This is a genomic window from Bradyrhizobium sp. USDA 336 (assembly GCF_044908355.1).
GTDB classification, from domain to species: domain Bacteria; phylum Pseudomonadota; class Alphaproteobacteria; order Rhizobiales; family Xanthobacteraceae; genus Bradyrhizobium; species Bradyrhizobium yuanmingense.
Genome location: NZ_JBIYDC010000002.1, coordinates 5355839 through 5470160, shown reverse-complemented (window position 1 = coordinate 5470160; position 114322 = coordinate 5355839). Strand labels below are relative to the sequence as shown.

101 protein-coding genes, 1 tRNA gene and 6 pseudogenes (2 of these 108 cut by a window edge) are annotated in these 114322 nt (G+C 62.5%); 54 read left to right on the top strand and 54 right to left on the bottom strand.

Annotated elements, in window-relative coordinates; all coding sequences use genetic code 11:
- Positions 1-155, bottom strand: partial view of a hypothetical protein gene (locus ABIA45_RS26655; protein ID WP_404654383.1) — the 5' end (the start) only. It extends 1576 nt beyond the left edge of the window; the window shows 155 of its 1731 coding nt (coding positions 1-155); the start codon lies at positions 153-155; the stop codon falls past the left edge of the window.
- A 522-nt stretch (positions 156-677) separates the two neighbouring features.
- Here ABIA45_RS26655 and ABIA45_RS26650 point away from each other — a divergent pair.
- Positions 678-1425, top strand: a pseudogene (locus ABIA45_RS26650) (caspase domain-containing protein).
- Between the two features lie 284 nt (positions 1426-1709).
- Here ABIA45_RS26650 and ABIA45_RS26645 read toward each other — a convergent pair.
- The 4 genes from ABIA45_RS26645 to ABIA45_RS26630 all read right to left on the bottom strand — a co-directional run bounded on the left by ABIA45_RS26645 (position 1710) and on the right by ABIA45_RS26630 (position 4458).
- Positions 1710-2603 (bottom strand): efflux RND transporter periplasmic adaptor subunit, encoded by an 894-nt coding sequence (locus tag ABIA45_RS26645; protein WP_271539801.1) that lies wholly within the window; start codon positions 2601-2603, stop codon positions 1710-1712.
- Positions 2604-2803: 200 nt separating this feature from the next.
- Positions 2804-2974 carry a hypothetical protein gene (locus tag ABIA45_RS26640; protein ID WP_404544666.1) on the bottom strand — a complete coding sequence of 57 codons (171 nt, stop codon included), beginning with the start codon at positions 2972-2974 and terminating at the stop codon, positions 2804-2806.
- A gap of 68 nt (positions 2975-3042) precedes the next feature.
- Complete coding sequence (locus ABIA45_RS26635) at positions 3043-4185, bottom strand: lactonase family protein (RefSeq protein WP_404655756.1); 1143 nt, start codon at positions 4183-4185, stop codon at positions 3043-3045.
- A 141-nt stretch (positions 4186-4326) separates the two neighbouring features.
- Positions 4327-4458 (bottom strand): hypothetical protein, encoded by a 132-nt coding sequence (locus ABIA45_RS26630; RefSeq protein ID WP_260345447.1) that lies wholly within the window; start codon positions 4456-4458, stop codon positions 4327-4329.
- Between the two features lie 148 nt (positions 4459-4606).
- Between ABIA45_RS26630 and ABIA45_RS26625 the strand changes: the two genes are divergently transcribed.
- Positions 4607-4783: a hypothetical protein gene (locus tag ABIA45_RS26625; RefSeq protein WP_404654380.1), complete on the top strand. Its 177-nt coding sequence runs from the start codon at positions 4607-4609 to the stop codon at positions 4781-4783.
- Between the two features lie 97 nt (positions 4784-4880).
- Entirely contained in the window at positions 4881-5003 is a 123-nt protein-coding gene (locus ABIA45_RS26620; RefSeq protein ID WP_256375387.1) for a hypothetical protein, read from the top strand.
- A gap of 30 nt (positions 5004-5033) precedes the next feature.
- Here ABIA45_RS26620 and ABIA45_RS26615 read toward each other — a convergent pair whose 3' ends face one another.
- Positions 5034-5177: a hypothetical protein gene (locus tag ABIA45_RS26615; RefSeq protein ID WP_157287223.1), complete on the bottom strand. Its 144-nt coding sequence runs from the start codon at positions 5175-5177 to the stop codon at positions 5034-5036.
- A 110-nt stretch (positions 5178-5287) separates the two neighbouring features.
- Here ABIA45_RS26615 and ABIA45_RS26610 point away from each other — a divergent pair, with 110 nt between their 5' ends.
- A complete protein-coding gene (locus tag ABIA45_RS26610) occupies positions 5288-7468 on the top strand; it encodes a PAS domain S-box protein (RefSeq protein ID WP_404654377.1) in 2181 nt (726 codons plus the stop codon).
- On the opposite strand, the gene ABIA45_RS26605 is transcribed toward ABIA45_RS26610, so the two are convergent.
- Together ABIA45_RS26605 and ABIA45_RS26600 are read right to left on the bottom strand one after the other, a co-directional pair.
- The gene (locus ABIA45_RS26605) at positions 7443-10907 is read right to left on the bottom strand and encodes an ATP-binding protein (RefSeq protein WP_404654375.1); all 3465 of its coding nucleotides are present in this window, start codon (positions 10905-10907) and stop codon (positions 7443-7445) included. The two genes, ABIA45_RS26610 and ABIA45_RS26605, sit on opposite strands and share 26 nt — an antisense overlap.
- A gap of 313 nt (positions 10908-11220) precedes the next feature.
- Positions 11221-13884 carry an EAL domain-containing protein gene (locus ABIA45_RS26600; RefSeq protein WP_271539795.1) on the bottom strand — a complete coding sequence of 888 codons (2664 nt, stop codon included), beginning with the start codon at positions 13882-13884 and terminating at the stop codon, positions 11221-11223.
- A gap of 606 nt (positions 13885-14490) precedes the next feature.
- Between ABIA45_RS26600 and ABIA45_RS26595 the strand changes: the two genes are divergently transcribed.
- Together ABIA45_RS26595 and ABIA45_RS26590 are read left to right on the top strand one after the other, a co-directional pair.
- Positions 14491-15555, top strand: a complete 1065-nt coding sequence (locus tag ABIA45_RS26595) for a LysM peptidoglycan-binding domain-containing protein (protein ID WP_404654372.1) — start codon at positions 14491-14493, stop codon at positions 15553-15555.
- Between the two features lie 194 nt (positions 15556-15749).
- Complete coding sequence (locus tag ABIA45_RS26590) at positions 15750-17078, top strand: Spy/CpxP family protein refolding chaperone (RefSeq protein WP_404654370.1); 1329 nt, start codon at positions 15750-15752, stop codon at positions 17076-17078.
- Here ABIA45_RS26590 and ABIA45_RS26585 read toward each other — a convergent pair whose 3' ends face one another.
- The 3 genes from ABIA45_RS26585 to ABIA45_RS26575 all read right to left on the bottom strand — a co-directional run bounded on the left by ABIA45_RS26585 (position 17079) and on the right by ABIA45_RS26575 (position 22876).
- On the bottom strand, positions 17079-17945 hold the full coding sequence (locus ABIA45_RS26585) for a hypothetical protein (RefSeq protein ID WP_404654368.1): 867 nt from the start codon (positions 17943-17945) through the stop codon (positions 17079-17081).
- A gap of 216 nt (positions 17946-18161) precedes the next feature.
- A complete protein-coding gene (locus ABIA45_RS26580; protein WP_404654367.1) occupies positions 18162-20609 on the bottom strand; it encodes an adenylate/guanylate cyclase domain-containing protein in 2448 nt (815 codons plus the stop codon).
- 191 nt (positions 20610-20800) lie between these two features.
- Positions 20801-22876, bottom strand: coding sequence for an AsmA family protein (locus ABIA45_RS26575; RefSeq protein WP_404654366.1), 2076 nt, complete (start codon positions 22874-22876; stop codon positions 20801-20803).
- 250 nt (positions 22877-23126) lie between these two features.
- Here ABIA45_RS26575 and ABIA45_RS26570 point away from each other — a divergent pair, with 250 nt between their 5' ends.
- Positions 23127-23801 (top strand): Crp/Fnr family transcriptional regulator, encoded by a 675-nt coding sequence (locus ABIA45_RS26570; RefSeq protein WP_036044931.1) that lies wholly within the window; start codon positions 23127-23129, stop codon positions 23799-23801.
- Between the two features lie 71 nt (positions 23802-23872).
- Here ABIA45_RS26570 and ABIA45_RS26565 read toward each other — a convergent pair whose 3' ends face one another.
- The 4 genes from ABIA45_RS26565 to ABIA45_RS26550 form a co-directional block, all read right to left on the bottom strand.
- Positions 23873-27016, bottom strand: a complete 3144-nt coding sequence (locus ABIA45_RS26565; RefSeq protein ID WP_404654364.1) for an efflux RND transporter permease subunit — start codon at positions 27014-27016, stop codon at positions 23873-23875.
- Complete coding sequence (locus ABIA45_RS26560) at positions 27016-27945, bottom strand: efflux RND transporter periplasmic adaptor subunit (RefSeq protein ID WP_157287231.1); 930 nt, start codon at positions 27943-27945, stop codon at positions 27016-27018. Before ABIA45_RS26560 ends, ABIA45_RS26565 begins: the two co-directional genes overlap by 1 nt.
- A 158-nt stretch (positions 27946-28103) precedes the next feature.
- On the bottom strand, positions 28104-28775 hold the full coding sequence (locus tag ABIA45_RS26555; RefSeq protein WP_157287232.1) for an OmpA family protein: 672 nt from the start codon (positions 28773-28775) through the stop codon (positions 28104-28106).
- Positions 28776-28922: 147 nt separating this feature from the next.
- On the bottom strand, positions 28923-30485 hold the full coding sequence (locus tag ABIA45_RS26550; protein WP_271539789.1) for a caspase family protein: 1563 nt from the start codon (positions 30483-30485) through the stop codon (positions 28923-28925).
- 346 nt (positions 30486-30831) lie between these two features.
- On the opposite strand from ABIA45_RS26550, the gene ABIA45_RS26545 reads away from it, so the two are divergent.
- The 4 genes from ABIA45_RS26545 to ABIA45_RS26530 all read left to right on the top strand — a co-directional run bounded on the left by ABIA45_RS26545 (position 30832) and on the right by ABIA45_RS26530 (position 34229).
- Complete coding sequence (locus ABIA45_RS26545; RefSeq protein ID WP_271539788.1) at positions 30832-31638, top strand: N-acyl homoserine lactonase family protein; 807 nt, start codon at positions 30832-30834, stop codon at positions 31636-31638.
- Between the two features lie 180 nt (positions 31639-31818).
- The gene (locus ABIA45_RS26540) at positions 31819-32655 is read left to right on the top strand and encodes a hypothetical protein (RefSeq protein WP_271539787.1); all 837 of its coding nucleotides are present in this window, start codon (positions 31819-31821) and stop codon (positions 32653-32655) included.
- A 107-nt stretch (positions 32656-32762) separates the two neighbouring features.
- On the top strand, positions 32763-32942 hold the full coding sequence (locus tag ABIA45_RS26535) for a hypothetical protein (RefSeq protein WP_271539786.1): 180 nt from the start codon (positions 32763-32765) through the stop codon (positions 32940-32942).
- Positions 32943-33212: 270 nt separating this feature from the next.
- Complete coding sequence (locus tag ABIA45_RS26530) at positions 33213-34229, top strand: adenylate/guanylate cyclase domain-containing protein (protein ID WP_404654361.1); 1017 nt, start codon at positions 33213-33215, stop codon at positions 34227-34229.
- Between the two features lie 41 nt (positions 34230-34270).
- Here the strand turns inward: ABIA45_RS26530 and ABIA45_RS26525 are convergent, their stop codons facing one another.
- Positions 34271-34546 carry a hypothetical protein gene (locus ABIA45_RS26525; protein ID WP_404654359.1) on the bottom strand — a complete coding sequence of 92 codons (276 nt, stop codon included), beginning with the start codon at positions 34544-34546 and terminating at the stop codon, positions 34271-34273.
- A 215-nt stretch (positions 34547-34761) separates the two neighbouring features.
- On the opposite strand from ABIA45_RS26525, the gene ABIA45_RS26520 reads away from it, so the two are divergent.
- A complete protein-coding gene (locus ABIA45_RS26520) occupies positions 34762-35166 on the top strand; it encodes a VOC family protein (RefSeq protein ID WP_157287005.1) in 405 nt (134 codons plus the stop codon).
- A gap of 174 nt (positions 35167-35340) precedes the next feature.
- On the opposite strand, the gene ABIA45_RS26515 is transcribed toward ABIA45_RS26520, so the two are convergent.
- From ABIA45_RS26515 to ABIA45_RS26500, 4 genes and pseudogenes are all read right to left on the bottom strand, one after another.
- Positions 35341-35697, bottom strand: coding sequence for a hypothetical protein (locus ABIA45_RS26515; protein ID WP_244941474.1), 357 nt, complete (start codon positions 35695-35697; stop codon positions 35341-35343).
- A gap of 81 nt (positions 35698-35778) precedes the next feature.
- Positions 35779-35862, bottom strand: a pseudogene (locus ABIA45_RS26510) (MarR family transcriptional regulator); the annotation flags it as partial.
- A gap of 107 nt (positions 35863-35969) precedes the next feature.
- On the bottom strand, positions 35970-36689 hold the full coding sequence (locus tag ABIA45_RS26505) for a class I SAM-dependent methyltransferase (RefSeq protein ID WP_404655754.1): 720 nt from the start codon (positions 36687-36689) through the stop codon (positions 35970-35972).
- 90 nt (positions 36690-36779) lie between these two features.
- Positions 36780-37322, bottom strand: coding sequence for a MarR family winged helix-turn-helix transcriptional regulator (locus tag ABIA45_RS26500; protein ID WP_271539781.1), 543 nt, complete (start codon positions 37320-37322; stop codon positions 36780-36782).
- Between the two features lie 111 nt (positions 37323-37433).
- Between ABIA45_RS26500 and ABIA45_RS26495 the strand changes: the two genes are divergently transcribed.
- From ABIA45_RS26495 to fahA, 5 genes are all read left to right on the top strand, one after another.
- The gene (locus tag ABIA45_RS26495) at positions 37434-39092 is read left to right on the top strand and encodes an FAD-dependent oxidoreductase (protein WP_404654356.1); all 1659 of its coding nucleotides are present in this window, start codon (positions 37434-37436) and stop codon (positions 39090-39092) included.
- A 7-nt stretch (positions 39093-39099) separates the two neighbouring features.
- On the top strand, positions 39100-39324 hold the full coding sequence (locus ABIA45_RS26490) for a DUF2783 domain-containing protein (RefSeq protein WP_025032749.1): 225 nt from the start codon (positions 39100-39102) through the stop codon (positions 39322-39324).
- A gap of 18 nt (positions 39325-39342) precedes the next feature.
- Entirely contained in the window at positions 39343-40299 is a 957-nt protein-coding gene (locus ABIA45_RS26485) for an MBL fold metallo-hydrolase (RefSeq protein ID WP_404654354.1), read from the top strand.
- A gap of 2 nt (positions 40300-40301) precedes the next feature.
- Complete coding sequence (gene hmgA / locus ABIA45_RS26480; RefSeq protein WP_404654352.1) at positions 40302-41648, top strand: homogentisate 1,2-dioxygenase; 1347 nt, start codon at positions 40302-40304, stop codon at positions 41646-41648.
- Between the two features lie 212 nt (positions 41649-41860).
- Positions 41861-43132, top strand: a complete 1272-nt coding sequence (gene fahA, locus ABIA45_RS26475; RefSeq protein ID WP_404654350.1) for a fumarylacetoacetase — start codon at positions 41861-41863, stop codon at positions 43130-43132.
- 116 nt (positions 43133-43248) lie between these two features.
- Here the strand turns inward: fahA and ABIA45_RS26470 are convergent, their stop codons facing one another.
- The gene (locus tag ABIA45_RS26470; RefSeq protein WP_404654349.1) at positions 43249-43560 is read right to left on the bottom strand and encodes a DUF1272 domain-containing protein; all 312 of its coding nucleotides are present in this window, start codon (positions 43558-43560) and stop codon (positions 43249-43251) included.
- A 74-nt stretch (positions 43561-43634) separates the two neighbouring features.
- A complete protein-coding gene (locus tag ABIA45_RS26465; protein WP_036016121.1) occupies positions 43635-44114 on the bottom strand; it encodes an Lrp/AsnC family transcriptional regulator in 480 nt (159 codons plus the stop codon).
- A gap of 121 nt (positions 44115-44235) precedes the next feature.
- On the opposite strand from ABIA45_RS26465, the gene hppD reads away from it, so the two are divergent.
- On the top strand, positions 44236-45354 hold the full coding sequence (gene hppD / locus ABIA45_RS26460) for a 4-hydroxyphenylpyruvate dioxygenase (protein WP_404654348.1): 1119 nt from the start codon (positions 44236-44238) through the stop codon (positions 45352-45354).
- Positions 45355-45525: 171 nt separating this feature from the next.
- Here the strand turns inward: hppD and ABIA45_RS26455 are convergent, their stop codons facing one another.
- The 4 genes from ABIA45_RS26455 to ABIA45_RS26440 form a co-directional block, all read right to left on the bottom strand.
- Complete coding sequence (locus ABIA45_RS26455; protein WP_404654346.1) at positions 45526-46650, bottom strand: CaiB/BaiF CoA transferase family protein; 1125 nt, start codon at positions 46648-46650, stop codon at positions 45526-45528.
- A gap of 307 nt (positions 46651-46957) precedes the next feature.
- A complete protein-coding gene (locus ABIA45_RS26450) occupies positions 46958-47758 on the bottom strand; it encodes an FAD binding domain-containing protein (protein ID WP_404654344.1) in 801 nt (266 codons plus the stop codon).
- A gap of 13 nt (positions 47759-47771) precedes the next feature.
- Positions 47772-50114: a xanthine dehydrogenase family protein molybdopterin-binding subunit gene (locus tag ABIA45_RS26445; protein WP_157287013.1), complete on the bottom strand. Its 2343-nt coding sequence runs from the start codon at positions 50112-50114 to the stop codon at positions 47772-47774.
- Between the two features lie 84 nt (positions 50115-50198).
- Positions 50199-50684, bottom strand: a complete 486-nt coding sequence (locus tag ABIA45_RS26440; protein WP_225143293.1) for a (2Fe-2S)-binding protein — start codon at positions 50682-50684, stop codon at positions 50199-50201.
- 697 nt (positions 50685-51381) lie between these two features.
- Between ABIA45_RS26440 and ABIA45_RS26435 the strand changes: the two genes are divergently transcribed.
- From ABIA45_RS26435 to ABIA45_RS26415, 5 genes and pseudogenes are all read left to right on the top strand, one after another.
- Positions 51382-51825 (top strand): carbon monoxide dehydrogenase subunit G, encoded by a 444-nt coding sequence (locus tag ABIA45_RS26435; protein WP_404654341.1) that lies wholly within the window; start codon positions 51382-51384, stop codon positions 51823-51825.
- Positions 51826-52238: 413 nt separating this feature from the next.
- Positions 52239-53954 (top strand): PQQ-dependent methanol/ethanol family dehydrogenase, encoded by a 1716-nt coding sequence (locus ABIA45_RS26430; RefSeq protein ID WP_063822491.1) that lies wholly within the window; start codon positions 52239-52241, stop codon positions 53952-53954.
- Positions 53955-54121: 167 nt separating this feature from the next.
- Complete coding sequence (locus ABIA45_RS26425) at positions 54122-55309, top strand: c-type cytochrome (RefSeq protein ID WP_271539770.1); 1188 nt, start codon at positions 54122-54124, stop codon at positions 55307-55309.
- A gap of 153 nt (positions 55310-55462) precedes the next feature.
- The gene (locus tag ABIA45_RS26420) at positions 55463-56155 is read left to right on the top strand and encodes a response regulator transcription factor (protein WP_271539832.1); all 693 of its coding nucleotides are present in this window, start codon (positions 55463-55465) and stop codon (positions 56153-56155) included.
- A gap of 115 nt (positions 56156-56270) precedes the next feature.
- Positions 56271-56965: pseudogene (locus tag ABIA45_RS26415) on the top strand (response regulator).
- 142 nt (positions 56966-57107) lie between these two features.
- Here the strand turns inward: ABIA45_RS26415 and ABIA45_RS26410 are convergent.
- Both ABIA45_RS26410 and ABIA45_RS26405 read right to left on the bottom strand, forming a co-directional pair.
- On the bottom strand, positions 57108-58457 hold the full coding sequence (locus ABIA45_RS26410; RefSeq protein ID WP_404655752.1) for an ATP-binding protein: 1350 nt from the start codon (positions 58455-58457) through the stop codon (positions 57108-57110).
- A 5-nt stretch (positions 58458-58462) separates the two neighbouring features.
- Positions 58463-59629 (bottom strand): FIST N-terminal domain-containing protein, encoded by a 1167-nt coding sequence (locus ABIA45_RS26405; protein WP_057030254.1) that lies wholly within the window; start codon positions 59627-59629, stop codon positions 58463-58465.
- Positions 59630-59834: 205 nt separating this feature from the next.
- Between ABIA45_RS26405 and ABIA45_RS26400 the strand changes: the two genes are divergently transcribed.
- Positions 59835-61874: a methyl-accepting chemotaxis protein gene (locus ABIA45_RS26400; RefSeq protein ID WP_404654338.1), complete on the top strand. Its 2040-nt coding sequence runs from the start codon at positions 59835-59837 to the stop codon at positions 61872-61874.
- A gap of 159 nt (positions 61875-62033) precedes the next feature.
- Positions 62034-64082 carry a methyl-accepting chemotaxis protein gene (locus tag ABIA45_RS26395; protein WP_404654336.1) on the top strand — a complete coding sequence of 683 codons (2049 nt, stop codon included), beginning with the start codon at positions 62034-62036 and terminating at the stop codon, positions 64080-64082.
- An 83-nt stretch (positions 64083-64165) separates the two neighbouring features.
- Here the strand turns inward: ABIA45_RS26395 and ABIA45_RS26390 are convergent, their stop codons facing one another.
- Positions 64166-64546, bottom strand: a complete 381-nt coding sequence (locus ABIA45_RS26390; RefSeq protein WP_128265462.1) for a DUF3175 domain-containing protein — start codon at positions 64544-64546, stop codon at positions 64166-64168.
- A gap of 182 nt (positions 64547-64728) precedes the next feature.
- Here ABIA45_RS26390 and ABIA45_RS26385 point away from each other — a divergent pair, with 182 nt between their 5' ends.
- The 3 genes from ABIA45_RS26385 to ABIA45_RS26375 all read left to right on the top strand — a co-directional run bounded on the left by ABIA45_RS26385 (position 64729) and on the right by ABIA45_RS26375 (position 68739).
- Positions 64729-66216, top strand: coding sequence for an MFS transporter (locus ABIA45_RS26385; RefSeq protein ID WP_404544611.1), 1488 nt, complete (start codon positions 64729-64731; stop codon positions 66214-66216).
- A 4-nt stretch (positions 66217-66220) separates the two neighbouring features.
- Positions 66221-67042: a trehalose-phosphatase gene (gene otsB, locus ABIA45_RS26380; protein WP_036016048.1), complete on the top strand. Its 822-nt coding sequence runs from the start codon at positions 66221-66223 to the stop codon at positions 67040-67042.
- Between the two features lie 233 nt (positions 67043-67275).
- Positions 67276-68739, top strand: coding sequence for a trehalose-6-phosphate synthase (locus ABIA45_RS26375; protein WP_271539765.1), 1464 nt, complete (start codon positions 67276-67278; stop codon positions 68737-68739).
- Between the two features lie 156 nt (positions 68740-68895).
- On the opposite strand, the gene ABIA45_RS26370 is transcribed toward ABIA45_RS26375, so the two are convergent.
- Positions 68896-69237 carry a hypothetical protein gene (locus ABIA45_RS26370; RefSeq protein ID WP_275507717.1) on the bottom strand — a complete coding sequence of 114 codons (342 nt, stop codon included), beginning with the start codon at positions 69235-69237 and terminating at the stop codon, positions 68896-68898.
- Positions 69238-69431: 194 nt separating this feature from the next.
- On the opposite strand from ABIA45_RS26370, the gene ABIA45_RS26365 reads away from it, so the two are divergent.
- Both ABIA45_RS26365 and ABIA45_RS26360 read left to right on the top strand, forming a co-directional pair.
- A tRNA-Ser gene (locus ABIA45_RS26365) sits at positions 69432-69521 on the top strand.
- Positions 69522-69841: 320 nt separating this feature from the next.
- Positions 69842-71028, top strand: a protein-coding gene (locus ABIA45_RS26360; protein WP_404654332.1) for an IS3 family transposase whose coding sequence is annotated in 2 segments (ribosomal slippage) — positions 69842-70094 and positions 70094-71028 — 1188 coding nt in all. Because the reading frame shifts where the segments join, the coding sequence is not laid out codon by codon here.
- Between the two features lie 4 nt (positions 71029-71032).
- Here the strand turns inward: ABIA45_RS26360 and ABIA45_RS26355 are convergent.
- The 3 genes and pseudogenes from ABIA45_RS26355 to ABIA45_RS26345 form a co-directional block, all read right to left on the bottom strand.
- On the bottom strand, positions 71033-71359 hold the full coding sequence (locus ABIA45_RS26355) for a hypothetical protein (RefSeq protein ID WP_404654330.1): 327 nt from the start codon (positions 71357-71359) through the stop codon (positions 71033-71035).
- A gap of 65 nt (positions 71360-71424) precedes the next feature.
- Positions 71425-72665: pseudogene (locus ABIA45_RS26350) on the bottom strand (recombinase family protein).
- A 134-nt stretch (positions 72666-72799) separates the two neighbouring features.
- Positions 72800-73243, bottom strand: coding sequence for a DUF2924 domain-containing protein (locus ABIA45_RS26345; protein ID WP_404654328.1), 444 nt, complete (start codon positions 73241-73243; stop codon positions 72800-72802).
- Between the two features lie 359 nt (positions 73244-73602).
- Here ABIA45_RS26345 and ABIA45_RS26340 point away from each other — a divergent pair, with 359 nt between their 5' ends.
- From ABIA45_RS26340 to ABIA45_RS26320, 5 genes are all read left to right on the top strand, one after another.
- A complete protein-coding gene (locus tag ABIA45_RS26340; RefSeq protein ID WP_404654326.1) occupies positions 73603-74679 on the top strand; it encodes a hypothetical protein in 1077 nt (358 codons plus the stop codon).
- 80 nt (positions 74680-74759) lie between these two features.
- Entirely contained in the window at positions 74760-74978 is a 219-nt protein-coding gene (locus ABIA45_RS26335) for a helix-turn-helix domain-containing protein (protein WP_346770951.1), read from the top strand.
- 167 nt (positions 74979-75145) lie between these two features.
- Positions 75146-75943, top strand: a complete 798-nt coding sequence (locus tag ABIA45_RS26330) for a helix-turn-helix domain-containing protein (protein WP_404654325.1) — start codon at positions 75146-75148, stop codon at positions 75941-75943.
- Positions 75944-76372: 429 nt separating this feature from the next.
- Positions 76373-77656, top strand: coding sequence for a site-specific DNA-methyltransferase (locus ABIA45_RS26325; RefSeq protein ID WP_404654323.1), 1284 nt, complete (start codon positions 76373-76375; stop codon positions 77654-77656).
- 12 nt (positions 77657-77668) lie between these two features.
- Positions 77669-78148 (top strand): phage terminase small subunit P27 family, encoded by a 480-nt coding sequence (locus tag ABIA45_RS26320; RefSeq protein WP_404654321.1) that lies wholly within the window; start codon positions 77669-77671, stop codon positions 78146-78148.
- Between the two features lie 363 nt (positions 78149-78511).
- Here the strand turns inward: ABIA45_RS26320 and opgC (ABIA45_RS26315) are convergent, their stop codons facing one another.
- Together opgC (ABIA45_RS26315) and opgC (ABIA45_RS26310) are read right to left on the bottom strand one after the other, a co-directional pair.
- Positions 78512-79165, bottom strand: coding sequence for an OpgC domain-containing protein (opgC, locus tag ABIA45_RS26315; protein ID WP_404655750.1), 654 nt, complete (start codon positions 79163-79165; stop codon positions 78512-78514).
- Positions 79166-79196: 31 nt separating this feature from the next.
- Positions 79197-79670 (bottom strand): annotated as a pseudogene (opgC, locus tag ABIA45_RS26310) (OpgC domain-containing protein); the annotation flags it as partial.
- A gap of 1247 nt (positions 79671-80917) precedes the next feature.
- Between opgC (ABIA45_RS26310) and ABIA45_RS26305 the strand changes: the two are divergent.
- From ABIA45_RS26305 to ABIA45_RS26285, 5 genes are all read left to right on the top strand, one after another.
- Positions 80918-81484, top strand: coding sequence for a hypothetical protein (locus ABIA45_RS26305; protein WP_404654319.1), 567 nt, complete (start codon positions 80918-80920; stop codon positions 81482-81484).
- 670 nt (positions 81485-82154) lie between these two features.
- Positions 82155-82475 (top strand): hypothetical protein, encoded by a 321-nt coding sequence (locus ABIA45_RS26300; RefSeq protein WP_157785244.1) that lies wholly within the window; start codon positions 82155-82157, stop codon positions 82473-82475.
- 1535 nt (positions 82476-84010) lie between these two features.
- Positions 84011-84157 (top strand): hypothetical protein, encoded by a 147-nt coding sequence (locus ABIA45_RS26295; RefSeq protein ID WP_370129126.1) that lies wholly within the window; start codon positions 84011-84013, stop codon positions 84155-84157.
- Positions 84158-85117: 960 nt separating this feature from the next.
- The gene (locus tag ABIA45_RS26290) at positions 85118-85297 is read left to right on the top strand and encodes a hypothetical protein (RefSeq protein WP_166812838.1); all 180 of its coding nucleotides are present in this window, start codon (positions 85118-85120) and stop codon (positions 85295-85297) included.
- A 208-nt stretch (positions 85298-85505) separates the two neighbouring features.
- The gene (locus ABIA45_RS26285) at positions 85506-85685 is read left to right on the top strand and encodes a hypothetical protein (protein WP_370129130.1); all 180 of its coding nucleotides are present in this window, start codon (positions 85506-85508) and stop codon (positions 85683-85685) included.
- A gap of 242 nt (positions 85686-85927) precedes the next feature.
- Here ABIA45_RS26285 and ABIA45_RS26280 read toward each other — a convergent pair whose 3' ends face one another.
- The 4 genes from ABIA45_RS26280 to ABIA45_RS26265 form a co-directional block, all read right to left on the bottom strand.
- The gene (locus ABIA45_RS26280) at positions 85928-86191 is read right to left on the bottom strand and encodes a Spy/CpxP family protein refolding chaperone (RefSeq protein WP_404654316.1); all 264 of its coding nucleotides are present in this window, start codon (positions 86189-86191) and stop codon (positions 85928-85930) included.
- Positions 86192-86753: 562 nt separating this feature from the next.
- On the bottom strand, positions 86754-87059 hold the full coding sequence (locus ABIA45_RS26275) for a hypothetical protein (protein ID WP_370129134.1): 306 nt from the start codon (positions 87057-87059) through the stop codon (positions 86754-86756).
- Between the two features lie 56 nt (positions 87060-87115).
- Positions 87116-87385, bottom strand: coding sequence for a DUF1488 family protein (locus ABIA45_RS26270; RefSeq protein ID WP_404654315.1), 270 nt, complete (start codon positions 87383-87385; stop codon positions 87116-87118).
- Positions 87386-87794: 409 nt separating this feature from the next.
- Positions 87795-87962 (bottom strand): hypothetical protein, encoded by a 168-nt coding sequence (locus ABIA45_RS26265; protein ID WP_246741222.1) that lies wholly within the window; start codon positions 87960-87962, stop codon positions 87795-87797.
- A gap of 606 nt (positions 87963-88568) precedes the next feature.
- On the opposite strand from ABIA45_RS26265, the gene ABIA45_RS26260 reads away from it, so the two are divergent.
- The 3 genes from ABIA45_RS26260 (at position 88569) to ABIA45_RS26250 (ending at position 90860) form a co-directional block, all read left to right on the top strand.
- Complete coding sequence (locus tag ABIA45_RS26260) at positions 88569-88916, top strand: hypothetical protein (RefSeq protein ID WP_404654314.1); 348 nt, start codon at positions 88569-88571, stop codon at positions 88914-88916.
- A 1149-nt stretch (positions 88917-90065) separates the two neighbouring features.
- Positions 90066-90437, top strand: coding sequence for a signal transduction histidine kinase (locus tag ABIA45_RS26255; protein WP_404654313.1), 372 nt, complete (start codon positions 90066-90068; stop codon positions 90435-90437).
- A 150-nt stretch (positions 90438-90587) separates the two neighbouring features.
- Positions 90588-90860, top strand: a complete 273-nt coding sequence (locus tag ABIA45_RS26250; protein ID WP_404655749.1) for a DUF2061 domain-containing protein — start codon at positions 90588-90590, stop codon at positions 90858-90860.
- 76 nt (positions 90861-90936) lie between these two features.
- On the opposite strand, the gene ABIA45_RS26245 is transcribed toward ABIA45_RS26250, so the two are convergent.
- The 5 genes from ABIA45_RS26245 to ABIA45_RS26225 all read right to left on the bottom strand — a co-directional run bounded on the left by ABIA45_RS26245 (position 90937) and on the right by ABIA45_RS26225 (position 95268).
- Positions 90937-91614 (bottom strand): Crp/Fnr family transcriptional regulator, encoded by a 678-nt coding sequence (locus tag ABIA45_RS26245; RefSeq protein ID WP_404654312.1) that lies wholly within the window; start codon positions 91612-91614, stop codon positions 90937-90939.
- Positions 91615-91911: 297 nt separating this feature from the next.
- Positions 91912-92295 carry a hypothetical protein gene (locus ABIA45_RS26240; RefSeq protein ID WP_404654310.1) on the bottom strand — a complete coding sequence of 128 codons (384 nt, stop codon included), beginning with the start codon at positions 92293-92295 and terminating at the stop codon, positions 91912-91914.
- Between the two features lie 501 nt (positions 92296-92796).
- The gene (gene groL / locus ABIA45_RS26235) at positions 92797-94446 is read right to left on the bottom strand and encodes a chaperonin GroEL (RefSeq protein ID WP_404654309.1); all 1650 of its coding nucleotides are present in this window, start codon (positions 94444-94446) and stop codon (positions 92797-92799) included.
- A 140-nt stretch (positions 94447-94586) separates the two neighbouring features.
- Entirely contained in the window at positions 94587-94904 is a 318-nt protein-coding gene (gene groES / locus ABIA45_RS26230) for a co-chaperone GroES (RefSeq protein ID WP_404654308.1), read from the bottom strand.
- 103 nt (positions 94905-95007) lie between these two features.
- On the bottom strand, positions 95008-95268 hold the full coding sequence (locus ABIA45_RS26225) for a DUF1488 domain-containing protein (RefSeq protein ID WP_404654306.1): 261 nt from the start codon (positions 95266-95268) through the stop codon (positions 95008-95010).
- A gap of 908 nt (positions 95269-96176) precedes the next feature.
- Here ABIA45_RS26225 and ABIA45_RS26220 point away from each other — a divergent pair.
- The 3 genes from ABIA45_RS26220 (at position 96177) to ABIA45_RS26210 (ending at position 97982) form a co-directional block, all read left to right on the top strand.
- Positions 96177-96386, top strand: a complete 210-nt coding sequence (locus ABIA45_RS26220) for a hypothetical protein (protein WP_404654305.1) — start codon at positions 96177-96179, stop codon at positions 96384-96386.
- Between the two features lie 924 nt (positions 96387-97310).
- Entirely contained in the window at positions 97311-97457 is a 147-nt protein-coding gene (locus tag ABIA45_RS26215) for a hypothetical protein (RefSeq protein WP_404654304.1), read from the top strand.
- Between the two features lie 324 nt (positions 97458-97781).
- Positions 97782-97982, top strand: coding sequence for a hypothetical protein (locus ABIA45_RS26210; RefSeq protein WP_370129160.1), 201 nt, complete (start codon positions 97782-97784; stop codon positions 97980-97982).
- A 586-nt stretch (positions 97983-98568) separates the two neighbouring features.
- Here the strand turns inward: ABIA45_RS26210 and ABIA45_RS26205 are convergent.
- The gene (locus tag ABIA45_RS26205; protein WP_080584243.1) at positions 98569-98796 is read right to left on the bottom strand and encodes a hypothetical protein; all 228 of its coding nucleotides are present in this window, start codon (positions 98794-98796) and stop codon (positions 98569-98571) included.
- 416 nt (positions 98797-99212) lie between these two features.
- On the opposite strand from ABIA45_RS26205, the gene ABIA45_RS26200 reads away from it, so the two are divergent.
- From ABIA45_RS26200 to ABIA45_RS26190, 3 genes and pseudogenes are all read left to right on the top strand, one after another.
- A complete protein-coding gene (locus ABIA45_RS26200) occupies positions 99213-100073 on the top strand; it encodes a transglutaminase N-terminal domain-containing protein (RefSeq protein WP_404654303.1) in 861 nt (286 codons plus the stop codon).
- 201 nt (positions 100074-100274) lie between these two features.
- On the top strand, positions 100275-100511 hold the full coding sequence (locus ABIA45_RS26195; protein ID WP_404654302.1) for a DUF6894 family protein: 237 nt from the start codon (positions 100275-100277) through the stop codon (positions 100509-100511).
- Between the two features lie 241 nt (positions 100512-100752).
- Positions 100753-101938 (top strand): annotated as a pseudogene (locus tag ABIA45_RS26190) (IS3 family transposase).
- A gap of 179 nt (positions 101939-102117) precedes the next feature.
- On the opposite strand, the gene ABIA45_RS26185 reads toward ABIA45_RS26190, so the two are convergent.
- Together ABIA45_RS26185 and ABIA45_RS26180 are read right to left on the bottom strand one after the other, a co-directional pair.
- On the bottom strand, positions 102118-102462 hold the full coding sequence (locus ABIA45_RS26185; protein ID WP_404654301.1) for a hypothetical protein: 345 nt from the start codon (positions 102460-102462) through the stop codon (positions 102118-102120).
- Positions 102463-102627: 165 nt separating this feature from the next.
- Positions 102628-102759: a hypothetical protein gene (locus tag ABIA45_RS26180; protein WP_404654299.1), complete on the bottom strand. Its 132-nt coding sequence runs from the start codon at positions 102757-102759 to the stop codon at positions 102628-102630.
- Between the two features lie 493 nt (positions 102760-103252).
- Here ABIA45_RS26180 and ABIA45_RS26175 point away from each other — a divergent pair, with 493 nt between their 5' ends.
- Entirely contained in the window at positions 103253-103672 is a 420-nt protein-coding gene (locus ABIA45_RS26175; protein WP_404654298.1) for a CopG family transcriptional regulator, read from the top strand.
- Positions 103673-103675: 3 nt separating this feature from the next.
- A complete protein-coding gene (locus ABIA45_RS26170) occupies positions 103676-104863 on the top strand; it encodes an alpha/beta hydrolase family esterase (RefSeq protein WP_404654296.1) in 1188 nt (395 codons plus the stop codon).
- Positions 104864-105314: 451 nt separating this feature from the next.
- Here the strand turns inward: ABIA45_RS26170 and ABIA45_RS26165 are convergent, their stop codons facing one another.
- Complete coding sequence (locus tag ABIA45_RS26165; protein WP_404654295.1) at positions 105315-106361, bottom strand: SMI1/KNR4 family protein; 1047 nt, start codon at positions 106359-106361, stop codon at positions 105315-105317.
- 197 nt (positions 106362-106558) lie between these two features.
- Here ABIA45_RS26165 and atzF point away from each other — a divergent pair, with 197 nt between their 5' ends.
- On the top strand, positions 106559-107941 hold the full coding sequence (atzF, locus tag ABIA45_RS26160; RefSeq protein ID WP_404654293.1) for an allophanate hydrolase: 1383 nt from the start codon (positions 106559-106561) through the stop codon (positions 107939-107941).
- On the opposite strand, the gene ABIA45_RS26155 is transcribed toward atzF, so the two are convergent.
- The 5 genes from ABIA45_RS26155 to ABIA45_RS26135 form a co-directional block, all read right to left on the bottom strand.
- Positions 107938-108663: a Crp/Fnr family transcriptional regulator gene (locus tag ABIA45_RS26155; RefSeq protein WP_109141765.1), complete on the bottom strand. Its 726-nt coding sequence runs from the start codon at positions 108661-108663 to the stop codon at positions 107938-107940. The two genes, atzF and ABIA45_RS26155, sit on opposite strands and share 4 nt — an antisense overlap.
- A gap of 67 nt (positions 108664-108730) precedes the next feature.
- Entirely contained in the window at positions 108731-109606 is an 876-nt protein-coding gene (locus tag ABIA45_RS26150) for an ABC transporter ATP-binding protein (protein ID WP_404654292.1), read from the bottom strand.
- Complete coding sequence (locus tag ABIA45_RS26145) at positions 109594-110112, bottom strand: ABC transporter permease (RefSeq protein ID WP_404654290.1); 519 nt, start codon at positions 110110-110112, stop codon at positions 109594-109596. The genes ABIA45_RS26150 and ABIA45_RS26145 overlap by 13 nt, the downstream gene beginning before the upstream one ends.
- A 252-nt stretch (positions 110113-110364) precedes the next feature.
- The gene (locus ABIA45_RS26140; protein ID WP_404654288.1) at positions 110365-111363 is read right to left on the bottom strand and encodes an ABC transporter substrate-binding protein; all 999 of its coding nucleotides are present in this window, start codon (positions 111361-111363) and stop codon (positions 110365-110367) included.
- A gap of 236 nt (positions 111364-111599) precedes the next feature.
- The gene (locus tag ABIA45_RS26135; RefSeq protein WP_404654286.1) at positions 111600-112559 is read right to left on the bottom strand and encodes a fatty acid desaturase; all 960 of its coding nucleotides are present in this window, start codon (positions 112557-112559) and stop codon (positions 111600-111602) included.
- Here ABIA45_RS26135 and ABIA45_RS26130 point away from each other — a divergent pair.
- Positions 112558-112707, top strand: a complete 150-nt coding sequence (locus tag ABIA45_RS26130; RefSeq protein WP_404654284.1) for a hypothetical protein — start codon at positions 112558-112560, stop codon at positions 112705-112707. The genes ABIA45_RS26135 and ABIA45_RS26130 overlap by 2 nt on opposite strands.
- Positions 112708-112851: 144 nt before the next feature.
- Here the strand turns inward: ABIA45_RS26130 and ABIA45_RS26125 are convergent, their stop codons facing one another.
- Complete coding sequence (locus ABIA45_RS26125) at positions 112852-113805, bottom strand: LysR family transcriptional regulator (RefSeq protein ID WP_404544592.1); 954 nt, start codon at positions 113803-113805, stop codon at positions 112852-112854.
- A 98-nt stretch (positions 113806-113903) separates the two neighbouring features.
- Here ABIA45_RS26125 and ABIA45_RS26120 point away from each other — a divergent pair, with 98 nt between their 5' ends.
- Positions 113904-114322 carry the 5' end (the start) of an MFS transporter gene (locus tag ABIA45_RS26120; RefSeq protein ID WP_404654282.1) on the top strand. The gene runs 763 nt beyond the window's last position, so the window shows 419 of its 1182 coding nt (coding positions 1-419); it begins with the start codon at positions 113904-113906; its stop codon lies beyond the right edge, outside the window.

Below are 114322 nucleotides of genomic sequence, written 5' to 3'. Positions count from 1 at the left end.
GGATTGCCGAGGGCGGTCCTGTAGAACTTGGCCAGATGCGGATCACCGCTGGCCGCATCGGACAATACGGGATCGCAGACGTCGTAAAGCGAGGGGCCGTCCTTCCGCGCCGTCAGCGCCCGGCAGGCGGCGCCGGCAAAATAATGAAAGCTCATGAAATACCTGGTCGCGGGGGCCTTGGTCGGGGACATCAGGCACGCTGGCATCTGCGCGCCACCCCCTGCAAGTCGTTGAAAAGGCTACTCGGATTCGCAGGAAATACAAATGTGACGAACGTCACGGAAAAGCCGGCGCGAGGGCTGCATGGTCGATCCCCGGAATGCTACCGGGAAGCCATCAAAGCAGGACTTGAGCTAGGAGAATTAGCTAACACATTCAGCTACTTAGTTCAAATTTTGGGCAATCTATTGCCCCAGGGCCTATATCCGGTTAAGGGTTTGTTTGGTGCGGCGCCGCAAATTGCGCGCAATTCGGGGGCACTTCCCCGGCCAATCCCTCAAACCTAAAGACGCTATCGCGCTACTCAAACAGTGTGCGCGCGCTTGGATGGTCTTTGGCACAGGAAACGAAGCGAGATGAATGTAAAGCAGCTCGACCTTTCCAGACGTACGATCGCCCTCGCCGCGGCCCTCATCGGCACGGTGTCGCTGGTGATCGGCGCCCATGCTGCTCTCAACATGCGTGCGATCGATGCCGCCAAGGCGGTCTCGACCGACCAGATCACCGGTTCGATCGGCCAGACCTCGCGCCTCGCGCTCGTCATCGGCAATGGACATTATCCCGACGCCAGCGCGCCGCTGGCGCAGTCGATCAACGACGCCCGTGCGTTGTCCTCGTCGCTGCGCAAGAACGGCTTCGACGTCGACATGGTGGAAGATGCGACCCGCGACGACATGGTCCGGGCCGTCAACCGCCTGAAGTCCCGGATCACCCGCGACAGCGTCGTCATGCTGTTCTTCGGCGGCTACGGCGTGCAGGCCGGCCGCGAGAGCTACATGCTGCCGGTCGATGCCGTGATCTGGAAGGAAAACGACGTCCGCCGCCATGGCGTCTCCATCGACGGCGTGCTCGACATGATGAAGGAGCAGGGTGCCAAGGCCAAGCTGGTCGTGGTCGATGCCTCCCGCCCGCAATCCTTACGAGCGCCGCTTCCGCTCCTACAGCCACGGTCTCGCGCCGATCAGCGCGTCCGACAATGCGCTCATCCTCACCTCCGCCTCGCCCGGCAAGGTCGTCGACGACGGCAAGGGCGAGCACAGCGTGCTGGTCAGCGAGTTCCTCAACAACCTCAGCAAGCCCGGCAGCGCCGAGAGCGTCTTCAACAAGACCCGTCTCGCCATCTCCCGCGCCAGCGAAGGCGACCAGGTCCCGACCGTATCGTCGTCGCTGCTCGAAGACGTCCGTTTCGGCGAAGCCGGCGGTTAGTTCTTCTTACCCTCCGCGCGTAAGCGCGAGCGGGGTGGGGTGATCTCTCAACACGAACAGCAATTGTAGGGTGGGCAAAGGCGCAACACGCCGTGCCCACCATCTCTCCATGATTTCGTAGAAGACGTGGGCACGCTTCGCTTTGCCCACCTACGGCATGCGTGCCCGGGGCACCGCTGCCTCTCCATCGTCATTGCGAGGAGCGAAGCGACGAAGCAATCCAGAATCTTTCCGCGGAGAGATTCTGGATTGCTTCGCTTCGCTCGCAATGACGGTCGTGGCCGCTACTTCGCCGCTTCCGCGCTCGCCATCACGGGACGCACCGGATCGCCTTCGCGCAGCAATGCGCCGGCGCGGGCGACGACGACATCGCCCTCGTTGAGGCCGTCGCGGACCTCGATGTTGCCGCCGGACATCAAGCCGACCTCGACACGCTTGGTCTCGACCCGGTTGCGGCGGATCACCTGCACCACGGTGCCGGCGGACGAATATTGCACGGCGGTCAGCGGCACCGCCACGTTGCAGCTCTGCCCGGTCTTGATCAGCGCGCGCCCGCTCCCATTCAACAGCAGCCGCTTCTGCGAGGAGATGCCGATATAGACCATGCCCTGCTGGATGTTCGGCTCGACGGTCGGGCCGATGCGACGTACCTTGCCGCTGATGTCGCCGCCACCTGGGATCCGCACGGTGGCCTGCTGATTGACCGCGAGCTTGCGCACATCGGTGGTGGCGACGAGGCCGACGAGGTCGTACTCGCTGCGCGCCACGATCGTGAACAGCGCCTCGCCCTTGGCCGAGGCGAAGTTGCCGATCTGCGCGGTCGAGGTCGCGATCACCCCCGCCACGGGCGCGGTGACCTGAAGCGTGCCGCCTTCGGGCAGCGCCAGCCGGGCCAGCACCTGGCCCGCGGTGGTGGTGTCGCCGGCTTCCGCCAGCACGTCCGTGACCTTCAGGCCGGGCCGCTCGGGCCGCACCGACGTTTCCTCGCGCGCGATGATCGTGCCGGTGGCTTCGACGACGTCGGAGAAGCAGGATTTCGCGACCTTGAGCACCGTGACCGCCGGCCCCTTCGGCGCGTCGTCATCGGCGGCGCCGGCCGGATGGGGGCTGAGGACGAGCAGGCCGGCGACGGCTGCGGGGCACAGGTTTCGAACGACGGCGCGGGGCAAATGACGCATCGGAAATTCCAATTGGGTAAATTCCACTTGGGCTACGCCTCCAATCGATAGCAGATGGCCGCCGCCTGCACTACGGCCGCGTCGTCCCGAAACAGGACGCTGCGCCGCCGCAGGCATCGCGGCAAGTCCTTGATGACAAGTCTTTGATGAGTCGCGGGATTGGAGAACAGGTTCGCTCCGAAGAGCTCGCGCGGGGGCCGTCAGCGGCGCCGCTCACCCAGCAGCTTGCCGCTGGTCCGCTCGATCAGATGTAACCGCGTGCAGGCCGGACACGACACCGACACGTGCGTGCGGTCGCTCGGCTCGTCGGTAAGCCGATGCTGCACGTTCAGGCCCGTCTGAGGGCATTTGAAGACAATCTGCCGGTCCATGACCGAGATATGACGCCAAGCTGGCGCCTCGCAAATTACGGATGATTACGTAGGTCGGCGACGGCCCCTCACGGCAGGTTCAGGAACTCGACCCAGTTCGGCCTCTTGCCGGTGGGGTAGGATTTCAGCTTGGCCAGCGCACCGCTGCCCTGGTCGATGGCATAGACCGTCATGCTATCGGAGAGCTCGCCGACCGCGGCGAGATAGCGGCCGGTGGGATCAACCTGAAAGCCGCGTGGTTGCTTCTCGGTCGGCACGCTGCCGATTTTGGTCAGCTTGCCGCTCGGGCCATCGACCCTGTAGGCGGTGAGCGTGCTGGTGGTGCGCTCGGAAGCGTAGAGGAAGCGGCCGTCCGGCGTGATGTGGATGTCGGCCGCCCAAGGCTTCTTATTAGGCTCTTTTCCCGAAAACCCTTCCGGCAGCGCGGTGGTGCGCTGGATCTCGTCCCACGCGCCGCTCCTGGCTTCATAAGTGAAGGCCGCGACATCGCCGTTCAGCTCATGGAGGAGATAGACGAACTTGCCGCCGGGATGAAACACGAAGTGCCGCGGCCCCGATTTTTCCGGCACCTTGTACGCCGGCGGATCGTTCGGCGTCAGCGTGCCGGCCGTGGCATCGAATGCGAAGGCCAACACCTGATCGGAGCCGAGATTGGTCGCGAATGCGAAGCGGTTGTCGGGCGATGGCAGGAAGGCGTGGGCGTTCAGCCCGGTCGGGATCACCTGCTTGGGCTCGCCTGCGACGCCGTTGCCAAGCAGCGGATTCAGCGCGACCTTGTTGCCGCCATAGGAGGCGCTGAACAGGAACTTGCCGCTGCGGTCGATGGCGATATGCGCCATGCTGTCCGCGAGCGGTCCGTTGCCGAGATGGCTGAGCTCGCCCGTCTTGGGATCGATCGCAAAGCTCACCGCGAGAGTGGGCTGCGATCGGATTCCGGCAATCAGCGTGCGGTGATCGGGCGTGATCGCGAGCGGTGTCGAGGAGCCCGGCTTTTCGACGCCCTTGAAGGCGGCCGTCTGCACGAGCGTCATCTCGCCGCTCTCGCTCATCTTGAACACGCTGATGTCGTTGCTGTCGGCGTTGCCGACATAGGCGAAGGTTTCGGCCATACCGGCACGGACTCCAGAAATGAGGGTAAGCGAAGCGAGCAGGGCGGCGGCGATCGCAGCGCGTGGCGCGCGCGATGCGATGCGTCGGATCGGTCTCGACATCGGTCTCGACATGGGCTCCTCCTGAAGGCCGGCTCACGGCATTGTCGTTTTGGCCGCGAGCATAGCGGGCGGAGCGCCGCCGCACCAAAATCCAATGGGGATCGATCGATGCCGAAATCGTATCGGTCGCGGGATGCCGGGTCAGCGCGCCGCTGCGGTTCGGGAGGGCAGACGCAACCCGGACGGCTGGTCCGGCGGCCCGAGCATGGTCCACACGGTGATCGCGACCAGGGCGGAGGTCATGAGGGTCCAGAGGATGAGTCGTTTTCGCATCAGGCCAATCCATCGGTGCAAGCCGCGAGGCCAAGGGCCGCGTCAGCGATCCTGCACCGCAAAGAGCGGCGGTTCTATGAGGCCGTTCACAGGGCGAAAACGGCCGATGCTGTCGCGAACCAATGCGCTGCGAACGCATTGAACCGACATGTCCCGCGCAAACGATCTCGAAGGCAAGCCCGACATGGGCGGCAAGCATGGCGGTCAAGCCGGCCAGCCCGAGCTTCCGCCGCGCCCGCACGAGGGCGAGCGCGATGCGGACGTCGTGGCAAAGCGCCACACCGGCCAAACCGATCGGGCGGCGCCGCCGACCAAACCAAAATAGTACCTTGCGCCCCCCTCGCGGCAGGCCCCGCGCCGGGAACGGCGGCATCGTTCTGCCGTTAGCTCGGGGCGTGAGAGAGGGAAAGGGAGGCTGGCTCGTGTTTTGGATCTGTTGGAACACCGCCTGGTCGCTGATCATCAGCGGCATCTGGGTCGCCACGATCGTCAGCCACCCCGATTCCGAATTCGTCGAAGTGCAGGCCGCCAGACGGCAGATGTGAGCGTGCCGCCCTTTCCAGGCGCGTCCCGGTTCACGTCATGCTGCCGGGCATGAAGCAGCGGATCATGGGACGGCCGTTGACGTAATAAGGCCAGACCATGGTGCGCCCGGCGCGGTTGGGCTCGGTGATGACGGTGTCGTCGGGCACCTCGACCCGATTGCCGAGGAGCCGCACTCGGCGCCGCCAGGTCTCAACCAGCAGTTGGCAGGCCTTGGAACGCTCCGGGCTTCCATGCGTTCAAGCTCATTGCGTAGGCGCCCGCCTGCGGCACGTCGGGGCTAAGTATGTCGAATGTCGAAGAATTTCCGCTTTCTGCCCGCAAGCTGACTGAATTCGAGGCCCTCGTGACCGCGGCTCCTGCAGCGCTCGAGGCCATCCCCGGCGCCGTCTATGTCTGCGATAGCGAAGGCTGGATCGTGACCTATAATGGCGCAGCCGCGGAATTGTGGGGAAGGACTCCCGAGCTTGGCTCGGTCGAGAAGTTCTGCGGGTCGCACCGTCTCTACAAGATGGACGGTACCCTGCTTCCCCATTCCGAGTGCCCGATGGCCACGGCGATCCGGCTCGGGCTCCCTACACGCAACACGGAGGTCACGGTCGAACGACCTGACGGCTCGCAGATCACCGCGCTCGTGAACATCCGTCCCCTGCGCGATCATGCCGGCCGCATCCAGGGCGCAATCAACTGCTTTCAGGATGTTTCAGATCGCAAGAAGATCGAACAAGAGGTCCGCGCGAAGACCAAGGATCTCGAGGACTTCTTCGAGAACAGTGCGGTTGGGCTCCACATCGTGGGTGGCGATGGCATCATTCGCCGGGCCAATCAGGCCGAGCTCGATCTGCTGGGCTACAGCGCCGAAGAATATATCGGTCACCACGTGGCCGAATTTCACGCGGACGCCCCCATCATCGGCGACATTCTTCACCGGCTGTCCTGTGGCGAAAGGCTCGACCGCTATCCCGCCCGCCTGCGCGCGAAGGATGGCTCGATCAAGCACGTACTGATCACCTCGAACAGTCGTGTCGAGGACGGCAAGTTCGTCAGCACGCGCTGCTTCACGACTGACGTCACCGAGCTGCACGTGGCCGAGCTGGCGCGCGAGGCGAGCGAGACTCGCCTCGCTGCAACCTACCAGGCCGCCAGCGTCGGCATCGCCGAGGCGGATGAACATGGGCGGCTGCTCCGGGTCAACGATTACCTGAGCGAGATCACCGGGCGATCCCGTGAAGATCTGCTGGCGATGAGCTTTTCCGATTACACCCATCCCGACGATTGCGCCGCGGACCTTGCGCTCTACGAGCAACAGGTGCGTGGCGAGATTCCCAGCTATACCTATCGCAAGCGCGCCCTGCGCCCCGACGGCAGCGTGCGTTATCTTGAGATTTTCAGCTCTTCAGTCAGGGACAGCGCGGGCCGCTTCCGTTACGGCGTTCGCGTCAGTCACGACGTCACCGAAGCCAAGCGTTTACAGGATCGGATCCGCGAGAGCGAGCAGCATATGCGCGATCTGCTCGAGGCGCTGCCCGCCGCGCTCTACACAACCGACGCAAAAGGTCGCATCACTTTCTACAACAAGACCGCCGTCGAGATGGCCGGGCGCACGCCGCTGCCCGGCGACGAATGGTGCGTGACCTGGAAGCTCTATTGGCCGGACGGCACGCCCCTGCCGCACGACCAATGTCCGATGGCGATCGCGCTCCGGGAAGGACGGCCCGTGCGCGGCGTGGAAGCTGTCGCGGAGCGACCGGACGGCACGCGCGTACCGTTCATTCCCTATCCGACGCCGCTCTACGATTCCGACGGCAGGATGATCGGTGCGGTCAACATGCTGGTCGACATCACCGAACGCAAGCGCGCGGAAGTGGCGCAAGCGCTTCTGATCGACGAGCTCAATCATCGCGTCAAGAATACCCTGGCCACGGTGCAATCGCTTGCCAGCCAGACCGCGCGCCATACCAGCAGCCTGGACGACTTCAAGCGAACCTTCGAGGGACGGTTGCTGGCGCTCTCTCGTGCGCATGATCTCTTGACCGAGCGCAAGTGGCAGGACGCGCCGCTCCAGCGGCTCGTCGAGGACATCACGGCGGCTGTTGCGGAGGATGGCCGGATCAGGATGGAAGGTCCCCCCGTCGCGCTCAATGCGCGCTCGGCACTCAGCTTTACGATGGTTCTCAACGAGCTCCTGACCAATGCGACAAAGTACGGTGCCTTGTCAGCACCGGATGGGACGCTCGTGATGCGATGGAGCCTGCGGAATGCCGGTCACGGCACCATTCTCGAATATGAATGGGTGGAATCCGGCGGGCCGAAAGTCACGCCGCCCATGCGCCGCGGCTTCGGCACGCGGCTGATGGAGCGTTGTGTCGAGGCGGACCTCGGCGGCGAATTCGATCTCGCCTTCGAACCGGGCGGCGTGCGCTGTCGCATGTCGATGCCGGTCACGGGCACTGTCGGATCGAATTGATTCGCGCGATCCATGGCTGATCTCTGGATGACAGCATATCGAGCTCGTTTGCGAGCGCGATGGCTTCTTTCACGTCCGGCGTGACGAGCCCTTCACGGAGCCTGCCGACAACAGGCACAAGCAGGTCCACCGCCTGCTCAAGCTTGTCGGAATCTCGCCAGAGGCGGGCCAGGCTGACGGCTGTCCGCAGCTCCCACGAGCGGGCATTCTGTCCGCGCGCGACTTCCAGCGACTGCACGAACAATTCCTCGGAGTCGGCCGCTGGTCCGGCATGGGCCCGGATGAACTCCCCTTGCAGGCGGTAGATCTCCGCCAGATAGAAGTGATCGCCCGTCCTCTTGGCGACCGTCAAGGCACCATCGAGCGCGCGCAAGGCCGCTTCCGACAGACCGGCCCTCGCATAGCCTTGCGCGAGGAGGCATCTGAACCAGCAACTGGCGAGCCAAGAATTCTGCGCCTCATAACCCTCGACGCCCGCGCGCATTTCGCTCAGACCTGCATCCATGTCCCCGAGCTCGGCCAGCGCCCATCCATGCAGGATGGTGGCCTGTTGCTTCCAATGCAGAAAGCCGTGTTGCGATGAAATGGTCATCGCGCGGCTGGCATAATCTCTGGTGCCCGAGACGTCGCGCAGATGCTGACAAAGGTATGCGCCAAACACTTGCGCGAATGCCAGCGTAAAAGGATGGCGCATTTGCTCGGCATCGAAAATCGCCTGCTCGCTGTGCTGCCGCGCGGTGTCGGGCTGCCCCAGGAACCATAGCAGGTATCCGAGGTACGACATCGACATGACGCCTGGATTGAGGAGCCTTTCCGCCGAACCGCGATGCAGAGCCGGATCATCGAGTTGGATGGAGCGACGAAGATGATGTTGCGCCGCCAGAAACCGCCCGCGGTAAAGCATGGTCGCCGCGATCGACCTGTGGGCCTCCACGAGGTACAGGGTCTGCTTCGACAGCAACTCGCTCGGACGTTCCCGTTTGGCGAATTTCAGGAGTGCGGCACTCAGACCGTGCGCCTTGGTCAGGTCAGCCCGAATGAAGTGGTGCATCCAAAGCCCTCTTATCGCCGCTAGCACCTTGTCTTCATCATCGAGCTGCCGTCCGAGCTCGAGGCCTCGGGCAAAATTGTCTTCCACCTCCTGTGTGCCGTAACCTTTGGCAGCGATCAGCGCGTTACCCAGCGCAATGCGAAGCTCCAGCTCCATTTCATCGCGGTCGGGCATCTCGGGACTGCCGAGGACGACCGCTAGGCCACGGCGCAGATGGCCGATCGCTTCCAAATAGGCTCCCAACCTTGCGGCGTGCCTGCCGGCCTTGATCCAGGAAGCTGCCGCCGGCTGGCTTTGATCGGATTCGGTCAGATGATAGGCGAGAAGCTCCGGCTCGCGCTCGGTCTTTTCCGGATAGTTCTGAGTCAGCACCGACGCGATCCGCGCGTGGAGCCGTCTCCTCTCGCTGCGCAACAGGCTCGCATGCGCTGCATCCTGGATCATCACGTGCTTGAACGAGTAGAGTGCATCCGGCGGATGGCCCAGCCGGACGATGAGCCCTGCCTCCTCCAGGCGATCGAGCGCCGCCTCGATCTGGTCGGCTGGTACGGAGGCGACAGCGTTCAGCATCTCGTAGGAGAACTGCCGGCCGATGGTGGCTCCGATCTGTGCAACCCGCTTGAACGGGCCCAGCCGATCCAGACGCGCCATCAGCGAATCCATCAGCGTCGCCGGGATTGCCAGCGGTCGCCACGAACCGGAGAGCACATAGTTTCCCCGTTCCTCGGTCAGAAGGTCGCTTTCGAGAACGGCTTTGGTCAGCTCCTCGACGAACAGCGGCACGCCATCGGTCTTGACGATGATGTCCTCGACGACTTCCTTCGGCATTTTGCGGCTGCCGGCAACCCGCTCGACCAAGGTCGTTCGCTGCTGCCGGCTCAGCCTGTTCAGCACCAGCGTCGTGATGTGAGAGTGAGCGCTCCAGCTCGGCTTGAATTCGGAACGGCAGGTGATGACGACGAGAATGGGCGTGTACTGGACCCGCTCCACCAGCAGATCGATGACCTCCCGGGATGTCGGATCGATCCAATGGGCGTCCTCGAAGGCGATCACCAGCGGCTGATCGTGCGCGAGGCCCAGGAGATGATTGATGAGGGCGGAGACGATGGCGTCCTTTTGCTGCTGCGGCGACAGATCGAGCGGAGGATAGCGACCTCCGGTCGGGATCGACAGCAGCGCCGCAAAGAGCGACGTCATCTGCTCGATGTCGCCATGCGCGGCCGCAACGGTCCGCTCGAGACTCGACAGAGATGAGGCCGAAGCATCGTCGCGGTCGAGGCCCAAGGCAAATTTGAGCTGCTCGATGAAGGGATGGAACGCCGTCGAGCTATAGTAGGGCGAACACTGGAACGAGACATGCCCGTGCCGATCCCCCGCGATCCGCACGAAGATTTCCTGGACGATGCGCGACTTGCCAATGCCCGGCTCCCCGAACAGCACCACGACCTGGCCGTCGCCCGCCTTGGTCTGCTCCCAGCGGCCGAGCAGAACCGTGATCTCGTCGTCGCGATTGACGAGTGGCGTCAGCCGGGAGCCGATGGCTGCGGCAAAGCGGGTCTCCACGCGCGACGGCCGAACCACATGCCACGCCTGTGTTCTTCCGGATATGCCCTTGAGTGCATGGACCCCGAGATTGCGATAGTCGAACTTTCCTTTCAACAGCGACTGCGTCGACGACGAGATGACCACCCCGTTCGGCGGCGCCAGGCCCTGCAATCGCGCCGCCAGATTGACGGTCTCGCCGACCGCGGAATCGCGCTCCTCGGTCCCCTGGCCGACCAAGTCGCCCACGACCACCAGTCCCGTCGCGATGCCGATCCGGACGGCGGGCGCATGGCTGAGCGCACCCAGCGGCTCGATCGCAGGCGCGGTCGACAATGTCCGCACGATCTCGAGACCAGCCCGCACCGCTCGCTCGGCATCGTCCTCATGCGCTTTCGGGTAGCCGAAATAGACCAGGATGCCGTCGCCGACGAAGCGGGCGGCAAATCCTTCATAGTGTTTGACCACACCGACGCAGGTTTCGCGAAAGCTCGCGATCATGTCACGCACGTCCTCGGGATCGAACTGTGCGGAGAGCGCGGTGGAATCGACCATGTCGCAGAACATCGTGGTGAGCTGGCGACGTTCCGCAACGATTGCAGTAGCGGGCAATGTGTGGCCCGCGGCTGGCGCGGCCATTCCGGAAAGGGACGCCGTTGCACGCTGAAGCCGCTTGCGGTCTCCGAGCGGCAGTCCAATCTGTGCCAGATCCGACTCGGTCAGGTGGGGCAGGATGTCGAGACCGATGCGATGGCGGACGAAGAGGTCCGTGTATTGGCTGAGCCCAACGCTTTCAAGCCAGTGTCTCAGACGCTCCGTCCCCGTCCTCGACTCATCATTCGGCATGCAGAAATCCCTGGTTCAAATTGCGCTGAACGGCTCCAAAATGCCTGTGGTTTGCGCTTGGATTGGGACTCGATGCGACTCTTCGTTGCGGCGGCCAATGAAGGCAAACCATCGGTATTTGAGCGTTTCTCGCCCGCCCTCTCGAAAATAAGGCGGATCGGCGGCTCACCACTTCGACGAGCCAGGTGCGCAGAATTCAATGAATTGATAGCTGTCGGTCGCTGATTGTCAAATCGCCGCACGACGTCGAACCAAACACTCAGCGGCGCCGCTCTCCTCGCAGCGGACATCCGGGCAGACGTGGCGTCGCCGGCTAGGCCGCGACCGCCTGCGCCGCCAGCAGCTGCTTCAGCTTCGCCGCCGGTACCGCCGGGCTGAACAGCCAGCCCTGCATCTGGCTGCAGCCGAGCTGGCGCAGCACCTCGGCTTGCGCTTCGGTCTCGACACCTTCGGCGGTGGTCGCCATATGGCGCGCGGCGGCCATGTGCACCACGGCCTGCACGATTGGCGAGGAGTCCTCGGACTGACCGATGTCGCTGATGAAGCTGCGGTCGATCTTGATCTTGTCGAACGGGAAGCGGTGCAGATAGCTGAGCGAGGAATAGCCGGTGCCGAAATCGTCGAGCGCGATGCGCACGCCGAGCTCGCGCAGCTGCTGCAGGATCGCCAGCGCCTCCTCGTCGTCGCGGATCAGCACCGTCTCGGTGATCTCCAGCTCGAGCCGTCCCGGCGCGAGCCCGGACTCTGCGAGGGCGGCGGCGACCTTGAGCGCCAGCGTGCGCGAGCGGAACTGGACCGGCGACACGTTGACCGCGATGTGAATCCGTCCCGGCCACGAGGCTGCCTCAACGCAGGCCTGCTTCAGCACCCATTCTCCGATCTCGCCGATCAGGCCGGTGTCTTCGGCGACCGGGATGAACTCCGCCGGCGAAACCATGCCGCGCTCGGGATGGCGCCAGCGCAGCAACGCCTCGCAGCCGGTGACGACATTGGCGGTGAGGTCGACAAGCGGCTGGTAGTGCACCTCGAACTCGCCGCGTGCGAGCGCCTGGCGCAGATCGAGCTCGAGCTGGCGGCGCTGCCGCACCTTGGCGTCGTATTCGGGCACGAACAGGCGGAAGGTGCGGCGTCCCTGCGACTTCGCCGCATACATCGCCAGATCGGCGCGCTTGAGCAGATCGTCGAGATTGTCGCCGTGGTCGGGCGCGATGGCGATGCCGATGCTGGCATCGGTCGGAATCTCCTGTCCCCTGCAATCCACCGGCGCGCGCAATGCCTTGAGGATGGTTTCCGCCAGTGCCGTCAGCTCGGCCGGATCGGAGGTGCCGGCCTTGACGATGGCGAATTCGTCGCCGCCCAGCCGCGCGACCATGTCGTTGCCGCTGACGCAGGCGCGCAGGCGGTTCGCCACCTGGCGCAGCAACTCGTCGCCGACCTCGTGTCCGAGCGAGTCGTTGACGCCCTTGAACTCGTCGACGTCGATATAGAGGATCGCGAACGGCTTGCCCTGAGCGAGCTCGGCGACGCGGCGTTCCAAATGCCCGCGCAGCAGCACGCGGTTGGGCAGATCGGTGAGCGCGTCATAATGCGCCAGATGGGCGATGCGCTCGTCGGCGCGGATGCGCTCGGTGACGTCCTCATGGGTGGCGAGCCAGCCGCCGGCAGCGGCCGGCTGGTTCTTGATCTCGATCAGGCGGCCGTCGGCGGTTTCGACGATCGCGCTCTTGGTGCGGCCGCTATTGCTCAGGATGTCGTCGCAATAGGCCTCGACGTCGCCCTCGAACGAGCCGGTGTCCCGGCGGTGCCGGATCACGTCGCGGAAGTGGACGCCGGGCTTCACCACAGCGGCCGAGAGCCCGTACATCTCGACGTAGCGGCGATTGCAGACGATCAGCCGCTCGTCCTGATCGAACATCAAAAGGCCCTGCGTCATCGTGTTCATCGCGGTGTCGAGCCGCTGCTTCTCGAGCGACAGGCGATGCGTCACCTGGCGGAAGATCAGAAAGAGCGTGAGCACCAACAGGCCAATCGACAGCGCGGCAATGGTGACGAAGAATTTCGTCTGCGTTCGCCAGGTCGCCAGCGTCGCATCAAGCGACTTGGTCGCGACCACGACCAGCGGCTCGCCGGTGAGCAGGCGCGAGGCTACGATGCGGTCCTTGCCGTCGATAGGGCTTGCGAGCTGGGTGGTGACGAAAGTGCGCTCGAACACCGCCATTTGCTCCGGCGTGCCGGTGCGGAAGTTCTGCCCGATCATCGCCTCGACGTGGGGAATGCGGGCGAGCAGCTGGCCGTTCTGGTGGTGCATCGCGATCGAGGAATCCTCGCCGAGCCCGGTCGAGGCGAAGAAGGATTCGAGCTGCTCGGGCGCGATCGCGCGCGACACCAGCCCGAGGAATTCGCCGTGCGGGCCGGAGATGCGCCGCGCGAACACGATCGCCGGTCCGTTGCCGAGCCGGCCGGGCACGACCTCCACTTCCTCTTGCGCAGCCGGATCGTCCTTGAGACGGTTGAAATAGCCGCGATCGGCGATCGAGACATCGGCGACCGGCCATTGCCGCGACGAGTTGATCAGCACGCCCCTGGCATCGAACACATTGGCGCCGGCGATGTCGGACCAGCCGCTGGCTTTCGCGCGCAGCACCTCGTGCACGGCGAGCGTGCCCATCTCGCTGCGGAAGATTTCGGCGGAGGCGATGCCGTGGCTCTCGAGCTCCGCGATGATGCTCTTCTGCAGCACCGCAAAGTCCTCGAACTGGCGGTCGAAATGCCGGGCGAGCATGCGGACGGCGTTTTCCAGGCTGTCGCGGCCGCTCTCGATAGCATTCTGCCGGAAGCGGTCGACGGTGAGCGCGGTGCCGATGGCGGTCGCGAGCATCAGCACGAAGCCGCCGGCGATCAGCCACGTCAGCGGCGCCCCGCGCCAACGGCGGAACAACGCACGCGTTCGTGCGGTCCATCGGATCGATGCGCCCATCCAGCCCTCCCGTGGGATGCAAGATGCAGCAAACCCGACAAGACCCGGTTACCATTGACGGTTAGGAAAATATGAATCGGAATGGAATCAGAGAGTTGGTTCCATCGCACAGGCGATCGCGGCAATACCGCAGCATGTCAGCGCTCGATTGCCCACTTCAAGGCTTCCGCGTTGGTCTTGGCGAACATCTCCGGCCCATCGAACTTGCCGGTCTCTAGGTCAGCGGCATTTCCAATGCGCCGGCCCCTTCGCCGCGACGCTCTTCATGTACTGCTCGAGCTTGGTGGCGCCGTCGGCGAGGTGAAGGCGAGATCGGCATCGTCGCAGAGCGTGAAGCCGGACGGCGGGCAGGAGGCAGCTCAAGCGAGTGAACGGGCAGCGTCACCACCAACGCGAGTGATCGCGCGGCACGGGAGAATACGGTCACGGGAGGAATTCCCTTGAAGAAGGCCGCGAACCGGCCTTGATGCTTGGACACCCGCATGGTTGCGCCGGTTGATCCGATGCGCCGGACGGGGGTCTAATCCGATCGACAGTCTTGCTGCGGCAGCCAAATCGGCGCACCTTGCCGGCCTCGGCTGATTTGCCACCTAAGGTCCTTTTCAGATGATCACCGCCTCCAAGGCCTTCATTGCCTTCTGTTTGCTCGCGCTGGTCGGCACCGCGCTGGTGATCGGGCCGACCGAGCTGCGCCGCCTGCTGCCTGATGGACCGAAGGTCACCGTCGCCGCCAAGCCGGAGGCCAAGGTCGAACCCCAAGCCGGAGCCAAGGTCGAGCCCAAGTTTGAAGCCAAGGTCGAGCCCAAGGTCGAGTTCAAGCCTGAGTCCAAGCCAGAGCTGAAGCCGGAACAGCCGAAGCTCGCCGACAGCGCGCCGCCTGCACCCGAGCCGAAGGCGGGCGCGCTGGCCGAGACCCAGAAGCAGGTGGCCGCGCTCGGTGACCTCGTGCTGGTCAAGCCGCCGGCGCCGGCTGCAGATGCCGGCCCCCGTTTCGACGTCGCCCGCATCGACGATCACGGCGAGGCGGCGGTGATTGCCGGCCGCGCCACGCCGGGCGCGCGGGTCGAGCTGATGCGCGACGGCAAGCCGCTCGACAGCGTAGTCGCCGACGCCTCGGGCCAATTCGTGATGACCCCGCCGCAGCTGCCGGCCGGCTCGTATGACCTGACGCTCCGCGCCAGGGCGCCGGACGGCACGGTCACCGAATCCGGCCGGACCATGCCGGTCACCATCGCCGCGGCGGCGGCGCCGCCGCCCGTGCGCACGCCGCCGGTTGCGAAGCAGGAGGCCAAGCCGGCCGAGAAGCCCGACGACAAATCGGATGTCGTCGCCGCGCTGCCGTCGGCCTCGCCGCGGCTGGCGTCGGTGCCTGAGAAGCAAGCGGCCCGGCCAAAACTGATCGGAGCACCGAAACCAAGGACTCTCGCGCATGCGCCGGCGGCCACCGCGGTCGCATCGGCCTCGCCGGCGGAGGTGCTCACCGCCGCACCGGCCGAGGCCGTCGGCAGCCGGATCATCGCCCGCGGCGACAGCCTGTGGGCGCTCAGCCGGCTCGCTTACGGCGACGGTTCCCGCTACGCCGTGATCTTCAACGCCAACCGCGACAAGATCCAAAACCCTAATCTGATCTATCCCGGCCAGACCTTCGTGATGCCGCAAAAGGCCGAGTGACACGGCACGGCCGGCGCGTTGCGACGCATTGTCCTGTGTCTCTCTGGAACATTCGGTTCCCTCGCGCGTCTTCGTGATGCGACGCATTGCGCACTTGGCGCGGGTGGGAGGGCCAAGACGTGGCCGAACAAGTCGTGGCCAAACAAGACCTGGCCAAACAAGACCTGGCCAAATTGGTCGTCAGGTCAACGATCATGCCGGGACGCATGGGATTGGCGCTGGCTGGCGCGATCCTGGTGGTTGCAGCAGTGCTGCTGCCTGACAGAGCCGAGGCGCAGTTCGGCTTGCGCGGCGGTCCGGTCGGGGTTGCGCGCTTCGCCGTCGGCCACGTGATCGGCCTGTCGCGCCTGCGCCATTCCCGCATGGCGGTGCGCGGCGGCCGCTACCGCTCCGCTGCGCTAAGGTCGCAGGACCCGCGCGGGGCCGACCGCAGCCAGCAGTCGAACCCTTACGTGATGCGTGCGGCCCTCACGGCGCAGGCTGCGCTGGCGGGCTGGCAAGGCGGCCGCCGCCCGCAAGGCTGGTGGCGTCATCCCGATGGCAGCTACGGCTGGGTCGGCCCGGTGTTTTGGCCGTTCGCGCATGACGATCTCACCAATGCGATCATCTTCGGCGACACCACCAGCCTCTCGCTCTACGGCTACGGCGATATCTATGCCGCGCTGTTCACGCCCTATGCCGCCACCGAGCTCGCCGCCTACACCGTGCCGCAAGGCCGTCGCGCGCGAAAGGTCCCGACCGCGGAGACGCTGTGCGAGGCCAGCGACACCGGCGGCCTGCCGGTCGAGCGCATCGCGAGCGCCGTTGCACCGAACGAAGCTCAGCGCACCGCACTCGACGAGCTCTCATCCGCCTGGCTTGCCGCGCGCGACACCATCCGCACCGCCTGCCCGGCGCAAACCCCTGCGAATGCGGCGGAGCGCCTCGGCCTGATGCGCGAGCGTGTCGAGGCCATGATCAAGGCCATCGACACCATGGAAGCGCCGTTGTCGAAATTCGTCGGCCTGCTCAATGACGACCAGAAAGCCCGACTCAACGCCCTCGCCAGCGAGCGTCGCGCCGTGCTGGCGTCCTATCAGTCCAAAAACGCTGACAAGAACGATATCAAGAACGCGAGCAAGAACGCTGACAAGAACGCTTCCAAGGACGCGCAGGCGGCCAAGGCATGCCAGGCGGACTACGATCCTCTTTCCGACGAGAACGCCCAGCGCCAATACGAGCAGCTGATCCAGCAGCAATGGCCCGCCGCCGACATCGCCACCACGCTCCATCTCGATGAGGTCGCCCGCGCCCGCTTCGAGGTGCTGCAGGACACCACGCTCCGCACCATGCAGACGCTCAGCGCCTGTCCGACCGAGCCCGCCGCAACCCCGCAGGCCCGCCTCGTCGCCGTGAAGGCGCGGCTGCAGACCATGCTGCAAGCCGTCGGCGCGATCAGCGACGCGCTCGACGATTTCCAGGCCGACCTAAGCGACGAGCAAAAGGCCGGGTTCGAGGCGATCGGGCCGAAGCGGGGGGCGTGATCACCCGCACGCCCAGTCGAACTTCATATCCCTGAAATCCAGCTGCGCGTTGCCGCCGCCGAAATTGTAGCCGCCGAAATATTCCTCGAACTCGATGTAGAACGGGCTCATCTCCGGCACGGCTTGGCACGGCCGCATGGTGCCGCCGAGATGGTTGTGGGCGTGATCCCTGGCCCAGTCGTGCAGGCGGAAATTGTCGCGGCTAGGGGTGCCGCCGACATAGTAGTAATATGGCTGATACCCGGTCGGCGGATTTTCGCGCACGTACTCATCCTGCGGGCCCTTGCCGGCGTTGGGATCATCAGCGCGCGGCGACAGCGCGATCGCGCGCGTTTCGCTGAGATCGGCGCGCGGCGGGGCTGCAAACATCTTCTTCGCATAGGCCGGCGCCGCCTCGAAGAAGGCGCTGGCGCCGCCGACGTCGAGCCAGCGCGGCCGCTCCACTGTTGCCAGCGCAAGCGGCGCCGGCGGTGTCGCGAACGCGCCGTCATATTCGGACCTTGTCAGCAGCAGCGCGGCATAGGCGTAATCGAGAATGTCGGTCATGCGCGACAGGCGCGGATGCGCCGGCCGTGCCAGCACCGCCTCGCGAATCTCGGGATCGTCGGGCGCGCCGCCATCATTGTGATCGGGCGCCGTGGCGAAGAACGACAATGCGACGATGTCATTGCCATGCACCCGATAATCCTCCGGCAGCAGAAGCGTGAAGCCGTGCATCAAGGGATAGCCGGTAACGGGATCGAGCGGCCATTGCTCGGATGCAATGCCCGGCGGCAGCCCAAACACCCAGCCCTGGTCGCGCGACCGATCCGCGGGCCGGTCCAGCATCTGCAAATCATAGGCACGCGAAGGCAGCGGAAATGCCACGGCTCGTCTCCATCCGGATTCAGCCTCGCCGTTGAGGCGAGGGTTGGTCGCGGGGAGCAGGGATGTGGTTCGGGGAGGCGTTGAGGATGCTGCCAATCGGCCGGTGTTTTGCCCGACGTGTCAAATCGCGCGGCACGCGGGCGAAGCCTGCCGTAAGTCATTGATCCCAAAGGCCCGCCTACTGTGCATGGGGTTGTTTTCGCACTTTTGTTTTGGCTACCCTCTCCGCCGCACCGCCGTGGCGTCCACCACGTTCTCCATCTCCTCGCGCCAGCTCAGGATCTCCATCGCAAGCACGGGGTGATTGAAGCCCTTGAGCTGGAGATCGTCGAGCGCGCGGGCCTCGACCCATGGCTCGACCATGCCGTAGACGCGGCGGCTGACCACGATCTGGTTCGGCTTGGCTTCGCCGCACAGGCGCGAGGCGAGGTTGGTGACGCTGCCGATCGCGGCATATTCCAGCCGCTGCTCAAATCCGACCTGGCCGAGCGTGGCATAGCCGAGCGCGACGCCGATGCCGAAGCCGAGGCTATGACCGCGGTTGCGCCAGCGCTCGGTCAGGGGGCCGATGGTGTCGCGCATCTCCACCGCCATCTTCACAGCGCGCTTGGTGTGGTCCTCGAACTGGATCGGCGCGTTGAACAGGATCATCACGCCGTCGCCGGCATATTTGTCGAGCGTGCCCTCGTACTTGAAGATCAACTGGCCGAGCGCGGCGTGATATTCGCGCAGCACGTTCATCGCCTCTTCCGGTTCGGTCGCTTCCGTGAACGCGGTGAAGCCGCGCAGGTCGCAGAACACGACCGTGACCTCGCGGCGCTGGCTGGTCAGCAGGCCCTCGGGGCTGTCGGAGGAGGCGATCAGCTGCGCCACCTGCGGCGCCAGGAAACGCTCGAGCTTGCGGATGCGCTCGATCTCGCCGAGCTGGGTCCTGACTCGCTCCTCCAGCGACTTGTTCCAGTCCTTGAGCTGCTCGGTCTGCTCGCGGAGCTTGTCGGCTTGCGCGCGCACGGTCGTGTTCGCCGCCTCCAGCGCGTGGCTCTTGTGGTCGACCTCGGTAAACAGCTGCGCATTGCGCATCGCCAGCACGGCCTGGTTGGCGAAGGTGCGCATCAGGCCGATGATGCTGGGCGCGAACGCCCCGGTGGCGCGGCGCAGCACCACGAGCGAGCCCAGCGTGCCCTGCTGGTCGATCAGCGGCACCACCAGCACCGAGTTGAAGCCGGCCGCGAGCGCGGCCTCGCGCAGCGGCTGCTCGGCGGCATCGCTAAGCTCGGCCAGCGCGATCGGCTCGCCGCTGTCGGCGGCATCGCTCAGGATGTTGCCGCCTTGGGCGATGGTGACATGCGCGCCCTCGGCGGATTTGTCGATGCCGCCTGCCTCGACCAGGTTGAAGCGGCGCGCCTCGGCGTCGAAGCCGTAGATCAGCACCGCGTCGGCACGGGTGATCTCGATCGCGCGGGCCGCGATGGTCGCAAGCACCGCGTTGAGATCGAGCGAGGAGGACACCGCGCGGCCGACCTCCTCCAGCACCTTGAGCTCGTGGATCGACTGCGCGAGATCGCGGGTGCGCTCCTCGACCTTGCTCTCCAGGTTCGAATAGGTCTCCTGGATCTGGTCGGCCATGCGGTTGAACTGCCCGGCGAGGTCTTCCAGCTCATCGGAGGTGTGCACGTCGATGCGGTGGCTGAAATCGCCTTCGCCGAGCTTATGCGCACCGTCGCGCAGGGCCGTGATCGGGATGATCATGCGGCGGGCGAGCAGCGTGCCGGCGAGGATCGCGACCATCAGGCCCATGCCGATCAGAAGCGCGATGCGCACCAGCTGGTCGCGGATCGGCATCAGGGCCTGCGTGGTCGGTTGCTCGAACAGCACGCTCCAGCCGAGCTTCGGCACGATGCTCGCGGCGCTCATCACCGCATGGCCGTTGAAGTCGGTGCCCGACGTCTCGGCTTCGTGGCCGGGCGCGATCGCGGCTGCCACCTGCGGCAGCTTGGAGAGGTCCTTGCCGATCTCGGGCCCTTTCGATGACGTCGCCAGCACTCGGCCGCGCGGATCGACGACATAGGCGAAGGCGGCCTTGCCTACTTGCGCGTCGGACAGGAAGTCGGAGAGGAAGCCGAGATCGATCTCGGCCACGGTGACGCCGGCATTGAAGCCGGAATGCGCCACCGAGATCGACATCAACGGCGTCCGGTCGGCGAACCAGGCGGGCGCGTAGGTGACGCCACGGGCGACGGCGTCGGTGAAGCGCACGTCGCGGGAGAGGTCGGCATTGCCGCCGGTCGTGGTCGATTGCCTGGAGACGCGCAGCACCTCGCGGCCGTCGCCGTTGAGCTGGAACAGCTGGTTGACGACCGAGACCTGGTGCAGCAGAGAGGCATAGTCGGCGCGGCGCTTCTCCAGCGTGTCTTGGCTCGCGCGCGTCACCCAACTGATCTGGCGGTCGAGCTCGGAAATCGCCTGCTCGATGCGCCGGGCGGCTGCCTGCGCCTTGTCCTCCAGGCCGTCGGTCAGCTGTGTCCGCGTCGCGCGGTAGGAGATCCAGGTCTCCATCGCCCCGTTGACGGCGAGGACGAACACGACGAGGCCGACGAGGGAGACGACGTATTTGGCGAACAGGCCCTCGCGCAGAGATCGTGTCTTGTCGTTCGCTCCTGCCATCCCGATCCTCTCGCGCCGCCACTGACGCCGCGCGCTACGGGCCGTACAGGCCCTTCCAAGCCGTTCTATCACAATTTGGACCGAAGGGCCGTCACGCGGCGGCGGACCGGCCGGTGTGGTTACCCCTGTGGTCTCCTGGGCAGGTGGACCGGCGGCGATTGTCGCAGCCGGATCCGTTCGAAGGAGGGAGCTTATCGATTGAAGAGCTGCCGCAGCACGTCGTTCATTGGCTGACTGTCCTGCTGCGCGGCCGGTGGGTCCTCCAGGGCTGGGGCCGCCGGCGAGGCCTGCGGCGCCGCCGTGGAGGGCGTTGCCGGCAGGCTGCGGTTGCGCCCGGTGCCGGTGCCAGTGCCGCTCCCCGCGCCGCTGGAGAGACCCTGCTGGATCAGATTGCCGATCGCTTCCCCGAGCGGGCCGCCGAGCAGATTGTTCTGTCCCGGTTGCTGGCCTTGCGGATTGGCATTGCCGGTTGCATTGCCACTGCCCGGCGCGGCAGTGGCACCCAGCCCGAGGCTGCCCAGGATGTTGCCGAGCCCGGCGCCGTCGGGACCGAACAGGCCCTTGCCCATTTCGCGCAGCTTGGCATAGGCGGCGTCGGGATTGTCCAGCATGCCGGCCATATCGGGGTAGATCCGCGGCTGCGACCAGGAGCCCTGGATCATCACGGGAATGCCGAAGCCGACCGGCTCGGAGGTGCGGCCCTGGCCTTCGGTCGTCATCACGAGCTTGGGCTCGACGCGAAAGCCCATCATCTTGGTGTCGAGCGCGATGGTGCCGGCGCCGGTGACGCGCACCAGCGGCCCGATCAGGTTGAGGTCGGTCGTCACCGCCTGACCCTTGTCGATGCGGAAGGAGGCCGAGAGCTGCGACAGATCCGTGCTCTGCTCCTGGCTCGGGTCCTGGTTTCCGTTCTGGTTTCCATTCTGGCTTCCTTGCCAGCCGGACAGCGTGCTCGTCGTCAGCGAGCGGATCATCTGCGCGACATTGATGCCGCGGATGGCGCCGTCCTGGAAATTGACGAAGGCCGTGCCCTGCATGTTCGCCATCAGCGCACGCTGGCTGTTGCCGGCGCTGCGCAAAGCGAGCTTGGCCTGCAGCTTGCCGTCGATGCGATCGAACTCGGCAAGGCTCTGGAGCAGCGGCAGCGCGCGCACGCCGACGAGGTCGGAATGCATGGCAAAGCTTGGCGCGCCGGTGGTCGCGTCCAGGATCACCTCGCCCGAGACCTGGCCGCCATAGGCGCCGAGATTGGCCGTGCCGGCCTTCAGCACGCCGCCGGCGAGCTTGGCGTCGAGCGCCAGCGGCGCGATCCGCGCATCGCCGATCACGGCCTCGTTGGCGGAGATCCGCACTTGCGCATCGACATAATTGAGCCCGGACACGTCGATCGGCGCATTGCTCCAGGGCTGCCCCGACACGCCTTCCGGCGATTTCGCCAGCGGCATCGCGAACCGCTGGAAGTCGAGATCGACCTTGACCAGCGGCTTGCTCGCGATGTCGACGGAAGCCCAGCCGTTGAAGGCGCCGTCGCCGAGCCTGCCGTTCACGCCGTTGATCATCACGACATTGCCGCTCAGCCGCATCTCGGCCTGGCCGGTGAGCCGGGATTTCAGCACGCTGGGCATGTCGATGGCGAAATCCACCTGAAACGCCGGCCGTTCGGCCGGCGAGGCCGCCTTGATGTCGAACTTGGTCGGGTGATCGCCGACGCGCGCGGTGCCGGTGATATTGACCTTGCGGTCGCGGTCCAGGGTCGCGTCGGCGTTGATGGCGCTGATGCGGCCCTCGACACGGTCGCGCAGGCGCGAGAATGCCACTTCGCCGTCGGTGATCTTGATGCGGTCGATGGTGGCGCCTTTGGTGTCGAGCGCGAGCGGCTTCGAAGGGGCGGTTGCATTCGGCAGGCGTTCGCGGAGCAGCGGCTGGTAGAGCACGGGATGGGTGACGACGAGCTCGCTGATCTCGGGCCTGCCGGACCACACGCTCGCGAGCGACATGTCGGCCTGCACGCGATCGATCGTCAGGCGCGTGATGCCGCTGCGGTCCTTGGGGTCGGCCAGCGTGAGGTCGTTCAGCGTGACGTTCAGCGTCGGCCACAGGCTGATCTTGGTGGTGCCGTCGATCGACAGCCGATAGCCGGTCGCACTCTCGAGGCGCGAGGCGATCGTCGAGGTCAGGAAGCCCGAGGGGATCCCGACCACGAGCAGAAGTGCGATCACGACGATGACGGCGGCCAAAGCCCCGCCGACGAATTTCAATGCTCTCATCTCGACTTTCCAGCGACGGACAATCCGCGCCGAACCCGGCCGATCACCCGTCCTTTGCGCCCGGAGTTTATCCCCGGACGGGAAGCGGCTCCAAGCGCGTAAAAATAGTCAGGGGGTGCTGCAAAGTTATGTGACTTATGACACACTTCTCCAGCGCGGTTTTACGCGATCCTGAGGTTGATGGTTTCAAGCGATTTGCCAAGACGATTTGCCAAGAGACGATGACCAGGACGTTCACAAGGACATTGACATGAGCAAGCAGGCCGAATTTGCGGTCATCCTGAAGATGAACCCGATGTTCGCCGATCTCGGCGCAGACGAGCTCCAGCGGCTGTCCAATCTCTGCCACACCCAGCATTTGGCCAGCGGCGAGGTGCTGTTCCAGAAGGGCGATCCCGGCAATGCGCTGTTCGGCGTGCGCCGCGGCCAGGTCCGCATCGAGACCGGCGCCGCCGACGGCAGCCGGCTGACGCTGAACTTCATGGGGCCGGGCGACCTGTTCGGCGAGGTCGCCGTGCTGGACGGCCAGAACCGGACGGCGGACGCGACCGCGGGCGAGGCCAGCGAATTGTTCGTGCTGCGGCGCGAAGACTTCCTCGGCTTCCTTGAGCGCGAGCCCAAGGTCGCGATCAAAATCATCGCGCTGCTCTGCCAGCGCATCCGCTGGCAGAGCGAGCGCATGGAAGAATCCATGCTGCAGCCGCTGCCGGTGCGGCTGGCGCGGCGGCTCTGCGCGCTCGCCGCCGATTTCGGTTCCGAGGTCCACATCTCGCAGGAGCAGCTCGGCGTCTTCGTCGGCGCCGCCCGCGAAAGCGTCAACCGCCAGCTCCAGGCCTGGCGCAAGGAAGCGATCCTCGATCTCCAGCGCGGCCGGATCCTGCTGCGGAACATGACCAAGCTGACCGCGATCGCGCGGAACGAGTAGGGGCTTGTTCGCGGCGCTCATCATCGCACCCGACAGGTGACGAAGGTCGGCCGGTCGTAAGCCGCTTAACCCTACTCCGCCGCGGGCCGCGCGACGCTCGTTGGCGCCGGCCTGGCTTCCGCCGGCGCAGCTCCATGATCCATCTCCGCATCCTCGCTGTGCACGATCAGCCGCTTGGCGAAGCGCCAGATCAGGGCGCCGAAATCGTCCATCACCATGAACATCGCGGGCACGAACACCAGCGACAGGAGGGTCGAGAAGATCAGGCCGCCGATCACCGCGAGCGCCATCGGCGAGCGGAATTCGCCGCCGGCGCCGACGGCCAGCGCGCTCGGCATCATGCCCGCGGCCATGGCGATCGTGGTCATCACGATCGGACGGGCGCGTTTCATGCCGGCGTCGATCATGGCCTCCTCGCGCGGCGTGCCGGCCTTGATGGACTCGATGGCGAATTCCACCAGCATGATCGCGTTCTTGGTGACGATGCCCATCAGCATCAGGATGCCGATCCACACCGGCGTGGTGAGCTGCTTGCCGGTGACGAGCAGGGCCGCGATCGCGCCGCCGATCGAGAGCGGCAGCGAGAACAGGATGGTGATCGGCTGCAGGAAGGTGCCGAACAGCAGCACCAGCACCGCATAGACCATCATCAGCCCCGCCGTGATGGCGGTCGCAAAGCCGTCGGACAATTCGTTCAGGCTTTCGGCATCGCCCGAGGGCGAGACCTTCACGCCCTTCGGCAGGGTCTTCATGACCGGCAGGTCGTAGATCTTCTTGGTGGCATCGCCGAGCGCGGCGGAGCCGACGAGGTCGGCGGCAACGGTCGCCTGCCGTTCGCGATCGTAGCGGCCGATGCTGGTCGGACCCTGGTCGAGCTTGACGTCGGCGATGACCGAAAGCGGCACGCCGCCCTTCTCGCCGCGCTCGCCGAGCGGCACGCGGAGCTGCTCCAGCGTCTTCAGATCGCCGCGGGCGGCGTCCTCGAGCTGCACGCGGATCGGCACCAGGCGGTCGCCGACGTCGAACTTGGCGAGTGCCGGTCCGACGTCGCCGATGGTGGCGACACGGATGGTCTGCGACAGGCTTTCGGTGGAGACGCCGAGCCGTGCGGCGAGATCGGCGCGCGGCTCGATGCGCAGTTCGGGGCGCTCCAGCGAAGTTTCGGAGATGACGTTGGCGATGGTGGGAATGCGCTTCATCTGCGTCGCAAGCTCGCTCGCGACGTTGTTGACGATGTTGGGATCGACGCCGGTCACCACCAGCGAGATCGCGCGCAGGCCGTTCTCGTCCAGGAACCAGAAGCGGATATCGGGAACGTTCTCCAGCTCCTGGCTGATCGAGAATTCGAGCTCGCGCTGGGTGATGTCGCGGCTGTCCTTGGGTGTGTAATTGATGATCAGGGCGGCGCGGCGCACCTCCTGGGTGCCCGGCGGGACGCGGCCGCCGTCGACGAAGATGCTCTTGACCTCGGGCCGCTTGCGCAGGCGCGCGACGATGTCCTCGGTGACCTTCTCGGTGTAGGCGAGCTGGGTGCCCGGCGGCAGCTCGAGCGCAAGCAGCGATCGCGCGCTGTCCTGGGCCGGCAGGAAGCCCTGCGGCAGCAGCGTGATGCTCCAGATCGAGGCGGCGAAGACGCCGAGCCCGATCAGCACCGTGATGAAATAGTGCTTCACCGACCAGGCAACGATGCGATGATAGGAGCGCAGGATGGGACCGGGCGGCGGCTCCTCGTGCGTGCTGTGCTTGAGGAAATAGGCGGCCAGCACCGGCGTGACGAAGCGCGCGGCAAGCAGCGAGAAGAACACCTGCACCGAGACGGTGATGCCGAACTGCTTGAAGAACTGTCCGGCAATGCCCGACATGAAGCTCGCAGGCGCGAAGATGGCGATGATGGTCAGCGAGATCGCGATGACGGCGAGGCCGATCTCGTCGGCGGCCTCGAGCGCGGCCCGGTAGGGCGACTTGCCCATGTTCATGTGCCGGACGATGTTCTCGATCTCGACGATGGCATCGTCGACGAGAATGCCCGTCGAGAGCGTGATGGCGAGGAAGCTGACGAGGTTCAGCGAGAAGCCGAGCAGGTCCATCGCCCAGAACGCCGGGAAGATCGACAGCGGCAGCGAGATCGCGGCGATGATGGTGGCGCGCAGGTCGCGCAGGAACAAGAGCACGATGATCACGGCGAGGATGGCGCCTTCGAACAGGGTCGAGATCGCCGCGTGGTAATTGCCGTTGGTGTATTCGACCGAGGTGTCGATCACCTTCAGGTCGACGTCGGGATAGGCCGCTTTCAGCGCGTCGATGCGCTTCTGCACGGCCTCGGCCACCTTCACGTCGCTGGCGCCCTTGGAGCGCTTGATGCCGAGCGCGACCACCGGCTCGCCGTTGAAGCGGGCGAAGGTGCGGCGGTCGGCGATGGTGTCGGTGACGGTGCCGAGATCGTCGAGCCGGACCTCGCCGCCGCCGAACAGCGGGATCATGGTGCCGGCGAGATCGCCAAGGGTCTTGGCGCCGGCGAGCGTGCGGATCGCCTGGTCGTTCTTGCCGATCTCGGCGCGGCCGCCGGCGACGTCGACATTGGTGCCGCGCAGGCTCTGGCTGACATTGACCGCGGTCAGGCCCATCGCCTGCAGGCGATCGGGATCCAGCGAGACCAGGATCTCGCGCTCGACGCCGCCGATGCGCTCGACCTGGGCGACGCCGCGCACGCCCTGCAGCGCGCGCTTGACCACGTCGTCGACGAAATAGGAGAGCTGCTCCGGCGTCTTGCCGGGCGAGATCGCGGCATAGGTCACGATCGGCAGGCCGATGACGTCGACGCGCTGGATCAGCGGCTCGGTGACGTTCTGCGGCAGGTTGGAGCGCACGCGCGTCACCGCGTCCTTGACGTCGTTGAGCGCGCGATCCGTGTTGGTCTCGAGCGCGAACTGGATCGTGGTGACCGACAGGCCGTCGGTGATCGACGAAGTGATGTGCCTGACGCCCTCGACGCCGGAGACCGCGTCTTCAACCGTCTTGGTGACCTGGGATTCCAGTTCTGCCGGTGCGGCGCCGAACTGCGATACCGCCACCGAGATCACGGGGATGTCGGCCGAGGGCAGCCGTGTGATCGCGAGCTTGGTGAAGGACACCCAGCCGAGGACCAGCAGGATGATCGAGAAGACGACCGACGGGAGCGGATTGCGGATCGACCATGCCGAGATATTGAGAGCCATCAGCGTACCCGCGTGCGATCGAGTTCATCGGCGAACATGGTCTTGATCTGGTCGCCGTCATGGAGCGAAGAGCCGGCGTCGGCCACGACGATTTCGCCGACCTGCAGCCCTTCCAGGATTTCCGTCGCGCTGTCGGACGACAATCCGACCCGCACCTTGCGTGTCTCGACGACATTGCCCTTGACGACCTGCACCGTGAGGTGATCGATCGCGGTCTTCGGGATCGAGACGCCGCAGCTTCGCTTGGCGTCGATCGAGGCGCGAGCGAACACGCCGACCTTGAGCGAGGGGTTGTTGGCGACGCTGATGCGGACCCGCCCGAGCTGCGTGGTGCGGTCGATCTCTGGCGCAACCAGCCGGACCCGCCCGATCAGATCGGGCGCATCGTCGCGGCTGATCCGCACGGTGGCGCCGGAGGTGAGCTTGGACATGTGCACCGCCGGGACCTGGGCGTCGAGCTCGATCTCATTGTTGACGGCGATGCGGAACATCGGACCGGCCTGCGGCGAGGCCGGCGCGCCGACGATGGTGCGGACCTCGGTGATGAGGCCCGGCGCGGGGGCTTTCAGCGAGATCGGGCCTTGCGGGCCGGGCCGCTGCGGCTGGCCCGGAATCTGCGGCGGCGCAGTGAGGCGCGCCAGCTCCTGGTTGTCAGCGACGATTGTGCCCTCGGTGACCAGGAGGTCGGTGACCCTGGAGCCTTCCTGATCGGCAACGACCACCGCCTCGCGGCGCGGTACGAAGAAGCCGGTCACCCGCACCAGATCGGAGAAGCAGGCATTGGTCGACTTCGTCACGATGACGAGCGCCTCGCTTTGCGTCTCCTTCGGCTCAGGACGCTTGCGATGCTCGAACAGATAATAGCCGATGCCGAGCGCGGCGACGAACAGCACGGTTCCGGCCGGCTTGAGATATTCAGTCAAATTCATCGGCGGATCATCCTGACCTGGCTCACGGCCATCCGCGCGAGGCCCAAACGGAGCGCTTTTCTGACATGAAGCGGCGTCCCGCAAGGCTGCGGGACGCGCTTTGGAAACGAGACCTTACACGACATCACGACTTGTCACTGGCAATGGATTCGTCGTGCTCACTTCGATGCGGTGGTCTTGTTTTCCATGTTGACGACCTGCACGCGCCGGTTGGCCTCCGCCAGCGGCTGGTTCGGGTCCTTGAGCTTGCTCTTGCCGTAGCCGACGGTGACGAGATCGGTCGCGGAAATGCTGTACTTCTCGACCAGGTAGCGCTTGATCGAATCCGCGCGACGCTCCGAGAGGTCCTGGTTGTAGGCTTCGCCGCCGGCGGCGTCGGTGTGGCCGGCAACCACGAAGGTCGAGCCCTTCAGGTCCGGGCTAGTCAACGCGCGGCCGAGCGCCTGCACCGAGGGCAGCGACTTGGCGCTGATATTGGCGGAGTTGTAGTCGAACGTGATCTCGAGATCGATGTTCGGCTTGTCCTTGGCCGCGGAGGCGATTTCCTCGCGCTCGATGGACGACAGCGACCGCGTCGAGCGGCCGCGCACCGACTGCAGCAGCTTGGTCTCCGCGGCGTTCGGTGCGGTTTCGGTCTGCGGACCGATCGAGAGGCCGCGGGTCAGGGGCTTCTTCGGCGCCGGCGCCAGCGCGCGGACGATCTCGTCCTCGGTGACGTTCTTGCTGTTGCCGTCATCGCCCGCATATGTGGCCGAGGTCGGCAGCGACAGCGCGGCGCCGACGGTGATGATGGACAGAATCGCGGTAAGCCAATTTGCAGCCGATCTCATTCCCAGTCCCTCCTGCGCAGCCAGCTCACGTGCTCTCAAAATTCAAGCAACACGCCCCCGAAAAGGCCTGTTGCGGCATCCGCCCATTGGTCTTCCCAGGGCTGTTCAAGGTTCGAGCCTTGGACGGGGGCCCAACTCAAAAAAATACTAGCGCACTCCGTAGCTTGCGAATTCCTGAACGATGTTCGGATCCATCGCCTTGGCATTGGCGATGTCCAGCGCCCCCTCCTGGGTCGAGCCGTTGCGTTGCTTGGCGAGGCCGCGTCCGTAGAGCGAGGAGGTCAGGCGTGGGTTGATCTTCAGGGCCGCGTCGAAATCGGCGATCGCATTCTTCACCGCGCCCGACTTCAGATTGACGAGCCCGCGGCTGTCCAGCGCATCGACGAAGTTCGGCCGCAGCCGCAGCGCCTCGTTGCAATCCTTCAGCGCGGCCTGGAGGTCGCCGACCACGGTGCGGGTCCAGCAGCGGTTGTTGAGGGCCTCGACGTCCTTCGAATTGATCCGGAGGGTGTCGTCGAAATCCTTGATGGCGAGGCTGTAGGCGCCCTTGCTGGCATAGACCTGGCCGCGGCGGTACAGCGCGTTCACGTCGTCAGGGTTGGCGGCAATCTTGGCGGTCAGGCTCTTGATCGTGGGATCGTCAGCCAGGGCGGCAGCGCTCGGCCCACCGTCCGTGCTCGGCGCGGGAGCGGGATCAACCGGCTTCACCGGCGGTGGCGGCGGGGGCAGGGCGGCCTCGATCTGCGGCCTCGGCGTGGGAGCAGGCGCGGGCGCCGGTGCCGCGACTGGAGCCGCAGGTGGCGGAGGCGCAGGAGCGGGAGCTGCAGCCGCGCTGTCGGCCGGCTTCGGCGGCGGCGGTGGTGTCGGCGGTGCGGGAGGGGCGGGCGGCGGGTTGTTGGCGACGACAGCCGGCGCGGCGGGAGGCGCGGGCGGCGGCGTTGCCGGACGCGATCCGCCGGCGCCCGGAATGAACGAGAAATCTTCGGCCAATGACGAGGAAATCCACGGCACCTGCTCGCCGCGCGAGGCGCGGGTGACGCCCATCTTGGTGCGGTTCAGCGTCTCCTCGGCCATCAGGTCGGGAACGCGGATTTCCTTCAGCAGCTCCTGGACGAACAGGCTGCGGTCGCCGCCGGCGTCCGAGACCACCGAGGCCAGTGCCGCCGAGTACATCACCAGCGTGCCGTTCGGGGCGATCACCGGGGTCAGGCCCGCTGAGAAGCTGCGGAACCGGCGCTCGAACGGGTTGCGCCTGGACGCATCGACCAGCGCGATCTTGACGCCGGCGCCGCGGGTGTTGAGCTCGCCGAGGACCGTCTCGAGGCTGAAGCCATCGCGGCGCACGTCGGACTCGGTCCAGATCTGCGCATCCACCGGCAGCAAATAGCTCTGGCGGGCGGACTGGATGCCGAAACCCGAGAAGAACACCAGCGCGACCGAGCCCGGCTTGATTTTGCCGTAGAGCTTATCGAAGGCACGGCGCATGGCGTCGCCGGTCAGATTCTCGCCGAGCTCGACCGAAAAGCCGTCGCGCTTGAGCTCGTCGGCGACGGCGCGCGCATCGTTGATCGGTTCCTTCAGCGGGGCATCCGCATCCGGATATTTGGCGTTGCCGATGACCAGCGCAAAACGGTCGCCGGCCGCAAGCGAGGGGGCCGTCGGGACGAGCGAGATCAGCAAGGGCAGAAGAAAAAAGAAGCGAATTTTCATAATCAGCGCGGTCCAGCCAAAAGGCGCCGTTCCAGCTTGCGCCGCGGCGACCTTAACTTACGCTTACCTCATTATCAAACCGGGGACGGAGGGCGTCAACCGCTTGGAGATACGGCCTTATCCTGATGATGGACCGCAGCGGATGGGCATGCCGCGAGAGGAATGGATGGGGTTGTCATGACGGTCCTCGGTACCTCGATGCTGTCGGCGGACCTTAGCGCAGCCAGGGCGGGTGAAGACGTGATCGATCTCACATTGCAGCCTCGCCTCCGGGTTTGACCTTTCCTGCCGGTGGTGGCTTGGTGTGCGCGATCGTCCAAGATCCAACTCTAAAAAAAGCGAGCCCATGGGAAACGTCTACGAGATCTACGCCCTGCGCTATGCGACGATGTCGCCGCGCACCCCCCACATGAACTTCCTCGTGCCCGACCCGCATGACAGCGCGGCGCAGGACCTCGATTATTTCGTCTGGCTGATTCGGGGGCACAGCCGCGACATTCTGGTCGATACCGGCTTCAACGCCGAGGAGGCGAGCGCGCGAGCGCGCAAGCTCACGCTCAATCCCGTCGATGCGCTGGAGCGTTTCGGCGTTGCGGCGTCAGCCATTCGTGACGTCATCGTGACGCATCTGCATTACGACCACGCCGGCAATCTCGACCGCTTTCCCAATGCGCGCTTCCATCTGCAGGAGCGCGAGATGGCCTACGCGACCGGGCGCTGCATGTGCAACGGCCTGCTGCGCCACCCCTTCTCGGTCGAGCATGTCACGCTGATGGTGCGCCACGTCTATGGCGAGCGCGTCACCTTCTATTCCGGCGACGGCGAGGTTGCTCCCGGCGTGACCGTGCACCGCGTCGGCGGCCATTCCGATGGCTTGCAGGTGGTGAAGGTCGAGACCGCGCGCGGCTCCGTGGTGCTGGCCTCCGATGCCGCGCATTACTACGCCAATCTGCAGCGCCGGAGCCCGTTCCCGATCGTCTACAATGTCGGCGACATGGCGCAAGGCTGGGACACGATCGAGCGTCTCGCGGGTCATCCCGACAGGTTCATCCCCGGCCACGATCCGATCGTGACCGAGATCTATCCGCGCGCCAGCGATGAGGTCGATGCCTGGGCGCTGCATTTGCCGCCGACGCGGTCGTTCGCGACGTGACGATATCGTCACTTTGGAGACAAAGGTGGTCACCCGCCTTCCCGGCCTCACGCCGACCCCGCGCCGTCGCGGCCGTGCCTGACCTGGTCCGTCCCTCGTGGTGACGGCGGCGAAGTAGGTTTCGGCAAGTGAGGATAGCGACTTTCGTCGCTCGGGACGATGTAAAGCATCGGCCCGGGGATGCGCGATCGTGCACGCCGATTGACGTATTCATTTGTCATTTCTAGGTTGTGCCTGACATTCACAACGGTGTTCGGCGTGCTTTCAAAACTCAAAAACCTTGCTGCCGACGCCATGAAAGGCGCCAGCGGGCATTTCTCGAAAGCTTCCAGGGCAATTGCCGACTTGGCCGCGAGTCTCGCCGGCCGCGCCGCGGCCGCCGCTGATCTAGGCCGCATTCTCGATATCATCGAAATGGTCCCTGGCGTCAGTTTCGAGAAGCCTGAGCCTAATGCCGATTATCTCAGTACGCTGCTGGTTGCGGTGCAGATGGGCGAGCTTACGCTGGCCGTGCACTACCGCCAACAAACCGAAGCTGGCGTCGTGCGCCTGCATCCCGTCACAACGGCTGAGGCCAATGCACTGACCGGTTCGGACGACAAATTTTCCTCGATGATCCTGATCGACGGTGAGAACGACAAGCCTGCCATCCAGATGCTGATGAATACCGAGCATCTGGCAGAAAATTATCGGTACGTCACCGCCGACACTCTGGTCAACGCATTGGCTTTCCCGATCGAGAATGTCAAAGGCGGTTTCATCATTGCCAGGCCGTTTCGTTCAATCGCGCGACCGATCGCAGGATGGCTGCTCAACATCATTTTCGACCAGGGTGAGAAGCTACATCGCCGTTTCCGTGGCAACCGCGCCGAAGGTCGGCCCCAATCACCGTCGCTATCAGCGGAGGAGGCAGCCGGCGCGGCGAGTGTCTCGATCACGCCGGAAGACAGTGACGTCCAGGCTCGGGTCTCCGATCGAGCCATCGACGACCAGCCGCGGAATGATGGCGTGAATTGACTGAACAGCGTCGAGGGCCGCGCGCTCTGTGGTCTCGTCTCATCGCCACACGCTTCCCCTGGGATGTGCATCGGGCGCGTGAGTGCGCCCAGGCGTGCCGGGTCCCAGTGCTCTACATCGAAGCGGCCCATCGGCTCGCGGATCTGGATCGTTTTGCGGCGCTGTGTCCGCAACTGGTCACGGCCAAGGCCGTCGGCTCGGGGCATTTCCTGTCGCTGGAGGTGCCGGAGCAGATCAACCCGATGATCGATCGGTTTATCGCGCTCTACGTGCGAAGACACGGGTAAGCGTAATCGCTGCCGGGCAGTGCGGCGATCGACCGCCTCACTCACGCCGTGGCATCACGATAGCCAACGCACCAGGCGACAGAGCAGATCGTTCACCGCGTCCGCTTCGAGAGTAGAGCAGACCTGGCCTGTCTCGAATGCCCCGAAGCTGCCAATGCTCCGCATTGTGAAATTGCCGATCAAGGCTCAAATTGATGTAGGCTGAACGGCGCGAAGCGACGTGATACTTGTTCTGCCCCCGCTGCCTGTGGAAGCGACATGCGGAGATCGTTGGCGCCCACTATCGTATTGGCTGCAATAGGATTGCTTGCGGGCGGCATCTATCGTTACATTGTCGACGACCCGAGCGAAGCTACGCTTGCAAACTACCTCCGCAGCGGCCTGCATGGGATGGGTGTCGCACTCGCGGCTTGGGCGGTTCACCTCCATTTCACCTCGCGCAGCAGCGCGTGGGTGACGAAATGGCCGCTCGTCGGCGAACTGCTCGTCAAATCTGTCGTCATGGCCATCGTGGTCGCGGCGGCTGCGATTGGGCTGCAAGCCGCACTCTATGGACACCGGATTGACGCCGCGTGGCTCGCGGCGGGCCTGCCTCGCATCGTCGGCGTCGCTTTCTTGATGTCAATGCTGATCAGCTCGGCCTACGAATTGATACGGCTTATCGGCGGCCGTGTTCTTCTCAGCGTCGTTCTCGGCCGATACCGGCGTCCGACGCGTGAAGAGCGCGCGCTATTGTTTCTCGATCTTGTAGGCTCGACATCACTCGCCGAGTCGATGGGCGAGTTGCGAATACAGGAGCTTCTCACCCGCGTCTTTTTCGACATTGACGAAGTCATCCTCGCTCATGGCGGCGAGGTGCACGCCTACGTCGGGGACGAGGCTATCGTTACATGGCGGGTGACTGCCAATCTGTCGGCGCGGCGCTGTATCGGTTGCTTCTTCGCCATCCAGGACAGGATTGTCGACCACGCCGCTTTCTATGTTCGCGAATTCGGCATAGTGCCACGCTTTCGCGGAGGAATGCACGCCGGCTTGGTGGCGATCAGCGAATGCGGCGATTCACGCCGACAGATTGCCTATTTTGGCGATACCGTGAACGTCGCGGCGCGGTTGCAGGAGCATTGCAAGGAGATCGATCGACCCCTGCTCGTTTCAGCCGACCTGTTGCGCTTGGCGAACCCTACCGCCGACCTTGTGGTCGAACCATTGGGGCCAACGCGGTTGCGCGGACGCCGCGCGCCAATCGACGTGCTCGCCGTCGAGCGCCGTCCGTTGACCGACGCGTGAGCCTTCTTGCTCAGTAGCAATACGAAAGATTGAGGTGAACTCTAGGTCTTCGGCTGCCTGATGAAGCCAAAGTAAAGGCAGACCAAGAAGAGAATGAAATGGACGACGGAACGGCCGCCGCTGACCAGCGGTATCTCGACGAAGTCTGTTCCCAACAGAGGCACAGAAACTTCGGCGACAAAGAGATAGAACAAGATGCCTGATGATACAAAGAACGCGCCTGCCAAGAATTTGCGAAATTCCCTGTTTCGCCACGCGAAAAAGAGGCTTCCGACGGCCATGATGAGGCCTGCGGCGACGTAGAGGACAATGATCATGTTTTCCTCACGGGATCAGGCGCGGTCCACAAAACTTAGTTGGTCGCCAAATTCAGAAGCGCCAGATGCTCTGCCCAGTGGTTACATGTAGGTCGTTCCCCGGCGACCGGTCGGCATCTGCTGCACTGCGCAAGTCCGGAGTTGGCCCATCATGCCGCTATCCGGTCAGCACGGCCCTACAAATGACGCCCCGACGAACTCAGAAGGAGAGAAGGATGCTAGAAAAAGCGAAGGTCGCCGCCCGTCTTCCAGCCAAGGATTTAGATCGGGCGCGGGCGTTCTATTCCGAGAAACTCGGGCTCGACCCGGTCGAACAGCGCGAAGGTGGTCTGCGCTACGTCTGCGCAAGCGGAGAGTTTGCAATATTCATCTCGGCCGGAGTGCAATCCGGCACGCACACGCAGATGGGCTGGGAAGTCGAGGACATCGAATCGACGGTGCGGGAACTTCGTGCAAGGGGAGTAAAGTTCGAGGAATACGACTTGCCCGGCCTGAAGACCGTTGACGGGATCGCCGAGATAGCTGGGAATTACGCAAGCAAGGGCATCGGTGAGAGAGGCGCATGGTTCCGCGACAGCGAAGGCAACCTTCTTGGAATTGGGCAGCCTATTCGAGCTTGACAGGCAGGAGTGCGTCGAAACGAATAGCTAATCTGGCCAGATGTTCGCCTCCTGGCCAATTCTGACCTTCGATCAGAGTGCAGCGAGGTCTGCTTTCTGAAGCTGACCCGAACAGCGCGATGCGAGCGGGCCAACGGCTTGCCCAGCGGCCCTCGCCTGGTTCGTTCGTGGCTCCTACTCGATCGTTGCATTCACCGTCATGACCGATCGGCCCGAGCCGTATGGACCCTTTCCTTCACCATAGATGGCGAACGTATCGTTGCCCTTGTAGCCGGATGCCGCGGTATACCTGAACGTCGTGACGTTGACCTGTCTGAGCGTCCCGTGCGCGGGCTTCCGGGACACGCCCGAGCGATGCATCGCTCCCGGAATTCGCATCGGGAAATTGCACGTTTCGCCCGACCTGACCGCGAAGTAGGCCGTCATGTCCACGCCAAACACGGATGGATTGCCGGTGACCCTGCACTCGGAGATGGCGAAGGCCGTGGCCGGCGTCAGGCTCACGACAGCAGCGAGAGCTAATATCCGCATGCGCGTCTCCCGTCGGGATCAAGCGGCAATTGATCTCTAGGGGTCGGGGATGACCATTGATATGAATCAACATATCGTCCGCTAATACGCCTGCGTCGCATCCGCCTCTTCGCTGGTCTGGATCAGATCGAGGCTCTGCTCGGTCTTGCCGAGCAGAGCTCGTAGATGGGTTGAGCCCTTGCGAAACCCATCGATCCATCCGCGATGACGCATGATGGGTTTCGCAAGGGCTCAACCGATCCTACGCGCCGAGACGGGCGGCGGACGCGATGTCAACGAGCACCGGCAGGATCCGGGCAAGCAACGATGTCGCGAGGAGATTTTCGAGCCGCCAGCTCCGGAGGAGAGAATACTGCGAGGTATCCTCCGTCCCCTGCGAGCTTATAAGTGGCGATCTCGCGATAGTCGAGGGCGGTCAACTCGCAGCGCAAGAGCTCAATTGGCGTGCCATGCTTCGAGGTCGGAAGCTCAAGATCGACAATTCCGACCCGCGCACCTTGCTTCAAGGCGGGCGCGAGATTGTAGAGGAAGGCATACGGTTGGGTTATCTCGTGATACATATGCACAAGGATTGCGGCGTCCAGCGAGGAAGCGGGCAGACGCGGGTCGTGTGGTTCGCCGAGCGCGAATTGCACGTTCGTCAACTTCAGAAGTCTTGTTCGCCTGGCGAGTTCGACGAGGTAATCCCGCGTGACGTCCTGGGCAACGACAGAGCCGGCGGGGCCGACGAGGTGCGAGAGCCTGACCGTGTGGTAGCCGCTGCCTGCTCCAATGTCGCCGACTGTCATACCTGGCTTCAGTTCAAGAACGCGCGCGATTTGACCGGCCTCATTGAGGGCGTCGCGGCGCTCTTCGGCGGAGCGGCGCGGGCTGACGATCCGCGCGACAGGACGCTGGGGTGAGGGAAACTCGTTTGCAGCGACTCCAGGGGGAGCCAGATGACCTATGTCAGCGGCGTGTGCGCGAGTCGCGGCAAACGCCACAAGTACCATCGCAATATACGTTGCTGCCGTCACGGTCCTACCTAGCTTTCTCAACCGGACTCCCAAAAAGCTGACGTCTGCGCCCTATGGGTGGGCGCCCTAATACGCCTGCTTCGCATCCGCCTCTTCGCTGGTCTGGATCAGATCGAGGCTCTGCTCGATCTTGCCGAGCAGGGCCGAGAGCTGCTTGCGCTCCTGCGCGGAGAGGCAGGCGAGGATCTCGTCCTCCCGCCGCAGCAATTGCGGGAACAGCTCCTCGTAGAGCGCGCGGCCCTTTTTCGTCAGTTGCAGGCGGAATTCGCGGCGGTCGGCTTCGTTCTCGACCCGCTCGATCAGGCCGTCGCTGAGCAGCGTCGTCACCGCGCGGCTGATGGTGGATTTGTGAGTGCGGGTGCATTGCGAAATGTATTGCGCGCTGCAGGCATCATTGCGGAAGCCGAGCGTGGCGATGACGCGCCAGGCCGGAATGTCGAGGCCGTGGCGCTCCTGATACTCGACCGACAGCGCGGAACTGACTTCCGCCGCGAGCCGGTTGAGGCGGAACGGCACGAACTTGAACAGATCGAGCCGCGGCTTTGGCTGCGCCGAAGCCTCGTCGGCCGCGCGCGCTTTGAGCGCGATGTCGCTGGATGTCCTCGCCAAGGAGAGCGCCTCCGAATTCCAGTTGACGGCCGGCCGGCTCCGGTCCAGAATAGTTGCACGTGAGACTATCTAGCAGATCGATCCTGTCCTGACCAGAGCCGAGGTTCGTGTATGGCGCCGGCCAATACCCCTCACGCCAAAACCCTGAACGCCAAGACCGCTCAAGCCAAGACCCAGTTCGGCTACCGCCGTCACCCCGATCAGGACCGCCCCGGCTCGAGCCCCGCGGCGCATCCGATCGTGATCGTCGGCGCGGGCCCGGTCGGGTTGTCGCTGGGGATCGACCTTGCCCAGCGCGGTCAGCGCGTCGTGCTGCTTGATGATGCCGACCGCATCGGCGAAGGCTCGCGCGCGATCTGCTTCTCGAAACGCTCGCTGGAATATTGGGACCGGCTCGGCGTCGGCGACCGCATGGTCGAGAAGGGCGTGGTGTGGAGTGTCGGCCGCATCTTCCATGGCGAGTCGCAGCTCTACCAGTTCAACCTCCTGCCCGAAGACGGTCACAAGCGGCCGGCCTTTATCAATCTCCAGCAATATTACGCCGAGGCCTATCTGGTCGATCGCATCAACGAGCTGCCGGAGATCGACCTGCGCTGGCGCAACAAGGTGACAGCGCTCGAGCAGCGCAACGATTCCGCGCTTTTGACGATCGAGACGCCCGAGGGCGCCTACCGCCTGAATGCGCAATATGTCGTAGCCTGCGACGGTGCGCGCTCCTCGCTGCGGCAGATGGTCGGGGCGGAATTCGCCGGCCAGGTGTTCGAGGACCAGTTCCTGATCGCAGACGTCAAGATGACCGCGGAATTTCCGACCGAGCGCTGGTTCTGGTTCGATCCGCCGTTCCATGCCGGACGTTCGGCGCTGCTGCATCGGCAGCCCGACGATGTCTGGCGCATCGATCTCCAGCTCAACCGCTACGCCGATCCGGTTCTCGAGAAGAAGCCGGAGAACGTGCGGCCGCGGATCGCGCGCATGCTCGGCCACGACAAGTTCGAGTTCGAGTGGATTTCGCTCTACAAATTCCAATGCCGGCGGATGGATCGCTTCATCCATGGCCGCGTGATCTTTGCCGGCGATTCGGCGCACCAGGTCTCGCCCTTCGGCGCGCGTGGCGCGAACTCCGGTCTCGAAGACGCGGAGAATCTGTCCTGGAAGCTCGACCGCGTGCTGCGCGGCAAATCGCCCGCGGGCTTGCTGGAGAGCTATCATCTCGAGCGCAGCATGGCGGCCGACGAGAACATTCGCGAATCCACCCGCTCGACTGACTTCATGGCGCCGAACTCGCATCAGGAGGCGCGGCTGCGCAAGGCGGTGCTGTCACTGGCCAAGGAGACCGAGTTCGGCAAGCGCATGGTCAATGGCGGCAGGCTGTCGGTGCCTTGCAGCTATCACTCGCCGCTGTCTTCGCTTGATGCGGAGACATGGCGCGCTGGGCCCTCACCCGGCTGTTCGATGCTCGACGCGCCCGTCGCAACGCGCGCCGGCGAGCAGATCTATCTGACCGACGCTTTCCGCAGGGCTGGAACGGACTTCACCTTGCTGTCGTTCAGCAATGGTGCGCCGATCGATGCGCCTGATGGTATCAACGGCATCCGCATTGGTGCCGACGGTGAATTTGCCGATCCCTCGGGCCTGGTCGCGAAGCGCTACGGCGCCGTGCCCGGTGCCGCTTATCTGCTGAGGCCCGACGGTTATGTCGCGGCGCGCTTCCGTCATCCGACGCGTTCGGCGATCGCGGCGGCGCTGGCGCGAGCCGAAGGTTTGTATTGAGGTTGGCATGCCGCTCTCCACCAGCTCGAACTTCGCGCGCCCCGACGATGCGTTCCGTGCCATCGTCGAGGCGCATCGCGGCCTGACCGAGGAGCAGAGCGCCGATTTCGACGCGGCGCTGGTTCTGATCCTCGCCAACCATATCGGCGACATCGACGTGCTGCGCGAAGCGATTGGACTCGCCAAGCGCCGCATGATCGACGGCCAGCAGCAACAACAGCAACAACAATAGCCCTGTAAGGACGAATTCATGGCGAAAAACTTCGCATCCACCGGCGATCTCTCCGAGAAGAAGATCACTTTCTCCGAGATCGGCACCGATCTCTATGCCTTCACCGCCGAGGGCGATCCCAACACCGGCGTGATCGTCGGCGACGATGGCTGCCTCGTGTTCGACGCGCAGGCGACGCCGGCCATGGCGAACAAGGTGATCGAGCGGGTCCGCACAGTGACCGACAAGCCGATCAAATATGTCGTGCTGTCGCACTATCACGCCGTTCGCGTGCTCGGGGCCTCCGCCTACAAGGCACAAGGCATCGTCGCCTCGCAGGAGACTCATCGGCTGATTGCGGAGCGCGGCCAGCAGGATTGGGATTCCGAGTACGGCCGCTTTCCGCGCCTGTTCCAGGATGCGCAGAGCATTCCCGGCCTGACCTGGCCGACGCTGACCTTCGAAGGCGAGATGACGATCTATCTCGGCAAGCGCGAGGTGCGCCTGATGCAGCTGGGCGCCGGCCACACCTCGGGCGACATTGTCGGCTGGGTGCCGGATGCGGAGGTGATGTTCTCGGGCGACCTCATCGAATATCACTCGGCCTGTTATTGCGGCGATGCGCATTTGCGCGAATGGCCGATGACGCTGAACGAGATCCGCAACTTCAATCCGAAGGCGATCGCGCCGGGCCGCGGCGATGCGCTGAAGGGCACCGCCACGGTGCGCGAGGCGATCGCGATGACGCGCGACTTCGTCACCTCGCTCTATGGTGCCGCCGAAATCTCGGTCGCCAAGGGCCGCAGCTTAAAGGAATCGATGGCGGCGACGCGCGAGGTGATGGATCCGAAATTCTCGAGCTTTGCCATCTACGAGCACTGCCTGCCGTTCAACGTGTCGCGCGCCTACGACGAAGCATCCGGTATAGACGACCCCGTGATCTGGACCGACAAGCGCGACCAGGAAATGTGGGCCGCCTTGCAAGGAGGAGGATAGTCATGAACATCAATACCTCGCCTGACCAGATCATCCGCAGCTCGGCCCAGGTGACGCCGGGCTACATGTCCGGCTTCGGCAATTCTTTCGAAACCGAGGCGCTGCCGGGAGCGCTGCCGATCGGGCGCAACTCGCCGCAGCGCTGCGCCTACGGGCTCTATGCCGAGCAGCTCTCGGGCTCGCCCTTCACCGCGCCGCGCGGCAGCAATGAGCGCTCCTGGCTCTACCGCATCCGGCCTTCCGTGAAGCACTCCGGCCGCTTCGAGAAGGTCGATGCCGGCCTGTGGCGTTCGGCGCCGTGCCATGAATACGACCTACCGATCGCGCAGCTGCGCTGGGATCCGACGCCGCTGCCGAAGGAAGAGGTCACCTTCGTCCAGGGCGTGCAGACCATGACGACGGCGGGTGACGTCAACACGCAAGCCGGCATGGCCGCGCATGTCTATCTCATCACCAAGTCGATGGTGGACCAGCATTTCTATGATGCCGATGGCGAGCTTATGTTCGTGCTTCAGCAGGGCAATCTGCGCCTTGTCACCGAGTTTGGCCGCATCGATGCCGAGCCTGGCGAGATCGTGGTGATCCCGCGCGGCGTCAAGTTCCGCGTCGAGATTCCGAACGGGCCGGCGCGCGGCTATCTCTGCGAAAATTACGGCGGCGCCTTCACGCTGCCGGAGCGCGGGCCGATCGGCGCCAATTGCCTTGCCAATGCGCGCGACTTCCTGACGCCGGTGGCAAACTACGAGGACAAGGACACGCCGACCGAGCTCTACGTGAAATGGGGTGGCTCGCTGTTCAAGACGGCCCTGCCGCATTCGCCGATCGACGTCGTCGCCTGGCACGGCAATTACGCGCCGTACAAGTATGATCTGCGCACCTTCTCGCCCGTCGGCGCGATCGGCTTCGACCATCCCGATCCCTCGATCTTCACGGTGCTGACCTCGCCCTCGGAGACCGCGGGCACCGCCAATATCGATTTCGTCATCTTCCCGGAGCGCTGGATGGTCGCGGAAAACACCTTCCGTCCGCCCTGGTATCACATGAACATCATGAGCGAGTTCATGGGCCTGATCTACGGCGTCTACGACGCCAAGCCGCAGGGCTTCGTCCCCGGCGGCATCTCCTTGCACAATTGCATGCTGCCGCACGGCCCCGACCGCGACGCCTTCGAGCACGCCAGCAACGGCGAACTGAAGCCGGTGAAGCTGACCGGCACCATGGCCTTCATGTTCGAGACCCGCTACCCGCAGCGCGTCACCGCGCATGCGGCGAAGTCGTCGACGCTGCAGGACGATTACGCCGATTGCTGGAAAGGCCTGGAGAAGCGCTTCGATCCGACAAAGCCGTGATGCCTCTTACCCTCCCCTGGAGGGGGAGGGTCGCTACGCATGCAGCGAAAGCGGAATGCGTAGCGGGGTGGGGTGACAGTCTCTCCGCAAGGAAAACTGCCCGAGTGGAGAGATCACCCCATCCCGTCTCATATTTCGCTGCGCTCAATATGAGCCGACCCTCCCCCTCCAGGGGAGGGTGACACCCTCACCGCTGCGCCCACGGGAAACCAATGCCCCACCCCAACGACCCCAGCCTCAGCTCCTTCATCGCCGTCGATCCCGCCTCCGACTTCCCGATCCAGAACCTGCCCTACGGCGTGTTCTCGACCGCTTCCAATCCGACGCTGCGCGTCGGCGTCGCGATCGGAAACTACGTGCTCGATCTCTGGGAGCTCGAGCAGGATTCCCGGCTCGACGTCGGCCCACTCGGCGTGTTCTCGGGTCCCTCGCTCAATCCCTTCATGGCGCTGGGGCCGAAGGTCTGGACCAGGACCCGCGCACGTATCAGCGAGCTCCTGCGTGCGGATCATCCGGAGCTGCGTGACAACGAGGAGCTGCGCAAGCAGGCTCTGGTGCCGACGCGCGAGGCCAGACTGCATCTGCCCTTCGCCGTCTCCGGCTACACCGACTTCTATTCCTCCAAGGAGCACGCCACCAATGTCGGCGTGATGTTCCGCGGCAAGGACAATGCGCTGCAGCCGAACTGGCTGCACATGCCGATCGCCTATAACGGCCGCGCCTCCACCGTGGTCGTCTCCGGCACCAAGGTGAAGCGGCCGCGCGGGCAGCTGAAGCCGCCGAATGTGGAGCTGCCGAGCTTTGCGCCGTGCAAGCGGCTCGATTTCGAGCTGGAGATGGGCGTCGTGATCGGCCAGCCGTCGCCGATGGGCGGCATGCTGAGCGAGCAACAGGCCGAGGAGATGATCTTCGGCTTCGTGTTGCTCAACGACTGGAGCGCGCGCGACATCCAGCAATGGGAGTATGTGCCGCTCGGTCCGTTCTTGGCAAAAGCGTTCGCGACCTCGATCAGCCCCTGGGTGGTGACGCGCGAGGCGCTGGAGCCGTTCCGCCTGAACGGGCCGGAGCAGCAGCCGGTGCCGCTGGATTATCTCAAGCAGACGAGGCCCCAGAACTACGATGTCGAGCTCGACGTGTCCTTGCGCGGCGCCGGCGCCAATGCGCCCGCCAGCATCAGCCGCACCAATTTCAAGTACATGTACTGGTCCTCGGTGCAGCAATTGATGCACCACGCCTCCTCGGGCTGCGCCATGAATGTCGGCGACCTCTTAGGAAGCGGCACCATCTCCGGCCCGGAGAAGAACCAGCGCGGCAGCCTGCTCGAGATCAGCTGGAACGGTACCGAGCCGGTCGAGCTGCCCGGCGGCGCTAAGCGCTCGTTCCTGGAGGACGGCGACAGCCTCGTGATGCGCGGCTGGTGCCAGGGCAACGGCTACCGCGTCGGCTTCGGCGAGGTCGAGGGAACGATTTTGGCGGCGGAGTAGCCGAAGGCGCCGCCACAACCTCCGTCATTGCGAGCGCAGCGAAGCAATCCAGGAATCCCTCCGCGGAGACAGTCTGGATTGCTTCGCTGCGCTCGCAATGACGGCGTGGATGGAGCCTACCGCCGCTCCGGCGGCACGTCGCGCACCCGCGCACAATGCGCCGCGACATCCTCCACGCTGTACTTCAGATGCACCCGCTTGTCGGACGGCACCTGCTTGGCCGTGCACACGCCCGGCCGCCATTCCTGCGCCGGCCTGATCGGGCGCGGGGCAAAGCCGCCGCCGCAGTTCGGGCAGACGTTGAACAGCTTGGTCTCGACGCAGTCCGCACAGAACGTGCATTCGTAGGAGCAGATCCGCGCATCCGTCGCATCAGGCGGCAGGTCGCAATCGCAATATTCGCAGTTCGGTCGCAGCTGCAGCGCCATGTTGAATCTCCGCAACGAGAGTTGCGATCATCGCAGATCGCCTAGCCAGCGCGAATGCCATAGTTCCCTCGATTTCAGCCGGGCTTGATCTCCTTCAGCGGCAGCTTGGAGCTCTCCTTGAGCCTATCAAGCACGATCGAGGAGCGCACATGCGCCACGCTCTGGTGCGGCATCAGCACGTCGTTGACGAGATTGGACAGGCCCTTGAGATCGCGCAGCACGGCCTTGAGCACATAGTCGGCATCGCCCGTCAGCGAATACGCCTCCTGGATCTCGTCGATCCGGTTCACCAGCGCGCGAAAACGCTTGGAATTGTCCGGCGAGTGGGTCGCCAGTCCCACCTGGATGAAGGCGATCACGCCGAAGCCGAGCGCCTCGCTGGAGAGGTCGGCGTGGTAGCCCGCGATCACCTTCTCCTCCTCCAGCCGCATCCGCCGCCGCGAGCATTGCGAGGCTGAAAGGCCCGCGAGCTCGGCGAGCTCCTGGTTGGTGAGGCGGCCATCGTCCTGAAGCGCGCCGAGAATCCTGAGGTCGAAGGCGTCAACAGAAATCATGCGTATTTCATCCATTTCATGCACGGATCGTGCATAGAATAGCCAAAGCCCGTTTCGTTTGCACGCTCATTGCATGACCCATGAAGGATAGTTCCTGTCAGCAGCCATTCGGGAGAACACCATGGGACCGTTTCCGCACGATGCACCGCCGGCCACGATCACTGCCGACAACCCGATGGGCACCGACGGCTTCGAGTTCGTCGAATACGCGCATCCCAATCCGGAAGAGTTGCACGCGCTGTTCAAGCTGATGGGCTATGCGCCCGTCGCGCGCCACAGAACCAAGAAGATCACGATCTATCGCCAGGGCGACATCAACTATCTCGTCAACGAGGAGCCCGGCACGCACGGCTATGAGTTCGTCGCCGCGCACGGCCCCTGTGCGCCGTCGATGGCGTTTCGCGTCGTCGATGCCAAGGCGGCCTATGACCGTGCCATTGCGCTCGGCGCCGAGCCGGCCGATGTGTCATCGACGCAGAAGACGCTCGACGTGCCCGCGATCAGGGGCATCGGCGGCAGCCTGCTTTATCTCGTCGATCGCTACGGTGCCAAGGGCTCGGCCTATGACGCCGAGTTCGAATGGCTGGGCGCGCGCGATCCCAAGCCGCATGGCGCCGGCCTGTTCTATCTCGACCATCTCACCCACAACGTCCATCGCGGCCGCATGAATGTCTGGGCCGGCTTCTACGAGAAGCTGTTTAACTTCCGCCAGATCCGCTTCTTCGACATCGAGGGCCGCGCCTCCGGCCTGTTCTCGCGCGCGCTGACCAGCCCCGACGGCAAGATCCGCATTCCGATCAACGAGGACGCCGGCGATTCCGGCCAGATCGAGGAATATCTGCAAACCTATCGCGGCGAAGGCATCCAGCACATCGCCTGCGGCTGCCGCGACATCTACCGCACCATCGAAGGTCTGCGCGAGGCCGGCCTGCCGTTCATGCCGTCGCCGCCCGATACCTATTTCGAGAAGATCGATACGCGCCTGCCGAAGCATGGCGAGGACGTCGCGCGGCTCAAGAAGAACGGCATCCTGATCGACGGCGAGGGCGTGGCCGACGGCGGCCAGACCAAGGTGTTGCTGCAGATCTTCTCGGCCAACGCGATCGGCCCGATCTTCTTCGAGTTCATCCAGCGCAAGGGCGACGACGGTTTTGGCGAGGGCAATTTCAAGGCCCTGTTCGAATCCATCGAGGAGGACCAGATCCGGCGCGGGGTGTTGAAAGTGGGGGACGCGGCGTAGGCTGCCGCCGTCACGCACACTGCTGTAGGGTGGGCAAAGCGAAGCGTGCCCACGTCCTGCCTAATTGATGCGAAGACGTGGGCACGGCGCTTCGCGCCCTTGCCCACCCTACGCGACTGTGGATATGGATCCCGGGCTCGCGCTCCGCGCGCCCCGGGATGACCGCGGAAATTACTTCGGCGCCTTCCACGCGTTCATCACCGCTCCGATTTCCGCCGCCTCCGGCTCGCGCGCGGCCGACGGCGTGCGCGAGAATCGCGGCGCAGGGGCCGGCTGTTTCACGCCGTGACGCTCGATGAAGACGTTGCGGGCGACCATGTGCGGATGCTGTGTCGCCTCAGACATGGTTAGCACCGGCGCGAAGCAGATGTCGGTGCCTTCCATGATCTTGCACCAGTCCTCGCGCGTCTTGCTCTTGAACACGGCCTTCAGCTTCTCCTTCAGCGCCGGCCAGGCCTTGCGGTCCATCTGTGCGTCGAAATCGGCGTCGGTGAGGCCGGCGTGCTCGCGCAGCAGCGCGTAGAATTGCGGCTCGATCGAGCCGATCGAGACGAAGTGCCCGCAGGCGCATTCGTAGACGCCGTAGAAATGCGCGCCGCCGTCGAGGAGGTTCTGGTTGCGCACTTCGGTCCAGCGTCCCATCGTGGTCATGTCGAAGAAGAACGACATCAGCGAGGCCGCGCCGTCGCACATCGCCGCGTCCACCACCTGGCCCTTGCCCGATTTCTGCGCTTCCAGAAGCGCCGCGAGCACGCCGACGACGAGATAGAGCGCACCGCCGCCGAAATCGCCGACCAAATTGAGCGGCGGCACCGGCGCTTCTTTCGTGCCGATCGCGGCGAGTGCGCCGGTGATGGAGATGTAATTGATGTCGTGACCGGCGGCGTTGGCGAGCGGACCTTCCTGGCCCCAGCCGGTCATGCGGCCATAGACCAGCTTCGGGTTGCGTGCGAGCACGACGTCCGGCCCGAGGCCGAGCCGCTCCATCACACCGGGGCGAAAACCCTCGACCAGCGCGTCCGCGCTCGCGAGCAGATCCAATACTTGCGCGATCGCCGCCTTGTCCTTGAGGTCGAGCTCGATCACCTTGCGGCCGCGCCCGGCCACCGACTTCATGCTCTTCTTGGCGCCGACGCGGTCGAGGGTGACGACGTCGGCGCCCATGTCGGCCAGCATCATGCAGGCGAACGGACCGGGCCCGATGCCGGCGAATTCGACGATGCGGAAGCCCGAGAGCGGGCCGGAAGCGCGGACGGAGGAGCCTTCTGGTTTTTCTTGGGCTGGTTTGTCGAGCACGTTGTTGTTTCCTCGGGTCGCGGGCGCATGCCGGCGTCGGCAATTGCCTCTGACGTTTCTTCTGTTGAGCGAGTTAATCGGCCGATTAACTTTTCTCGCCTTCACGCCAGCGAGGCAAGCGGTTTTCATGCCGCACGGCCAAAATAAAGCGGCGCGCACCAAAGTGCGCGCCGCGGAAAATTTGCGTGGAGACGCTACAGCATGATCCGGAAAAGTGCGTAGCGGTTTTCCGAAAGGATCATGCTGGAACAATAACCTAAAGCGCGATGACGATTCATCCCAATCGCATCGCGCTTTAGCCGAACCGTCAGCGCGCAGCGGCGACCGCGCGTTGTGCCATCACCTTGATCAGATTGGCGCGATACTCCGCCGTGCCGTGGATGTCGGCCAGCAATCCGTTCGCCGAAATCGTCACGCTGTCGATCGCCGACGGCGACCAGTTCGCCTTCAGCGCCGCCTCGATCGCGCCCACCCGCATCACGCCGGTTTGTGAGGCGCCGGTGGCGGCGACCCGCACCTCGCCCGACTTGGTCTGCGCCACGAACACGCCGGTGAGCGCAAAGCGCGAGGCCGGATGCCGCATCTTCTCGTAGCCTGCCTTCGCCGGCACCGGGAATGACACGGCGGTGATGATCTCGCCGTCTTCCAGCGCCGTCGTGAACAGGCCCTGGAAGAAATCATCCGCCGCAATCGACCGCTTGTTGGTCTTCACGGTGGCGCCGAGCGCGAGCAGCGCCGCCGGGAAATCCGCAGCCGGATCGTTGTTGGCGATCGAGCCGCCGATCGTGCCGCGATAACGCACGGCGGGGTCGCCGAGCACCGAGGTGAGATAGGCGATCGCGGGGATCGCCTGCTTCACATCGGCATTCGTCATGATGTCGTAATAGGTCGTCGCCGCCTTGATGGTCAGCGTGTCGCCCGACAGCTCGACGCCCTGCAGCTCCTTGATCCTGCCGAGGTCGATGACGTCGGAGGGACCTGCGAGGCGCTGCTTCATGACCGGCAGCAGCGTCTGACCGCCGGCGAGGAACTTCGACTCGCTGCCTTTTGCGAACAGGCTGGCGGCCTCGTCGATTGAGGAGGCGCGATGATAGGTGGTCTGGTACATCTTCGGTCCTCCCTTAAGCCGCGTGGATCGTGCGCCACACCCGGTCCGGGGTTGCGGGCATTTCCAGGTTGTTCTTGCCGATCGCATCCGTGATCGCGTTGATCACGGCCGCCGATGCGCCGATCGCGCCGGCCTCACCGCAACCCTTGATGCCCAAGGGATTGCCCGGGCAGAGCGTCGTGGTGTGGGACAGGTTGAACGACGGCACGTCGTCGGCGCGCGGCATGGCGTAATCCATGAACGAGGCCGTGACCGGCTGGCCGTTGGCATCATAGATCGCATGCTCGAGCAACGCCTGCCCGATGCCCTGCACAAGGCCGCCATGGACCTGGCCCTCGACGATCATCGGGTTGATCAGCCGGCCGAAATCGTCGGCCGCGACGAAGTTGACGAAGGAGGTCTTGCCGGTGCCGGGATCGACCTCGAGCTCGCAGATATAGGCGCCGGCCGGGAAGGTGAAGTTGGTCGGGTCGTAGAAGGCGCTCTCCTTCAAACCCGGCTCCATCCCGTCAGGCAGGTTGTGCGCGGTGTAGGCCGCGAGCGCGACCATCGGTAGGGCGATCGCCTTGTCGGTGCCTGTTACCTTGAACTCGCCGTTCTCGATGACGATGTCGGCCTCCGACGCCTCCAGCGCATGCGCGGCGATCTTCTTGGCCTTGGATTCCATCTTCTCCATCGCCTTCAGGATCGCGGTGAGGCCGACGGCCGCCGAGCGCGAGCCGTAGGTGCCCATGCCGAACTGGACCTTGTCGGTGTCGCCATGGACGATCGAGACTTGGCTGATCGGAACGCCCAGGCGCTCCGCGACGAGCTGGCAGAACGTGGTCTCGTGACCCTGGCCGTGGCTGTGCGAGCCGGTGAGGATCTCGATGGTGCCGACAGGGTTGACGCGCACCTCGGCCGATTCCCACAAGCCGACGCCGGCGCCCAGGCTGCCGACCGCCTTCGACGGCGCGATGCCGCAGGCCTCGATGTAGCAGGACACGCCGATGCCGCGCAGCTTGCCGTCGGCTTTCGCCTTGGCCTTGCGGGCAGGGAAGCCGGCATAGTCGATCGCCTTCATCGCCGCATCGAGGGAAGCGTTGAAGTCGCCGGTGTCGTAGGCCATGATGACAGGCGTCTGGTGCGGGAACTGGGTGATGAAGTTGGTCCGGCGCAACTGGGCCGGATCGACGTTCAGCTGCCGCGCCGCCGTCTCCATCAACCGTTCGATCAGATAGCTCGCCTCGGGCCGGCCCGCGCCGCGATAAGCATCGACCGGCGTGGTGTTGGTGTAGACCCCGATCACCTCGGCATGGATCGCCGGGATGTTGTACTGGCCCGACAGCAGCGTCGCGTAGAGATAGGTCGGCACCGAGGACGAGAACAGCGACATGTAGGCGCCGAAATTGGCGTAGGTCTTCACCTTGAGGCCGATGATCTTGTTGTTGGCGTCGAAGGCCATCTCGGCATGGGTGATGTGATCGCGGCCATGCGCGTCGGTGAGGAAGGCTTCGGTCCGGTCGCCGGTCCACTTGACGGGACGGCCGACTTTCTTCGAGGCCCACAGCGCCACCATCTCCTCGGGATAGATGAAGATCTTGGAGCCGAAGCCGCCGCCGACGTCGGGCGCGATCACGCGCAGCTTGTGCTCGGGGGCGATGTTGTAGAACGCCGAGAGCACGAGACGCGCGACGTGCGGGTTCTGCGACGTCGTATAGAGCGTGAAGTGCTCCTCCGCGGTGTCGTAATCGGCGATCGCCGCGCGCGGCTCCATCGCATTCGGCGCGAGGCGGTTGTTGGTGACGTCGAGCTTCACCACATTGGCGGCTTTCGAGAAGGCGGCATTCACCGCGCCCTCGTCGCCGATCACCCAATCATAGACCTGGTTGCCGGGAGCCTCGGGATGAAGCTGCGGCGCGCCGGGCTTGATGGCGGCGTGCATGTCGGCGACCGCGGGAAGCTCCTCGTAGTCGACCACGACGGCTTCCGCCGCGTCGCGCGCGAGATTCTTGCTGTCGGCGATCACGACTGCGACCGCCTGCCCGACGAAGCGCACCGTCTCCGGCGCCATCGCCGGCCATGCGCCCATCTTCATCGGGCTGCCGTCCTTGGAGGTGATGGCCCAGCCGCAGATCAGGTTGCCGACCTTGTCGTCGACCAGTTGCTGTCCGGTGAGCACGGCGACCACGCCCGGCATCTTCAGCGCCGCGGACGAGTCGATCTTCTTGACCTTGGCGTGCGCGTGCGGGCTGCGGATGAAATAGGCATGGGTCATTCCCGTCAACTTGATGTCGTCGACGTAACGGCCCTTGCCGGTAATGAAACGCTTGTCTTCCTTGCGCACGACGCGTGCGCCGATGCCTTCAACACCCATGTCTGGTCCTCCCGACCGGAAATTTCCTTGATCGCGCCGTCCAACGACGGCTGCGACGGTTGTTCTTGTTTCGAGGCGCGCCGCTTACTCGGCCGCCTGCGAGACCTTCATGCGGCCGGCGGCGTCCAGCACCGCCTTGACGATGTTGTGATAGCCGGTGCAGCGACAGATATTGCCTTCGAGCTCGGTGCGGACGGTCGCCTCGTCGAGCTGTCCACCATGGCGGTGCACGATGTCGATCGCCGACATGATCATGCCCGGCGTGCAATAGCCGCACTGCAGGCCGTGATTGTCGCGGAAGGCGGCCTGCATCGGGTGCAGTTCGTCGCCCTTGGCGATGCCCTCGATCGTGGTGACGTTGGCGCCGTCGGCCTGCCCCGCCAGCATGGTGCAGGATTTCACCGCGCGGCCGTCCATGTGCACGACGCAGGCGCCACATTGGCTCGTGTCGCAGCCGACATGGGTCCCGGTCAGGTTGAGGTGATCGCGCAGGAGCTGGACCAGCAGCGTGCGGTCCTCGACATCGACAGCAACGGCCTTGCCGTTGACCGTCAGTTTGACTGTAGACACTTGAAGTCCTCCCAAAGTGATTTTGATTGGTTCTAATTAGAGACAGCGCAAACGAAACTTTGCAACTGGGTTTTTGCTGAACGCGGTCATGGAAGGGTCATCGTGGTGACGGTCGCCGATCTGCGATCCGGCCACGACGTCTCGTGCCGCCGCCATCACGTGCTGCGACATTGTGGGAGACACACGGAAAGTCGCAGCTAGCATCTGCGATGGCGTGCTCGCTGCCGCCGCAATAGGCGCGTGAGCTGGTCGCGCGTGCCGTGGTCATCTCGCCGCTTGCCCTGGACCTAGGCCCGGTCGGGCGTCGTTCCTCCCTTGAATGCCGTGCTCGTTGCGCGAATAGGAGCATGCGCCCCCGCCTTTGTAATCGCGATCTTGGTAGTAGGACGAGACAGCTTAAGCCATTGATTTTGCTTACGGCGATGCAGCGAAGTGCCGCCGCCAAGCCGCGTCGGGCAGGACAGTCCACTCCGTCATTCCGGGGCCCGAGCGGAGCGAGGGAGCCCGGAATCCATCGGGCCGCAGAGTCCGCGGGGAAATGGATTCCGGGTTCGCGCCAAGAGGCGCGCCCCGGAATGACATCGCGTGAATGAGAGGTCCGAAAAGCAGCACTAGTACTTCCTGGCGATTGAACGCAGCCGCCCGTCCCCCTAGTCGAGCCGTACAGGCAACGGCAACAAGGGTGGAAGCGATGCAGATGAACGACAGTCAGCGGATCCCGGCGTCGAAGGCAAAGGTCTGGGCCGCGCTCAACGATCCCGAAATTCTCAGGCGCTGCATTCCCGGCTGCCAATCGCTCGAGATGGCGTCGCCGACCGAAATGACGGCGACGGTGGTGCTGAAGGTCGGTCCGGTGAAGGCGACGTTCAGCGGCAAGGTGACGCTGACCGATATCGATGCGCCCAACGGCTATCGCATCGTCGGCGAAGGCGCCGGCGGCGTCGCCGGCTTTGCCAAGGGCGGCGCGAAGGTCAGGCTGGAGGAAGAAGCCCCTGATGTCACCATCCTGCACTACGAGGCCGACGCGCAGATCGGCGGCAAGCTCGCGCAGCTCGGCTCGCGGCTGATCGACTCGACGTCGCGAAAACTCGCCGCGAGCTTCTTCGAAAGTTTTGCCGGCGTGGTAGCGCCATTATCGTGATCGATGCGCGATGCCGCCTGAATTCGGCGATGCAATTCTAGGTGCCGTAGGGTGCGCAAAGCGAAGCGTGCCCACGACTCTTCATGATCGAGAGAGGTGGTGGGCACGGCGCGCGAGAAGCGCGCCTTTGCCCACCCTACGGCAGTGAACGCTGCGGCTTCCGCTCGCGGCGCGATGCTGCCTAAGTTCGATGACGCATTTCGAACAGCAAAACAAGGGCAAGACGCAAGGCGCGACAACGAGATGAGCGGCGAAAGCCGCCGATGATTTGCACTACTACCTTCCGCCTATACTAAGCGCGAAACGGCGATGCTGTAATTTCGAACGATGGCTCGCAGGCGAACTGCGCATCACGAGCGCAGTGCGCTCAGGCGCCCAACGAGGCGTGCACAACAACATCGCGGAGGGAATACATGACCTTTGGAACGAAGGGCTTCTTGGCCGGCATCTCCATGATTGCGATGCTCGCCGCCGTTACACCGGGCGTTCGCGCCAACGATTCGGTGCTCAAGGCGCAATCCGATTCGAATCAATGGGCCGTTGCCGGCCACGATTACGGCAACACGCGCTTCAGCCCGCTCAAGCAGATCAACACCGAGAACGCCGGCAAGCTGACCCTCGCTTACTCCTTCTCGCTGGCGTCGCTGCGTTCGAACGAATCCTCGCCGATCGTCATCGGCAACACGCTCTACGTTTCGAGCTCGTGGGGTCCGAAATACGTCTATGCGCTCGATGCCGCGACGGGGCAGCGCAAATGGACTTGGGAGCCCGATATTCCCGAGGACGTGCTGCAATACGCCTGCTGCGACGTGAACAGCCGCGGCGTCTCCTATGCCGACGGCAAGATCTTCGTCGGCCGCCTCGACGGCAAGCTGACCGCGCTCGATGCCGCGACGGGCAAGTCGCTGTGGACGGCAAAGGTGGTCGACTACAAGCAGGGCTCGGTCATCACCTCGCCGCCGCTCGTCGTGCGCGACAAGGTCATCACCGGTTTCGGCGGCGGCGAATACGGCGTGCGCGGCGCGCTGCTGGCCTTCGACATCAACACCGGCAAGCAGGTGTGGCAGACCTACACCGTTCCGTCCCCCGACGAGCCCGGCGGCGATTCCTGGAAGGGCGACTCCGCCCAGCATGGCGGCGGCGCAGCCTGGCTGGTCGGTTCCTACGATCCGAAGACCGACACGGTCTATTGGGGCACCAGCAATCCGGCCCCGTGGAACACGGCGGTGCGTTCGACCGGCGACGGCAATTTCGGCAAGCTGACCAACCTCTACACCGCCTCGACGCTCGCGCTCGATCCCAACACCGGCAAGATCAAGTGGCACATCCAGACCACGCCGGCCGACGCCTGGGACTATGACGGCGTCAACGAAGCCGTGCTCGCGGATCTCAAGATCGGCGGCAGCACCGTTCCGACGCTGATGAAGGCCGACCGCAACGGCTTCTTCTTCGTCGCCAACCGTGAGACCGGTAAGGTGTTGTCGGCGGAGAAATACGTGTTCTCCAACTGGGCCAAGAAGTGGGACGTCGCCACGATGCGCGCGGTCGAGGATCCCGACAAGCGTCCCGGGCCGGGCCATCCCGCCAAGGACATCTGCCCGAACCTGATCGGCGGCAAGAACTGGCAGCCGATGTCGTTCAACCCGCAGACCGGCCTCGTCTACATCCCCTCCAACAACGTCTGCATGGACTGGTCGGTCAGCGACGTCACTTACAAGCGCGGCGTGTTCTATCTCGGCGCCGAATTCCCGACCAAGGAAGGCCCCGGCGGCTTCCTCGGCGAGCTCGTGGCCTGGGATCCGGTCGCGCAGAAGAAGGTCTGGTCGATCAAGGAAGACCTGCCCTTCAACGGCGGCACGCTGACCACCGGCGGCGGCCTCGTGTTTGCCGGCAACATCCATGGCGACTTCCGCGCCATCGATGCGAAGTCCGGCAAGGTGCTGTGGAGCAAGAATCTCGGCTCCGGCATCGGCGCAGGCCCGGTGACCTATCAGGTCGACGGCAAGCAATATGTCGCCATCGTCGTCGGCCGCACCGCTGCGCTGCCTGCGTTCCTGGGCGAGGTAGGAAAGAAGATGACGGCCGCAGCCCCCGAGGGCGGCTCGCTCTTCGTGTTCTCCGTCCAGTGACAACTCGCGCGCGTATCCTCGAGGTGACGGGATACGCGCGCGCTTTCTCCGGACTTTAGCTGCGGCATCGGCCGATGCCTGGTGCCGCCGCGCCTGGCCCAACAAGCTCCGGCGCAACAACGGCAACGCCAAGAGAAACGTCAAGCGAAACGCCAAGGGAGACGAGGATGCGTCCGAATCATTCCGCCACCGGTGCGAGCCGACATCGCGCCATCGCAGCCCTGCTCGCATGCGCTACTGCTGTGCTGATCGTTCCGGCCTCGCAGCTGCAGGCCGACGAGGCGCAGCCGTTCCGTCTCTGCGCCGATCCGACCAACCTGCCATTCTCGAGCGACAGCTCGTCGAAGCCGGGCTTCTACGTCGAGATCGGACAAGCCCTGGCGCAGGCGCTCGGCCGGCCGATCGCCTATGACTGGTACAAATCCTATTTCGGCAAGCGCACGGTGCGGGTCACGCTGCTCGGCAAGCAATGCGACGCCATGATCGGGCTGCCGCGGTCCGCAGATTTCATGGGCCCGGCCGTGATCTTCTCCGACACCTTCGCCAAGGAGGGCTATGCCCTCGTCGCCGCCAAGGAATCTGCGAGGGGCGCGGTGATCGGCGGCATCGACGGCCTCAAGGGCAAGCGCGTCGCCGTGCAGTTCGCCAGCACGCCGCAAAACCTGCTCGCCAGCCGCGACGATATCCAGAAGGTGACGGTGCTGTCGCCCGAGGAGGGCATGCAGGCGCTCGACCAGGGAAGGGCCGACGTCGCCTTCATCTGGGGACCGGTTGCCGGCTGGCTCAACAAGACCAGCTACGACGGCCGCTACCAGATCGAGCTCACCGAGGGCGAGGGCCTGTCATGGGATGCCGCCATCGGCTTTGCCAAGACCTCGACCGAGCTGCGCGACCGCGTCAATGCCGTGCTGCCGCAGCTTCAGGGCAAGATCGGCGAGCTCGCCGTGAAATACGGTTTGCCCGGCGGCGCGCCGGTTCGCTTCGGCGCGGCACCGACGCCGGTGACGACGGGCACGGGAAGCGGAGCCGTCGCCCAGGTCGCCAATGTCGTGGCGACCGAGACCAAGGGCGATGCGGTCGCGCCGGGCCTTGAGGCCGTCGGTGCGGGCAAGGAGATCTTCAACGGAACCTGCGCGCACTGCCACGGTCCCGATGCGATCCAGAGCGAGCGCAAGATCGATCTGCGGCTGCTGCGTCACCGCTACGGCGACGAGATGCGCGAGAAATATTTGACCACCGTGCAGGAGGGACGGCCGAACAAGGGCATGCCGGCCTGGAAGGAGGTCTACACCGAGGACCAGGTCAACAGCATCTATTCCTTCCTGCTGACGGTCCAGGTCGAATCGAACGATTGAACGGTCTTGACCGAACCCGATCGGGAGGATGTGGTAGCGTTCATCCGGCGCCATCCCGGTGCCGGATTGATGCCGGATGGTTCCGCCTCTTCCGCTACGGCGGCGGATGCCCGTACGGTGCAGCATTCGGCGGTGCAGTCCTGTGAAGGCGCCATGACCAGCTTCCTGATCATCGACGATCATCCGCTGTTTCGCGAGGCCCTCGGTAATGCGGTGCGGCTGGCTCTGCCGGAGGCGCGGATCTTCGAGGCGATGTCGATCGAGGACGCCCTTCACATCCTGACGGCCGAGGAGGGCGAGGGCATCGACCTCGCGCTGCTCGACCTCCTGCTGCCCGATGCGACCGGCTTCTCCGGCTTCCTGCGCTTGCGCGAGGCCCATCCACGCCTGCCCGTCGCCATCGTGTCGAGCGAGGAGGACCAGCGCGTCGTTCGCGAGGCGCTGGAGCTTGGGGCCGCGGGTTTTCTGCCGAAGTCGCTGTCGAAGCGCGAGCTGGCGCAGTCGATCGAGGGCGTGCTGAACGGATCGGTGTCGGTGCCGAAGGATTTCGTGGCAACGTCGCAGCGGCGCCGGGCCGAGGCCAGCAAGGCGCTCGAGGTCAAGCTGCGCGAGCTCACGCCGCAACAGCTTCGCGTGCTCGATCTGCTGCGGCGCGGCTATCCGAACCGGCAGATCGGCCAGGAGCTTCAGCTCGCCGAATCCACGGTGAAGGCGCATATCACCGAAATTCTGCGCAAGCTCGGCCTGTTCAGCCGCAACAAGGCGATCATCGAGATCGGCAAGGTGGACCTGCCGGATCCCAAGGCCCGGCCTTATGCGCGGGCCGACCGCGGGCGGCCGCAATGACGCGCAATATCCTGCTTGATTTGGATCAAGCCGGTCTGGTCCGGCTGCGACATTCTCGTTTCGGCGTCGAACCCTTCGATCATCTGGCCAATCAACCGAGAATGGCTCACGCGTGATGCGATTTCTGATCGTCGAAGACCATCCGTTGTTTCGCGAAGCCTTGGAGGGCGCGCTCCAGATGGCGGCGCCGGCGGCCGAGATCCTTCAGGCGACGTCGATCGACGGTGCGCTCGAGCAGGCCGCGGCGGCTGCCGAGCTCGACCTCATCCTGCTCGATCTGTCAATGCCGGGCACCACGGGCCTTTCGGCATCATCCGCATCCGCAAGGCCTTTCCCAGGATTCCCGTCGTCATCGTATCCGGGCATCAGGATCCGCAGATCATAGCCGGCGCCTTGTCGCTCGGCGTCTCCGGCTACATCCTGAAATCGTCCTCCAAGCAGGAGTTGGCGCAGTCGATCGGCGAGGTGCTGCGCGGTGCGGTCTGTGTCCCGGCCGCCTATCGCGGGCTCGTCCGCCCGCAACGCGCCGCCGGCCCGGCGCAGGATCTGCTGAAACGCCTGCACGAGCTGACGCCGCAGCAATTGCGCGTGCTCGAAATGCTCAAGCGCGGCCTGCAGAACAAGCAGATCGCCTTCGAGCTGAACATCTCCGAGACCACGGTGAAGGTCCACGTCTCCGACATCCTGCGCAAGCTCAACGTGCTCAGCCGCACCAAGGCCATCGTCGAAATGTCCCGGATCGATTTCGCGACCTTGGCCGGCGAGGGGACTCCGGGGCGGCGCGAGCATGCCCCGCCGGATCAGCAGTGATTTTTATTTGCCGCTTTTTGGCCATGCGGGGCGCGTCACGGCCGGCAGGTAACTCATTGAAACGTCAAAGCCATAGCATGCTGTAAGATGCTACCGGTACTGTGCATGGGGTTGTTTTACGACTTGATGTGCGCCGCGCCCTTCAGCTCAGCAGGAACGACAGCAGCGCCCGCATCTCGGCCGGCTTGATCGGCTTCTTCAGCACTTCGAGGCCCTGGAGGCTCGCCTGCTTCGCCGCCTGTTCGGAATAATCGGCGGTGATGATCATGGCGGGGGTGTCGAGCTTCAAATGCTCCCGCACCTCGGTGATGGCCGACAGGCCGCTTTCGCCGTGATCGAGATGGAGGTCCGCGATCACGACATCGGGCGCGCCGCCGAGCTCGCTGAGGCGCACGAGCGCGTCCGCACCCGATCGCGTCGTCGCAACGTCGCAGCCCCATCCCTCCAGCAGCGCGGCCATCGCCTCCGAGCCGTTCGGATCGTTCTCGATCAGCAGGATCTTGGCGCCTTCGAGCCCGCTGTAATCGTAGTGCCGCGCGGCGGGCGCCTGCACCTCGTCGGCGACCTCGGCGAGGTCGGCCGGCTCCAGCTCCAGGGTGAAGGTCGATCCCCTGCCGAGCTGTGACGACAGCCGCACCTCGTGCCCGAGCTCGCTGGCGAAGCGGCGGACGATGGAGAGGCCGAGCCCGAAGCCGGCCTGGTCGGCCGCATTGGCATCGCCGCGCTGGAACTCGCGGAAGATCGCCTCCTGCTGCGCCTGCGCGATCCCGGGTCCGGTGTCGGAGACCTGGACGCAGATCTGCCCGCCGCGCGGCCGGCATCCCATCACGACGCCGCCGCTGCGGGTATAGCGAATGGCATTGGCGAGCAGGTTCTGCAGGATCCGCCGCAGCATCATCGCATCCGACATCACCGCGAGCCGAGCGGGGCGAATGCGCAAGGACAGGCCTTGCCGCGCGGCGATCGGCTCGAACTCGTTGCGGAGCTGCTCGAATAGCGGCGCCAGCGCGATCGCGCGCACGTCGGGCTTGAGCGCGCCGGAATCGAGCTTGGCGATCTCCAGCAGCGAGCGCAGCAGGTCCTCCAGCATCACCAGCGAGCGGCTGGCCTGGTCGATCAGCACGCCCGCTTCCTGCGACTCCATCATCTCCGTCAGCGCGGACAGGGTCAGGCGCGCCGCGTTGAGCGGCTGCAACAGATCGTGGGTGACCGAGATCAGCACCGAGGATTTCAGAGAGCTTGCCGCCTCCGCCTGCTGCTTGGCGCGGTAGAGACCCTCATTGGCGCGCTCGACCGAATGCAGCGCTTCGCGCAATTGGTGCGTCCGGTCGCGAACCTTGTGGTCGAGCGCAATGGCGGTTTCGAACAATGAAAAGGCGTTGAGCTGCTGGTCCATCGAGCGCTCGACGCGCGACATCAGCGCGGCATTGATCTTCCTCAGCTTGGCGGCCTCGCGCCTGAGCTGGTCGACCGCATCGGGGCCCTGCCACATGTCCGTCACGACGGGCGCCTTCCGATCGCGACCCCCGTGAAGGTCTGGTTCACATGCATGGAGCCGAACTGCTCGCCGTAGGTGTGAAAGCCGACCACGCGGTTCTGCCGGTACAGTTCTGACATATCGCGGGCGAGCTGATGCTGCTCGGCATCGAGCCGGCGGAGCAGGCATTCGAAGCCGATATAGAGCGAGACGTCTCCGATCTGGTCGCGGATGTCGGCGAACGTCTCGCGGGCCGCGCCGACCAGGCTTCGCGAGGTCGCAGCGGTCAGCACCATGCCCTCGTCGATGGCGCAGAAGAAATGCAAGGAGCCGTCCGGCTCGACCCGCTGGATCGAGCGCGCGTAATAGGCGCCGCCGACGCGCACCAGGACCGGATGCGAGGCGAAGGAGAACGGATCGAGCTTGGCGTCCATGATGCCGACCACGCGCGAATATTCCTGCGCGGCAGGCTCTGCGTTCAGTTCCCGGACCATGCGGTTTTCGATGTCGGCCTCGGTCACCACCATCTTCTGCGCCTGCGGCTCGAAATTGTCGCACTTGAAGACGCGGAACGGCAACGAGGTGTTCAGCAGGATCAAGAGGGCGGCATTGCTGTGTGCCTTGCCGTCGAAGAACACGAACGTCTTCTCGAAGCGCAGCCCGTCGCCCGCCGATCCGCCGACGACCGGAATATCGTCCAGCGATGCATAGATCGCGGACATCACCGCTTCTTCGCGGCGACACAGGCCGTCGATCAGGACCAGGCCGAAGGGACTGCCGCGCTCGACCTGCGGCGTGGCCCGCAACAGCTCGTGCCGGAGCTCGCCCCCGATCCTGCGGCCGTCCTCGACGCGGAAGCTGTCGAGGTTGAAGATGGGTCGCACCACCGCGGAGAAGTCGGCGCGGCTGAACGCCAGCGCCACGACGCTGTTCTCGTCCCAGCCGTCAGGAGCAAGCTCGCCCGCGGTGGTACAGCCGCAGACTTGGGTGTCGTCGAATTGGCGGCTGATCTCGGCGATGAAGCGATCGGGGTCGTAGCTGGGGGAGACGAACACCAGGATCAGCGCCAGCCCGTCGGACGGGAGCTGGGCGGCCAGCTCGGCCACGGCGTCATCGACGCTCGCGGCCTTCGACTTGGCCACGGCAACGCCAGACGCACCGCCAAACCGAAAATCGGTTTGCCCCACTCCGTTTCTCCCTGAAGGCTCGGTCTGATGCCAAGTGCCTGATAATTATCGAGAGTAGGGCGTTTTCCGGTGAGCCGCAACACGGCAGCCGCTCCCCGCAAGCCCGGACGGATTTACCACCCCTTGAGGATTCTGCCCTAATTTTCCGCAACGTTCGGAAAGGGCTGCTTCCGGACCGCAGAATCACATGAGCTGGGGGTTGGGAATGTCCGGGCGTACCGCGTCGCCGTCGAAGCGTGCACTATTTCCGACCTTCAAGTTCCGCGCAAAGATCATCCTCGGCTTCGCCGCCGTGCTGGTGATCTCCGCCGGCAGCATGGCGTTTTCCTATTTCGGCTTCGAGCGGGTCGCCGCCGGGGTCGGATCCTACCGCAGCAGCGTGACGGAGGCCGATCTCGCGCGCAACATCGATCGCGAGCTGCTCGCCTATCGTTCGGCCGTCAGATATTTCGTCGTCACCGGCAAGGAAGACGACGCCAAGGCGGCGCTCGATGCCGAGGCCAGCCTGAAGAACGCCATCGACCAGGCCGTCAAGAGCGCCAAGCAGCGGCCGCGGCAGGAAAGCCTCGGCAAGCTCGCCAAGGAGTTTTCCAACTTCTCCGCCACGTTCGGCAAGGTGCTCCAGGCCAAGCGCGACAGCGCGCTGCTGGTGCAGAACCAGCTCCAGCGCCAAGCCAATCTTCTGAAGTACAAGCTCGACGACATCGGCAACAACGCCTCCGACGCCGAAGCGCAGGCGATCGAGTTTGGCACCAAGCAGGTCAACGCCCAATTCCAGACCGCAAGCGCTGCAGCCACCCAGTTCGTGCTGACGTCCGATCAGGCAATCGCGAACAGCGCCCTCGCGCGGCTGAAATTCGTCGAGAACTCGCTGGGCGCGGTCTATTCCATGGACGACAAGATTGTCGCCGGCCTCAAGGAGGCCAAGTCCATCCTCGGCGCCTATCGCGAGGCGCTGGAGAAGCTGATCGCCAACGCCAAGCTGGTCGATGACCTCGTCACTGAGATGGGCGGCTCGGCCGGCGCGATCCAGCAAGGCGCCACCGCCATGAAGGCGGACCTCGTCGCCGAGCAGCAGCGGCTGGATTCGGAGTCGGCGGCGACCATCGGGCAGACCGAGCAGCTGGTGCTGATGCTGGCCGTCGGCGGCACGCTGCTAGGCGCGGTCCTCGCCTTCCTGCTCGGCACCGGCATCTCGCGGCCGATGATCGCGATGTGCAAGGCGATGCGGGAGCTCGCCTCGGGCAATTTCGACGTCGTGCTGCCGGGTCTTGGCCGCAAGGATGAGATCGGCGAGATGGCCAGCGCGGTCGAGGAGTTCAAGATCCAGGCCGTTGCAAAGGCCGAGCGCGACGCTGCCGCCAGCGAAGTGCAGAACCGCGAGCAGGCCGCAAGCCGCCGCGCCGAGCTGATCCGCTTTGCCGACGATTTCGAGAACGCGGTGGGTGCCATCGTCTCCAACGTCTCGGCCTCGGCCGTGCAGCTGGAATCGGCCGCCTCGACGCTGACCCGCACCGCCGAGACCACGCAGAGCCTGTCGAGCCAGGTCGCCGGCGTCTCCGAGCAGGCCTCCTCCAACATGCAGTCGGTCGCGACCGCGACCGAAGAGCTGTCGGCCTCGGTCGAGGAGATCGGCCGCCAGGTGCGCGATTCCAGCCGCATCGCAGAGGCTGCCGTGATGCAGGCCAAGGAAACCGACGGCCGCATCGGCAAGCTCTCGCATGCCGCCCAGCAGATCGGCGAGGTGGTCAAGCTGATCACCGCGATTGCCGAGCAGACCAATCTGCTCGCGCTGAACGCCACCATCGAGGCCGCTCGCGCCGGTGAAGCCGGCCGCGGCTTCGCGGTGGTTGCGAGCGAGGTGAAGTCGCTGGCGAGCCAGACCGCGAAGGCGACCGACGAGATCTCCTCGCACATCACGGGCATGCAGGGCGCCACCGCCGAATCGGTTGCCGCGATCAAGGAGATCGGCGCGACGATCGGCCAGATCTCGTCGATCTCGACCTCGATCGCGAGCGCGGTGGAGCAGCAGGGCGCCGCCACCCAGGAGATCGCCCGCAGCGTCCAGACCGTCGCCCAGGGCACCCAGACCGCGGCCACCGATATCGGCGAGGTCAACCGCGGCGCCGCCGAGACCGGCTCGGCCTCCGAAGAGGTGCTGAACTCGGCCAAGACGCTGTCGAGCGAAAGCACCCGCCTTCGCGCCGAGCTCGACCGCTTCATGGCGAATATCCGCGCGGCGTAGTAGAGCGCACCTTAACAAATCCCTACGTCACCTAACCGCCAGTTGCGGCGCCATAAGTTTACCGCAGCTTATCCTTTGCCGGTTACCGTGCACACGAGTCGGGAAGCGGGCTGCTTCCCGGCTGCGCCTGGTTTTCCGCGAATGGAATGGGGTGGGGGAATGTCGGTCACGTCCAAATCGAGCCAATCGAAGTCGCGCCAATCGAAGCTGCCAACGCTGCGTTTTCGCGCAAAAATCATCCTCGGCTTCGTGGCGGTGCTCGCCATCCTCGCCGTCAGCATGGCGTTCGCGTATTTCGGCTTCGAGCGGATCGCAGGCGCTGTGGCCTCCTACCGCACCAGCGTAGCGGAAGCCGATATGGCGCGGACGGTCGATCGCGAGCTGATCGCCTATCAGGGGCTGGCACGGGCCTATACCCTGACCGGCGCGGGCGATGACGAGACCGCAGCCAAGGCCGCTGAAGGAAATCTGAAGAGCGCGATCGCCAAGTCGATGGCCGCCACCACAGGCGCGGCTCGCCGCGAGCAGGTCGGCAAGCTCGAGGCCGAGTTCCAGAGCTTTACGAAAGTCTTCAGCGAGATCATCACGCTGACGCGCGAGAACAACAAGATCGCGGCCGACGAGCTCAACAGTGTCGGCAACAAGATCCGCTTCAAATTCGACGATCTCGCCGACACCGCGGCGCTGGCGGGTCTCTCCTCGGTGCAGACCACGGCCAAGGACATCACCTCGCAATATCTGGCGGTCTCGACCTCGGTCAGCGCTTTCGTCGCCAAGCCGGAGCCGAAGACCGCCGACGGCGTGATCGCCCGCATCAAGTTCCTCGAGACGCTGCTGGTCTCCGTCTACGCGAACGACCAGAAGATCACCGATCGCGTCAAGGAGATCGGCGATCTCTTGAAGCAGTACCGCACCTCGTTCGCGAAGCTGACCGAGAACGTGAAGGTCATCGTCAAGCTGAACGGCGAGATGACCAAGACGGCGGCGACCATCCTCAAGCTCTCGGCCGAGCTGCGTTCGGATCTCACCGCGGACCAGCAACGCATCGAGGCGAGCGCCAATGCGACGATCGTAGAGACCCAGCAGCTGATGCTGATGATGGCGCTCGGCGGGCTGGCCATCGGCGTCGTGCTGGCCTTGTGGCTCGGCAACGGCATCTCGCGGCCGATGATCGCGATGTGCAAGGCGATGCGGGAGCTCGCCTCGGGCAATTTCGACGTCGTGCTGCCGGGTCTTGGCCGCAAGGATGAGATCGGCGAGATGGCCAGCGCGGTCGAGGAGTTCAAGATCCAGGCCGTTGCAAAGGCCGAGCGCGACGCTGCCGCCAGCGAAGTGCAGAACCGCGAGCAGGCCGCAAGCCGCCGCGCCGAGCTGATCCGCTTTGCCGACGATTTCGAGAACGCGGTGGGTGCCATCGTCTCCAACGTCTCGGCCTCGGCCGTGCAGCTGGAATCGGCCGCCTCGACGCTGACCCGCACCGCCGAGACCACGCAGAGCCTGTCGAGCCAGGTCGCCGGCGTCTCCGAGCAGGCCTCCTCCAACATGCAGTCGGTCGCGACCGCGACCGAAGAGCTGTCGGCCTCGGTCGAGGAGATCGGCCGCCAGGTGCGCGATTCCAGCCGCATCGCAGAGGCTGCCGTGATGCAGGCCAAGGAAACCGACGGCCGCATCGGCAAGCTCTCGCATGCCGCCCAGCAGATCGGCGAGGTGGTCAAGCTGATCACCGCGATTGCCGAGCAGACCAATCTGCTCGCGCTGAACGCCACCATCGAGGCCGCTCGCGCCGGTGAAGCCGGCCGCGGCTTCGCGGTGGTTGCGAGCGAGGTGAAGTCGCTGGCGAGCCAGACCGCGAAGGCGACCGACGAGATCTCCTCGCACATCACGGGCATGCAGGGCGCCACCGCCGAATCGGTTGCCGCGATCAAGGAGATCGGCGCGACGATCGGCCAGATCTCGTCGATCTCGACCTCGATCGCGAGCGCGGTGGAGCAGCAGGGCGCCGCCACCCAGGAGATCGCCCGCAGCGTCCAGACCGTCGCCCAGGGCACCCAGACCGCGGCCACCGATATCGGCGAGGTCAACCGCGGCGCCGCCGAGACCGGCTCGGCCTCCGAAGAGGTGCTGAACTCGGCCAAGACGCTGTCGAGCGAAAGCACCCGCCTTCGCGCCGAGCTCGACCGCTTCATGGCGAATATCCGCGCGGCGTAGGTTCGCTGCTCCTGTAGCTCGCGGCCCCGAAGGGCCGCGCTATCGCCTTACACTCCGCTGTCCGGAACGACAGCGGAGTGAGTTCATTCCCTTCCGAACGCCCGCTTCAGCTCGACCTTCGCGCGCTCCAGTCGCGTGCGCTGCGTCTTGGGCAGCGTCTTGCCGGCGCGGTTGATGTAGAAGGTCAGCATCGACAGCGCCGAGCGATAGGCGCCAGTCTTGCGTCGCGAGCTGTGCTCGGCCGAGCGCTTCAGCGAGGCCGCAATCCTCTTCGCGCTGGTCAGCTTGAACACCCCTTGCTTGAGGTCGAGCGCATCGCTCTCCTCCGTCACGCGCTGCGACCAGCGCCTTGTGGCGCGTTTGGTGCTCTTGTGCGCGGTCCCGCTCCGCCGGGTGTTTGCCTTGCGTGCCGTCTTGCGCGGGCTGCTGTTTCGAGAATGTGTCGTCTTTCTGACCTGAGCCATGCGCCAACTCCTTGCGGGTCCAGCGGAAACGAGCGGTGCTCGCTGGCGTTCCACCGGGAACCCGGCCCCCTCGCAAACGTTGTCGCAGGTGGCAGGCAGAATGCCGCACCCCGATGATCGGATCGACCCCGTCCACGTCATGTGAGCCGGGGCCGCTTCCATTGATCAGACGCAACAATCCGATGGAACTGCAGCAGAGCCCAGCGCTGAACTATGCACCCGTAGTCCCGGCGGCGGCCGTGACCGACCGCATCGTCGAGACCAGCATTCCCTCGCGGCTCGATGCGCTGCCGTGGAGCGGTTTTCACACCCGCGTCGTGCTCGCGCTGGGCATCACCTGGATTCTCGACGGCCTCGAGGTGACGCTTGCGGGTGCGCTCTCCGGTGCGCTGAAGCAAAGCCCATCGATGCAGTTCTCCAATCTCGATCTCGGCATCGCCAACTCCGCCTACCTCGCGGGCGCCGTGCTCGGTGCGCTCGGCTTCGGCTGGCTGACCGACCGTATCGGCCGCAAGAAGCTGTTCTTCATCACGCTGGCGCTCTACCTCTCGGCAACGGCCGCAACCGCGCTGTCGTGGGATGTCGCGAGCTACGCGCTGTTCCGCTTTCTCACCGGCGCCGGCATCGGCGGCGAGTACACAGCGATCAACTCGACGATCCAGGAGCTGGTGCCCGCACGCTATCGCGGTTGGACCGATCTCGTGATCAACGGCAGCTTCTGGATCGGGGCTGCGATGGGCGCGGTCGCCGCCATCGTGCTGCTCGATCCCGCAGTATTCGCTCCCGATCACGGCTGGCGCCTGGCCTATTTGATCGGCGCCGCCCTCGGCCTCGGCGTGCTCTTGATGCGGATGTGGATCCCGGAAAGTCCGCGCTGGCTGATGATTCATGGCCGTCCCGACGAGGCCCATGCCATCGTCGACGGGATCGAGCGGTCGGTGATCGGGCACGACCAGGATACGAGCGACGGACGCTTCACCAGGATCCGCCTGAAGATGCGCGATCACACGCCGATCGCCGAGGTGGTCCACACCTTGTTTTCGGTCTATCGCCAGCGCGCATTGGTCGGCCTCGTGCTGATGAGCGCACAGGCGTTCTTCTACAACGCCATCTTCTTCACCTTCGCGCTGGTGCTGACCGATTTCTACGGCATCAAGGCCGACCACGTCGGCTGGTACTTGCTGCCGTTCGCGGCCGGCAATTTCCTCGGGCCGCTGCTGCTCGGCCGCCTGTTCGATACGCTGGGACGCCGCACCATGATCACGTTCACCTACGCCGCGTCAGGCCTGTTGCTGGCGCTATCAGGCTATCTGTTCTCGATCGGTGTCCTGAGCGCGCAGGGGCAGACCATCGCCTGGATGGTGATCTTCTTCTTCGCATCGCCCGCCGCGAGCGCGGCCTATCTCACCGTCAGCGAGACCTTTCCCCTCGAGGTCCGCGCGCTGGCGATCGCGGTGTTCTATGCGGTCGGCACCGGCATCGGCGGCGTCATAGGGCCGGCGCTGTTCGGCGCGCTGATCGACACGGGATCGCGCACCAGCGTGTTCGCCGGCTATCTGCTGGGGGCCGTCCTGATGATCGCGGCTGCGATCGTGGCATGGCGCTATGCCGTCGCCGCCGAGCGCAAATCGCTCGAACACATCGCGCGGCCGCTCGCCTTTATGGAGTAGACTGATGAAATCGGAACTTGCGGAAATGGCGTTGGACCAGAAGCTCACCATACCAGATGACGACGAGACGCCGGAAACGGTGCCGGTGCCGCATGCGTTGGTGCCGCATCTCGATGAAATCGCCATTCTGCTGGACATCGATGGCACGCTGCTTGAGCTGATGCCGACGCCGCGGGAGGTGTGGGTGCCGCCGGGCCTGTCGGAAACGCTGAAAGCTTTGACCGAGCGCACCTCTGGGGCGCTGGCGCTTGTCAGCGGTCGCTCGCTCAACGACATCGACCTGATCTTCGCGCCCGACGTGTTCCGCGCCGTCGCCGGCCATGGCGCGGAGATGCGGCTGGCGGTGGACAGTGAAGCGGATGCCCTGCACGCGCCGCCGCTCGACAAGGAGCTGAAGCGGCGCCTCGCCGCCATCGCCAAGCTCAGCCCCGGAATCCTGCTCGAGGACAAGGGCTATTCGCTCGCGCTGCATTACCGCCTGGCGCCGCATGCGGAGAAGGCGATCTACGAATCCGTCTCGCTGATCCGCGCCGATCTGCCCAATGCGCCGATCGAGGTGCTGCCGGGCAAGTTCGTCTGCGAGATCAAGCATTCCGGATTCACCAAGGCGAGCGGCGTGCGCGAGTTGATGAAGCGCGCCCCGTTCAAAGGACGTCGTCCGCTGTTCATCGGTGACGACGTCACCGATGAGACCGTGTTCGCCATCATGCCCGACATGGACGGGCTGGCGTTCTCGGTCGGCCGCCGCGCCATGGGCGTGAATGGCCATTTCGATGCGCCGGCGGATGTGCGTGCGTTTCTTGCGCACCTGCTCGATCCCAGGTGAAACCAAGGCAGCGTCATCTCGCAGACACAAAGGCTCCCATCGCAGCGCCATTGCGCGCTGCGATGCATGCTGCGCAACCGGACCGGAGTTGCAACGAAATGACTGGGTTCCGCCAGCGAAACCAGTTCCAACGCGCACGCCCGATTTTGGTTTCAATTGGTTGAAACGATGATGAGGAACCATATTGATGAACGGCAGTTAAATGGGGCGGAATGAACAGGAGGGGACGACCTGTGAACTTGATCGTCGTTTCAAATCGCGTCGCCCGCGGCAAACCCAACGAACCGATGACGGGCGGCCTTGCGGCGGCATTGCTTCCCGTGGTGGAACATTCTGGTGCGATCTGGGTCGGTTCCTCCGGCCGGGTGCGTGATGGCCATCAGAAGGAGCCGTTCGCCGAGATCGAGGCGCTCGGGACAGGCGCGATTGCGACGCTGGATCTGCCGGCGGCCCATTACGGCGGATACTACGAAGGCTTTGCCAATTCGGCGCTGTGGCCGGCGCTGCATTCGCGCAGCGACCTGATCCGCGTCTCGCGCGAGGACTATGTCAGCTATCGCGAGGTCAACGCCTTCATGGCGCGCGCCTTGATGCGTTTCCGCAAAGCCCGGACTGCGTTCTGGGTTCAGGACTATCATTTCCTCGCGCTCGGTGCCGAACTGCGCGAGCTCGGCGTCGATGATCCCATCGGCTTCTTCCTGCATACGCCGTGGCCCGTCACTGCTGTGATGCAGGGCGTGCCCAACCATCGCGAGCTGATCACCGCGATGCTGGCCTATGATCTGCTCGGCTTCCAGACCGAGGAAGATCGGCAGAACTTCCTCGGCTATGTCGGCGGCGAGCTCGGCCTCACCATCGAGGACGGGGTCGTGGTCTCGCAGCATGGGCGCACGCGCTGTGAAGTGTTCCCGATCGGCATCGATGCGGAGAAGTTCGCCGCCTATGCGGCGAAGTCGGCCTCGCATCCGGATGTGTCGCGCCTGCGCCGCAGCCTCAACGGCGAGCGCCTCGCGATCGGCGTCGACCGGCTCGACTATTCCAAGGGTCTCGTCAACCGCATCAGCGCATTCGACCGGCTCTGGACCGAGCAGCCGCAATTTGCGCGCAGCATCTCGCTGCTCCAGATCGCCAATCCCTCGCGCGGCGGCATCGAGGCCTATGGCAATCTCCAGAACGAGGTCGCGCGCCTCGTCACCGACGTCAACGGCCGCCACGGCGAGGTCGACTGGACGCCGATCCGCTATTTGAACAAAGGCTTCAGCCAGGCCGTGCTCGCCGGTCTCTACCGCACCGCGCAGGTCGGCGTGGTGACGCCGCTGCACGACGGCATGAACCTCGTCGCCAAGGAATACGTCGCCGCGCAAAACCCCGCCGATCCCGGCGTGCTGGTGCTGTCGAAGTTCGCCGGCGCCGCCAACGAGCTCGATGCCGCGCTGCTGGTCAATCCGCACGATATCGACGGCATGGCCCGCGCGGTCGCGGTCGCGGCATCCATGCCGCTCACCGAGCGCAAGATGCGCTGGGACGCGATGATGAAGAAGCTGCGCGGCCACACCATCCAGCAATGGTCCGCCGATTTCGTCGCCGAGCTCGAGAAGTGCCGCACCGAGAAGGCCGCCGTGGCGCCGCTCGCGGCCCAGCCGCCGCAGGCGCTGCGCTGGTTGAAGTCGGCGATCTCAGGCGTGCGGTTGATCTAGTTCTTCTCCCTCTCCCCGTTCTTACGGGGAGAGGGTTGGGGTGAGGGGCTCTCTCCATACCTGATATCTATCGAGAGACCTGTACCCCTCACCCGGATTGCATCTACGATGCAATCCGACCTCTCCCCGCAAGCGGGGAGAGGTGAAAACGGCCCCTCAATAGCAATACGACACGCCGTCCAGGATCGCGCATTGCCGCTTGTTCGGCGCGTTCGGATCGTCCAGCGGCACCACGCCCTTGCCCTGACCGACAAACACGCCGGTCCCGACATGCACCGAGCTCTTGTTGCCGATGATCACGCTCTGATGCGGCGTCGAGCTGGAGCGCGTTCCGTCCGGCCAGAGGATGGCATCGCCCGAAAGCACCCCGCGCCGGCCGTCGTCGCAGCTGACGTCGACCCCCTGCCGGGTGCAGACCTGTGCCAAGGCCGGCGCGGCAAGGGCAGAGCCGAGGGCCGAAATCAGGCCAAGGGCGGCGATGGTGTTGCGGATGGTCATGGCGTCCCCGGTCGTGTGTGGCGGCTTGCCGTGAATCGTCGCGCCAGAGCCGCCCGCGGTTCAGCCCCGCGGCCGCTCCAGTTACCCGTGGAGCCGGATATTGTGCTGTAAATACAATAAGTTGCGGAAAAATCGCCCGATATCCCCGCGATCCCTTGCAAAATCGTCGGCGCCCCTTCAAGAGAGGGCGCTCCGGAGAGATGGCCGAGTGGCTTAAGGCGCACGCTTGGAAAGCGTGTGTGCGGGAAACCGTACCGTGGGTTCGAATCCCACTCTCTCCGCCACCCCACCAAAATTATCTCGTACTGGGAGCTGCAGCCCGGTTAGAAACTCGGCCGTTTTCCTGCTTTTCCGCGGACGGAGAACTCCAATCCGTCATCCAAAATAGGCTTGGATAAAGCCGGAGAACCGAATTTTCTCCGAATCCTAGAACTCCCAAAATTGGTCTAGTACGGCATTTCTCGGAAAATCAACGGCTTGGCTGCGCGGCAGTTTGAATCCCTCTCGCTCATGGGAGGCGTCTCCCACGGCGCACTTGCCCTGACCTGCCACTGAGTAATTCCTCCAGAAGGAGTTAGAGTCCGACCTGACGAAGGACGGACAAATGAAGCGAGCAAGGTTTACGGAAGAGCAGATTATCGCGGTGCTGAAGGAGCATGAGGCCGGGGCGAAGACGGCCGATTTGGCTCGCAAGCATGGGATATCCGAAGCGACGATCTACAATTGGAAGGCCAAATTCGGCGGCATGGACGTTTCCGAGGCGAAGCGGCTGAGGGCCCTGGAGGAGGAGAACGCGAAGCTGAAGAAGCTTCTGGCCGAGCAGATGCTTGATACGGCCGCCCTTCGCGAGCTCCTTTCAAAAAAATGGTAGGGCCCGCCGCCAAGCGCGCTGCGGTCGCGCATCTGCAGGCCGTCATGAGCCTGTCGGAACGGCGGGCCTGTTCGATCGTGGGCGCGGATCGGAAGATGATCCGCTATCGCTCCAGCCGTCCTCCGGAAGCGGCTCTCCGTGGCAGGCTGCGCGACCTCGCCAACCAGCGGCGACGTTTTGGCTACCGCCGGCTGTTCGTCCTGCTGCGGCGGGAGGGCGAGCCGTCGGGGATCAATCGGATCTACCGGCTTTATCGCGAGGAAGGGCTCACCGTCCGCAAGCGGCGCGCTCGCCGCAAGGCCGTGGGGACCCGAGCTCCGATCCTGGTGGAGGCGAGGCCCAACGCACGCTGGTCGCTGGACTTTGTTCACGACCAGTTCGCCAATGGTCGACGCTTCCGCATCCTCAACATCGTCGACGACGTCACCAGGGAATGCCTGGGCGCCATTCCGGAGACGTCGATCTCGGGGCGGCGCGTAGCCCGCGAACTGACGACAATCGTCGAGCGACGCGGCAAGCCAGGAATGATCGTGTCCGACCATGGCACCGAGTTCACCTGCAACGCCATGCTCACCTGGTGCAAGGACGCAGCCATCGATTGGCACTTCATCGCACCGGGAAAGCCGATGCAGAATGGCTTCGTCGAGAGTTTCAACGGCCGGATGCGCGATGAGCTGCTCAATGAGACCCTATTCTTCCATCTCGACGACGCCCGCGCCAAGATCGTTGCCTGGATCGCTGACTACAATCTCCAGCGTCCCCACTCGTCGCTGAAATACCTGACCCCCGCGGCCTATGCCGCCCACCTCACCGCAACGGACGATCGGCCGCGCAACCCCGACCAGCTCCGCCGATCGTCCGTTGCTCCACCCGCGCCGTTTGGCGTACAAAACCCCGAGACTCTAACTCCCGCTGGATGAAAATTCAGTGGCAGGTCAGCAGCGCCAAATCAAGCCCGCCGGGCTGCAGACCGTTCAGTATGGCTTCGGTGATGGCCGGCGATAGTAACGTCAGCCGAAGTACGCGGCAAAGGTAGGACTCGTTGATCTTCTCAGCTTTGGCGAGGTCTCTCACCGAGCTAAACAGGTTGGATTCGAGCATGTTGCGCCAGCGATGGGCCCGCACCACGGCCTTGATCAGCGTGTTATCGACCTGCGGCTTCGGTGGTGACCAAGCCTCGACATTCGCAGGCGTTACGACGCGTTTGCGTCCGCCCTGGCGGCGAAGCGAGATCGGGATGCTCACGACCATGCTTCGGCCATCCCGGCTCAGTTTCGGCCGGCCAATAGGTCCAAGTGTGAGGGTGGTGGGTCGGTTCATTCGGCGGCCTGCCGGAAGGGCTGGGGCTGCAATTCCGATGAGAGCGAGCTCAGGCCCTCCATCTTCAACGTGATGTCCATGCGTTCTGCATGCAAGTCGATGCGTTTGACGAGCAGCCCGACAATGCGCGCCTGTTCGGCCGGAAACAGCTCATCCCAGAGTTCGTCGAAGCCAATCAGCGCGCTGCGTACTTCCGCCTCGCTAACATCCGCGGACTGCTTGCGCAGAGCGCGCCAAGTCTGAACGATGACTTCAGGCGTTTGCAGCAGTCGGCGAACCTGATCTATGATGATCCGCTCTAGCTCGGCCGCGGGCACCAGCTTGACGGGACAATCTGACCTGCCCTGCTTCATCGCGGTCTGGCTGATATAATAGCGATAGAGCCGGCCGGCCTTGCGGGTGTGCGTTGGGGACATCGCCGCGCCGTCGGGGCCGAATAGCAGCCCTTTGAGCAGGGCGGGGGTTTGCGCCCGGCTGTTGTTGGCACGTTTGCGCGGGCTCTCCTTGAGAATAGCGTGAACCTGATCCCAGAGCTTGCGCTCGATGATTGCTTCGTGCTCGCCCGGATAAGACGTGCCCTTATGAACGGCCTCGCCAAGATAGACGCGGTTGTGCAGGATCTTGTACAGCACCCCCTTATCGAGGAGATGTCCGTACCGGGTTCGTTCGTTCGTGGCCACCAGTTCGCGGGCGAGCAGGGTCGCCGACTTGAGCTGCACGAATCGTCGAAAGATGGCTTTGACTCGTTCGGCGTCAGCATCGTGCACTAGCAGTTTGCGATCCCGGACTTCGTAGCCAAGCGGGGTCCAGCCGCCCATCCACTTGCCGCGCTTGCGAGACGCCGCGACCTTGTCACGAATGCGTTCCCCGATCAGTTCGCGCTCGAACTGGGCAAAGGTCACCAGTATGTTCAGCGCCATCCGTCCCATCGCATCCTTGGTGTTGAAGGATTGGGTGACGGACACGAACGTCACGCCATGGCGTTCGAAAAGATCGACCAGATTGAGAAAGTCGAGCATTGAGCGGGACAGCGGTCAATTTTGTAGACCACAATGACGTCTATCTTGCCGGCCTCGACAGCAGCGAGAAGTCGCTTCAGGGCCGGTCGTTCGAGGGTGCCACCCGAGAAGCCACCGTCATCATAGCGGTCGGCAACTGCGGTCCAGCCTTCCGCTCGCTGGCTCACGATGTAAGCCTCACATGACTCTCGCTGGGCGTCGAGCGAGTTGAAGTCCATGTCGAGGCCTTCCTCGCTGGACTTGCGGGTGTACACCGCGCAACGGACTTTGCGGGCTGCGGGCCGGCGGGACGCTGCGCTCTCGAGCGAGTTTGCGAAAAGATTGGTGCGGGGCTTTTGCAGCTTGCGAGCGGTCATTTGCCGATCGAGTTTTTGAGGCCGAAGAAGACCCAGCCATTCCATTTGGTGCCGGTGATCTGGCGGGCGACGGAGGACAGGGACTTGTAGGGGCGGCCGAGATATTCAAAGTCGTCGTGACGAACCGTGACGCAGTGCTCTACGCCTTCCCATTCGCGGATCAGCTTCGTCCCGGCGACGGGCCGCAACAGTGGTCGGGCCTTTCGGTCGGCCGGCTTTTGGTCGGTATATTGCTTGGCCATGGCCTTGAGCCGCTCGGTGGTTTCCCGGCTTAGGCCGCCATAGGCCAATTCCTGGATGCGATAGGCCAGCCGGCTCTCCAGGAACCGGCGGTTGTAGGCTGGTGGCTCCGTGTCGAACAATGTGCGCCATTTTGCCTTAAGAACTTGCGCAGAGGCATTCTTGAGGGCGGCCAATTGGGCGAGAACCGGATCAGTCATGGGGAGCCTCGAGCGAGTACGGAGGCACACCACTGCTCTGGTCGGGCGAGAAGTGAAGCAAACTTTCTCCGCAATCGGCGGTTTTTCGACTGGACTTCCGCCCTTCGAGTCGCAGGAGGGCGGTTGCGAGCACCTGGGCAATTTCTACGATGTAGTCTTGGGTTTTGCTGGTCATGTTGGTGACCAACCTGTTCGGCAGATATCCTAAAATCTAGCGCAAGGATCGCTTGCCGACGACAAACGTGCTCAGGCGCAAATAGTGGAGATCCGTCGTGCCACTTACATTGTGCAAAAGCGGCGGCCCGCCCGGCAACGAAGTGCCAAAAGTGCGAAAATTGACAAGATGATTCGGCCAGCAAATGGAACACACGAACCTGCAGAGTCACGGATGGACGCTCGATGAAGCGATCAGGAGAGTGGCAAATTCGATCAATGGGCGCCCGGAAATAGCTTCGCTGTTGGCGTCCGGGAAGCTGGTTGCGTACACCTGCTGCGAAACCGGTCGTTTGACCAAAATGTCGAGCTCCGATTTTGCATGCGGCTGGCCTGAAGACGAAAGGCGGCTTTCGAAGCTACTCATTTTCCCACTTCTGCATTCACCAGACGTTTGTGCGCTTATCAGCGGCAGTTCATTGAGGGACACCTTTCAGAAGTATGTCCTGAACGACCCCGAAGTCCGGCAACTCAGTATCAGGGCCATTCAAGCTGATCCCGACACCGTGCGTGTTCTCGAAGGTAGCTGGCAGCCCCGCGGCGCCGCCGAATGGCCCGTGAACGACGGGATTTTGGACGAGAACGATCCTTATGAGTGGAGTGAGAGTAAATTGGCCCGGTTGATGAGCCGGGGCACTCCGGACGAGGTCAGAAAATTTCGGCAGGTGCTGCGATTTCGTTTCGGTACACTGCTCAAGCTGCTTCAAAGTGGAAAATTGCGTGCCCGGGGTGATCCGGTTAGAGGCGACAACCAGGAGATATTGCCAACCATTTGGTCACATCACGATTTCCTGCTCGACGCCAAAGCCGGAGATCTTGTGCAGTGGAATGACGGCTCCGATCCTGTACACCGGAGCAAGGCACGCTTCGTGCGGTGGCGGGCTATTTACCTAGCTCCCACAGTCATCGACTCCGGCATCTCGGGCGAGGTGTCACACCAGTTAGTGAGCCCTTCCGCAGTGGTGACCACACCCAGGCCCGTTGCGCCCGTGTCCAAGACGACCAGCAGAGATGCTTGCAGAAAATGGCTTGTCGAGGAGATGCGTCGGAGCCCTAATCAGCGGCTGGCTCCAAAAGATGTGTATCGAAAGCAAGCTCTCGACCGGTGGAAGGGCTCACTCACCAGCCGCATGTTCGACCGAATTTGGGAAGAGGCGATCATTCACGCTCCGGCAGAGGCGTGGTCCCGGCCAGGACGCCCTATCAAATCCCCGCAGTTCTAAATCCTCGCACCGATAAATCGTGGCATCTATTTCCGAACTGCAATTGCAGTCAGTTTCGTCGCTATCGAAACCGGTAGTGGATGATACCGATGCAAGCCGCTCAGAGCCCCATTGATCCCGATGCCCTGATTGCCGAGGTGCAAGCTGCTGACTTTCTAAGGATCTCTATCAGGACCCTCCAGGCCTGGCGTTGCCGAGGCGCGGGACCGGCTTTTGTTCGCGTCGGGCGAGCCATTCGATACCGGCGACGCGATCTTCTCGCTTGGATCGAAGTGAACACGGTCACGTCGGCACGCTGATTCGCGATGAGAGCGGTCGATTGGTCTTCGAGATATCTCGGGATTCTCGCTCGGCTCACGTTTGTTTGCGACTAGATACGCGCCCGAAATCTGAGACTTGCTTTTGGCGGATGGTCGGTGACTTGGTGCTCAAGATCAGAGCTTAAACCCATCTCCTCGGAGGCAATATGCGACCAAATAAATCGGATGTCCTCATTGCTTTCAAAGCAATAAGCCTCACCGAAGATTTGTCCGTTACAGAGAAGCGCGTAGCTGCCACGCTCCTCGATCATTACAATCGAGACACTGGCCAATGCGACCCAGCTCTCAACAGTATCGCCACGCTACTCGGGATCAATCGGCGTACAGCCATTCGCGCGACAAGGTCTCTCGAAAGATCTGGATACTTCCGTATCGACCGGCACGGTGGAAAGTTTCATCGCAATAGCTACCAGCCGATATGGGCCCGCTTTCGTGCGTGCGAAAATGGTTGGGCCGAAAGACGGAAACGTGCGAAGCAATTTCGGTTGGCCGCGTCAGAGTTGTCACCTTTGCAGGGGCCGATATGTCACATTGGTGGCGGCGGCAGCGCCACCCAAACCTATTCCAATAACCAATCCGACTTAACCTCTGCGTCGCAGCAGAGGCAAAGCCAACAAGCCGCGTCTGCAATAGGGGAGACAGCAGTAAAGAGGCTCTCCAAGCAAAGCGAAAGTGGCCGCCAGTATTCAAACGCACAAGAGCGGTTTCACGGGAAACGATCTTACGGCGACATTGCACGCACCGCGGCTGAACGCCGATGGAATGAAGCCCTCACGAAACAACTGGCTTCTGCGCCCGACGTCTTTGCAGGCGTGATCGAGGCCATCGATAGCGATCTCAGTCGCGCAACTACAGAAGTCGAGCTGAGACAGCGGGGCCGCGGAGTTGAATTCCTTTTGGTTCAACTGGATCGGCGCAAGCCGTTGACGAATGTGGATGTCTAAGATGATCGGTGGAGAGGGAGCATCGGGTGGGGGGGCGGGTCGAAAGTCCCGGAAGGCTTTCGGTGCGGACCGGCGCCTCTCTCACGCAGGGATTTTTTTCCCGCGCAGGCAAATTTTCGGAGCCGTAGAGCGATGCATTTCGGGCGCTCCACCATGTCAAGCATCGAGGCATGCGGCGACCACTGGCAACACTTTGAAGGCGCAGCACAATTCCGCACTCGTGTTTATGTCGCCCATCGTGTTCGGCCTCAACGTCGCAAGCAGAAGGCAAAACCGACCATTATTTTCCCCTGCTCGGCTCGGGATGGTCACGCGCAGCTGAGCGGAAAAAGATGAATCAATTCAATGGCGCTGGTTTCGAAAAAATGTCGCGTAATTCCCTAGGGGGGAGGGGTGTCGGATGATACCGCGATATGCAAAGGCCGAGACATGACCCAAGCGACGCACCTAGAAGAAGCGAACGCGCGACTTCAAATTGAATACTGGCCGCTTGATCGGCTGATCCCGTACGCGCGCAATGCACGCACACATAGTCAGGCTCAGATCGCCGAGATCGCCGGGAGCATTCGCGCCTTCGGCTTTTCGAATCCGATCCTCGTCAGCGAAGACGCAGATATCATTGCGGGTCACGGCCGGCTTGCCGCTGCTCGCAAGCTCGGTCTGACGGAGGCGCCGGTCGTGGTCCTCCGAGGATTGACGGAGGTGCAACGCCGCCAGTTGGTGCTTGCCGACAACCGGATTGCGCTTAATTCCGATTGGGACAGCAAGATGCTGAGCCTTGAATTGGCGGATCTGTCCGGCTTGGGTGCCGATCTCGCTTCTATTGGCTTCAGCAAGAAGGAGTTGGCGGTCGCGCTTTCACGGGTCGAGGGCGGATTAACGGACGAGAATGATACGCCTTCGATCGTCGAGGCCGCAGTCTCCCGACCAGGCGACATTTGGCAGCTCGGTCCCCATCGAGTTGCGTGCGGCGATAGTCGAGATGCAGCTCTCGTTCGTTCATTGCTGGCCGGAGTGTTGCCTCAATTGATGGTCACCGATCCGCCCTACGGCGTTGAGTACGATCCGGAATGGCGCCATCGCCGTGGCGTCAACAATTCCAAGCGGACCGGAAAAATTCAAAACGATGAGATTGCCGATTGGGAGCCCACCTGGGCTCTATATCCAGGCGAAATCGCTTACGTCTGGCATGGTGCTTTACGCTCCTCCATTGTAGCCGAAAGCCTTATCAAGAGCGGCTTTTCGATCCGCGCGCAGATCATCTGGGCCAAGGACCGCTTGGTCATGAGCCAGGGCGACTATCACTGGCAGCACGAGCCCTGCTGGTATGCGGTCCGGAAGAAGGGCAACTGGACCGGCGATCGCAAGCAAACGACGGTCTGGAACATCAGTAGCGGCGGGCAAGATGCCGAAACCAAGCGTTCGACCCAAAAGCCAGTTGAATGCATGCGCCGGCCGATGCTGAACAACTCCAGTCCGGGGCAGGCTATCTATGAACCTTTCCTTGGAAGCGGAACGACACTGATCGCGGCGCAATCTTGCGGGCGCATCTGCTTGGCAACCGAGATCGATCCATTGTTCGTCGACGTTGCGATCCGTCGATGGCAGGCCTTCACCGGTGAGAAGGCAATTCGCGAACGAGATGGCGCGTTCTTTGAAGCGATAGAGCAGGAGACGCTATCGCCGGACGGCGCTCGTGATCCCATGGCGTGATCGAGAACGGATATGCGTGGCCGTCGTCCAAAACCAACGAGGATCAAGGCTTTGACGGGTAATCCGGGGAAACGCCCCCTCAATGTGCACGAGCCGCGGCCTGAACCCGCGCTACCTGAGTGCCCACCGCAACTGAATTCGGTTGCCAGGCGGGAATGGGCGCGGCTGACCGGCGAGCTTTCAAAGCTTGGCCTCATAACCCACCTCGACCGCGGCGCCCTAGCTACCTACTGCGGGGCCTATGCAATGTGGGCAGAAGCGATGGAGCAAATCCAAAAGTTCGGTACGATGGTCAAATCACCGACAGGATATCCGATACAGTCGCCGTACCTAGCAATCGCAAATCGACAGGCGGAAATCATGATGCGCATCGCATCGGAGTTCGGTTTCACGCCTGCAAGCCGCAGTCGGATAGTGACTCCCCCGCCAGATCAACTGCCACTCTTCGACGGATTAAGTTGGGAAGACGAAGATGCTAACGATGCATCATGATGAGAGTTGGTGGGAACGGACTGCCATTTCTCCTGGAGCCTGTCTCGAACTTAGCCCTATCTGGCAGACAGGGCTAATGTCGGCCAAAGCAAACTGAAGATTCGTCCTTAAGAAGAAATTGCCGTAACCCTCTGGACAGTGACTGAAATGAGACGTGGTGCGGCATTGACATATGAACGTCGGCCTTAGCTAACCCTGTCTGGCAGATAGGCCTAGTTGATCGCACTCGCTCGAAGCTCCGGTCAGCCGTTGGCTTGCTTCTTCCATAACATCTCATATCCGAATGCCGTCAGGTGCTGGTGAGAAAGCGGACGCGCCGCCGAGTCCGTTGCATCGTCCGCCCGTGAACCATCTGGCGCGACATCAGCGGTTTGATGGCCTGACCGGAGACGCGTTATGGCGTGCATCCTCTGCAATGAAATCGGATGTCATGAGCGGTTGTCGCTGCCTGGGTTTGGTCCTGATCGAGCTGAGCAGGGTTGCAGCCGCAATCATCACCAGGATGCCGACGAAACTGAGTGCGATCTGCATTGCAAGCTCATCTGAGATTTTGACCAGCGCTATGTGGCCGGCAAGCGCGAGCAGAACGCCGAGGCAATAGATTGCCAAGGGGTTCTCGCCGCAGCGGATCGCCCCGCGCATCGCCGGCGTCGACAGCCCTCGCCAATTGCGAGGCACGAGCCATACCACCAAGATCGCAAGGGCAATAAAATGCAGCAATCGCAAAGGATCGAGGTCCGATTTGCCCGCCAGGTAAGGCAACTTCGTCAGGATCTGTGGGACAAGCACCTCCGGTGGTCTGATGCTCCAACCCAATGCGATAGTCAGGCTGAAAGCCAGATAGAGAACGGCAAGTCCAAGCGCCAAGGGTGAACTCAACCGCGGCCAGAACTTCTTGCCTTCCGTGACACACCACGCACCAAGCACAACCAGCAACTGCCAAGCGAGCGGATTGAAGAACCAAGCGTTGTTCGGCCACGCCCGGAACGGTCCAGCCGAAAAGATGCACCGACGCATAAAGCAAGAGCGAGGCGCCGAGCGCCACGTTCGGCACTCGGAGCATCAGCCACAGCAATGGCGCGAACAAAAGATGGAAAATTACGAAGAGAGGCAAGACGTCGGTGTTAACAGGACGGTATTGCAGGATTGCCGCTTGCGCGAGCGTCGCTCCCGGATGTTCCAAGAGAATACGCGTATTGGTCTCGTCGGCAAGCCGGCCGCCGCCTGCGAGGTAAACCACCACGGCGCAAGCAAGAATGAGCAGCAGAAAAGCGGCGTAAATGTCCCAGCTACGTTGCAGTGTACGGCCGAGCACGCCCATCCATCCACCCCGCTCGTGCGCCTTACCGTAGGCGATCGCGCAGGTCACGCCCGAGGCGAACATGAACACTTCCGCGCTATCGCTGAAGCCGTAATTCCGCAACGTCAGCCAGCTTCCGATGTTGTTGGGAATATGGTTCAGAAAGATGCACCAGAGCGCGATGCCGCGGCAAGCATCGATTCGTAGGTCGCGGCCGGGCATTTTTAGCTCCGGAAGCACGCTCGTCGTTGGCTTCGCGGGTGTCGCGAGCAACTCACGTTCGAGGTGCAGAAGCCGACCGAGCAACACCTCGGCACTGGGTCCAATCTCCGCCGGCGTTGGGCGAAAGTCCGTGTTCGGCGCGGCGCTATCGCGATGCTTGCCGAGGTCGACAGGCGCTTCACGCCATCGCATCGGCTCCCGGGCATCCGAAAGATCGACCGAACTGATCGTCACCATCTCGACTGAAGCGCCACGGGGTGGCGGCGCAGGCACCTTCATCATGGTGGCGACGGGCCGAAAAGACGGAAATGACGAGCCTTCCGTCGACTCTTCTTCGGTAATAACCTCATATGAGCCGGCCGGTAATAGTCGTTCAGCGCTTGCGATCCGAAATGGGTGCTTGAACACTACCATTTCGCTTCGCGATCGGGTCATCACCATGATCATTCTCGCAGATTGGCCGCGAGGTGCCGCCGTAACCACTAGCACAGGGGCGATGTCGCCGGGTGCAAGCGACGCCATTCAGCTCTTCGGGCGAATGCGTTCCGATTGAAATCTCAATTGGCCTCCACAGTGAGTGGAGAGCGCTGAAGCTATTTTTCTTTTTCTACGCTTCGTCGCGCTGGAGTAAAACTCCGCGCCAGCGTTACAATCGGCACCTCGCAACAGTGCACTCTTCGTTCTCGAATAGCTATCTCTTTCTTTTTTATTTTGGTCATCGACCGAACCCAGTCGTGAACTGGCAGGGCCCATTACTGATTCCAATCGGCTCTGGCTCTCCAAGGCGTATGCTGTTGGGCTCGTGAGCATCATGCCGACCTCAGGCAGTTCATCACGCAGAGCTCAACGGCCGGGTCGCACTGCACGACGAAGCAGGGTCTCCATTCAGAGCCTTCCGCCTGAAGATCACCCTGATCGGCGAGAGGTTGGCGCAAACTGACGTCTTGAAGTTAGAATACGACCTCGGTGGGTATCGCGATGAACGGCCCCCGATGCGGAAGTTATTCATTAGGTGATCGAACGGAAACGGCGTAGCTTGTTGGCTCGGCCGAGCGGATTGCTTGTCCGAGAGAGCTGCCCCAAAAACGGCGATGCACCGAAGTCGCCGCTTCCGCCAAATGGCAGCCCAGTGCCGTCGGTAGGCACACGTCATCCTGAACATTGATATTCAAATCGCATCACGATGCGCTCGGGTGGCGCCTGCGTTGCGTTGGGCGAGCAATTGGAAAACAAGAAAGGAGAATATCATGAAAACGAGCATTGCAGTTGTTCTTAGCGCTTTGTCGTTTGGGGAGAGAAAGTTGACGAAGTACGCCCGCGTCGCCACTACCACGTGGCTCGGCCGCTCCGTGCTGATCGAATTGGCGCACATTCTCGAAAGAATTGGACTCGCCTTGGTTGGGGCCGCGGGCGGTCTGTACGTGGCGGTAGGAATGATGCGCATGGAAAATGATTTTTTTCGAAACGAATGGATCGTTTTGTTGATGATGCTTTACGGAGGCTTTGGCTTCTACGTGGGCATCGATCTGCCTAGCCGTCTTGCGCAGACAGTAGAATCCACCAGATCGGGAGAATGGAGCTTTGGCACCGACGCGGCGGCGATAGCTAGCGGGGCCGGAACTTTCTTTGCCGCGAATGCGGTGTTTCTCTCCGTTGGCATCATTGTCTTTGACTACATCATGCGGGATGGATTCAGCGTTATGGTGGCATGCTGTTGGGCGATAGGCACTTCGTTTCAAATTGCTGCTGGCGCCATCGGCCGCAGCAAAGTCATCGTCGAGGATGGGGTCAGTGAGGAGCAAGATGTGGGGTAAAGACAAATCAATGTCGCTTTGGACGCCCGAGAAGCTAGGCGAGAAAGCCAAGGCAGACGCTGAGAACGACAACTACAATCCGCCACATTCATGGTGGCCCGGCCGATACAGCGTTGGTACCGAAGCCCGCGACAAGTACGACAAAACTTTTAATCTTCATCACAGCGACAAGGATGAGTGCTAGGCCGTCCCAATTCGCGTTCTGGCGAGATGGTCGAATTTGCTCAGATTCGGTACCGCCATAGGCGTTACAAAAACCCTGTCACCGCAAGGCCCTGGGCATTTATCGGTGATGAGACCGTGATCAGTCGATCTCGTCTGCCTGCTTGTCTGAGACGGTGATGCAAACGGGGCCGGAGCTTTTTCGGAGGCTGAGCTGACGATCGTCGAGCGCTATGAGCGCGACGCGCTTGAGAACGTGGACGGTCCCACGATCCTCAACTTGCTTGAAGGAATCGAGGACGAGATCAGACGACGGGGCGCCCCCGAGGGAGCGACCGATCGGGAATAGAACAGACTCGTCTCTCGGGCTGTGCTATCGAAGCCAATGAGAGCAATTTCAGTTACGGGTTTTGTCCTGATCTGGGCCACGTCGGCAGCGGCTCAAACCGCGGCGCGACAACAGGTCCGGGACGAGCTGGTCACACGGCAGGCTATTGCAGGAATGACAATGAGCTTCTCGTTTCTCGGCTCAAGGCCCTGTGTTAGCCTCTTCGATAATCCAGAAATTCGGTTAAAGGACGTTCCGCAAGGAGCAGCTTCAATCCTTGTGCAGCTTACCCAAGCCAATCGCGAATACGGCGGCCAGGAAGTGCGCCTGCCAAAGAATGGCATCCTTCCGGCTGGCGCTCTTCGCACGTTCGGCCCTTGCAACCCCGGTGTCTACCAATATGAGGTGACGGTTAAATCGATTGCTGGTGAAGTACTAGGACGCGCGCGGCAATCGCGCACTTTTCCAGATGACAACGAGTCCAAAGCGGGGCCGAACTAGCGACTCTGAAGGGACAGAACGATTGGTCTGCTATTGGCCCGAATGCGAAGTTAGGCGGCGCCTGGAGTTGTCGGCTCATCGGGCTAGACCGGAAGCAACCGGCCGATCTTCCAAGCGGCGCTCGTGAGCCTTAGCTGACTTTGAGGCTCCACTTGCACTTCCTTGAAGGGAGTGGACGAACCCGATGTGCCGATCTTACGATCTACTCCGATGACGAAGCCGGCGAAGCGACCCTCGTCCAAAAGGCCGCTTTAGCTTCCTGGATGGTTCCAGCTCAAGAAACGCTGCCATCGCCGTTTCATTGCTTTCGGCTCTGGAGTTCGTTTACTCGACATCACGGCTGAGGCTCCGCCGTAGGCGTCGGTGGCTGAGAGACGCGCTTGTTCCCGCCTACTAACAGGGAGCGATCGCCGTGGGCAAACCCCTTTTAGAAGACAAGAACTATTGGATCGCGCTGACCGGACGATCGCGCGCAGCCGGCAATTGGCAGAACAGCGACTCGCAGTCCAAGAGGAATGTAGAGCGATGCTAGAGCGACAAGAGGCCCGCTTTGTCGCCAAGCGAGCCTCGAGAGATAGAAGTAGCTGAGTTGGCGTTTTGGGCGCTGTCCGGAAGGGAGTGGGCGATAGCAATAGCCCGAGCCCCTATGGTGCTGTTGCCACTCGAAAGCGGACAAGATCAATACAGACAATGTCATTGGTGCCGTGCTAGCGTTTCGGCATCACCGCAAGGCCAGTAGCATATATCGGTGACTGAGAGCGGATATACGCTGTATGGCCCACAAAATTCCCGCGAGGCGCATGCTTGAGGTGAGGCTGGACGCTCTTCTGCCGCAGAAGTGGGAGTGGCAGGTTTGGGAAGACGACGCCCTGCTGATGAGCGGCCATGAGACTTCGCGCGAAACGGCCCAGCTCGAGGGAAATAGCGCGCTGTTTTACCTACTTCGTACAGCGAATTGACAATCCGAAGCGCCCTAACCGAATTTAGTCGACTCCCTGCCGAATAGGGTGTCTAGTCGCTTCATCACCGCTCGGCCCACGGCTTCTATCGGTGACTGAGAGTATTGTGCTCCCGCCCAACCGGACAGGGAGCAGCACTATGCAGTCTCGGATTTTAACACTTTCAGAACGGCTTTCCCAATTTGCGCAACGCGGGCGCGATCAGGCCGAAAGACTGCGGCCTGGCAAGGACCGGAACGACTTGCTGCAGAAAGTTCGTCAGGCCGAAGTGGCTATTCACATCAACCAGTGGGTTTCGTCGCCGGGTCTGCGGGCTCCGACATGATGGGACGCCTTCAATCCCGTGCACGCAATCGCGTGAAGAGAATAATCGACTTTCGAACGAGAGTGGCGAACAAGAGCGACTGGGCTATCAATGCCGTCCTGAACCACTTCCGGAGCAAGCTAAATCCAAGCACGCCTCCCATCCAGAAGAACAGGGACAGGCCCCGTCACTAGCCCCAGGGACGAAAGCAGGAGCATCTCGGCTCTCGGTCACGCGATTGAAGCCACGAACTTACGGAAAGGGAGACGGCGATGGAAAGCGGGGCTGGACCTTCTTCGAAGGCTGAGCTGACGATCGTGGAGCGCCTTAAGCGCGCCGCGCTTGAGGACATGGATGGTCCCGAAATCCTCAAGGCTCTTAAAGAAATCGAGGACGAGATCAGAAGACGGGACTTCTGAAGTCCTGAAGGGAGTGAACAGTAGCCCACCACTGCCGTTACCAGACGGTAGCAGGCTTTCGAGGCCATTTGGATCAAGTCGCCTATTGGCCCGTGGCGGACATCCACTGTTGGCCTCGCACCGTCCGCTTGCGAGCGCTGAGCGGGATTGGCTGCCCGGAGCAGCCGTTGGCAGCCGTTGACCCGCAAGGCGCCGATCTCCGATACACATTTCGTGAATGAATTGCGTAACTCTCTAACCGACTCATAATTATTTCGAGAAATCTTAGGAGCCGCAATGTCCTCCCCAGAAGAAGACGATCGGCGCGAATTTTTAAGATCCTGCGGCAGATTTGCCTCCGTAACACCTCCGAAAATTACAGCGTTGCTTTCGACCTCACTTAGTGGCACCTCAATTGCCAGCTCCGACGGCCGGCGTGGTGTATGCCTAGTAACTATCGCTGAGAGCAGAAGGCCGCCCGAGAGGCGACCTTAGACTGTCACCGGTGTTTGCCCCTGGGTAATGAAGCGAGAAGCGCGACTTGCAGTTTCGGGTCTTGGCCCGCGCGCATAGGACGCATGTGCTCTACGAGCGCGTCCGACTGCCGAAGCCCTCTCTCGCATTTCCCGCTGTTCATTGGCAATCAGGTAGGCGACTGCTCACTCGACCGTATCGTTTCGTTCGGACACGTCTGCTGATGGCCCTTCGGCGAAGTGGCGGCGTCGCTCCACGAGGTCCGCTTATTGGTGGCGGACAAGTTCTGCTCAGGTTGAGTTCTTCGCATTTTGACCCTAAACGGACTCTTGATGTGCGGCCGGCGGTTCCTGATCAGTTCTGCGTTGCTTAAGTGTTCTCATGCCCTCAGGGGGGCGCTGGCCTGTTTCCGACGGTAGTGGCCTAAGATGAAAACGGGTGTGGCCCAATTTGACTTTTCACCCGCTTGGCGCCGGGTATAATCGTTCCAATAAAGGAACGACTACGATGGACTACCGCGCTTACATCATGAGCGAGGACGGGCATATCAGCGGGGTTCACGAGTTCGAATGCGCTGACGACGAGGAGGCCAAGGCCAAGGCCGCCCAGATGCTCGACGGGCACGACTTAGAGGTGTGGCAGCGTGAACGGCGCGTTGCGGTTTTGAAGCGCCATACCCGACAGTAAGGCCGCCTCAGTTGGCAAGAGCATGAGCAATTTTGCTCAGATCACACGATGCGGATATGCAATCTGTTGGGCACCGGGGTTTTGCAAACCCACCCGGGGCTGGGAAGCCGCTGCCCGCGACACAGATTAAGCGGGTGGCGTTTTTTTCCCGGACCTTGTCCGCGCAACCGTGGGCGGCGATTGTGCACAACCGACCGGGGAGCCTGTAATGATGAGTGCCATTGAGTGTCGGAAGGCCGCCAAAGCCCTCAAGATTGAAGCTGGCGTCATCGGTATTTCCCCAAAGAAAGTCGCCCTGCTCACCAACATCGCCCACAGCTTAAGCGGTCTCGCGAGCCAGTTAGAAATGCTCGATGACCATGAACGGGAAAGCAAGCGAGGAGAGTAAGGCTGCCTCACTTGGCGGCCGCTTTCATGTTGTCGATGTGGTCCAGGTCGCCTATTGGCCCATCGCGTCGTTTCGCCGCGGTGCGGAGTTTGATCGCTACCGGTGCATACCCGACATCGGGCAAGCCTGCACCAATCAAGCTCGATTTATGAGTACGTGCCCTATAGTAACCGTCAACAACCTAAAGCGCGAAGACGATTCAGCCCAATCTCATCGCGCCTTAGCTCCCATGCGCGCTGCCGTCACGGGCTTGCGACCTGTTGCAGCGTGTTGAAGCGCGCCTTCTGCTCGCTGCTCAGCGTGGCGTAGAACTCGTCCAGGGCGGGTTCGACCAGCTTGGGGGCCGTCAGCATGGCCCCTCTGAATTGACTTCCGCTTTCAGCGGCAGAACGGACATTGCTCGGACTCGCTGCTGGCCCGACCCGTCGCGAATGACCCTTAGCTGACTTTAAGGCTCTCCTTTCGACGCCTTGGAAGGAGTGATGCCCAAGCGACGTTGCGGCCATTTTCGACCTATGAGCCAAGAAGAGGGAAGGCGGGCGAGTGCCGCCACGAGGCGGAGAAGGCCGTCAGCCAGGAAGCGTGGCTCCGGCTGGCGGGAGATTGGATCAGGCTTGCCCAAGAAGCCGAGAGGTGCCGGAGCCGATTTGACAGAGGTCCGGAGCAATCTGAACGGAGGAGCCGAACCCTGAATAGCTAATATGACTCGCTTCTATCAGTTTTGAGGCGCACACTCTCCCTCATCACAGATCGGACCTTGGCTGTTTTCTGTGACTGAGAACGCCGGTCGCGCTCCCGCCTTCCTCAATGGACAGGAGCCGCACCATGATGCGCCAGCGTTTCAAGCAGACCAAATCCCTCTTCCGCCCGGCCCTCTGCGCGATGCCGTCGAAAGGAAAGCCCAGCTGACTGAGACCGCCTCGGACATCAACGATTGGCTACGGTCGCCAGGTCTTAGAGCACCCACCACGTGAAGTCCGGGCCCCATTTGAAAAGCCGCATGCGCAGCTTGAACGGTGCGGATGCAGTCCCGCTATTCCCCGCTTATGGCGCCGCAGCCGCAATAATTCATTTCGACAGCGTGGACTTTAGATAGGCACTTGGCCGCACGTTGATCTTTGCAAGCTCGCGACGCTCGTCGTCCGACAACTGCCAATCCTCGCACTGACTGGAAAGATGCCGGAAAAGGTCATGCAACTTGCTTCGCGCAACCTTGACGATCTCAGTGTCGTCGAATTCGCGAGAGTTCAAGAAGATGGGCAACGTAAACCTGGTTTCATCGCCTTCGAAATGGAATGTCAAACGAATGTCCTCGCCTCGTTCGTTCGGCTTGATCATTTCGATACGCGCGACATTTACCTTGAAGTTGCTCATTGCCTCCCCTCCTTAGATCGACCATCGGACGAGCGCGATGTCGCGGCAAGGCTGATTCAAGCGCTTTTCGAAAAATAACCGGCGACCAGATCATAGGAGCCCCTGCTGCCTCTAACGTAAACCTTAGCGGCCGCGGCACATATCACATCGCGATTGCAATCAAACACGTCCAGGAAACCACGTTCATCATGGCAACCCGGGCGAAGCCGTCTCAATGCGTCTTCCTCTATGAAGAATGATGCTTCGATCGCGCTGTCGTATCCCCCAAAATGCACGGCACGCCGCGTTTTGTCATATGATCGACTATGATTTGGAAATTCAATCACACGGCCGGTCCGATCAAGTTCAGCGGCGAAAACCTCGCCGGGTGGACAAACACTCCGAAGAGATCCGGCGGCCGACGAGTAACTGGCGACCCTGGACCGGATTACAAGCAGCTAGCGACAAATAAGTTGCTGCTGACCTTTCTAATTCAGTCCAGCGTCACCATGTGTCCCATATCATCGCGCGTCCACCCGGCTGTTATCGGTGACTGAGAGATCGTTGCGCTCCCGCCGTCTGAAGGGCGGTCCGAAATGACGAACATCAATAAAGCAAGCCTTCGCGAGTGGCTCGTACCTCCCGTATTGCTGCCGATCTTTTTTGCGCTACTGATCGTCGGAGCAATGGTGATGCAGCGGTAGTCCGGGACCCGCGCCATAGTTCGACCAAACTGCCGATCGGCTCCATAGCTCCCTAGTCGCGACGGCAGCTTTGCCAATTCGTCACAGCCACAACAAGCTGCGTGTAATCGGCGTCCTCGAACATCTGATCCCAGCACATCAGCTCGTGGGCAATCTTATGCGGAGTGTAGGCACGGAAGTCGAAGCCGCCCGCAAGGTGCCGCGCGGCGGCGACGTCCATTGTTTCCTTCGTGAGATCCTTCATAACGAGACCGGCTGCTGACCGAGCGGCTCCTTAGCCAAGGGGGATGCTTGCGTCGGTGCGCCGCGCGTCTGCCAGCTCGCCTGAGCCAATCGAGATCGTCTCCATCATCAACCCGTGCGAGCCCTCCGCCGGCACCGGTGTCAGGTGATGCATCGTCGATTGTCACCCAAGCCTCGCTTATTAATGGAACGATTGATCTTGGGAATCCTTAGTCCTCAGCGATCGAAGATTTATCTCCGAGAGCCAGGCCCACTGACCGGTCGACATTTTGCCCCAATGCCCGGCGGAAGGCTTAGCGGCCTCGGATGCCCCTCGCACCGAGGCCGTTGCCTTAATCGAGGTGCGCTTTGGTTGGACAACAAGCCGTCCTCGCCGCCAGAGCACTTATATACCCCGTCTATCGACTGATTGCACGACAGACCACACTACAATGCTTAGTCTGCGAGCCGCGGGGCAAACGCAATCAGAACCTCGGTGCGCCCCGCTTCGGGAGGGGGAACGTACCGAGCAGCGCGAGTGCCGACTGACAACAGGCCCGCATCTCGCCAGGAGGTTCGACTGGCCGGGAAAGGAGTGATTCGGATGATTATGCCAGCTAAAGGCGAGGCGTCACATCAGACCGTCTTCGTTCTGGAGATCGACGGTCAGCCGATTCTGGCGTTCAGAGCCGCGACGAGTCGTCAGGCCAGAGAATTAGGCAAGGAGGACTGGCTGCAGGAGGATTTGAAGCGAATGATGATTGGACACAGACCGCTTTGGGATGGGAAGTCGCCGATCAGGGTGCGCCGCGCCGAGTCAACAGAAGAGGCATATTACGTTGACGCGAAAGCGGAGAATGCTGCGGGCGACCTGGTTTATCTGGTTCGGCGCGACAATGAAGCGGATGCAAGTAAACTCGTCGCGCGTGGATCATTTCCGCCCCGGAGATGATTTCGAAATAGCACCTTACCGAAGGACGGGGGCAACTTGTTGAAGAACGACAATATCGAGACCTGCTGCACTGAAGCCCCGTTCTAAAGGACCGCCAGCTAGCGGCTGTCGCCTCGACAAAACTCTCGCCACGCAGTGATGTTATCGACCGCAGTGCCGCCACCGTGGCCGCCCAACGCTCAAGTCGTTCTCCTAGTGGCATTCCCAGTGCTGTCTGCAATGCTTCGGCGACTGCGTCGGGGCCATACGGAGTGACGATCACGGCAGTGTTGAGACTCCTAGGCCGCGCCGGAGAAGTTCGAGAGAACGAGCACGCCGGGTCATCCGTGCGGCGACATACTCCTTGGCAGCCAGTTCATTCCGTCGTGCAACGGAGTGACGAGAGCGACGCGACTGAGCCGAAAGAAGCAGCGAGCGAGCGCCGAGAAACTCCTGTTCAAGGTTTCTGACCTCGACTGCAACGGCCGTAAAGGCCTTCAGCGGAAACGCCGCAATTCGGCGATAGTGCGCAATCTTCTTGTTAAACGCGATGAATTTTCGCGCATGCTCTTTACCTTAGGAGGCACACAACCCTTTCAGTTCCTCAATGCCAACTATCGAGTTTGGCGGGACACAATAACGCGGTACGACCCATCGCCCGCAACTAGGGTGCGGTCGAAGATGGTTGCGCTCCGCCCGGCGGCTCTTTGCCAAGCGGCAACGATCGGACGCACGACAACAGATGCGCACTTTTTCGGGATATTTATGCCTGGGGGTCGTTATTCAGCCCTTCGATCCCCATATCCAAGTGTACCCCGGTCAACCATCGAGATTGGCCGGAGCGCGCGGAGATTTCGAACGAAAGGGTTCTGCAGCATATGTTCAAATCTCAGCAGCATCGCGCAAGAGCAACCGCGTCAGGCGAACTTGTTAAGGGTTCGACCAACGCTGAGGAAAGCCGCAAATTTAAGACCTGGCGGGCCGGCTTCGTTTTGTTGACGGATCACAGGCGCAAGAATGAAGTCGGCCGCAACAAGCTGCCTTTAGGAAGGGACAGGCCTAGCGATGCGAGATCGGGCGCTGCCGCCCTCTCGCGATGGGAGAACGAGGGAGGCTCAGTCCGCGACGAACTGCCGATGTGAGTAAACGCGGAAAGCAGGAGGATTCGTGATGTCACTTACACAATTTAGCATCGATGACAGCCCCCATAGCATGGATGGGCTACGGCTTTTTGCTCAGGATGGAACTGAACGCGTCGAGGCGTTCGTCGGCCGCAAAGTGATGGACGTCTGGGCCGAATCTACCGAGCACCATGGCGGACGGCAAAGTCTATTCCGCGATCAATACAATGCGCTCGGCAAGCTCAATATTGCGGCGATCCAACGGATTGTGAGCGCAAAATACCAGCGAGGAGCTGCGTTCAACCGGCAACATCCTTTTATCGAGGTTCTGTTCTCGGACATTGCAGAAAGTGGCGAGGCTTTAGATCTAAGTGAGCTCGTGCGAGAGGTTTTGCCTCCAGCATTTCATAGGCTGACTTGAGATATGCATCACGATAATGCCGCGAAAAAATCGCCGGACAAGACTCGGTCGTGATCGCCAGGCCCTCAAGGAGGATAGCGCGTTTACGATTCGTTTCCCGCTCCCGAAGCAGCATCAGCTACAGCTTGCCTTTGCAGGGATGGCCGACATATCGAGCGCAGGAGGGACGGGAGGGACGGATGTTCATTCGGACGCGAGATTCCCATTTTCGCTCCATGGTCAAAGCTCAGCTGGAGGATCACCGGTAGTATCGACACCTTCGTACTGAGCTTCATCTTCACCGGTAGCGTCAAGGTTGCAGGTTCGATCGCCGGTGCTGAGGCCGTTACTAAAATGATTCTCTACTATCTGCACGAAAGAGCCTGGTCCGCCATCCGCTGGGACCAACAAGGACAAACGGGCGGCGGGTCCGGTTCGCCCTGATCCGCTATTCAAGTGGACGGATATCACGCGTTTGAACCGGCGATCGCTCATATGCTCGGTTTGGCCGGCGTGGCGGTCAGTCCTTCCGGTCTATCTCGGATTTGTCGCGCAGAACCGCGTTCAGAAGCGAGCTATGAACCTCGATCTTTCCATTGTAGCTGATGAAGCCGAGCTTACGGAACTTGTTCATGAAGAAGCTAACCCGTGATCGGGTCGCACCGATCATTTCAGCCAACGTTTCCTGGCTGATATCGACGCCAATTGGCTGCGAGCTGGATTCCTTGCCGAAATTTGCCAGCAGAAGCAACAGGCGCGCCAAACGTTTCTCGCTCGAATTGAAGAGTTGGTCAATCAAGTCTTCTTCAATCCGGCTGTTGCGCGCGAGCAAATACGCCATGAACAATTGAGAGAACTTTGGCTTGCCTTCGAGCGCTGCAATCATCGCGGTCTTCGATATTCTCGTTATGACACAGGCCTCCATTGCCGTAGTCGTGGCAATACGCAATGGATGACCATTGAGACAGCCCTCGCCAAAGAATTGTCCCGGCTCCAGAATCCCGACGACGGCTTCCTTGCCTTGGTCCGAAACGACCGTCAGCTTGATCTTTCCCTCTTGAATGTAGAATACCGCGTCCGCGACATCTCCCTGCGCGAACACGTTCCGCCCTTTGCCAAATTTCAAGATCGATTTTCCGGCCCCGACCTTCGCAAGGAAGGCTTTGGGTTCAAACAAGTCCTTCGCCGCTTTCACCAAGGCAGGACTCTCGTTCGTTGGACCGTTAACACGCTATCACACTACCACAATTTGAAAGGATGTTCACCTGGAGGAAGGCGCGTGGCGTGCGGCAATTTGGGAACTGAGATGACAAGAGGAAGCGTTCGACTCAACGTGGACTTCACGGATTTCGGCCTCCTCGAGTTGTTTGTTCAAAGTCGATGCGAGAGTTTAGGGATTGACCATCTAGCGACAACTGTCTGGCCAGGCTTGCAAGTCTCCCTTCCACTGCGCGAGATGCGTCTATGCAGATTTCCGCCGCGCGGACTTGCTTGATTATCCGCGCAGTTCCACAGCTTTGTTGCTACCAAGCGATTCGGCACAGGCTCTAGCAACGGCTGAGTTTGGCTCAGTGCTTCCCGGCATCGTGGCCCAACCGCCTTTTTCGACAAATTTGCTCTGGTCCCATGAATAGGTCGCCTTCTTCATTTCGACCAGATTCGCCGATGCATCGGCGGCTTGTCGAAATTTCTCAACGCAGATCGGTGTGAGAGCTGCCACGACAGCCGTCGCAGCACTATTCTTCGCGAGCGTCTCGGCGGTCCCACCTGTCACCCAGCCGCCCCAGCTGAAACCCACGATTGCCAGAGCAATTGCTCCGGCCAAGGCTCCCCACAGTGCCGGCCGCACGGCAGCTTTTGTCTCCTTAGAGATTTCCATGATTTTCACCTTGCTTGGAGGTACGTGCTTCACCCGTTAAGGAGGGTAGACACGTCGAGTGATCGGCGTCTGTACCAAATTGCTCACCTTCGGATCGCCTGATACGCCGTTCGCTGCAGTCTGGCGCCAGGGCCCTCCAGCCAGCATCTGCGCCGCGATGCTCCTGGAGATACATGAGATCCTTTGCCTTTCGCAGTTGAGCGCGGGCGGCGCAATATCGTTTCAGGTGTTCCTTTTGGACCAGACTGCGACGTCTCTTCCGGATTTATTCCATGCATTGTCTGACTTGAAATATATTACAGATCAGCCCGGCCCTCGTGGCCGGGCTTTTCGCTTGGGCGCCTCGGCAAGAGATAAAAAGCTTCCTCGGAAGAGTTCGCCGGACTGCGAGCTACGCAGGCGAGTCTCAACTTACGTGCCCTTCCTTTTGAGCTTCATTCTGCCTCCCGAAAATCGGTCCATCCTTTCTCTTGTCTGCAGTTCGGCCATGAGCGGGTTGACTTAGAAATCCATACCACCCATGCCTCCCATGCCGCCGCCACCTGCAGGCACGCCGCCGCCTGCGTTCCTCTTCGGCACCTCGGCCACCATGGCTTCAGTGGTGATCAAGAGAGCCGCGACCGAGGCCGCGTTCTGGATCGCCACGCGAACCACCTTGGTCGGATCGATGATGCCCTTCTTGACAAGGTCGGCATATTCGCCGGTCTGGGAGTCGAAGCCGTAATTGTAGGCCTTATTCTCCAGGATCTTGCCGACGATCACCGAGCCGTCTTCACCGGCGTTGATCGCGATCTGGCGAGCGGGGGCCGACAGCGCCTTGCGCACGATCTCGACGCCGGTCTTCTGGTCGTCGTTCTTGGTGCGCAGACCCTTGAGCTGTTCGGAGGCACGGAGCAGGGCGACGCCGCCGCCCGGAACGATGCCTTCTTCCACGGCCGCGCGGGTCGCGTGCATCGCGTCATCAACGCGATCCTTGCGCTCCTTCACCTCGACCTCGGTCGCGCCGCCGACGCGGATCACCGCGACGCCGCCCGCGAGCTTGGCAAGACGCTCCTGGAGCTTCTCACGGTCGTAGTCCGAGGTGGTCTCCTCGATCTGCGCCTTGATCTGGGCCACGCGCGCCTCGATGTCGGCCTTCTTGCCGGCGCCGTTGACGATCGTGGTGTTCTCCTTGTCGATCATCACCTTCTTGGCGCGGCCGAGCATGTTGAGCGTGACGTTCTCGAGCTTGATGCCGAGATCTTCCGAGATCGCCTGGCCGCCGGTCAGGATCGCGATGTCCTGCAGCATGGCCTTGCGGCGATCGCCGAAGCCCGGAGCCTTGACGGCCGCGACCTTCAGGCCGCCGCGCAGGCGGTTCACGACGAGGGTCGCCAGCGCTTCGCCTTCGACGTCCTCGGCGACGATGACCAGCGGCTTGCCGGTCTGCACCACGGCCTCGAGCAGTGGCAGCAGCTCGTTCAGCGAGGAGAGCTTCTTCTCGTTGATGAGGATGTAGGCGTCGTCCATCTCAACGCGCATCTTGTCGGCGTTGGTGACGAAGTAGGGCGAGATGTAGCCGCGGTCGAACTGCATGCCCTCGACCACATCGAGCTCGGTCTCGAGCGACTTGGCTTCCTCGACGGTGATGACGCCCTCGTTGCCGACCTTCTTCATGGCGTCGGAGAGGAACTTGCCGATCTCGGCGTCGCCGTTGGCCGAGATGGTGCCGACCTGGGCGATCTCGTCGTTCGAGGTGACCTTCTTGGAGTTCTTGACGAGGTCGGCGACCACGGAGTCCACTGCCAAGTCGATACCGCGCTTGAGGTCCATCGGATTCATGCCCGCGGCAACCGCCTTGGCGCCTTCGCGCACGATGGCTGCGGCCAGCACGGTCGCGGTGGTGGTGCCGTCGCCCGCTGCGTCGGCCGCCTTCGATGCGACTTCGCGCACCATCTGCGCGCCCATGTTCTCGAACTTCTCTTCGAGCTCGATTTCCTTGGCGACGGTGACGCCGTCCTTGGTGATGCGGGGAGCGCCGAACGACTTGTCGAGCACGACGTTGCGGCCCTTAGGACCGAGCGTCACCTTTACCGCGTTGTTGAGAATTTCGACACCGCGCAACATGCGGTCGCGGGCATCGACGCCGAATTTGACTTCTTTGGCTGGCATAGTGATCTCCGTTTCAACTGGTCAGATCCCAAAGATCGCGCAACTGGCGAGCTCTTGAGGGATGAGATTTGAATTGCGGGCCTCATCTTCGAGGCCCCCGGCCACGCCGAATCCCCAGGGTAAGGAAAACTGGCTGGCGCTTACGCGACCTTCTTCTTGGCGGCCGGCAGATCCGTGAGAACGCCCATAATGTCGCTCTCCTTCATGATCAACAGCTCCCGGCCGTCGATCGTGACCTCGGTTCCCGACCACTTGCCGAACAGCACGCGATCGCCGACCTGCACGTCGATCGGGATCAGCTTGCCGGCTTCGTCGTGGCCACCGGGGCCGACGGCGATGACTTCGCCCTGGGAGGGCTTCTCCTTGGCAGTGTCCGGAATGATGATGCCACCAGTGGTCTTGACTTCGGCCTCTATGCGCTTGACCACGACGCGGTCATGGAGCGGACGGAATTTCATGCAATTCTCCCTGGCTTTTGTAAATATTTCTGGATTGGAAGTCGTAATGAACTACGTGCCGTAAACAAAGTCCTCCGCGTCCATTAAGACGTGAGTCTTCATTTCAAAAATTAGCGGCGACCAGATCGTAAGAACCCCTGCTGCCGCGGACGTACACACTGGCAGCGGCGGCACATATCGCATCACGATTGGAATCGAATGCGTTCAGGAAACCCGATTCATTGCGGTGAGCGTTGGGTTCAAGTCGCCTCAGCGCGTCTTCCTCTATGAAAAACGATGCCTCTAGCGCGCTATCGTATCCCCAAAAACGCACGGCATGGCGCGTTCGGTCATATGAACGACTATAGTTTGGAAACTCGATCACGGTTGGATCCGATCAAGTTTGCGCAACGGGAAGAGCTGAAAGTGGTCCGGCCGCGCTAACCCGTAAATGGCTACTCTAGAATCGGATTACAACCTGCTCACGACAATAAAGTTGCGACCGGCCTCGTTATTCGGCGGGGGCGTCACCATGTTCCTCATATCAGCGCGTCCCCTGGCTATTGTCGGTGACTGAGAGTGTTGCGCTCCCGCCGTTTTAAAAAGGCGGTCCCAAATGTCGAATACCGATAGATTCAATGTTCGTGAGTGGCTCGTACCTCCGGTATTGCTGCCGATCTTTTTCGGGCTGTTGATCGTCGCTGCAATAGCTATTCAGTGGTAGTCACCCTCGGCGGACCCGCGCCCTCGGCTCAAGCAAACAGCTAGTTGGCTCCGATGAAATGACTAACGAGCCGAATGTCAGGGCCGTGGCAGTTGGTGCGATTAGGTATGACCGTCACGCGTACTGCGCTCAATCCAAACAGGTGGGCAGCGCGCAGGCTTGCCCACAACTGACCTTCCCGGGTCGGATCGTGACCCACAACAGACCTCGGATCGGACCGTCGAGTTCGGGAGAGTCCTGGAGTTGCCAATCTGTCCTGAGGCGCTAGGAGGTGCCGGCCTGTTTCCGATCCTAATGGCCGGTTTTGAAAAAACAGGCAGCCGTCTGTTTTGATTTCTTAACTTTTCCGACGTGAGCAAAATTGACCAGCAACCTTACACGCTCTTCTCATTTAGGGGACAGTTGATCTACAGGGCATAGCTGATCGCCTCCAACGCTTATTTGTCCGCCGCCCCCTGTTTTGGTCGCGGAGGGGTATCTATATTAAAGCTATCGCCGCCCGGCCCATGGCATTTATCGGTGACTGAGAGCCTTACGCTCCCGCCTTCCGTCAAATAAGGAAGCGCGCTATGCAGGCACGAAATCGTTTCAAGCAATCTACCTCGCTTTATCAACGCCTAAACGAAGAAGCGCAACGTCGTCGCAAGATGGCAAAAAGCGGTCATCCCGGCATCGAGCGCGAACGATTCCTTCGCAAGGCACGACAGGCCGAGAATGCCTCCGACATCGACGAGTGGCTTTCATCTCCCGGCTTGCGAACACGACCCGAAGAGCGATGAACTCCCTTGAAGGGAGCGGACGATAGCAATAGCCCTAGCCCTATGGTGCTGTTGCCGCTCGCAAGCGGCAACATCTGTACAGACAATATGCCGTGCTAGCGTTTCGGCATCACCGCAAGGCCAGTAGTATATATCGGTGACTGAGAGCGGATATACGCTGTATGGCCCACAAAATTCCCGCGAGGCGCATGCTTGAGGTGAGGCTGGACGCTCTTCTCCCGCAGAAGTGGGAGTGGCAGGTTTGGGAAGACGACGCCCTGCTGATGAGCGGCCATGAGACTTCGCGCGAAACGGCCCAGATCGAGGGAAATAGCGCCCTGTTTTACCTACTTCGTACACCGAATTGACAATTCGAAGCGCCCTAACCGAATTAGGTCGACTCCCTGCCGAATAGGGCGTCTAGTCGCTTCATCACCGCTCGGCCCACGGCTTCTATCGGTGACTGAGAGTATTGTGCTCCCGCCCAACCGGACAGGGAGCAGCGCTATGCAACCTCGGATTTTAACACTGTCAGAACGGCTTTCCCAATTTGCGCAACGCGGGCGCGATCAGGCCGAAAGACTGCGGCCTGGCAAGGACCGGGACGACTTGCTGCAGAAGGTTCGTCAGGCCGAAGTGGCTATTCAAATCAACCAGTGGGTTTCATCGCCGGGCCTGCAGGCTCCGACATGATGGGACACCTTCAATCCCGTGCGCGCAATCGCGTGAAGAGAATAATCGACTTTCGAACGAGAGTGGCGAACAAGAGCGATAGGGCTATCAATACTGTCCTGAACCACATTTGGAGCAAGCTAAACGCAAGCACGCCTCCCATCCAAAAGACAATGGACAGGCCGCGTCGCTAGCCCCCAGGCATGAAAGCCGAAGCATCTCGGCTCTCAGTCTCACCGATTGAGGCCACGAACCTACGGAAGGGAGACGGCGATGGAAGGCGGGGCTGGACCTTCTTCGAAGGCTGAGCTGACGATCGTGGAGCGCCTCAAGCGCGCCGCGCTTGAGGACATGGATGGTCCCGAAATCCTCAACTTCCTTAAAGAAATCAAGGACGAGATCAGAAGGCGGGGCTTGTAATCTTTGAGGCGCACGTCTGGCATGGGAGAGACACGATGCGGGCCGGACGCGGCGACATAGATTGGCACTTCGCCTCTATTGTTGTTTCGCTGATCTGGCTCGCGTTGCTTTCTGCCAAGCTTCTCGCGGTGCTTCTCCGTGGGCCAGCCCTGAGGAGCGACCCGGTATCCCTGAATGGAGCAGAATGGCACTCGTCAGGGACGAATTGAACCCTGCCTATCATCGCGCATTGAAGACGCATCACCGATCAGGGGCTCGTCCTGCAGACGAGGGTGGCTGAGAGACCGCTTTTGCGCTCCCCTGTCAACCATGAGAGGGGCAAAGATGGCCCACCCATTCGGCGTCGAACACTTCTCGATCGCACCCGCCTCGATCCCGCCGACGGCACCGCTCAAGGACGCGAGCGGGAGGTTGGCTGACTTAGTCCTCGGCTCGCTCTTCTTTGCCACCATAGCCATCGCGATGTCCGGCTGGCTGTACGTGCTCTTTCTGCTTGCCCAGGCTGTCGCACGGCTGCTGGTGTAGTAGCCCCTCCCCTAAAGGGAGAACAGTAGCCCACCACTGCCGTTATCAGACGGTAGCAGGCTTTCGAGGCCATTTGGATCAAGACGCCTGTTCGCCCATAGCTGACCATCGTCAGGCTGTTCGGATCGTCTGCTTTCAGGATTAAAGTAGACCGAAAGCGCTGCCGATCACGATTTTGGCTTGTGTCTTCAAGACCGACTCCAGAGCAGTACACGATAGATCAGAACTGCGTTGCCACCGTCAGCGGCACGGCGCTCGGCTCTGCGGGATGGAAGTGTCGATCGGGGATGCCGTCGATAGGTTCAACGGGGAGCGCGAAAGGTAGGAATATTCAATCTGGCGTGTCCGTGCGTTGAAGTGAGCACAGTCTCAAGATAGCCCCTCAAACAAAAGCCGCCGGGCGTTACACCGAACGGCTTTTCTTCGCGGCTCCTAGTCTCCTAGTTCTGCCGCCAGATTCAAACCGCCCTCCCACACTTTGTTCCCTTTGATGCGCTCGTTCGTTGGTCATAGTTTCAAACAGCTCCCTCTCGCAGGCTAAATGGCGGCCCGCCAAGCACATGCGAGTAGCAGGTCGCGTGCCCGCTTAGGCAAACGGCGGTACCTCGACCAGTGTTCCGATTAGGCGCAACAAAGCTTGCTGTTCGGGGCCCTTTCCGTCGCGCAAGAAGTCGCCCAACTCGATATGAGAGAGGCGCCCGCCCGATGGCGGATTAGGCTGGTGAATAATGAAAGCATAACCATTCGTCGGCTCACGAGCGATGAACCATGCATCGCCATTTGGACTGCGATAAAGCTCCCGGCGGTCTGACATGTCTTTTCTCCGAACTGCCCCTTCAATGTGGGACGCGAATGGTAGTTTCAATAGGATATAACGACTTGAAGCGGAACTGTCCCTGCTCGGCCGAGTAACGCCGGTGGGCGCACAGCTCGGCCCCAGCTGCATCCGGGAGAGCCGGCAGTAGTCGTGAGAGGAGGAGCATGAAGTAGAACTGCTGGTAACGCGCCCAGAGCAGGTCTTTCCGCGTACACCAGACTCGCCCTAACGGGGCGCCAGAGCAGGTCCCGAAGTCTCGGAAAGTCATCGGGGTCTATTTCGACGGCCTACACCGCGCATCGAACCAATCTGATGCTGGAAGCCAACTTATTCGCACGGCTGGTACATTGGCTGCTCGACAGCGCGCGCCATATGGCAGCCGAAAGTACGTGCACACTCAATTTGGAGGACCCATGACAGTCCTAAGAATAAAACACGAGACAATATATAACTTTGAAAGCGGAGTTAGCCTGAACCCGCATCGATTATTGCTGCGCCCTCGCGAAGGTCGGGAGTTGCGGCTTCTTTCCCATCTAATAACAATAGCGCCAGCGAGTGAGGTAGCCTGGGCGCAGGACGTCTTCGGCAATGCTGTGGCAATGGTAGATTTCACGGCCATGACGGACAAGCTCGTTATAGAAAGTTTGTCAGAGGTTGAGCTGAGCTCCTGCGCTTGGCCCGTGTTTCCGGTTGCTGCCTCGGCCATTTCCTATCCATTCCGATACGGTGACGAAGAGTGGACGGACCTGGGAGCCCTCGCCGCTCCTCAATACCGTAATGGCGGCGATGCGGTCCGCAACTGGGCCAAATCATTTGTACTTGGCAGCACCACCGACACTTTGTCTTTGCTCAAGGACCTGAACCAGGGGGTCACTCAATGGATACGTTATGAAGCCCGGGATGCCGAGGGCACGCATTCTCCGGATGAGACACTGCAGCTCGGCATCGGAACGTGCAGAGATATGGCGACGCTTTTCGTGGAAGCCGCCCGTTTCCTTGGGTTCGGGAGTAGAATTGTTTCCGGGTACCTCTACGACCCGGACATGAGCCGCGTGGGTTCAGCGGGTTCGGGTTCGACCCACGCCTGGGCCGAGATCTACGTTCCGGGCGCAGGCTGGATTACATTTGACCCGACTAATCGTAGTGTAGGAGGCCACAACTTGGTCCCTGCCGCTGTTGCGAGGGATATCCGCCAAGTGATGCCGGTGTCAGGAAGCTACTTGGGATCGACCTTCTCCAAAATGACTGTGGAAGTCACTGTTTCCGCAAAATAAGTGCTCACCAAGAAGGCATTTGAGCGCTAGTCGCCAAAAGGGCCTTACGATGCCGCTGGGCAGCAGCGGCGCGAGTAACTTCCAGCAACGATGTGACCGCAAGTTTATTGTCCTTTATCGTCGGGCGAGGCGTCCTCTCATTGGCATCGCTGTCCGAGAGAGTGGAGTGCGATCCTGCCTGAATGGAACCAGAGCATCTTCATGGAACGCTTTTTCTTCGACATCCAAAGTGGCCGAGAGTTCTTCGCGGATGAAGAAGGTTTACGCCTGCCCAACCAAAAAGCAGCACAAGTGGAAGCGTTGCAAACCTTGGCCGGCATCACGAAAGAATCGATTTCTGGGGGCGAGCGGCCCGATTTAGCAGTCGAAGTGCGCTCGACGAGTGAGCGTTTGTTCTGCGTTTCTATAGTCTATCGAAATGTGAGTACGGAGCATTGAGGACGCCTAAGCGCGGCAGGCGCTGAACAGCGCGGTTCATTTGCATTAATGAAGCATGCATAAGACGACGATGGCATGGTGGGACGGCGTTACTCTTCGCGAGCGAGCTTTCGGAGCTGATCCTTCAACTCGCCAATCATGTCAAGCATGGTCTCGTTAACTGCCCCCTCAGGGAAAGTGACCTGCCACTGAGTAATTCCTCCAGAAGGAGTTAGAGTCCGACCTGACGAAGGACGGACAAATGAAGCGAGCAAGGTTTACGGAAGAGCAGATTATCGCGGTGCTGAAGGAGCATGAGGCCGGGGCGAAGACGGCCGATTTGGCTCGCAAGCATGGATATCCGAAGCGACGATCTACAATTGGAAGGCCAAATTCGGCGGCATGGACGTTTCCGAGGCGAAGCGGCTGAGGGCCCTGGAGGAGGAGAACGCGAAGCTGAAGAAGCTTCTGGCCGAGCAGATGCTTGATACGGCCGCCCTTCGCGAGCTCCTTTCAAAAAAATGGTAGGGCCCGCCGCCAAGCGCGCTGCGGTCGCGCATCTGCAGGCCGTCATGAGCCTGTCGGAACGGCGGGCCTGTTCGATCGTGGGCGCGGATCGGAAGATGATCCGCTATCGCTCCAGCCGTCCTCCGGAAGCGGCTCTCCGTGGCAGGCTGCGCGACCTCGCCAACCAGCGGCGACGTTTTGGCTACCGCCGGCTGTTCGTCCTGCTGCGGCGGGAGGGCGAGCCGTCGGGGATCAATCGGATCTACCGGCTTTATCGCGAGGAAGGGCTCACCGTCCGCAAGCGGCGCGCTCGCCGCAAGGCCGTGGGGACCCGAGCTCCGATCCTGGTGGAGGCGAGGCCCAACGCACGCTGGTCGCTGGACTTTGTTCACGACCAGTTCGCCAATGGTCGACGCTTCCGCATCCTCAACATCGTCGACGACGTCACCAGGGAATGCCTGGGCGCCATTCCGGAGACGTCGATCTCGGGGCGGCGCGTAGCCCGCGAACTGACGACAATCGTCGAGCGACGCGGCAAGCCAGGAATGATCGTGTCCGACCATGGCACCGAGTTCACCTGCAACGCCATGCTCGCCTGGTGCAAGGACGCAGCCATCGATTGGCACTTCATCGCACCGGGAAAGCCGATGCAGAATGGCTTCGTCGAGAGTTTCAACGGCCGGATGCGCGATGAGCTGCTCAATGAGACCCTATTCTTCCATCTCGACGACGCCCGCGCCAAGATCGTTGCCTGGATCGCTGACTACAATCTCCAGCGTCCCCACTCGTCGCTGAAATACCTGACCCCCGCGGCCTATGCCGCCCACCTCACCGCAACGGACGATCGGCCGCGCAACCCCGACCAGCTCCGCCGATCGTCCGTTGCTCCACCCGCGCCGTTTGGCGTACAAAACCCCGAGACTCTAACTCCCGCTGGATGAAAATTCAGTGGCAGGTCAAAAGCTTCTGACAGCGCTGTGTACTTTGCGAGTCTCGCCTTCCAGCCGGCTTTTTCCCGTTGGCGGTCCATAAGCCGCGCTAACATATGCGGTGGGCTATTGTTCCTACACAAGAAGAGGTCGCGAACGCGTTCCACGGAGCTGACGTTCTTGCTGGATATCTAAATCAGCGTCGCTGGCCGCACGTTAATCCCCGCCAGCTGGCGGCGCTCGTCTTCCGATAGCTGCCAATCCTGGCACTGACAGCAAAGCTGACGGAAAACATCGTGTAACTTGCTGCGAGCGATCTTGACGACTTCAGTGTCGTCGAACTCGCGAGAGTTCAGGAAGATCGGCAAGTTAAAACTGGTCTGATGCCCTTCGATGTGAAACGTCAAACGAATGTCTTCACCTCGTTCGTTGCTTTCGCTCATCTCAATGCGCGCGACCCTCACTGTGAAATTGCCTATCATCTCGCTTCCCTTATCGAATTCGTCCCATGCGTCCAGATGTGCAGTGCTCGCCAAGGCCTGCACCTAAAGGTGACATCTCTCAGACCCGTTTGGGAAAATGACGAGCGTCTAGATCTGGTCCGGATCGCTGAGAGAGAATCTGTCAGCTGTTGGATGGGCTTGCGTCGGTATGCTGCGCGTCTGACACGTCGGCAGGGCTGATCGAGATGTCCTGCACCGTCAAGCCCCCGAGCGGTTAGCCGGCACCTTGATAACGGTGGCAAAGCGACGGAATGCTGCGAACCAAAGGCTCTCGATCATCTCCTCGTCTGTGATGACTTCGTAGCCGCCAGCCGGCAACTGCCGGTCCATGCCTCTTATTCTGAACGGATGATTGAAGTGATGACTTCGCGTCGGGAGCGGATCGTCATCCGCCGGAGCCTTTCGCGAACGCTCGCTCGCGCAAAGTTCTCTTAGTGGGAAACGGTGAGCCAATTTCGCGCGCTTTTTGCCGGACGGAAAACATGGATCGTTTCATCACCACCGCCGCTCGTGCGACGGAAGAATCCGCGCTGACGAGCTCTTGCAGGCGATCAAGTTTTTCAGCTGTCCAAGAGACAGATGTTACGCGTGCCATTCGTGCCGCCTTGATATGCGCTGCCGAGATCTGTCGCCAAAGGCTGTGGAGATCAGCACGTTAAACAGCGACATGTAATTTTGTTCCTCTGATTAAGACGCCTGACAGCGATTGGCAGGCGGTCTTGCCGCGGGACTATCTGTGTAGCACCCCTTGAATCGCACCCGAGAGGATCTAGCTAACATCCATCCGCCATCCAGTGGGATGGGCAAAAACTGGATGTCAGTTATGGGCGACAATGTGCACGAGTTCCGACCCAAGGTCCCCGATACCGAGAAGATCACGATCAACCTTGGCTATGTCGACCTGGGACATGTCGATCTCATGGTGCAGGAAGGGTTCTATTCAAACCGGTCCGATTTCATCCGGACAGCAATCCGGAACCAGCTCGAACGCCATGCAGATGTCGTCAGGCAATCTACGGCTCGGAAGAGCCTGGACCTAGGCTTGCGCAACTACACCCGCGAGGATCTCGAAGCAACGCGGCGCGCCGGCGAGATGCTGCAGATCAATGTGCTTGGCTTGGCCACCATCGCCCAGGACGTCACTCCCGAGTTGGCTCGCGCCACCATCGCGTCTGTCTCTGTACTGGGGGCGCTTCACGCAACACCCGCGGTCAAGGCCGCTCTCGCCGACCGAATGAGGTGAACGATGCTGAGTCAAGACATAGTCCTGGAAGCAACCCGGCTCACGCGTGCCGGCCGACTGGCCGAGGCTACCATGCTCCTGCAGCGCATGCTTCGGGACGGTAGCGCGCCAACACCGGAGTCTCGCCACGCCCCTCAAGCTCGACATCCGCGGCTCGATCCGCTTACGATTGAGGCCAGGGCGGACGTCGTCGAAGAGCCGGAAGCTTCGCAGATCTCGCCGAGCTCTGCTCAAGGACGTAGACGCTCGTCGCCGCTTGACGTCATGCAGGATTTTTCCGGGCTCGGGCTGCGAGGTCCGATCGGACGCACGCCGCCATCCACGTCGGACATCGCGCCCGAGGGCACACGGTTTATCGCCGGTACTTTCAGTAACGCTGCGGGAAGCCGGACGTACAAGCTGTTCATCCCAAGCCGCTGTCACGGACGACGGCTGCCGCTGATCGTCATGCTTCATGGCTGCACCCAATCGCCGGACGATTTCGCGACCGGTACCCGGATGAACTTCCTGGCGGAAGAGCAGAATTGCTTCGTTGTGTATCCCGAGCAGCCGAGTGGCGCCAACCACTCGAAGTGCTGGAACTGGTTTCGCACCGGCGACCAGCGCCGCGGCGGGGGCGAGCCTTCGATGATCGCCGGCATTACCCGCCAGATCATGCGCGACCATGCGATCGATCCGAAACGCGTATACGTCGCGGGTCTCTCGGCCGGTGGGGCCGCCGCCGCCATCATGGGCGCAACATATAGCGACCTTTACGCGGCCGTCGGTATTCATTCAGGCCTCGCGTGCGGAGCCGCGAGTGATCTTCCCTCCGCGTTCGTCGCGATGCGGCAGGGTGGGGGCTCCAGGGCAATTCCGAATGGCAAAAATTCGGTGCCGACCATCGTTTTCCATGGAAATCGCGACACGACGGTGCATCCCAAGAATGGCGACCAGATTATCGAGCAGTCCGCCGGAGCAATGAGACCGACGACGAAGGTACTTCGCGGACGCGTACCCGACGGCCATGCCTATACCCGAGCGGTCCTTACCGACGGGGCAGGTCGAGTGATCTCCGAACACTGGACCATCGATGGCGGCGGACATGCGTGGTCAGGCGGCAGTCCCGCCGGCTCCTACACCGATCCTCATGGGCCGGATGCGACGAGAGAAATGCTGCGCTTCTTCCTTGAGCACTCGCTCGGTGGATAGTGTCCTTCACCGGCGCTCGGGCTGTCCTGGAGCACGTTGTCGAGGAAGAATTTTGGCATCGGGCTGAGGATTAACTGCAATCTGATGCGCAGGCGGCATATCCACCATCTGCGTCCCGGGACCCAGGACCTGATACGGAGCCCGCTTCGCGAATGTCTGCAGTTCGTCCATAGCTTGCGTTGGTGCGGTGTCACTGCATGTCGGCTCCGAGTGCCACGGGAACTTGCAGCTGGGGCTGCGTGAGGTCGCTTTTGCGCCGCCATCAGGCTCACTGCTGACACCCCGAGCTGCGCAAGGGAGCGGTCCGGCCCATTGCATTGGATATCCGCCTGGGGCTAGCTAACCCCTTCCGCTAGCACGAGTTTCTAGTGCTTGCGTCGTGGGGCGCAGTGGAGAAGGTTCGACCCCGGTTTCTCTCCCTCCGCCACCCGCTCAAATCAATCGCGCCGGCTTATTTGCCTTCGGGGCCAGCAATCGTCGCCAAGCGTCCGAGCAGGGCCGCCTCGGCCCCGGAAGTCAGACGGTAGCCTTCCGCCATCTCGACAATGTCGCCGCGGGCGACGCATCCGTCCCACCAGTCCCTCACAAGGCCCTCGGCGTACCCGCGCGTGTTGAAGCCGTAAGGTTCGGTGACAAGGTCGAAAGCGATCATCAGCTCGAAACAAGGCGAGTCGTAGGAGGTGCCGGTCTCGGGACGGCCCAAGAAAGCTTCGAAGGATCTGGCCGTACAAAGGCTCGAATAAAGCCAGAACATCAGCCCATACATGAGGTGCGACCGCTCGTCGTCGTGCAGGGCAAAGAAACCTTTCTCGTCCACGATCTGGCGGGCCAAGCTGCGCAACATTCGCTCGCCGTGCGGCAGACGGTCGCCGACGGCGGCCAAGGCTCGCACCACGATTGGCGATAACGTTCCCCGCTCGACGGTCGCGATCGCAGCGGCCCGATCCTCCTCAGCAGTGTCGTACTCGGACTCCTCGACCAAGCCGCGAATGAAGGTCTCGAAGTCTGGCGCGACGACGACGATACGGTAGTCATCCTCCTGGTCGACGTACACGACCTGCGGCTCGCCCCGCTTTCCGCAGGTCCGGTAGTCCAGCATGATCAGTTCGTGGCCGCCGGCCGGCGTGTCGGCGATTCCGACGCCAATCGGCGGGTAGCCCCATTCCTCGATCATGAACTTGGCGCCAAACTTCCCGGCGAGTGAATATGTGGACGTACGGCCAAGAGCGAAGAGCCCCTCGATAGCCACGTGGTCCTCCGCCCAGCCTGTACGCTCCTTCATTGGATGGCAGTTGCGCTTGACCATTCCGCCATTGTGGCGCCGTGCGAGGTCGACATAGGCCGCCGGCAGCCGATACCCTCCGATTTCATGCTCAATGGAGGCGATGAGCTCGTCGGTCGGCGGAGGCTCGACATAGTTCTCCAGGGAATACGGACAGTCGTCCCAGAAGCCTTCGAAGTCGAAGTCGTCAAAGAGCCGTTTCGTCGCCATCTTCATTACCTCGTCATGTTACGAGGCGTGTCTAAGCGCCCAGTAGCCAGGACCGTTGATTGCCACCCTTCGGAATGAAAACAGCTTATACGTCAATCAGGATTGACTGACACTTTCTCCGGCATTTGTTGAGGCGCTTAGTTGCTTTCATTGCTGGGCAGCGGCTTCATATTCGTGGGGTCATGCCCTCAGGAGCTTATTCCGTGCCGCAAGCGATCCTATCCGCGCAGAGCCGCCCCCTCCGTTCCCGTGCCGAGTTAGCCTCCATCATCATAAGCGCCTATGAGCGCATCGAGCGGGACCGGCACCGCAATTGCTGGATCTATGTGCGGCCCATGGAAGAAGCGCTGGCCGAGGTTGATGCCCTTGTGCAACGAGCGGAGGAGGGTGAAGTCCTGCCGCTCCTTGGCGTGCCATTCGGCGTCAAGGATAATATTGACGTTGAGGCCATGCCAACGACGGCAGCCTGTCCGTCATTCGAATATATGGCTGCGCAATCGGCCAGATGCGTCGAGAAATTGAAGGCCGCGGGCGCGATCTGTCTTGGCAAAACCAACCTGGATCAGTTCGCAACCGGACTGTCCGGCGCCCGCTCCCCGTATGGCGCCTGTTCCAGTGCGGCGAACGATCTGTATGTCTCCGGCGGTTCGAGCTCCGGCTCGGCTGCTGCCGTAGCATCCGGCCATGTTGCCTTCGCTCTCGGCACAGATACCGGCGGCTCAGGCCGGATTCCCGCAGGTTTCAACGGAATCATCGGGATCAAGCCAACCGTCGGCCTCGTCTCGTCCCGGGGGCTTGTGCCGAACTGTCCGACACTCGATTGTCCCTCGATCTTCTGCAATTCCATTGCCGAGGGTCGAATTCTGCTCGGGTTGATCGAAGGATTCGACGACAGTGATCCCTATAGCCGTCAACGGATTGCCTCGCCCTCCCCATCTCCTCGCAAATTCCGGTTCGGCCAGGTCCCTGTCGATCGTCTCAATTCATTCGGCATGCCGGAATGCGATGACCTTTACAGGCAGGCCTGCACGAGGCTTTCGGGACTAGGAGGTCAATCCAGACAAATTGACTTCGCGCCTTTCGCCGAAGCCGGTGAAATGCTCTTTTCAGGTCCTTGGATTGCCGAACGTCATGCGGCGATCAGCAAGCTCCTGGACGTCGATCATGGAGACCTGCTTGACGTCATCCGCAACGTGCTGAGCGCAGCTGCCCGGTTTTCCGCAACAGATGCATTCGCTGCGCAACATCGACTTTTAAAGCTGCGACGCCAGATCCAAACGCTTTTCGAGGAGATCGATGTCCTGGTGGTACCGACCGCGCCACGCCCCTTCACGATCGCGGAGATGATGGAAGATCCCATCACGCTCAACAACCGCCTCGGTTACTACTCCTATTTTGCCAATCTCGTGGACTTGTGCGCGGTGTCGGTTCCCAACGCAACGCTCGGCAACGGCATGCCGATGGGTATCACTTTGCTGGCGCCTGCGTGGCGCGACCATGTTGTTCTCGACCTTGCCGAGCGATGGCTGCCCGATCCGAAGGCCGGACTGTTCAATCTAAAAGTATACCCGAACGCCGTTTCCTAGACGACTTCGAGATCGAGCGCGCGCAGATTGAGGATCACAATCAGGCCCCGATGATAACGGATGACGCCTCTTGCCTGCATGCGGGAAAGCTGCACCGTCACCCATTGGCGGGTTGAGCCGATCAGATTGGCGAGATCACCATGCGTGAACGGGATCCCGATCACGATCTCGCGGCCCTGCTGCGAACCGTAGATCTTCGAGAGGAAGACCAACAGACGATGCAGCCGCTCGGTCACCGAGCGGGTCCCCAGCATTTGCGCCATGGCCGAGTAGCACCGTGCCTTGAAGGCGAGCGCATCCAGCAGCGCGACTGCGATACTTGCCGATTGAAGCGCCAGCGCGCGCAGGGCTGGGCCGGGCAAGAACGTCACTCGGCTTCGTTCAACTGCAACCGAAGACCATACGTGGGCACCAGTACCGAACAGATCGGGGCCGCCGACGAAATTGCCGGCGAACCAGTAGGCCAGCGTCACCTCGCGTCCGGAAGGCGCCGCGTAGTAGCTGCGAATACGCCCCTCTTCGATCAGATATATGCCGTTCTGGAGATCGCCCTGACGCCAGACATGCTTGCCTGCCGGCAGGACCTCCTCGCGGCCGATGGCGAGGACACGGCGCCGGTCAGCCTCGCACAACGGATCCAACAAGCTCGGCAGCGACCCGACCAGAGCATCCGATCCCGCCAGCATAATGCCGGTCGCATTCCTGAGACTTGCCGCTGACATCTGCTCGCTCCCCTGCCGCCGCAGGGGAAAACCATTCAAGAGCCATGCCAAACTTATCGTCAGACGCCTACGTCGTGATTTCCATCTGCTCGAAGGCCCTGCGGCCTTCCGAGCGGATCAGCTCAAGGCAATCCCGCTTGAGGGCGAGATAGGCGGCCTCCGCGACGATGGCGCTGGAGCGCGGCCGCGGCAGGCTCACCTGAAGATCCCTGAGGATGCGGCCAGGTCCGGCGCTCATGATCAGCACACGGTCAGAGAGAAGAATCGCTTCATCGATGTCGTGTGTGACGAAGACGATTGTTGCATTGATCCGCTCGCGGAGCTCGAGCAGATTGTCCTGCATGACCGCCCGGGTCTGCGCATCCAGCGCTCCGAACGGCTCGTCCATCAGCAGGACACTCGGCTGATTGGCGAGGGCACGGGCAATCGCAACCCGCTGCTGCATGCCTCCGGATAGCGTGTGCGGATATGCCGACGCAAATCTGGTCAGGCCGATCATCTCGATGAGGCCGTCGGCAATCCGCAGCGCCTCTGCTTTCGGCTTGCCGAGCGCGCGGGGCCCGTGCGCGATATTCCGGCGCACCGATTTCCACGGAAACAGATGTGGCTGCTGGAAGACCATTCCGATCTCGGGTCGTGGCTTGCGCATTGCTTCGCCGGCCATGAGCACCTGGCCTCCGAACGGCCGCTCGAGGCCGGCCATTGCATTCAGCAGCGTGGACTTGCCGCAGCCGGATGGACCGACGATCGAGACGAATTCCCCCTGGGCTACTGTCAGGGATACGCGGTCGACCGCGATGACCTGCCCGCTCGGCGCATCGAAGACGATGCTCAAATCCTCGACCCGGATGATCGCCTGACGCGCCGCGGCGGACGGCGGGTACGTATCCACGAGCCTGAGCGGCTGGTCTGGACGAAGCAGGCTCGGGATCATCGCCACCACACAGCACGTTCGGCAAGAATTGCGAAGGAACGGTCGGCGACGAAGGAAAGTAGCCCGAGAGCCGCCAGCCCGCCCATGACCTGACCCGTTTGCATGTTCTGTTGCGCAATTTCGATACGATAAACGATACCGGCGAACGCTCCTGCCAACTCGGCGGCGACCAGCGTGTAGAAGGAGATGCTCACCGCGGTTCGAAGACCGACCGTGATATAGGGCAGCGCGCCAAGAAGGACGATCTCCCACAGCATCTGCGGTTGCGGCGTGCCGAGCATCTGGGCGGCTCGGATAAGTCCGTGGTCGACTTTCTGCACCCCGATGTGGGTCGCGAGCCATACCGTGAAGAACACGCCCCAAACGACCAGGAAAAGCTTGCCTGTTTCCGAGAGGCCAAACCAAAGGATGACGATCGGCACGAAGGCGATGGGAGGAATTGGGCGAAGGATGTGAAATAAGGGCGAAAGCAGGCTGGACACCAGCCGAAACCGGCCGGTCAGGATGCCGAGCACGATTCCGCCCGCGGCCCCCGATGGCAAATCCCGCGGCCACGCGCGCGAGGCTCGCCATCAGGTCGGCGAAGAATTGTCCGCTGCGAATCCATTCGAGAACGGCGACGGCGACGGTCGATGGCGGCGGAAACAGCACGGTGTTCACGATGCCGGAGCGCGCAACCAGTTCCCACATGCCTGTGAAGGCGGGCACGGAGAGGACGGCGACCAGTACGCTCAGCCGTTCGGTCGCGCTGCTGCGTCTGCCGACGCTCACGGGCGCGCCTCCAGCGTGACGCGAGCTGGATCGAGCGCCTTCAGCGGCGCCGTCACCAGGACTTTCGTGAAATCGGGCATGCTCGCTCCAGGGGGATGATTGCCGGTCTCGAGCCGCCAGGCGGCATGGGTTTTCAGAGTCGTGAGAATCCTGTCGTCGAGGCGCACATGGTAGACGTAGTCCGTCCAGATCGACGCCAATTCATCGCGTTTCATCCCCGTCGCCGCTGCGATGAGGTCGATTGCTTCACCCGGATTCGCCTTGAGCCAGCCCTCGGCTTCGATGAGGGACGCCAGGAACTTGCTGACGATCGCGGGGTTGGCGGCGAGGTAAGACTGCGTCACGACAATATTGAAGGTCTCCGAGTAGAGACCTTTGGTATCAAGCGGGATCGCGCCTTCGCCGAGAGCCTTCTTCGCATTCGCGACGTGCGGCTCCCAGGTGTCGAATGCGTCGATGCTGCCGGCCGCCATGGCAGGGAGCATCTCCTGCGGTCGCAGGTTGACGAGCGTCACGTCCTTCGACGTCAGGCCTGCCGCTTTCAACAGAACCGAGGTGTAGACTTCGCTGCCGGTTCCGGCCGTAAAGGCGATTCGCTTTCCACGCAGATCGGCCTTCGTTTTGATCCCGGCAGAAGCTGCGGTCATCGTCTTGAGATCCGAATATTCCATTCCCGCCACGAAGGCGATGGGCTGTTGCGCCATCGCGGCCGCCGTGACCGGCGCCTCGGCTGTTGTCGCGAAATCCGCCCCTCCCCCAAGCACCGTATCGAGGCACTGCTTCCCGCTGGTGAAATTGGAGACCGAGATGTCGAGCCCCTGCTTGGCGAAAATGCCTTTCGCATGGGCAACGATCGCCAGTCCCGAGATCGGCCCAAGATTCTGGGCGAGCCGCGCCTTCAGCAATTCCTCGGCTGTCGCGCGCTCGGACGGCGCAAACAGGAAGGACGCAGATAGCACGAACACGGCGAACCGAAGTGCAGTTGTTGATCGCATGCCAAACCCCTGTGATGCCGGCGACCGGAGGTGATCGACCTTAACGACAGGATCGTCTGAAGATCGAAGACCATGAAGCAATTAATCGACAAGGCCCCGCTGTCCACTTTTTGCGCAAGCAAAACAGCTTCCAACCGCGGTCGGGGCAATAAATTCATCAAGCTGCTCACACCTTGGGCGCAGCACGGCCTGCGGCAACGGCACTCTGCTGGCTTCCGCCAAGTCCTGATCTCGACTCAATCAGAACCGATCGGGCGTTCGGTACCGTTGCGTGCGCGGCGAAACCAGGCCCACGTCTGCCGCGTCACTGCGATGTAGCCCGGGCCCCGATAGACGATCTGATCGGCGACGATCCGGTTCAGTTTCGGCAGCGCATGGAAAGGAATCGAAGGATAGGCATGGTGCTCGACATGATAGGGCATGTTCCATGCGAACCAGCGCACGAACCTGGCGGTATAGGTGGTGCGGGTGTTCTGGAAGGCGCTGCGCGTGCGATCGCAGCCGGTGTGTTCGGCAAGCAGATACGGACGCAGAAACAATTGACCGACGATCACGGGAACGACCCAGACCCACAACAGGATCAAGCTGTGCAACGCGATCGATGCCAGCAACAGCGCGACGTAGCCTGCCAGATGGAGACGCGCTTCTGTCACGACAATGTGGCGTTTGCTTTCGGGAATCCAGGGTGACGTGGCGTTGCCGGTCAACGCATGGCGAAGCATCAGCCCCACCCGGAAGGCAACCTGCCGCAAGCCGCTGTACACGATCACCAGTTGCGCGTCCGAGGTCGGGATTGGAACCGACAGCAGTTCCGGATCCCTCTCTGGATCCTGCGTGTACCGATGATGATCCCAGTGGAATAAGCAGTAATATTCGTAAGGCAAGCCGACCGCGAACGAGGAGAGATGACCGAAGGCGAGATTAAGCGCGCGGCTGCGAAACGCCGTCTTGTGGGCGGTCTCGTGGACCACCATGAACAGGAATGCGACAAAGTAGCCCTGGATGACCACCAGCGGCAATGCCCAGACGATTCCGTATCGCGATGAGACCAGCCAGATCAGCGCGCCGACAACGACGATGACGCCGTAGTGGCTGATCGCGCGGATCAGACCCTGCCAATTGGACCGCATCGACAACTCGCGCAGCATGGCCGGAGTCAGCGGCTTCTCTCCGGTGGCAGTGATGGCATTGCTCATGATCGTGGTCGCCTCTTTTTCGGAATCGCGCACCGTGCTCGTGCGGACGCTGGAATTAGCCAAGCACAGGCCGACCCTAGGAAGCGCGGCCGCAACGCAGAAGCAATTTATTTCGCCGGCGTTGGCTCGCCCGGCATCCCTGGACTGACACTCTCCTCGCCAGCCTTCGCAAACGACGTTTGCGCAAGGCTGGCGCGCCGAAGCCCGCAGGGCGAAGGTGGACTCGGTGCCGTTTGCTTCGGCTCGGCAAGCCTGCCGGGGGCAAGCTTCTCCTGCGCCCTCCGCCGCCGCTTCACCCCACCAGCTTCCACTTCCCATCCCCGGTCCGCTTCAACGCGGGGTCGCTCACCCGCACGTGCTCGGCGAGGAAATCGATGAACGCGCGCACGCGTGCCGGGAGTGGGGCGGTGTGGCCGACATAGACGGCGTGGATGTCTTCGCGGTCGCCGGGGTTGTAGCCTTGCAGCACCGGGACGAGACGACCGGATTCGATATCGGGGCCGATGTGGAAGAGGGCGAGGCGCGCAAGACCGACGCCGCCGAGGCAGAGGCGGCGGGCGGCTTCGCCGTCGCTGGCGCGCGCGACCGGCGGGGGCAGGGCCTCCTCGGCGTGGTCGCCACGCCTGAACGGCCAGCCGCGGATGCTGCGTGGAAAGGTCCAGCCGATGCCGCGGTGGTCGGCGAGATCGGCCGGAATCTTCGGCATGCCGCAGCGGGCGAGATAGTCCGGCGCGCCGACCACGACCATGCGGCTGGTGCCGAGCTTTCGCGCGACCAGCCGCGAGGCGCGCAGCGGACCGACGCGGATGGCGACGTCCGCGCGCTCCTGCATCAGGTCGATCACCGTATCGGTCAGCACGAGATCGAGCGTGACGTCGGGATGCTGCGCCAGAAACCGCGGGATCAAGGGCATCACATGCAGCATGCCGAAGGGGATGTTGCAATTGACCGTAAGGCGGCCGCGCGGCGCCGCGCCTGAGGCCGCCTCGCGCTCGGCCTCCTCCATCTCGGCGAGGATGCGCAACGAGCGCTCGTAGAAGGCCTGGCCTTCCTCCGTCAGCGTCAGCCTGCGCGTGGTGCGGTTGACGAGCCGCGCACCGAGGCGCGTCTCCAGACGCGAGATCAGCTTGCTGACGCCCGACGGCGTCAGGCGCAGCTTTCGCGCGGCCGGGGTGAAGCCGCCGAGGTCGACGACACGGACGAAGACCTCCATCTCGGCGGAGCGGTTGGTGTCGAAACGGGCCATGTTGAATTCACGTCACAAATGATTGGATTGCGGACATTCTAATGGTTTGGCGGCAGCGCCGCTATCTGCGTGGCTCGTCTCATCCCTTGGAGCAACGCATGCCTCCTGCCGTCCTCGCGCTCACCGCCGGTGCCTTCGGCATCGGCACCACCGAATTCATCATCATGGGCCTGCTGCTGCAGGTTGCCGCCGACATGCACGTCTCGGTGCCGGTCGCAGGCCTGCTGATATCAGGCTATGCACTCGGCGTGTCCGTGGGGGCGCCAGTCCTCACCCTGGCGACGCGCAAAATGCCGCGGAAAACCGTGCTGCTGGCGCTGATGGCGATCTTCACGCTCGGAAATGCGGCTTGCGCGCTTGCACCCACTTACGAATTGCTGATGGCCGCGCGCGTGCTGACCTCGCTCGCGCACGGCACGTTCTTCGGCGTCGGCTCGGTGGTGGCCACCAGCCTCGTCGCCGAGGACAAGCGTGCGTCTGCGATCGCCACCATGTTCATCGGCCTGACGGTCGCGAC

Excerpts from the sequence above, each read along its gene's own strand:
- ABIA45_RS26645 (WP_271539801.1), bottom strand. The coding sequence starts at position 2,603 with ATGCGTCATTTGCCCCGCGCCGTCGTTCGAAACCTGTGCCCCGCAGCC.
- ABIA45_RS26640 (WP_404544666.1), bottom strand. The coding sequence starts at position 2,974 with ATGGACCGGCAGATTGTCTTCAAATGCCCTCAGACGGGCCTGAACGTG.
- ABIA45_RS26635 (WP_404655756.1), bottom strand. The coding sequence starts at position 4,185 with ATGTCGAGACCGATCCGACGCATCGCATCGCGCGCGCCACGCGCTGCG.
- ABIA45_RS26630 (WP_260345447.1), bottom strand. The coding sequence starts at position 4,458 with ATGCGAAAACGACTCATCCTCTGGACCCTCATGACCTCCGCCCTGGTC.
- ABIA45_RS26625 (WP_404654380.1), top strand. The coding sequence starts at position 4,607 with ATGTCCCGCGCAAACGATCTCGAAGGCAAGCCCGACATGGGCGGCAAG.
- ABIA45_RS26610 (WP_404654377.1), top strand. The coding sequence starts at position 5,288 with ATGTCGAATGTCGAAGAATTTCCGCTTTCTGCCCGCAAGCTGACTGAA.
- ABIA45_RS26605 (WP_404654375.1), bottom strand. The coding sequence starts at position 10,907 with ATGCCGAATGATGAGTCGAGGACGGGGACGGAGCGTCTGAGACACTGG.
- ABIA45_RS26600 (WP_271539795.1), bottom strand. The coding sequence starts at position 13,884 with ATGGGCGCATCGATCCGATGGACCGCACGAACGCGTGCGTTGTTCCGC.
- ABIA45_RS26595 (WP_404654372.1), top strand. The coding sequence starts at position 14,491 with ATGATCACCGCCTCCAAGGCCTTCATTGCCTTCTGTTTGCTCGCGCTG.
- ABIA45_RS26590 (WP_404654370.1), top strand. The coding sequence starts at position 15,750 with ATGCCGGGACGCATGGGATTGGCGCTGGCTGGCGCGATCCTGGTGGTT.
- ABIA45_RS26580 (WP_404654367.1), bottom strand. The coding sequence starts at position 20,609 with ATGGCAGGAGCGAACGACAAGACACGATCTCTGCGCGAGGGCCTGTTC.
- ABIA45_RS26575 (WP_404654366.1), bottom strand. The coding sequence starts at position 22,876 with ATGAGAGCATTGAAATTCGTCGGCGGGGCTTTGGCCGCCGTCATCGTC.
- ABIA45_RS26570 (WP_036044931.1), top strand. The coding sequence starts at position 23,127 with ATGAGCAAGCAGGCCGAATTTGCGGTCATCCTGAAGATGAACCCGATG.
- ABIA45_RS26565 (WP_404654364.1), bottom strand. The coding sequence starts at position 27,016 with ATGGCTCTCAATATCTCGGCATGGTCGATCCGCAATCCGCTCCCGTCG.
- ABIA45_RS26560 (WP_157287231.1), bottom strand. The coding sequence starts at position 27,945 with ATGAATTTGACTGAATATCTCAAGCCGGCCGGAACCGTGCTGTTCGTC.
- ABIA45_RS26555 (WP_157287232.1), bottom strand. The coding sequence starts at position 28,775 with ATGAGATCGGCTGCAAATTGGCTTACCGCGATTCTGTCCATCATCACC.
- ABIA45_RS26550 (WP_271539789.1), bottom strand. The coding sequence starts at position 30,485 with ATGAAAATTCGCTTCTTTTTTCTTCTGCCCTTGCTGATCTCGCTCGTC.
- ABIA45_RS26545 (WP_271539788.1), top strand. The coding sequence starts at position 30,832 with ATGGGAAACGTCTACGAGATCTACGCCCTGCGCTATGCGACGATGTCG.
- ABIA45_RS26540 (WP_271539787.1), top strand. The coding sequence starts at position 31,819 with ATGCGCGATCGTGCACGCCGATTGACGTATTCATTTGTCATTTCTAGG.
- ABIA45_RS26525 (WP_404654359.1), bottom strand. The coding sequence starts at position 34,546 with ATGATCATTGTCCTCTACGTCGCCGCAGGCCTCATCATGGCCGTCGGA.
- ABIA45_RS26520 (WP_157287005.1), top strand. The coding sequence starts at position 34,762 with ATGCTAGAAAAAGCGAAGGTCGCCGCCCGTCTTCCAGCCAAGGATTTA.
- ABIA45_RS26515 (WP_244941474.1), bottom strand. The coding sequence starts at position 35,697 with ATGCGGATATTAGCTCTCGCTGCTGTCGTGAGCCTGACGCCGGCCACG.
- ABIA45_RS26505 (WP_404655754.1), bottom strand. The coding sequence starts at position 36,689 with ATGGTACTTGTGGCGTTTGCCGCGACTCGCGCACACGCCGCTGACATA.
- ABIA45_RS26495 (WP_404654356.1), top strand. The coding sequence starts at position 37,434 with ATGGCGCCGGCCAATACCCCTCACGCCAAAACCCTGAACGCCAAGACC.
- ABIA45_RS26490 (WP_025032749.1), top strand. The coding sequence starts at position 39,100 with ATGCCGCTCTCCACCAGCTCGAACTTCGCGCGCCCCGACGATGCGTTC.
- ABIA45_RS26485 (WP_404654354.1), top strand. The coding sequence starts at position 39,343 with ATGGCGAAAAACTTCGCATCCACCGGCGATCTCTCCGAGAAGAAGATC.
- hmgA (WP_404654352.1), top strand. The coding sequence starts at position 40,302 with ATGAACATCAATACCTCGCCTGACCAGATCATCCGCAGCTCGGCCCAG.
- fahA (WP_404654350.1), top strand. The coding sequence starts at position 41,861 with ATGCCCCACCCCAACGACCCCAGCCTCAGCTCCTTCATCGCCGTCGAT.
- ABIA45_RS26470 (WP_404654349.1), bottom strand. The coding sequence starts at position 43,560 with ATGGCGCTGCAGCTGCGACCGAACTGCGAATATTGCGATTGCGACCTG.
- ABIA45_RS26465 (WP_036016121.1), bottom strand. The coding sequence starts at position 44,114 with ATGATTTCTGTTGACGCCTTCGACCTCAGGATTCTCGGCGCGCTTCAG.
- hppD (WP_404654348.1), top strand. The coding sequence starts at position 44,236 with ATGGGACCGTTTCCGCACGATGCACCGCCGGCCACGATCACTGCCGAC.
- ABIA45_RS26450 (WP_404654344.1), bottom strand. The coding sequence starts at position 47,758 with ATGTACCAGACCACCTATCATCGCGCCTCCTCAATCGACGAGGCCGCC.
- ABIA45_RS26445 (WP_157287013.1), bottom strand. The coding sequence starts at position 50,114 with ATGGGTGTTGAAGGCATCGGCGCACGCGTCGTGCGCAAGGAAGACAAG.
- ABIA45_RS26435 (WP_404654341.1), top strand. The coding sequence starts at position 51,382 with ATGAACGACAGTCAGCGGATCCCGGCGTCGAAGGCAAAGGTCTGGGCC.
- ABIA45_RS26430 (WP_063822491.1), top strand. The coding sequence starts at position 52,239 with ATGACCTTTGGAACGAAGGGCTTCTTGGCCGGCATCTCCATGATTGCG.
- ABIA45_RS26425 (WP_271539770.1), top strand. The coding sequence starts at position 54,122 with ATGCGTCCGAATCATTCCGCCACCGGTGCGAGCCGACATCGCGCCATC.
- ABIA45_RS26420 (WP_271539832.1), top strand. The coding sequence starts at position 55,463 with ATGACCAGCTTCCTGATCATCGACGATCATCCGCTGTTTCGCGAGGCC.
- ABIA45_RS26410 (WP_404655752.1), bottom strand. The coding sequence starts at position 58,457 with ATGTGGCAGGGCCCCGATGCGGTCGACCAGCTCAGGCGCGAGGCCGCC.
- ABIA45_RS26400 (WP_404654338.1), top strand. The coding sequence starts at position 59,835 with ATGTCCGGGCGTACCGCGTCGCCGTCGAAGCGTGCACTATTTCCGACC.
- ABIA45_RS26395 (WP_404654336.1), top strand. The coding sequence starts at position 62,034 with ATGTCGGTCACGTCCAAATCGAGCCAATCGAAGTCGCGCCAATCGAAG.
- ABIA45_RS26390 (WP_128265462.1), bottom strand. The coding sequence starts at position 64,546 with ATGGCTCAGGTCAGAAAGACGACACATTCTCGAAACAGCAGCCCGCGC.
- ABIA45_RS26385 (WP_404544611.1), top strand. The coding sequence starts at position 64,729 with ATGGAACTGCAGCAGAGCCCAGCGCTGAACTATGCACCCGTAGTCCCG.
- otsB (WP_036016048.1), top strand. The coding sequence starts at position 66,221 with ATGAAATCGGAACTTGCGGAAATGGCGTTGGACCAGAAGCTCACCATA.
- ABIA45_RS26370 (WP_275507717.1), bottom strand. The coding sequence starts at position 69,237 with ATGACCATCCGCAACACCATCGCCGCCCTTGGCCTGATTTCGGCCCTC.
- ABIA45_RS26355 (WP_404654330.1), bottom strand. The coding sequence starts at position 71,359 with ATGGTCGTGAGCATCCCGATCTCGCTTCGCCGCCAGGGCGGACGCAAA.
- ABIA45_RS26345 (WP_404654328.1), bottom strand. The coding sequence starts at position 73,243 with ATGACTGATCCGGTTCTCGCCCAATTGGCCGCCCTCAAGAATGCCTCT.
- ABIA45_RS26340 (WP_404654326.1), top strand. The coding sequence starts at position 73,603 with ATGGAACACACGAACCTGCAGAGTCACGGATGGACGCTCGATGAAGCG.
- ABIA45_RS26335 (WP_346770951.1), top strand. The coding sequence starts at position 74,760 with ATGATACCGATGCAAGCCGCTCAGAGCCCCATTGATCCCGATGCCCTG.
- ABIA45_RS26330 (WP_404654325.1), top strand. The coding sequence starts at position 75,146 with ATGCGACCAAATAAATCGGATGTCCTCATTGCTTTCAAAGCAATAAGC.
- ABIA45_RS26325 (WP_404654323.1), top strand. The coding sequence starts at position 76,373 with ATGACCCAAGCGACGCACCTAGAAGAAGCGAACGCGCGACTTCAAATT.
- ABIA45_RS26320 (WP_404654321.1), top strand. The coding sequence starts at position 77,669 with ATGCGTGGCCGTCGTCCAAAACCAACGAGGATCAAGGCTTTGACGGGT.
- opgC (WP_404655750.1), bottom strand. The coding sequence starts at position 79,165 with ATGCGTCGGTGCATCTTTTCGGCTGGACCGTTCCGGGCGTGGCCGAAC.
- ABIA45_RS26305 (WP_404654319.1), top strand. The coding sequence starts at position 80,918 with ATGAAAACGAGCATTGCAGTTGTTCTTAGCGCTTTGTCGTTTGGGGAG.
- ABIA45_RS26300 (WP_157785244.1), top strand. The coding sequence starts at position 82,155 with ATGAGCTTCTCGTTTCTCGGCTCAAGGCCCTGTGTTAGCCTCTTCGAT.
- ABIA45_RS26295 (WP_370129126.1), top strand. The coding sequence starts at position 84,011 with ATGGAAAGCGGGGCTGGACCTTCTTCGAAGGCTGAGCTGACGATCGTG.
- ABIA45_RS26290 (WP_166812838.1), top strand. The coding sequence starts at position 85,118 with ATGGACTACCGCGCTTACATCATGAGCGAGGACGGGCATATCAGCGGG.
- ABIA45_RS26285 (WP_370129130.1), top strand. The coding sequence starts at position 85,506 with ATGATGAGTGCCATTGAGTGTCGGAAGGCCGCCAAAGCCCTCAAGATT.
- ABIA45_RS26280 (WP_404654316.1), bottom strand. The coding sequence starts at position 86,191 with ATGGCCGCAACGTCGCTTGGGCATCACTCCTTCCAAGGCGTCGAAAGG.
- ABIA45_RS26275 (WP_370129134.1), bottom strand. The coding sequence starts at position 87,059 with ATGAGCAACTTCAAGGTAAATGTCGCGCGTATCGAAATGATCAAGCCG.
- ABIA45_RS26265 (WP_246741222.1), bottom strand. The coding sequence starts at position 87,962 with ATGGACGTCGCCGCCGCGCGGCACCTTGCGGGCGGCTTCGACTTCCGT.
- ABIA45_RS26260 (WP_404654314.1), top strand. The coding sequence starts at position 88,569 with ATGATTATGCCAGCTAAAGGCGAGGCGTCACATCAGACCGTCTTCGTT.
- ABIA45_RS26255 (WP_404654313.1), top strand. The coding sequence starts at position 90,066 with ATGTCACTTACACAATTTAGCATCGATGACAGCCCCCATAGCATGGAT.
- ABIA45_RS26240 (WP_404654310.1), bottom strand. The coding sequence starts at position 92,295 with ATGGAAATCTCTAAGGAGACAAAAGCTGCCGTGCGGCCGGCACTGTGG.
- groL (WP_404654309.1), bottom strand. The coding sequence starts at position 94,446 with ATGCCAGCCAAAGAAGTCAAATTCGGCGTCGATGCCCGCGACCGCATG.
- groES (WP_404654308.1), bottom strand. The coding sequence starts at position 94,904 with ATGAAATTCCGTCCGCTCCATGACCGCGTCGTGGTCAAGCGCATAGAG.
- ABIA45_RS26220 (WP_404654305.1), top strand. The coding sequence starts at position 96,177 with ATGCAGGCACGAAATCGTTTCAAGCAATCTACCTCGCTTTATCAACGC.
- ABIA45_RS26215 (WP_404654304.1), top strand. The coding sequence starts at position 97,311 with ATGGAAGGCGGGGCTGGACCTTCTTCGAAGGCTGAGCTGACGATCGTG.
- ABIA45_RS26210 (WP_370129160.1), top strand. The coding sequence starts at position 97,782 with ATGGCCCACCCATTCGGCGTCGAACACTTCTCGATCGCACCCGCCTCG.
- ABIA45_RS26205 (WP_080584243.1), bottom strand. The coding sequence starts at position 98,796 with ATGTCAGACCGCCGGGAGCTTTATCGCAGTCCAAATGGCGATGCATGG.
- ABIA45_RS26200 (WP_404654303.1), top strand. The coding sequence starts at position 99,213 with ATGACAGTCCTAAGAATAAAACACGAGACAATATATAACTTTGAAAGC.
- ABIA45_RS26195 (WP_404654302.1), top strand. The coding sequence starts at position 100,275 with ATGGAACGCTTTTTCTTCGACATCCAAAGTGGCCGAGAGTTCTTCGCG.
- ABIA45_RS26180 (WP_404654299.1), bottom strand. The coding sequence starts at position 102,759 with ATGGACCGGCAGTTGCCGGCTGGCGGCTACGAAGTCATCACAGACGAG.
- ABIA45_RS26175 (WP_404654298.1), top strand. The coding sequence starts at position 103,253 with ATGGGCGACAATGTGCACGAGTTCCGACCCAAGGTCCCCGATACCGAG.
- ABIA45_RS26170 (WP_404654296.1), top strand. The coding sequence starts at position 103,676 with ATGCTGAGTCAAGACATAGTCCTGGAAGCAACCCGGCTCACGCGTGCC.
- ABIA45_RS26165 (WP_404654295.1), bottom strand. The coding sequence starts at position 106,361 with ATGAAGATGGCGACGAAACGGCTCTTTGACGACTTCGACTTCGAAGGC.
- ABIA45_RS26155 (WP_109141765.1), bottom strand. The coding sequence starts at position 108,663 with ATGTCAGCGGCAAGTCTCAGGAATGCGACCGGCATTATGCTGGCGGGA.
- ABIA45_RS26140 (WP_404654288.1), bottom strand. The coding sequence starts at position 111,363 with ATGCGATCAACAACTGCACTTCGGTTCGCCGTGTTCGTGCTATCTGCG.
- ABIA45_RS26130 (WP_404654284.1), top strand. The coding sequence starts at position 112,558 with ATGATCGTGGTCGCCTCTTTTTCGGAATCGCGCACCGTGCTCGTGCGG.
- ABIA45_RS26135 (WP_404654286.1), bottom strand. The coding sequence starts at position 112,559 with ATGAGCAATGCCATCACTGCCACCGGAGAGAAGCCGCTGACTCCGGCC.
- ABIA45_RS26125 (WP_404544592.1), bottom strand. The coding sequence starts at position 113,805 with ATGGCCCGTTTCGACACCAACCGCTCCGCCGAGATGGAGGTCTTCGTC.